The sequence below is a fragment of the uncultured Microbacterium sp. genome (genome assembly GCF_900078385.1).
Classification (GTDB): Bacteria; Actinomycetota; Actinomycetes; order Actinomycetales; family Microbacteriaceae; genus Microbacterium.
This window is the reverse complement of sequence record NZ_FLQR01000007.1, coordinates 279,700-393,061: the sequence shown is the minus strand read 5'-3', so window position 1 is coordinate 393,061 and position 113,362 is coordinate 279,700. Positions and strand designations below refer to the sequence as shown.

The following is a 113,362-nucleotide window of genomic DNA, read 5'->3' as shown; positions in this document are numbered from 1 at the left end:
CGAGAGGGTGTTGAGCGACTGTCCGAGCGTGATGTAGCCGAGGCCCACGTCGATCATCCGGGCGAGGGTCGTGTTCGCGGGGCCCTTCGGGAAGAACTCCGCGGCCTCCGCGGCGGACAGCGCGAGCACCTGGGCGATGTTGCGGCCGTCGAGGGTGTACTCCAGCACGGCGTCGCTGAACCCGGTGCCGCCGCACAGCTCGCACGTCGTCTCGACGCTCGCCGTGATGCCGAGGCTCGTCACGATGACGCCCAGTCCGCGGCACGCCGGGCAGGCGCCCTCCGAGTTGGCGCTGAAGAGGGCGGGCTTCACGCCGTTCGCCTTCGCGAAGGCGGCGCGGATGACGTCGAGGAGCCCCGTGTAGGTCGCCGGGCTGCTGCGCCGCGACCCCTTGATGGGCGACTGGTCGACCACCACGACGTCGTCGAAGGCGGGGATGTTGCCGTGGATGAGGGAGGACTTGCCGGAGCCCGCGACGCCGGTCACGACGGTGAGGATGCCGAGCGGGACGTCGACGTCGACGGACTTCAGGTTGTGCTGCGTCGCGCCGCGGATCGGCAGCGCGCCGGTCGAGGTGCGCGTGCCGGGCTTGAGCGTCGCGCGGTGGTCGAGGTGGCGACCGGTGAGGGTGCCGGAGGCGCGCAGCCCTGCGACGTCGCCGACGTAGGTGATCTCGCCGCCGTGGCGGCCGGCTCCGGGACCGAGGTCGACGACATGGTCGGCGATGTCGATGACCTCGGGCTTGTGCTCGACGACGAGGACCGTGTTGCCCTTGTCGCGGAGCTGCTGCAGCAGGTCGTTCATGCGCTGGATGTCGTGCGGGTGCAGGCCCGCGGTCGGCTCGTCGAAGACGTAGGCGATGTCGGTGAGGCTCGACCCGAGGTGCCGGATCATCTTCGTGCGCTGCGCCTCGCCGCCGGAGAGCGACCCGGAGGCCCGGTCGAGCGAGAGGTACCCGAGACCGATCTCGACGAACGAGTCGATCGTCTGGCGCATGCCGGCCATGAGGGGCGCGACCTCGGGGTCGTCGATCGTCGCCAGCCACGAGGCGAGGTCGGAGATCTGCATGGCCGCGGCATCCGCGATGCTGACCCCGCGGATCTTCGAGGACCGCGCACCCTCGTTGAGCCGCGTCCCGCGGCAGTCGGGGCAGGCCGTGAACTTCACCGCCCGGTCGACGAACGCGCGGATGTGCGGCTGGAGCGTGTCGCGGTCCTTCTGCAGCATCGACTTCGTGACCTTGGGCACGAGCCCCTCGTAGGTCATGTTGATGTTCTGGATCTTGACCTTCGTCGGCTCCTTGTAGAGGAGGTCGGCGAGCTCCTGCTCGGAGTAGTCGGCGATGGGCTTGTCGGCATCCACGAAGCCGGACTCGCTGAACGCGCGCACCATCCAGCCGTCGGCGTTGTAGCCGGGCACGGTGATGGCGCCCTCGGCGAGCGACTTGCTGCGGTCGAGCAGCTCGTCGATGTCGATGTCGCTCACTTCGCCGAGCCCCTCGCAGCGCGGGCACATGCCGCCCGTGATCTCGAAGCTGCGGCGTTCGGTCTTGCCCTTGTCGGGTCCGCGGTCGATCGTGATCGCCCCGCTGCCCGACGCCGACGGGATGTTGAAGGAGAACGCCTGGGGCGAGCCGACGTGCGGCTGGCCGATGCGGCTGAAGAGGATGCGCAGCATCGCGTGCGCGTCGGTCGCGGTGCCGACCGTCGAGCGGGAGTTGGAGCCCATGCGCTCCTGGTCGACGATGATCGCGGGGCTGATGTTCTCGAGGGCGTCGACCTCGGGGCGGCCGATCTGGCCCATGAACTGCTGCACGAACGTCGGGTACGTCTCGTTGATGAGGCGCTGGGACTCGGCGGCGATCGTGCTGAAGACGAGCGAGGACTTCCCGGATCCGCTGACCCCCGTGAACACCGTCAGGCGGCGCTTGGGGATCTCCACGTCGATGTTCTTGAGGTTGTTCTCGCGGGCTCCGACGACACGGATGACCTCGTGCGAATCGGCGATGTGCGCGGCGCGTTCAGCGGGCATGCGGGTCCTCTCGATCGGTGCGACCCTACAGTCTCCCCCGCACTGCGGACAGCGGGCGTCCGCGGTGAGCCCGGGTTCGGTGGGCGGAGGGCGAGGGGATGCCGCTACGCGGCGCGGTGGCATCCGTCGACGTGGTCGTCGACCATGCCGGCGGACTGCATGAGCGCGTACATCGTCGTCGACCCGACGAAGCGGAAGCCGCGCTTCCGCAGCGCCTTGCTCATGGCATCCGAGTCGGCTGTCGTCGCGGGGACGTCCGCGAACGACACGGGGCGCGGAGGCCGGGCCGGCGCGAACGACCACATGAACTCGTCGAGCTCGCCCGGCGCCATGTCGAGCAGGAGGCGGGCGTTGGAGATCGTCGCCTCGATCTTGAGCCGGTTGCGGATGATGCCGGCATCCGCCATGAGCCGCTCGATGTCGTCCGGACCGAACGCCGCGACCACGGCGGGGTCGAAGCCCGCGAAGACCTCGCGGAAGCGCGGGCGCTTCCGGAGGATCGTGATCCAGCTGAGCCCGGCCTGGAAGCCCTCGAGGCTCATCTTCTCGAACAGAGCGCGGTCGCCGTGCAGCGGCCGACCCCACTCCTCGTCGTGGTACCGGCGGTACTCGGGGTCATCGCCGACCCACGCGCAGCGCGCGATGCCGTCTGGTCCGGTGCGGGTGTCGCTCACCCGCCCACCCTACGCACCGGCCCCGACGTCCCGGCGCGCGCGGGCGCCGGGACGGGCTCGGGCTACTTCTTGCGCAGCGACTTCTCCGAGACCGGGGCCTCGCCGGAGGCGGCGAGCGCGACGTAGTGCGCCCGGGCCTCGTCCTGGCGCGCGCGCTCCGCGCCCGAGGCGATCGGGGCACGGACGTGCTCGGGCTCGAAGCCGAAGGCATCCACGAGATCCTGCGCGTGCGGGCGGAGCCGCAGGCACAGCCGGTCGATGTACCGCGTGACCGTCGCCGCGCGCTGCGTCGACAGGCGCCCGTTGATGAGGTGCCACGCGAGGTGCTTCTCGATGAGGGTCAGGCCGAAGAGGTCGCGCAGCCACGTGAGCACCTGCTTCGTGCCGTCGTCGTCCACCGCGTTGACGGCATCCGAGAACGCCTCCCACTGCAGCAGCTCGCCGTGTGCGCGGGCGGCCTCGATGAGCTCGCTCTGGTTGGCGTTGAAGATCGCCGCCGCCTCGACAGGGGTCGCCTTGGATGCCGGGCGCATGCGCGCTGCGATGTCCGAGATCATCTGCTCGACGCGTCCGGCGAGCAGCTCGTGCTGCTGCTCGGCGCGCAGGCCGAGTTCGACCGAGCGCGCCGGCGACCCGAAGTCGGCGACGGCCTGCCCGAGCTGACGGAGACCCGCGCCGTGGAAGACCTTGCCCGCCGTCTGTCCGACGGCGTACTTCGCCAGCTTCGCGGCATCCGCGCCACGGAACTGCTGGGCGAAGTCGCTCAGCAGGCGCTTGCCGACGAGCTGCAGGAGCACGTTGTTGTCGCCCTCGAACGTCACGTAGACGTCGAGGTCCTGATGCAGCCCCACGAGACGGTTCTCGGCGAGGAAGCCGGCACCGCCACACGCTTCGCGGCATTCCTGGATCGTGTCCAGCGCGTTCCACGTCGAGAGGGGCTTCAGCGCAGCGGCGAGGGTCTCGAGGTCCTCGCGCTCCTCGGACGTGTCGTGCGCGCCGCCGAAGATGCCGTCGAACTTCCGCACCAGCTCGTCGTTGGCGAAGAACTGCGCATAGACCTGCGCGATGCGGGGCAGCAGGCGGCGCTGGTGCTTGCCGTAGTCGAGGAGCACGACCTCGTCCGTCCCCGCACCGGAGTCGAACTGGCGACGCTGGTTCGCGTAGGTGATCGCGATGTTCAGCGCGAGCGCCGTGGCGGTCGTCGTCGCCCCGTCGAGGCAGACCCGGCCCTGCACGAGCGCGCCCAGCATGGTGAAGAAGCGGCGGCCGGGGCTGGAGATCTCGCTCGAGTAGCTGCCGTCGGGCGCGACGTCGCCGTAGCGGTTGAGCAGGTTCTCACGCGGCACGCGCACGTGGTCGAAGTGCAGACGGCCGTTGTCGATGCCGTTGAGGCCGCCCTTCGCGCCGTCGTCCTCGCCGCCGACACCGGGCAGGAACGCGCCGTTCTCGTCGCGCAGCGGCACGAAGAAGCAGTGCACGCCGTAGTTGACGCCGCCGGTGATGAGCTGGGCGAACACCGTCGCAGCACGTCCGTGCAGGGCGGCGTTGCCGAGGTAGTCCTTCCACGCACCCCGGAACGGGGTGTGGATGACGAACTCCTCCGCGTCGGGGTCGTACGTGGCCGTGGTGCCGATGGCGGCGACATCGGAGCCGTGCCCGGTCTCGGTCATCGCGAAGGCGCCGGGCAGCGCGAGGCTGATGACGTCCGGCAGCCACGCGTCGTGGTGCTTCTTCGTCCCGAGCTGGTGGATGGCCGACCCGAACAGCCCCCACTGCACGCCGGACTTGATTTGCAGGCTCGGGTCGGCGAGCACGAGGTCCATGAACCCGGCCAGGTTCGCGCCGTTGTCGCCCAGGCCGCCGTATTCCTTCGGGAAGGCCCGGCGGGAGCCGCCGTTGTCCGCGAGAAGCCGCAGCTGCCCGAAGACGCGCTCGCGGTGCTCGGGCATCGGCTGGCCTTCGATGCGCCAGAACGCCGGGTCCTTGATCAGCTGTCGCGCTTCGCGGCGCGTCTCCGCCCACGTGCCGAGCAGCAGGTCGGTGACGGCGGGGATGCGGATGCGGGCCTCGTTCGCCTCCTCCGCGGAGTGCGCAGCGGTCGGGGCGCCGCCGGCGGGCGTGCGCTTGTCGGTGGCGGGCTTCTTCGGACGGACGGCGGCGTCGGTCATCGCAGGACCTTTCGGCGTTGACAGAGGTGGTCAGCCACGACGGTAGGACTCCCACAACACCACCCCAACTCGGTTGGATGACTTCGACAACACTGCCGGGTCGCGGCGCCGCGGCGCATTGTTCGGTCCCGACATCCGCGCGCGGGGCGGGCGGGTGCGGTGCAATCTGCAGGATGCGGTGCGACTGGCGGGGCGGGTGTGCCACCTGTGCCCCACCTGTCACGCCCGGTCCTGCGGTTCGTCGCGGTGGCGGGCTCCGGATGCCGTCGTGTCGGCGACGGGGTGGCCGTCGTGTCGGCGGCCGGGTGCACGATGGGCGGATGACGGTGACCCTGACGCGCTGGAGCGAGGGCGACCTCGCGCTCCTCGAGCGGATGAACGCGCCCGGCATGACGGTGCACCTCGGCGGGCCGGAGACGCCGGCCGAGGTCCGGGATCGTCACGCCCGCTACCTGCGGCTGTGGGAGACCGACGACGCCCGCATGTTCCGGATCGACGTCGACGGTGAACCGGCCGGCGGCATCGGGTACTGGGCCGTGGACCACGACGGCCGTCCCGCCTTCGAGACGGGCTGGTCGGTCCTGTCGGAGCATCAGGGACGCGGTGTGGCGGGCGCGGCGCTGCGGGCCCTCCTGGCGGAGGTCCGCGCGGACGGGCGGCGCGATCTGCTCGTCGCGTACCCCGGTGTCGACAACGCGCCATCGAACGCGCTGTGCGCGCGGGCGGGATTCGAAGCGCAGGGCGAGGGCACCGAGCCGTGGCGCGGCGGTGAGCTGACGTTCCGCATCTGGGCGCTCGACATGTCGCCCCTGCAGGCTGCCGGGAGCCTGCAGGAGGAGCGGTTCGACGGCGCGGAGCTGGACCAGGGACGCTGGTGGCCGCACTACCTCCCGCACTGGTCGAGTCGAGGGTCGACGGCCGCGCGGTGGCGGACCGGCGACGGGCTCGGGCTGCGGATCGACCCGGACACCCCGCCGTGGGCGCCGGAATGGGACGGCGACGTGCGCGTGTCCCATGTGCAGACAGGGCAGTTCTCCGGGCCGGTGGGCAGCGCGACCGGCCAGCACCGCTTCCGGGAGGGGCTCGTCGTCCGCGAGGAGCAGCCGGAGCGCCGCCTGTGGCTGCCGCGCTTCGGCGTCATCGGGGTGCGGCTGTCGGCGATCCGGCATCCGGATGCCATGGTCGCGTTCTGGCCCATCGGCTTCGAGGACCGCCCCGAGGACAGTGGGGAGATCTGCGTCTCCGAGGTCTTCGGGCACGACATCGACGACGAGGGCGGCTGGGTGACCGTCGGCGTCAAAGCGCACCACGACCCGCGCCTGCACGACGACGTCGAGCGGATCCGCGTCAGGGGCGACCTGACGCAGCCGCACGACTACGCCGTCGAGTGGACACCGGACCGCCTGCGGTTCTTCATCGACGGACGCTGGGTCAAGACCGTCGCCCAACGGATCGACTACCCCGTGCAGCTCATGCTCGACGTCTTCGAGCTGCCGCCCGCCACCGGCGTCCGCGACGTGGCGGCGCTCCCGCATCGCTTCCGTGTCGAGCACGTGCGGGTCTGGACGCGCTGACGACAGGGGTGCCGCGGCAACGGCGGCGGTTGCCATGCGACGGCGCGACGCGGTGAGGCGGGACCGCGGACGCCCACCGTGCGAACGGGCCGGGCGTCAGCCGTTCGCGGCCACCACGGCCAGGACGGCCTCGCCGTACGCCTCGCGCTTCTTCGCACCGATGCCCGAGACCCCGTCGAGGTCGGCCATCGATCCGGGGCGCCGCTCGGCGAGCGCACGCAGCGTCGCGTCGCCGAAGACGATGTACGCGGGCACGCCCTGCTCCTTCGCCGCCGACGCGCGCCACGTGCGCAGCGCCTCGAAGAGATCGCGGTCGCCCGCGGCGACGGCATCCGACGCCGGCGACTTGCGGGTGCGGGGCGTGCTCCCGGTGCGACCGAGCACGTCGCGGCGCAGCGGCACCGGGCTCTCCCCGCGCAGCACGGCGGCGCCGGCCTCGCCCATGCCGAGCGTGCCGTACTCGCCCTGCGCAGCGAGGACACCGCCGGCGAGCAGCTGCCGGATGACGCTGCGCCAATCCTGGTCGGACAGGTCGGCGCCGAGACCGTACGTGGACAGCTTGTCGTGCCCCTGCTGGCGGATGCGCTCGGTCGAGGCGCCGCGCAGGATGTCGATGAGGTGGCCGGCGCCGAAGGACTGGCCGCGCTCGCGCTGCAGCCGGACGATCGTGGAGAGGAGCTTCTGCGCTGCGACGAGGCCGTCCCAGGTCTCCGGCGCCTCGAGGCACGTGTCGCAGTTACCGCACGGGTCGGAGGCCTGCCCGAAGTAGCCGAGCAGGTTCTGCCGCCGGCATCCCACCGTCTCGCACAGGGCGAGCATCGCGTCGAGGTGCTGGCCCATCCGCATCTTGTAGGCGCGGTCGCCGGGCGACTGGTCGATGAGGCGACGCTGCTGCACGACATCCCCGAGGCCGTACGCCATCCACCCGACCGCCGGCTCGCCGTCGCGCCCCGCGCGACCGGTCTCCTGGTAGTAGCCCTCGACGGACTTCGGCAGATCGATGTGCGCGACGAACCGGACGTCGGGCTTGTCGATGCCCATGCCGAACGCGATCGTGGCGACCATGACGACGCCGTCGTCGCGGAGGAACCGCGACTGGTTGCGGGCGCGGATGCCGGCATCCAGACCCGCGTGGTACGGCAGCGCGTCGAGGCCCTGCTTCTGCAGATAGTCGGCCGTCTGCTCGACCGACTTGCGGCTCAGCGCGTAGACGATGCCGGCGGATCCCTCCGGCTGCGCGCGGATGAACTGCACGAGCTGCTTGCGCGGGTCGACCTTGGGCTCGATGCGGTACTGGATGTTCGGGCGGTCGAAGCTCGCGACGAAGTGCTTCGCGTCGGGCAGCGCCAGGCGCTCGGTGAGCTCGCGGTGGGTCGCGCGCGTCGCGGTGGCCGTCAGCGCCATGCGCGGCACGCCCGGGAAGCGCTCGGCCAGGTCGCCGAGGGCGAGGTAGTCGGGGCGGAAGTCGTGACCCCACTGCGATACGCAGTGCGCCTCGTCGATCGCGATGACGCTGAGCGTGCCGCGCTGCAGCAGCTTCGTCGTTGCCGATGCCGACAGGCGCTCGGGGGCGACGTAGAGGAGGTCGAGCTCCCCGTCGAGGAAGGCGCGCTCGACGCCGGCCCGCTCGCCCGAGGACTGCGTCGAGTTCAGGTAGGCGGCGCGGACGCCGTTCGCGATGAGCGCGTCGACCTGGTCGTGCATGAGCGCGATGAGCGGCGAGATGACGAGGCCCGTGCCGGGGCGGACGAGCGCGGGCACCTGATAGGTGATCGACTTGCCGCCACCGGTCGGCATGAGCACGACGGCGTCGCCGCCGGCCACGACGTGCGCGACGATCTCGTCCTGGCCCTCGCGGAACGCGTCGTAGCCGAAGACCTCTTTGAGCACGGCGACCGGGTCGGCGCCGAGGTGGTCGCGCCGCTCGAGGGTCAGCACGGAGGGTGCCGTCGCCGCGACGGACGTGCGGGCGGGTGCCGCGCGGTACGCGCTCGGCTGCTCGCCCGCCGGGTGGTCTCGGGTCGCGCGGGCGACGGATGCCGCGTAGCCGTCGAACGCCGGATCCGGCGGCGGGGGTGCGTCGATGTCCTCGGGGGGTCCGAACTCGTCGGGATCCCAGGGCACGTCGGCGTACGGGTCGTCGCTCCAGCCGCCGTCAGTCACCCGGACAACGATAGTCGCGGGGGCGGACAGTGCCGTCCGGTCGTCAGCACCACTTGGCGGCGAGGGCCGTGATGACGGTCGCGTTGCGGTTGGTGGCGACGCCGAGGTGCTTGGCCGCGCCCAGCGGATCGACGCGCCCGTCCTGGTAGCCGGGGCGCAGCAGCGCGTGCGCGGCACGGCCGCGGACGATCATCTCGCCGGCGTCGCTCGCGGCGGCCGCGAGACGGGCGCGGGCATCGAGGCTCGGCTCGTCCTTCAGCAGGTACACGTAGTGCCGGGCGAGTCCGGGATGCTCGTCGTCGAGCTCCTGCACGGTCGCGGCGATGTCGGCGATCTCGGCGGCGGTGTAGACCATGGTCGGCACCTCGAAGCCGCGGTCGGCGGCGAAGGCCTGCTCGAGCTTCTCCTCGATGCGCTCACGCGACCGCATCCCGCTCGAGAAGCGGACGTTGCCGGTGTTGATGTGCGTGTCGACGTCGTCGAAGCCCGCACTCTCGACGACGCGTCGGATGTCGCCCTTCGGGAACACGCGCTTCGCGCCGAGGTTGATGGCACGCAGGAACGCGAGGTACGTCGTCACCGCCCCATTGTCCCCCCGCGGCCCACCGCGCGGGGCTACAGGCGGAGCACCTGGGTCACGCGGGTGACGGCGCTGCCGGACTCCACCGACGCCTCCAGGTCGACCTCGGCACGGATGCGCCAGTCGTGGTTGTTCTCCGGGTCGTCGATGACCTGCTCGACGCGCCAGAACCCCGATGCCGCGTCGGACTCGTCGATCGTGCACAGGCGCGGCGAGCGCGCCGGGCCCCCGGTGAGGATCTCGTCGTGCTCGTCGAAGTACGCGTCCAGCGCCGCGGGCCACTCGGCGTCGGGATCGAGGGCGACGAGCGCGTCGTCGTCCTGCCGCGCCGCGAGCTGCACGCGGCGGAACAGCTCGTTGCGGACGAGCACCGTGAACGCGCGGCGGTTGGTCAGGACGGACGGCGGGGCCGGCGGCACCACCGGCGCCGTCGGGTCGTCGGCGGGGTGCACGAGCGCCTCCCACTCGTCCACGAGGCTCGAGTCGACCTGGCGGACCAGCTCGCCGAGCCACTCGATGACGTCCATGAGCTCGTCGGTCCGCGCTTCGGCCGGCACCGTCTGGCGGATCGCGCGGTACGCGTCGCTCAGGTATCGCAGCACGAGCCCCTCGCTGCGGCCGAGCTGGTACTGCGACACGTACTCGCCGAACGACATCGCCCGCTCGAACATGTCACGCACGACCGACTTCGGCGACAGCTCGAAGTCGCGCACCCACGGCTGACTCGACGCGAACACCTCGAACGCCTGCGCCAGGAGCTCGGCGAGCGGCTTCGGGTAGGTGACGTCCTCGAGCAGCGCCATCCGCTCGTCGTACTCGATGCCGTCCCGCTTCATCGCACCGACGGCCTCGCCGCGCGCGAGGTACTCCTGCTGATTGAGGATGGCGCGCGGATCGTCGAGCGTCGCCTCGATGACGCTGACGACATCGAGCGCGTAGTGCCCCGTGCCGGTCTCGGCGTCGTCGGGCGAGAGCAGCCCGATCGCGGCGAGCGCGAACGGCGACAGCGGCTGGTTGAGCGCGAAGTTCGGCTGCAGATCGACGGTGAGGCGGATGCCGTCGGCGTCGGCGACGACGATCCCGGCGGTGACCAGCGTGCGGAAGATCGCGATCGCGCGCCGCGCGAGCTCGTACCGGCGGGTGCGCGACTCGTGGTTGTCGAAGACGAGCGAGCGGACGTTGCCGAACACGTCGCCGCCGCGGCCGATCACGTTGATGAGCATCGCGGCGGTCAGCTGCAGCCGCGGCTCGAGCGGCTCCGGGACGGCCGTGATGAGGCGCTCGAACGAGCCCTCGCCCCAGTTGACGACACCCGTCGGCGCCTTCTTGCGCACGATCTTCTTGCGCTTCGCGGGGTCGTCGCCGGCCTTGGCGAGGGCGACGGCGTTCTCGATCTCCCACTCCGGCGCCATCACGACCACGTTGCCGTACGGGTCGTACCCCGCACGCCCCGCGCGCCCGGCCACCTGGTGGAACTCGCGGGCCGTCAGCTGCCGCATCTTCGTGCCGTCGAACTTCGACAGCGCCGTGAGGAGCACGGTGCGGATCGGCACGTTGATCCCGACGCCGAGGGTGTCGGTGCCGCAGATCACCCGCAGCAGGCCCCGCTGGGCGAGGGTCTCCACGAGCCGGCGGTAGCGGGGCAGCATCCCGGCGTGGTGGACGCCGATGCCCGACCGCACGAGCCGGGACAGCGTCTTGCCGAACCCGGTCGTGAAGCGGAAGCCGCCGATGGCCTCCGCGATGGCGTCGCGCTGCTCGCGTGTGGCGATCTTCACGCTCGACAGCGCCTGCGCCCGCTCGAGCGCGGCCGCCTGCGAGAAGTGCACGATGTACACCGGCGACTCGCTGTTCTCCAGCAGCGCCGCGAGCACCTCGTGCACGGGTCGCCGTTCGTAGGAGAAGTGCAGCGGCACGGGCCGCTCGACGCCCGTGACGAGGGCGGTCGGCCGTCCGGTGCGGCGGGCGAGGTCGTCGGCGATCGCCGTGACGTCGCCGAGGGTCGCCGACATGAGCAGGAACTGCGCGCGCGGCAGCGTCAGGAGCGGCACCTGCCACGCCCCGCCGCGCTCCGGATCGCCGTAGTAGTGGAACTCGTCCATGACGACCTGGTCCACCGGTGCGTCCGGGCCCAGTCGCAGCGCGAGGTTCGACAGGATCTCGGCGGTGCAGCACACGATCGGCGCGTCCGGGTTGACCGAGGAGTCGCCCGTGACCATCCCGACGTTCTCGGCGCCGAAGATCTCCACGAGCGCGAAGAACTTCTCGCTCACGAGCGCCTTGATGGGCGCTGTGTAATAGGAGCGGCCGCCGGCGGCCAGGCACGCGGCGTGCGCGGCGACCGCGACGAGCGACTTGCCGGTTCCCGTCGGGGTGGACAGGACCACGTTCGCGCCGGAGACGAGCTCCATGACGGCCTCGTCCTGCGCGGGGTACAGCGCGAAGCCGCGACCCGCGGCCCACGAGGCGAACGCGTCGTAGACGGCATCCGCCGACGCGTCGGTCGGGATGCCGGCCATCAGCGCCGTCGGGGAGGTCACCACCCGAGTCTGCCCGATCACGGGCCGGCGAGCTTCGCCTCGACGACCCGGCGGGCGGACTCGTCGACCCGCTTCGCGAACGCGGGATCACTGCGCGCCTTCTGCAGGACCGCGTCGTACATCGCCGGCAGCGTCGCGGCACCGGAGGAGAGGAGCAGCACATCGACCCCCGCCGCGAGGGCCCGGACCGCCCGATCGGCGGGTGCGACGCCGGAGACCGCCGTCGCGGCGGACAGGTCGTCGGTGATGACGACGCCGTCGTAGCCGAGGTCGTCGCGCAGGATGCCGGTCACGATCCGCCCCGAGAAGACCGCGGGCGACGAACCGTCGATCTTCTCGTACACGGCGAAGCCGATCATGACGAGCGCCGGCCCCTCGGACAGCAGCGCGCGGTACACCGCGACGTCGGGTCCGTCCGCCGTCACGGTCGTGTCGGCCACATTGCCCGCATGGTCGGTGTTGGCCGCCACGTGCCCGAGGCCGGGGAAGTGCTTGAGGGTCGGCAGGACGCCGGCCTCGCGCATCCCGTCGGCGAACGCGCCGGCGTGCGCGACGACGGTCGCCCTGTCGTACCCGTACTGCCGGCCGAGACCGCCGATCGGCGGGTTGTCGAAGCGGGTGTCGTGGCTCGTGACGATGTCGGCGACGGGCGCGAGGTTGAGCGTCACGCCGGCCGCGCGGAGCTGCTTCCCCCAGCGCCGCGCGGTGTCCCGCAGCTTCGCGGGGCCGAGGTCGGCCTGCCGGATCGCGTAGGGCATGTCGTCGAAGCCCGGCCCGCGGAGGACCTGCACCTCACCGCCCTCCTGATCGGTCGCCACCCACAGTGGGATGCCGCTCCCCGCGCCCGCTCCGGAACCGGTGAAGCGGGCGACCACGGCGGCGGTCGCCGTCACGCCGCCGCGCGAACGCCCGTGCAGGAAGACGCCGCCGATGTGCCGCTCGGTCACCGCGGCGCGGGTCTGCGCGTCGGCCCGGCCGGCCGGCGTCCCGACGATGAAGAGCTGCCCGACGCGCTCTTCGAGGGAGAGCGCGGCGATCGGATCGGGCGTGGGCGTCGGGGTCGGCCGGGGTGTCGGCGTGCGGGATGGTGCCGCCGAGGACGGGGATGCCGACGGGGCCGCGTCCGGCGGTGCGGCGACGCATCCGGCGAGCAACAGGATCGCGAGCGCAAGGAACACTCCGGCGCGGCGCATCGTCTCATCCTCCCCGCCGCGGACGGGGTGCGCCAGTCCCGGGCGCCGCCGCGCCGGCACCCGGGCCGCCGGCCCGGCCCTCCGGTCAGGCTCGTTCGGGCGTGTGCAGTCGCGCGAGGATGCGGTCGGTCCGCAGGGGTGCGCCCCGGGGATCGAGCAGCGAGACGGCGACCATGACGGCGGTGGCGAGGGGGATGGTCCACGCGGCGGGCTGGGCGAGGAACGGCGCCGCGACGCCCACGCCGCCGACCGCGCTGTGCACGAGCAGCGCGACGCCGCACGCGACGGCGCCCACCGTCATCCCCGCGATCGCGCCCCGCGCGGTGAGGCCCCGCCACCAGACGCCGAGCAGGAGCGCCGGCGACAGACTCGACGCCGCCACGACGAACACGACCCCGACGCTCGAGACGAGGCCCGCCGGCACCGTCAGCAGGGCGACGAGCAGCGGAACGGTCGTGCACAGCAGCGCGGAGAGCCGGAACGAGCGCACCGAGCCGCCGAACACGTCCTGACTCACGACGCCGGCCAGCGACACGACGAGACCGGCGGAGGTCGCGAGGAAGGCGGCGAAGGCGCCCGCGACGAGGAGCGCCGTCAGCAGCTCGCCGGGGGGCCCCGGGAACACGCGCGAGGGGAGCACGAGGACCACGGTGTCCGCGACGCCCGGCTCGGCGAGGTCGGGCGCGACGCGGCGGGCCAGCAGACCCATCGCGCTGGAGACGGCGTAGAAGGCGCTCACGAGGGCGATCACGAGCACGGTCGTCCGCCGGGCGGAGACCCCCGTCGGGCTCGTGTAGAACCGGACGAGCACGTGCGGCAGGCCCATGGTCCCGAGGAGGAGCGCGAGCAGCAGCGACGCCGACTCGTAGGCGTCGATCTCCGCCGGTCCCGCGGAGGCCGGGAACACGACGGACGCGGGGACGTCGTACGGCCCGCCGCCGACGGCGAAGGCGATCAGGATGACGGGGACCAGCAGCGCCGCGAGCTTGAGCCAGTACTGGAACGCCTGCACATAGGTGATCGCGCGCATGCCGCCCGCCGCGACGGCCGCCGCGACGATGACGGCGACCGTCACGGCGCCGACCCACGGCGGCAGCCCCGCGACGACGCCGAGCGTGATCCCGGCGCCGTGCAGCTGCGGCACGATGTAGAGCCAGCCGATGACGAGGACGGCGACGCTCGTGACGCGACGTGCGGCGGAGGACTCCAGCCGCGCCTCGACGAAGTCGGGGATCGTGTAGGCGCCGCTCCGCCGCAGGGGCGCGGCGATGAACACGAGGACGAGCAGGTACCCGGCGGCGTAGCCGATCGGGAACCAGAATCCGCGGGCCCCGCCGAGCAGCACGAGGCCGGACAGGCCGAGGAAGGTGCCGGCGGAGAGGTACTCGCCGCTGATCGCGGACGCGTTCCAGACCGGCCGGACCGTGCGGGATGCGACGAAGAAGTCGCTCGTGGTCCGCGAGACGCGGAGGCCGTAGCCGCCGACGAGGGCGGTGATCGCGACGACGAGCGCGACGGCGGCGAGGTCGAGGACGGCGTTCACTCGCGCTCCCGCAGCGCCCGGTAGCGACGCTCGTTCCGGTCGGCGCCCCGTGCGTACAGGAGGGCGAACACGAGCACGACGGGGTAGTACGCGAACGCGTGCAGGAGCCACGGCAGCGGCACCCCGATCAGCACGATCTCCTCGAGCCCGGGGATCGCGACGATCGCGAGGGAGAGGGCGACCACGACGATGACGAACCCGCTGACGGTGCCGAGTGCGAGGCGCAGCTGGGTGCGGCGGAGGGCGCGGGCGAACACGGCATCCGCTTCGTCGACGGGCGCGTCCGGCAGGGCGATGCCGCGCGTCACGGCACCGGCGCGCCGCGGTCCCGGATCGGCGGTGACCCGCACGCGGCGGGGGTCGCTCACCGTGCGCCTCCCCCGCGCACGAGCGCCTCGCGGACGACCGGCAGCAGGCGCCGGCTCACCGGCAGCTCGACGTCGCCGACCGAGACGGTCGGCTCGGCGCCGCCGAGGCGCGCTTCCCCGACCGCCGCCGCGTGCACGAGGTACGAGCGGTGCACCCGCACGAAGCCGGCGTCGCCCCAGCGCTGTTCCAGCTCCGAGATCGGGATCCGGACGAGATGCCCGGGGCCCTCGTCGGTGTGCAGCCGCGAATAGTCGCCCTGCGCGTGCACCCACCGCACGTCGCTGCGTCGCACGAAGCGCACGGTCGCGCCGACCGTCACCGGCAGCACCTCATCGCCGTCGACGGCGGCCTCCGAGCCGAGCTCGAGCACCCGGTCCACCGCCCGGCGCAGGCGCTCGAGGCGCACGGGCTTGAGGAGATAGTCCGCTGCACGCAGGTCGAACGCGTCGACGGCGCGGGCGTCGTCGGCCGTGACGAAGACGACGGCCGGCGGGTCGGCGAGGCCGCCGAGCGAGCGCGCCAGTTCGAGTCCGGTGAGGCCGGGCATGTGGATGTCGAGGAAGGCGACGGCCACGGCGCGCGCGGAGAGCAGTCGCAGCGCCTCGGCACCCGATGACGCGGTGAGGATCTCGCCGATGCGCTCGTCGGCGCGGAGGAGATGCACCAGCTCGTCGAGCGCGGGACGCTCGTCGTCGGCGACGAGGACGTCGATCAGGGCCACGACCGCGGCTCAAATCGGGTCGAGCGTGTGGAGCGGCTGCGACTTGGGGATCCGCATGCGCACCATGGTACCGGCGCCCGTGTTCGTCTCCACGACCAGCCCGCCGTCCGGACCGTAGAGCTGGCGGAGCCGCGTGTCGACGTTGCGCAGCCCGACGTGCGCGCCGTCGTCGCGCGAGGTGAGGAGCGCGCGCAGCGACTCCGGATCCATCCCGACGCCGTCGTCCTCGACGGTGATCTCGGTGTGCGTGACCTCGTCGTGCGACGCGATGCGGATGCTGCCGCCGCCCTCCCCCGGTTCCAGTCCGTGCCGCACCGCGTTCTCCACGAGCGGCTGCACCGACAGGAACGGGATAACGGTGGCCAGTGTCTCCGGGGAGATCCGCAGCGTGACGGTGAGCCGGTCGCCGAACCGCGCACGCTCGAGCTCGAGATACGAGTGGATGCTGCGCAGCTCCTCGGCGACCGTCGTGAACTCGCCCTGCCTCCGGAACGAGTAGCGCGTGAAGTCGGCGAACTCGAGCACGAGCTCGCGGGCCCGCAGCGGGTCGGTGTGGATGAAGGAGGCGATCGCGGTGAGGGCGTTGAAGATGAAGTGCGGGGAGATCTGCGCGCGCAGCGACCGCAGCTCCGCCTCGGCGAGCGCCGTGCGGGACGCATCGAGCTCGCCGAGCTCCAGCTGCGCCGCGCACCATTCGGCGACTTCTCCGGCGGCACGGACGAGGGCGGCGCGCACGGGCGCCGCGAACGCGACGACGACGCCGACCACCTCGCCGTCGACGGTGATCGGGGCCCCGACGGCCTCGAGTTCCCCACCCTCCCGGCGCGGGAACACCTGGCGGCGTCCGGTCTCGCGCACCTGCGCCGCGATGCGCGCGGCGGAGGCGTCGAGCCCGTCGCCCTGACCGTCGGTCGCGACGACGCCGTCGGCGCCGACGAGGGCGACGGCCGTGCTGCCGAGCAGCACGCGGAGGTGCCGCGCGGCCCGCGCGACATCCGGCGAGCCGAGGCCTCCGCGCAGATGCGGCGCGGCGAGGCTCGCGTGGTGCAGTGCCCGGTAGGTCGCCCGCTCCTCGTCGCTGCCGAGTTCCCGCGAACCGCGGGCCAGGCGCCGGGCGAGCAGCAGGAGCACGGTGAGCGCGATGCCGCCGGCCGCGCCGAGCAACCCGGCCAGCACGACGGAGTCGGTCATGGCGTCAGCCTACGGTCGGCGTGCCGGCAGCGCCTCAGCAGCACCTCGCGCCGGGGTTGCGGTCCTGGTCGTCCATCTTCTCCCGCCAGAACTGCCGCTCGGTGAGGGGCGCCTCATCGGGATGGTGGCGACGGTGGTGGGCGACGTAGGTCGCGTAGGCGGTGTCGCCCATGAGCTGCGTGACGTACCAGCGGATGCCGCGGCCGACCCTCCCGATGTGCGCGGCGAGCGCGCGCAGCGGGCCGGTGGTCACGGCATCCGTCTGGTTCGTCATGGGGGGGATCCGCCTAGTGGGCGGACGTCGCCTTCCGCTCGTCGCGCAGCAGCGGCTCCCACTGCTTCTCGAGCTCGCGCTCGGCCGAGGTCGGAAGGAACCCGGCGGGCGCGTACCGACGCGACACGACGGGCGCTTCCTCGGTGTTCTCGCCGCCGCCGTTGCGGATCGCCTTGATCGTGACGACGATCGCGGTGACGATGACGATGATCGCCAGCACCACGAAGATGATCGAGAGCGTGCCCTGGACGGCCGTGTTGCGGATGACGGCCTCCACGACCGCGGGTTCGCCGAGGCTGCCGTCGCCGGCATCCTGCGCCGCCCGGTAGCGGAAGTGGTTCGCCCAGTAGCCGATCCCCGGCACGCTGCTGAAGATCTTGTACATCGACGCGGTGATCGTGACGACGGCGGTGAAGGCGAGCGGCAGGGCGATGATCCACAGCCACTTCACGTACGCCCGCCCGCGCTTGGCGACGATCGCCAGGACGACCGACAGCGCGATGGCCGCCAGCAGCTGGTTCGCGATGCCGAACAGCGGGAAGAACGTGTTGATGCCGCCGAGCGGGTCGGTGACGCCGAGGATCAGGATCGTGCCCCAGCCGGCGACCATGATCGCGGTGGTGATCCAGACGCCGGGGCGCCACGAGACGTCGCGGAACTTCGGCACCCAGGCGCCGATGGATTCCTGCAGCATGAAGCGGGCCACGCGCGTGCCGGCGTCGACGGCGGTGAGGATGAACAGCGCCTCGAACATGATCGCGAAGTGGTACCAGAACGCCATGAGCGCCTGCCCGCCGAGGGCCTGCTGCATGATGTGCGCGAGGCCGAGTGCGAGGGTCGGTGCGCCACCGGTGCGGGAGACGATGCTCTCCTCACCGACCGCGGCCGCCGTGCTCGTGAGCATGTCGGGCGTGAGGTTCACACCGGTGAGGCCCAGCGAGTTCACGAACGCGACGGCGCCCTCCACCGTGCCGCCGGTGACGGCGGCGGGAGCGTTCATCGCGAAGTAGATCCCCTGGTCGATCGAGATCGCGGCGACGAGCGCCATGATCGCGACGAAGGACTCCATGAGCATGCCGCCGTAGCCGATGAAGCGCGTCTGGCGCTCCTTCTCGACGAGCTTCGGCGTCGTGCCCGATGCGATCAGCGCGTGGAATCCGGACAGGGCGCCGCAGGCGATCGTCACGAACAGGAACGGGAAGAGCGGACCGGCGAACACCGGGCCCATGCCGTTCTCACCGAACACCGACACCGCGGGGACGGTGATCTCCGGACGCACGAGCACGATGGCACCGGCGAGCATCACGATGACGCCGATCTTCATGAACGTCGACAGGTAGTCGCGGGGGGCGAGCAGCAGCCAGACGGGGAGGACGGCGGCGATGAAGCCGTAGATGATGATGCCCCACGCGATGGTCGTGCGGTCGAGGTGGAAGATCGCCTGGCCCCACTCGGTGCCTGCTACCCAGCCGCCGCCGATGATCGCGGCCATCAGCAGCACGAAGCCGATGAGGGAGACCTCGGTGACCTTGCCGGGGCGGAGGTAGCGGAGGTAGACGCCCATGAACAGGGCGATCGGGATCGTCATCGCGACGCTGAAGACGCCCCACGGGCTCTCGCCGAGCGCGTTCACGACGACGAGGGCGAGGATCGCGACGATGATCAGCATGATCAGCAGCGAGGCGATGATCGCCGCGGTGCCGCCGATGCGACCGAGCTCCTGGCGCGCCATCTGGCCGATCGTGCGGCCGCCGCGACGCATCGAGAAGAAGAGGACCGTGTAGTCCTGGACGGCACCGGCGAGGACGACGCCGACGATGATCCAGATGGTTCCGGGCAGGAAGCCCATCTGCGCGGCGAGGACGGGCCCCACGAGGGGCCCGGCGCCGGCGATCGCGGCGAAGTGGTGGCCGTAGAGCACACGCCGGTCGGTGGGGACGTAGTCCTTGCCGTCCTGGCGGATCTCGGCCGGCGTGGCCCGGTTGTCGTTCGGGCGCGTGATGTAGCGCTCGATGACCTTCGAGTAGAAGCGGTAGCCGATGAGATAGGTGCAGACCGCGGCGAACACGAACCAGATCGCGTTGACGGTCTCACCCCGCACGATCGCGAGCATCGTCCAGGCCACCGCGCCGAGGAGCGCGATCGCGGCCCAGAGGGCGATCTTGGGCCAGGTCCAGCGCGCGGCCTTCTCATCGTGCTCGGCCGGCAGCGCGACCGGGGGGAGGTTCGGGTCGGGCGTGATGTCGGGTTCGTCGTGGGCGAACCCCGCGGCGCGCCCGCGGGGCGCAGAAGGTGCAGTCATCGGATCTCCTCGTCGGCGCAACGTTGCGTGCTGACAGGCTAGGAACGCCGCCCGGCCCGCGTGCGGCGGGGCGACGCCGGACGCGACGAACGGCGGCGACGGCGCGACGAGCGGTGGGAGAGCCTGGCGGAACACGGGAGCCGCCGCCTACGTTGGAGTCAGCGACGAGAGGAACCGCTGTGACGGACGACGCCGAGATCACTGTGACCCGCAACGACGAGAAGGGGCGCTACGAGATCCACCTCGACGAGACGATCGCCGGGTTCACCGAGTTCGTGGCCGACCGTCACGGCCGCACCGTGTTCCCGCACACCGTGATCGATCACGCCTTCGCCGGGCGGGGGCTCGCCAGCATCCTCGTCGGACAGGCGCTCGCCGACGTCGCGACGCGGGGCGAGACGGTCGTGCCGGTGTGCCCGTTCGTCGTGAAGTACCTGCACACCCACGAGGTCGAAGGGCTCGACGTGCACTGGCGCCCCACTGCCGACGAGACGGGCAGCGACGCGATCGAGCGGGTATGACCCGCCTGGACAGCGGCCCCGAGGAGCGGGAGGCCCCGCCGGTGAGCGACGGCCCGCGCGTCCTGCTGCTGTCCGCCCGCGAGGTGCCCCTGGGCGGTGTCCGCGGGATGTCGGTGCACCGAAGCCTTCCGCAGCGCGACCTTCCCATGGTCGGCGCGTGGTGCTTCGTCGACCGGTTCGGTCCGCAGGTCACGCGCATGCGCGTCGAGCCGCACCCGCACATCGGGCTGCAGACCGTCACATGGCCCTTCGTCGGGCAGGTGCGGCACCGGGATGCCGTCGGCAGCGACGTGGTCGTGACGCGCGGCGCACTGAATCTCATGACGAGCGGCGCCGGCATCGTGCACTCGGAGTACTCGATCGGCGACGACCCCGCGCCGCTGGATGCCCTCCAGCTGTGGGTCGCGCTGCCCGAGTCCCGGCGCCACGGCGACCCGGCGTTCGAGCGGCACGAGGATCTGCCGGTCGTCGACCTCGGCGACGGCGCGGTCGCGGCGATCGTCGTGGGCGAGTTCGCGGGGGCTGTCTCGCCCGCCACGATGTACACGCCGATCGTGGGCGCCGAGATCTTCCTGCCCGCCGGCGTCCGGGTGACGCTGCCGCTGCGGGCCGAGTGGGAGTACGCGCTCCTCGGCGTCGACGGGACCAGCGCGGTGTTCGCGGACGACGACGACCCCACGGCCCTCCCCGAGGGCGGCCTCCTCTACCTCGGCACCCGCCGCGACGGCGTCGAGATGAGCGCCGACGCCGACACCACGGTGTTCCTCCTCGGCGGCGAGCCGTTCGAGGACGACATCGTCATGTGGTGGAACTTCGTGGCGCGTTCCCACGAGGAGATCGTGGACGCGCGCGAGGCCTGGGAGTCCGGTGCCGAACGGTTCGGTCACGTCGTCGGGCACGGCGACGAGCGGATCCCCGCGCCCCCGCTCCCGGGCGTGCGTCTGACGCAGCGTCGCCGTCGCGCCTGACCGGGTTTTCCCCGGTATCCGGCGGCCGGGCGCCGCAGCGCCGCGACTACGCTGGAGGCGTGGCTGCGGCATCCCGACTCTCCACGCGCGTCCTCCTCGTCTGCGCGGCGATCGGCGTCGCGACGGGACTCCTCACCGTCGTCGCGGGCTACGTCAGTGCCCCCGTGTGGGCCATCCTGCCGATCGTCTACGGCCTGGTCCTCGGCGCGCACGTGGTCCCCGGCGTCATCGCGCAGGCACTGCTCCGGATGCCGTGGGTCGCCCTCGTCACCCACCTGCTCGCGGGGATCGTCGCGAGTGCCTTCGCCCCGCAGTGGGTGGGCCGCTACCTCGGCATGGCGCTGCTGGTCGGCGGCCTGCAGGAGGGTGTCGCCGCCCTCACCCGTTATCGGCACTGGGAGGGCTGGCGGTTCTTCATCTCCGCCGTCGTGGTGGGTGCGGTCCTCATCGTCGGGATGGGGTTCGCCCTGGATGCCGGCAAGCTCGCCCCCTGGGCGGTCACGGTCTTCTACGCCCTCCTCATCCTCGGCCCGGTCCTCTGGACCTTCGTGGGGCTGGCGATCGGCAGCGGCCTGCGTCGCGCCGGGGTCGCCCGGACGACGGTTGGAGCGCGCGGATAGGCCCGACTACGTTGGGAGGAACTCCGCCCGACGCTTGGACATCCGTGACCCCGCTCGCCTCCGGTGCGCCTGACGGCCCCGGCGCCCCCGCACCGCTCGCGCGGGTGCGGAACCTGGCCGTCCGCCACGTCGGCGCCCGCACCGCGTCGCCCGCCGGCGCGACACTCGAGATCCGCCCCGGCGAGGTCGTCCTGCTTCTGGGCCCGAGCGGCTCCGGGAAGTCGACGCTCGCCCTCACGCTCAACGGGCTCATCCCGCACGCCGTTCCCGCCGAGGTCACGGGCACCGTCGAGATCGCGGGGCTGGACGCGCGGACCACACCGGTGTCGGTACTGAGCACGCATGTCGGGATGGTGTTCCAGGATCCGGATGCCCAGCTCGTGACGGGAACGGTCCTCGACGACGTCGCCTTCGGCCCGGAGAACCTCCGGCTCCCGGTCGACGAGGTGCTCGCGCGCAGCGAGAACGCCCTCCGGCGCGTGGGCCTGTGGGAGCGGCGCGCCGAGAACCCCGATCGGCTCTCCGGCGGCGGCCGTCAGCGGCTCGCGATCGCGTGCGCGCTGGCGATGGGGTCGCCGCTGCTCGTCCTCGACGAGCCGACCGCGAACCTCGACCCCGCTGGCATCGAGGACGTCTACGTCGCGCTGCACGATCTCGTGCGCCACCCTGACGGGACGCCGCGCGACCACGCGATCCTCCTCGTCGAGCACAACCTCGACGCCGCGGTCATGCTCACCGACCGGGTCGTCGTGCTGGATGCCGAAGGGCGGACGATCGCCGACGGTCCCGTGGACGAGGTGCTCCGCGGTCGGGCGGAGGAACTGCACGCGATGGGCGTCTGGCTGCCGGTGTCGACCCTGGCGGCGCTGCGCCTGCGCCGGGCGGGGTGGGTCTTCGATCGCCTGCCGCTCACTCCGGACGAGCTGCGGGCGGCCGTGACGGCGGTGCCGGGGCCCGCCTCGGCCCCGCGGGTGGTGACCGCGCCGGTGACGGCGGGCGAGCCCGTCGTCGAGGTACGCGGCCTGACCCTGCGCCGCGGTCGCCGCGAGGTGCTCCACGACGTCGACCTCACGGTCCGCGCCGGCGAGTTCGTCGCAGTCGTCGGAGCGAACGGCGCGGGCAAGACGAGCCTGGTCCAGGCCATCGCGGGCGTCGTCCCGGTGCCGCGCGGCACGGTCCGGGTGGGCGGCGCCGACGTCGCGCGCACCGACGCGAGGTCGCTGTCGCGGCGGATCGGGTTCGTGTTCCAGAACCCCGAGCACCAGTTCATCGCGCACACGGTCTTCGACGAGATCGCGCACGGGCTTCGTCGGCAGAAGCTCCCCGACGCGGAGGTCCACGCCCGCGCCACCGAGGTGCTCCGGCGCTTCGGACTCGAGGACAGTGCCGAGCAGCATCCGTTCCTCCTCTCCGGCGGCCAGAAGCGACGGCTGTCGGTGGGGACCGCGCTCGTCGCGGGGGCACCGGTGCTCGTCCTCGACGAGCCGACGTTCGGGCAGGACCGGGCGCGCGCCGAGGAGCTCCTGCGACTGCTGCGTGAGCTGCAGGAGGCGGGGACGACGATCATCGTCGTCACGCACGACATGCACCTCGTCACCGAGTACGCGACACGGACGGTCGTCCTCGCCGAAGGGCGCGTGCGGGCGGATGCCGCCACGGCCGACGTCTTCGCCGACGAGGCCCTGTTGCGCGCGGCGGGACTCCGGCTGCCGCCGCTGCGTCAGGCGTTGCGTGGGGTCTCGCACGCGGCGCTCCGTGGAGCCATCCGCCTCGCCGACCTCCCGGGCGGTGCCGCATGAGCGTCGCCGCCGACCCGTACGCCGAGGTCGCCGCATCCCGCCGGTTCCTCACGGGACTCAACCCGCTCGCGAAGCTCGCCGGGCCGCTGCCCGCCATCCTTTTGCTTGTCTTCGTGCGCGACCTCGCGACGCCGTCGGTGTTCCTCGCTCTCGGCTACGTCGTGATCCTCACGGGCGCGCGACTCACCCGCACCGTCGCCCTCATACTCGGTGTCGCGCTGCCGCTCGGTGTCGTCGTCTTCGGCGTCGGCATGTCGGTGTGGATCGACGCCTCCCGGATCGACCGGAGCGTCGAGGTCGTCTCGATCGGCGCGTGGACGCTGTACGGCGGCGCGCTCGAGATCGGGTTCGCGACGTCGCTCCGGCTCGCCGCGATCGTCGCCCTGGCGCTGATCGCGGGACTCACGACGACGGGCCCCGACCTCGTGCGCGCGAGTGTGCAGCAGCTGCGCGTGCCGTACCGCGTCGGGTACACGGCGCTGGCGGCGTTCCGCTTCGTCCCGCGGTTCCGGCACGAGCTCGACATCATCCGGCAGGCGCACCGTGTGCGCGGTGCGCACGGCGGCCGATTCGGAGTCGTCGCACGCTGGTGGGGCTACGTCGTGCCGCTGCTGGCCGGAGCGATCCGCCACGCGGAACGGGTCGCGCTGGCGATGGATGCGCGGGCGTTCGGCGCCTTCCCCGACCGCACCGAGCGGCATCTCGTGCCCTTCGGAGTGCGCGACGTCGTCTTCCTCGCGGCGTGCTGGCTGGTCTCCGCCGCCGTTTTCGTGGTGCTGTTCCCCTGGACGCTCGGCTGAGAGCCTCACGGCGTCGGCTCACACGGACACCTGCTGCCGAGGGTCTTTCGTCACGGGAGCGGCGGGCACGGCGGTCGCGCGCGGCCATGCCCAGGCGGAGCGCAGGATGAACGCGAGGAGCAGCACCTCGATGCCGATGGAGATGCCGTAGAAGGCGGCCCACTCCCAGGTCGCCCCTGCTGCATTGAAGAGGGAGTAGGGGATGAGGAGCGCTGCGACGACGAGGTTCGTGACGCGGTTCACCCGGGCGGGCAGCGTCATGGAGAGCACCACCATCAGGGCGGGGATCGACACGGACACGAGGAAGATCGTCACCAGCGTCGAGCTGATGTCGAACCTCCAGATGAGGCCGTCCAGGATGCCGTCGAGCACACCCGGCTTGTAGAAGTTGAGGATGTCGACGTAGGCGTAGAGGAAGACGAAGCTCGTCCACGCGGCGGCGAGCCGGGGCCGCACGGGGAGCGGAGCGTTGTCGAGCGGGTTCGGGGTGTTCGTTCGGGTGGTCATCGGTTCTTCTTTCCGAGAGGAGCGGTCCGCCCCCGGCGTGGGGCGGTTCTGATCGCGACATCCAGTCTTCGTACACTGTACGTCGTACGCTGTACTATGACCGTACGCTGTACGATTGTCAAGCCTGTCCAGCGAGCGAGGAGACCGATGTCTGCAAGGGAGCGCCCGGTCTCGTCAGACGCGGGCCTCAGCAAGCCGCGGGTGGTGGCCGAGGCGGTCCGGCTCGCCGACCGCGAGGGGGTGGACGGGCTGAGCATGCGACGGCTGGCGAGCGCGCTCGGCGCGGGCGCCATGTCGCTGTACCACTACGTGGCGAACAAGGACGAGCTGCTGGACGCCATGATCGACACCGTGTTCGACGAGATCGATTTCCCACCCGAAGGCACCGACTGGCAGTCGGCGATGCGAGAGCGGGCGGTATCCGCCCGGCAGGTCCTCGCGCGCCACCCGTGGGCGATCGGTCTGATGGAGTCGCGGACCTCACCGGGCCCCGCGAATCTCCGCCACCACGAAGCAGTCACCGCATGCCTGCGGACGGCCGGCTTCTCGGTGCTGATGGCGACGCACGCCAACTGGCTGCTCGACAGCTATGTCTACGGTCACGCCCTGCAGGCAGCCAGCCTGCCCTTCGACACGGCCGATGAGCTCGCGGACCTGGCCGAGGACGTCTACCTGCCCCAGCTTCCTCCCGACGAGTTCCCCTACCTCAACGAGTCCGCGGCGGGGCTCGTCGCCGCCGGCTACGACCCGACCGAGGAGTTCGCCTTCGGCCTCGACCTCATCCTCGCCGCCCTCGAGCCCCTCCGCGCTTCCGCGTAGCCACGCTGGCGGGTCAGGCCAGCGCCGCCTCCACCGCCGCGGCGACGTGGAGAGCGGCGGTGGGGAACACCGGCACCGCGATGTCGTCCTGGCACAGCAGCAGCTCGATCTCGGTGCAGCCGAGGATGATCCCCTCCGCGCCACGCTCGACGAGCCGGTCGACGACGCCGCGGTACGCGTCGCGCGAGTCGTCATCGACGATGCCGTGCACGAGCTCCTCGAAGATGACGCGGTGCACGAGCGCGCGGTCGTCGGCGTCGGGCACGACGACCTCGATGCCGTGCGCAGCGAGCCGCCGGCGGTAGAAGTCCTGCTCCATCGTGAACGCCGTGCCCAACAGGCCTGCCCGCCCGATGCCGCGCGCCGCGATGGCCGCCGCCGCGGCATCCGCGATGTGGAGGACGGGGACGTCGACAGCGGCCTCGATGTCGCCGATGACCTTGTGCATCGTGTTCGTGCACAGCACGATCATGTCGGCGCCGCCCGCCTGGAGGCCGCGCGCCCGCTCGCCGAGCAGGCGCCCGGCCGCAGCCCAGTCGTCCCGCCGCTGCATGCCGGCGATCTCGTCGAAGTCGAGGGAGTCGAGCAGCACCGGCGCGGAGTGGAGTCCGCCCAGACGCTCGCGGACGTGCTGGTTCGCGAGCCGGTAGTACAGCTCCGTCGATTCCCAGCTCATGCCGCCCAGCATCCCGATGGTCTTCATGACCGCCTCCTCCGTCGTCTGCTCTCGATCCTCCCGGCACGCAGACGTGCGGTCTACGCCATAGTTGTTGGACGAGACCAAAGCCTGACTATGAGGTGAGCGATGAGCCATGCGGACGACACGATCGGCTTCGTCGACCCGGACGACGGCCGGGAGCCCTCGCTCGACCCGCGGTCGCTGATGGTGTTCCGCGCCGTGGGCCGTTACGGCTCGATGAGCGCGGCCGCTGCGGCGCTCGCGTGGACGCAGCCGGCCGTGAGCCAGCACGTCCGACGGCTCGAGCGCACCCACGGGGTGCCGCTGATCGCGCGCCGCGGTCGCGGCATCGAGCTGACGTCGGCCGGCCATGATCTGCTGCGCCACGCGGATGCCGTGGCCGCCGTGCTCCACGACGCCGAGCGTGCGATGCGGGCCCACGCACAGGCCGAGGCGGGCGTGGTGCGGGTGGTCGCGTTTCCGTCGGCGATGGCGACGATCGTCTCCCCCGCCGTGCGCGCGCTCGCGGACACGAACGCCGGACTGCAGCTCGAGCTGACACAGCTCGAGCCGCCCGAGGCGATGCGCAGCCTCGCCCGCGGCGAGTGCGACATCGCGATCATCTTCGAGTACGCCGAGGAGCAGCACGACCTCAACGGGTTCACGGCGCAGCCGCTCGCCGACGATCCGTTGATGGCGGTGCTGCCGGCATCCCATCCGCACGCGCAGTCGGATGCCATGGACCTGGCGGACCTCGCCGACGCGCGGTGGGTCGCGGGGTGCGTCAACTGCCGTAGACACCTGCTGCACTCCGCTGCGCGGCGCGGGTTCACGCCCGACATCCGGCACAGCACGGACGACTACGTCGTGGTGCAGGCGCTCGTCGCCGACGACCTCGCGGTGGCGGTGCTGCCGCGCCTCGCATTGGCCGCGAGCCGGAACCCCGCGGTCGCCACCGTGCCGATCGACGGCGAGCCGCCCCGGCGTGTCATGGCGCTGACGCGTCCAGGAGGCGTGGCGATGCCCGCCGTGGGTGAGGTCGTGCGCTCGCTGCGTGAGGCGTCGGGCCGCTAGCCACGCGATCTGTCAGCGTGTGCGCAGCGGTCGCCGCTGGAGGGATGCTCGCCTTGGAGCACGGTCGGACTAGTGGACGGCGCCGACGTCCAGGGTGAACCGTCGATTGCGGAGCCGCTGCGCCAGCGACTCCCCCATCGCGACCATCGGCGTCAGCACGCCGGCGTGCTCGGGAAGCTCGTCGAACGCGAGACTGAGCGCTGACTCGCCGAGCATCACGCCGGTGCCTCCGTAGCCGGGATCGAACGGGGCAGCGACGCGCGCGCGAACCGGCTGACCCTCGACGGGATAGACGTCGACGTCGAGCGCGAAGCGCCCGTGCTCGATCGCGTCCGCGCTCGGGCCGCTGCCCGGTGCGGGAAGGACCCGGTCGAGGAGCGCGCGGGTCGGCGGAAAGGACAGCCCCGCGACGAGGGCCGCGGTCCCCGCGCTGATCGCCCCTGCCCGCACGAACCCGGGGAGCCCGCGGCCGGTCGCCACGACCTCGCGATACTGCATGAGCTCCCCGTAGCTCCACCCGGTCAGGTAGTTGCTGCGCTGGATGATCTGCTGGTTGTAGGCGCCCATGACGAACGGCGCCTGCCAGACGCCGCGCTCCGTGCCCCACCCGGTGGCGCGGTGCCCGGGAAGCCGGACGGACGGCCCGGGGGTCAGGGCGTACGGGTCGGCGATGAGACGGCGGGCAGCGGGATCCGATCTCGCTTCCTGCATCTGCTGACGCAGGGAGTCGATGGTGCCGCCGCTGACGCCGCCGTGCAGCAACCTCACTCGCAGGGTCGCGGCGACGATCGGCACGCCGCCGACGGCCCGGTGGGCGAGGCCCAGGCCGAGGTCGGAGGGGATCGAGTCGAAGCCGCACGAGTGGACGATCCGGGCACCGCTGTTCGCTGCGGCGTCGTGGTTGCGCTCGATACTGCGGGCGACGAAGACGCTCTCGCCCGAGAGGTCGGCGTACGACGTGCCGGCGCGGGCACACGCGGAGACCACGCCCACGCCGTAGCGCAGGTAGGGGCCGACTGTCGTCGCGATCACCGACGTGGATGCCGCCAAGCGGGCGACCGCGGCGTCGTCGCCGGTATCGACCTCGACGATCGGCCAGTCGGCTCCCAGCTCCCGGTTGACCGCCTGCAACCGGGCGCGGGATCGCCCCGCGATCGCGATGCGCGCGCCGTCGGGCGCCGACGCCGCCAGATGCCGCGCCGTGTATCGACCCACGAATCCCGACGCCCCCAGTAAGACGATGTCGTGGTCGCGGTCGTTGACGCTCATGTCACGCGAGCGTACGCGGTCGTCGTGACTGTGGTCAGCGCGTGCGCAGCCGCCGACCGATCACTCTGGAGAGGTCGGTCCCCGAGCCCGTCAACATGCTCGACTCGATGGTGACCACACCGCGAATGTCCGAGACCCATCGGACGAGGCCGCCATCGTCCGGCATGACCGGCCGACCCTGCCGATCCTCCGCGCGCGCGGTGTCCATGTGCAGGATGAGCTGGACGGGGTGCGCACCGTGGCGCACCCGCATGGTGAGCCGGTCGACGCCGTCGTGCACGTAGCTGGGCGAGTTCCACTTGATGTGCTCGACCAGCCCCGGCGCTGTCTCCAGGATGAGTCGCCGCAGTGCGCTGACCTGCCCCCGCTGTGGTGGGTCGAGGGACGCGAGGAACTCGTCGACACTCGTGACCTTGGCGCGCATGGAGCAAGCGTCGCGGTGCGCGCCTCATGCGTCAAACGGAACCGCGTTCGTCGCCCGCGTACCGATAGCTCCCGCGACGACGCCGCCAGGTGGTGCGGGGCTGCTCGGTCTCCGTGCGTCAGCACATCGTTACAGTGCGTCGACGGCCCGCGCGCACTCCTCACTCGTGAGCATCGTCAGCGCTCCCAGCAGCATTCCGGCGCCGTACTTCTCATAGTCGAAGTCGATGTCGCGCACGACCGAGTTGTACAGCGCCCAGTGGCCCCACTTCACGAGCGTGCCGACGCCGGAGAGATAGAGCCGCGCGAGCTGGCTCTCGGTCGGCTCCGCGCCCGAGTACTGCGCGAACAGCGTCCGCCCGAGGTCTCGGGGGATGCCGAGGATCGTCAGGTATGCGCCCAGCTCGTAGTAGCGGTCGGTGTTGGCGGCGTAGTCGAAGTCGATCAGCATCATCGGCGCATCCGGCTTCACCATGAAGTTCGGAGGATTCGGGTCATTGTGCCCGGGCACGAGTTCCAGCCCGCCGGCGAGATAGCGCTCCTGGATCGGCCGCCATCGCTCCTGCACCTCGATCTGATAGGGCTGCAGTCGGCGGCCGGTCTCGGCGATCTGCGCCTGGTGCTCGTCGATCATGTCGAACAGCGTCTTCGTGACCGAGAGCAGCTCGCCGCCGTGGAGTTGACGGTAGAGGCGCATCACCTCCGACATGCCCGTCGGCGACAGCAGGTCGCCCGCTCCTGAAGAGCGGTATCCGTCCAAAAACGCGGTCACCTCGATGCCGGTCGCGTCGTCGAAGAACAGTACGGCAGGGCCGACGCCGGTCGCCGCAGCTACAAGAGCGGCCTCGTGAGCGATCTGCCGGTCCACGAACGCCTCGGCCCCGTGGCCGGGGACCTTGAGGAACCGGATGCCGTCGTCCGAGATCATCCGCCAGTTCACGTTGGTCGTGCCCGAGGAGATCCGTTCCATGCGCAGATCGGTGCCGAACGGCCATGCCGGCAGGTCCGGCACCGTGCGGGCAAGGGTGAGCGCGTCGAGTGCGTGCCACGTCATCGTCGTATTCGTCATTCCCATCCCTCCCCCGCCCGCGCGATGAGCGCGTCGATCTCTCCCGTCAGCACAGGATGCTCCGCGTGCCAGATGCGGAACATGAGGTAACCGAGGTAACCGACCTCTGCGTCCGGCTCCAGCGCATGGGCACGCAGGGCCCGCAGCAGCACCCAGAGGTCGGTGATCGTCCCCCAGAGGCGGGCGCGGGCGAACGCGCCGGGGTGATCACTCCCCCACAAGAGCAGGAACGCCTCCTCGGCCGGCAGGACGGTGGGCGATACCTCGGTGAGGATGCTGCCAACGTCCGCGAGCGGGTCGGCCAGTCCCGCGGTGGTGCCGCCGGTGAGCATCACCGTCCCGTCTGGGCCGACCTGGATGTCGGAGAGCTCCGACGACAGCCACGACGGCACCGGAGCGGGACCATCGGCGACGGCTGCGCGCAGCCCGGGCAATGCGGAGGCGACCGGCGCGAGCGCGAGCGGCTGTGGTGCGCCGACGGCCGCCAAGTCGTCGAGCATCGTCTGAGCTTCCGCGCCGAGATCACGCGCCGGAAGATCGGCGCCCGACTCCCGGAACCTCCGGCGGGCCACGGCCAGCGCGGAAACTGCGCCCGGGGCCTGCAGGCGCAGGCCGGTAGCGACGCGCCAGCGCTCGTCGAGCGCACGCTCGACCGTGACCCCGCCGTCCGCATCCATGGCGAGGATCTGCGGACCGACCCCTGCCTCGGATGCGGCGAGCCTCGCGCGAGCCGCCGCTGTGCCTACCGCGTGCGGCCGTGGAGCCTTCGCGAGCACGGTGACGCCGGCACCGGTCGTTGCGCGCCAGCTCTCATGGGACGCGCCCTGCCAGCTGAGCAGCCCCGCGCCGATGCCCGTGGGCTGCCAGGAAAGGTCTGCCCACTCGCTCGGCAGGCCGTTCAGCGCTGCACTCATGCGCCCGACGCCGCTGCGTAGGGGAACGCGAGGTCGAACGAGCGCCCCAGTTCGAGCAGCGCGAGCACTCCGAGCACTCCCGTGTCGTCGAACCGGCGTCCGCCGACCTGCACGCCGATCGGCATGCCGGAACTCGACATCGCCACCGGCACCGTGCCGGCAGGGAGGCTCGTCAGGTTGTACGGCGAGGTGAAGACCATGTGGTCGAGCGAGTAGTCGTTGCGCACAGGCGTCACGTTCTCGGCGGGGAAGGAGACGACCGGGGTGACCGGCGACAGCACGTAATCGAAGGAGTTCAGGACCGCGGCGATCTTCGCGCGCACACCGTCGAGCTTCTTCTCGTTCGCGACGTGCTGCACCGCGGTGATGTCTGTGCGGCTGAGAAGCTGTTCGAGAAGCTGAGGCGGCAGCAGCGGCCACTTGTCCTCCGGCACCGCGAGCAGCTCAGGCAGGCCCCGTGTGGAGAGCACGGCCATGAAGCTCTCACGGTCGGCGGCGGTCGTGAGGGGCTCCTCGATCGGCACGACGGTCGCGCCGTGTGCGGCGAGCAGAGCAGCCTGGGCTCGCACGACCTCGGCCACCTCGTCGTCGACGGCGCCCGGCACGTCGGTCGCGAGCAGCAGCCCCACCGTGACCCCGGCGAGGGAGGCCGGCACGGCACCGTCCCACTCGAACGCACCCGGGAGGCTGAGGTGATCGCTGAGGTCGGGCTTGCCGATCACACGAAGAAGGGCGGCGGCGTCGGCCACGGTACGCGCCATCGGACCCGCGCTGCCGATGAGCTTCGGCGGGTCGTACGCGATACGCCCCTGCGTCGGTTTGAGGCCGACGAGCCCGCACAGCGCGGCCGGCAACCGCACCGAGCCGCCCATGTCAGTCCCGACCGAAAGCGGACCCGCGCCCAGCGCCACGAGCGCGCCGGAGCCGCTCGACGAGCCGCCTGGATTGAGCTCCGGGTTCCAAGGATTGCGAATGATGCCGAACTGCGAGCTCACCCCCGCCCCGATGAGTCCGAAGTCGGGCATGGACGTTTTTGCGAACAGGGTCGCGCCCGCCTCGCGGAGGCGGCGCACCGGTGCTCCGTCGTGAACGGACGGGGGCGCTCCGTCGTTGAGCTTGCTGCCGTGCCAGCGCTCGAGGCCGACCATCGGGAAGCTGTCCTTGACCGATACCGGTACGCCGTCGAGCTCGCTGAGAGGGTTTCCCGCCGCCCAACGCGCGGCACTCGAGGCGGCGTCTTCGAGAGCTTGCTCTGCGTTCATGATCGCAACGGCGTTCAGCGCCACGCCCGCCGAAGCGGCAACGTCGATTGCGGCCTGCGTCGCCTCGACCGGCGAGACGCTCCCGTCGCGGTACCAGCCGGCGAGCTGGGTAGCGGTCGCGCTCGTGAGCGCTGGTGTCGTCGAGGTCAGGGCGGTCATTTTTCCTCCAAGGGAGCGGGCGGTACGGGGACGGTGAGGGTGCCAGTGGCAACAGGGTGCGGTTCGAGCGCCTGCAGATCGGCGAGCCTGCGGCCGGCGAGGTCGTCCCACTCGGCGGCGGCTGCCGCCGCATCGAGGGGGAGGTAGAAGGGCACCGCGATCGCCACGGCGCCGCTCGCGACGCCGGCTGCCAGTCCGGTGGCGCTGTCTTCGAGCACGATGCAGCGCTCGATGGCGACGCCGAGCCGGGAGGCTGCGGTCAGATAAGCCTCGGGGTGCGGCTTGCCGTGCTCGACGTCGTCGCCGGCGACGGATGCCATGGGCACCGGGCTGGCGGCGGCCACGTGGTCGACGATCGCGCGGTGGGACATGCTGACGATGACCTGCGGAATGCCCGCCGCATGCACTTCGGCCGCGAGCGGAAGTGCGCCGGGACGGAACACCAGGTCGTCGGCAAGCCCGTCCCGCACCCGCTCCGTGAGCTCGGCCACGATCTCGGCGGCCGAGCCGGTGACACCGGCGGCCGTCAGCACGGACGCCGTGGTCGACATACTGGCGCCCACGAGCCGATCGAGGTCTGCGCGACGCAAGGTCACACCGGCTCTGACGGCGAGCGCCTCGGCGGCACCAAGCCAGGCGCGCTCGGAGTCGATGAGCGTGCCGTCCATGTCCCAGAGCACCGCGTCGGGCCAGCTCATCGCGGTGCGACCTCATCGAGCACGTCACCGAGCGTGGCCAGCAGCAACTGTGCCTCGACCTCGCCGAAGATGAGGGGCGGGCGGATCTTGAGCACGTTGTTGCCGGGCCCGGCCACGCTGATGAGCACGTTCCGCTCGCGCAGGGCGTTGACGATGCCGAGCGCCGCGGCCGAGTCGGGCGCCTTCGTTTCGGGATCGGAGACGATGTCGACACCGACGTAGAGACCCGATCCGCGCACATCGCCGATGAGCGGGCGCCCGACCGCAAGCGCGCCGATGCCGTCGCGGATGGTCGTGCCGGTGCGCTTCACCGAACTGATGAGATCGGTCGACTGGATGAAGTCGAGCACGGCCTGGGCCGCGGCGATCGACACGGAGTTGCCCCCGAAAGTGTTGAAGTACGGCACCTCCTTCCCGAACCGGGCGAGGATCTCCGGACGGCCCGCAAGGGCGGCGACTGGGATGCCGTTGCCCATCGGCTTACCCATCGACACGAGGTCCGCGTCGACACCGTGACGCTCGAAGCCCCAGAACGTGTCGCCCGTGCGCACGAAGCCGGGCTGCACTTCGTCCGCGATGAACAGCGCACCGTACTCGTGCACAACATCGACCGCCGCGGCGAGGAATCCTCGCGGATCCGGGTAGATGCCGTCCGAGGAGAAGATCGAGTCGGCAAGCAGCGCGGCCGGCCGGATGCCGTGGGCGATGAGGTCGTCGAAGGCCTCGCGCACGCGCTCAGCGAACCACTCCCCGATGTCGTCGGCCTCGACCCGATAGGAATCGGGCGCGGGAATGATGCGTACGGCCTCGTCATCGGGGAATCCCCCCGAGATCGCCGGCGAGACGCGGCTGAGCAGCTCGGTGGTGCCGTGGTATGCCTCGGCCGTCACGACGATGCCCTGACCGCCGGTCCACAACCGGGCAATGCGGATCGCAAGATCGTTGGACTCCGACCCGGAGTTCGTGTACATGATCGAGCCGATGTGGTCGGGGAGAGTCGCGAGCAACTGCTCCGAGTACCGCACGATCCCGTCCTGCAGATAGCGCGTGTGGGTGTTGAGCTTCCCCATCTGCGTTGCGACGGCATCCACGACCGCCGGATTCGCATGGCCCACACTCGGGACGTTGTTGTAGGCGTCGAGGATGCGGGTGCCGTCGGCATCGAAGAGATAGGCGCCCGACCCCGACACCGCGTGGACGGGGGTGCGGTAGAAGAGCCGGTAGCTCGGGCCGAGGCTCGCCTGGCGTCGGAGCACGAGCTCTTGCGCGGTGGGCGCGAGTCGGTCGAGGTCGGCGATACGGAAGCTGTTGCCGTCCATGATCGAGGAGAGCGATACGGGCGCGTCGGTGGTCATGATGAGTGGTTCCTCGGGGTTGTGGTGGATCGTGCGGGGAGAGACCAAAGCTGCGAATGCGGGCTCAGCTGCGCACCGGTTCGGGCGTATCCACCGCGGCATCGTCCGTCGACGCAGCCTTGTCCACGGTGCGCTGCTTCGCGAGGTTGTTCCAGGCGGACTTCAGCACCCGCTGGAGCGTCTCGTCGAGCGAGATCGCGACCACGAGGGTGAGTCCGACGATCATGGTCTGCAGGAATTGGCTGACACCGAGGATCACGAGGCCGTTGCGGAGGACCCCGACGAACAGGAGCCCCGCGATCACTCCGCTGATGCGGCCGGCACCGCCGGCGACCGCGATACCGCCGAGGAGCACGACGGTGAGTGCGCTGAACTCCAGGCCCTGACCGGTCGTCGGCGAGCCCGCCTGCAGCTTCAGGGTCATGAGCGCTCCGGCGAACGCGGCGGCGACGCCAACGAGGACGAAGAGGCGAAGTCGTACGGAGCGCACGTTGATACCCATGAGGAACGCGGCGCGCTGGTTGCCGCCCGCGGCCAGCAGCTGACGGCCGAACGGACGGTAGTTGAGCACCCACCACGCGGCGATGGTCACGATGATGAGCAACAGCATCGGCAGCGGCACGATCCCGAAGAGGGTGAAGCCGGCGACCTCACGGGAGTCGGCCGGCAGGCCCGTGATGGTGCGCCCGTTCGTGAGGAAGAGCGCGAGACCAGCCCACACGTTCAGAAGGCCCAGGGTGACGACCAGTGGATTGAGTCGCAGGTGTTCGACGAGGATGCCGGTGATGATGCCGGTGACCAGTCCCGCGGAGGTGCCGGCCAGGATCCCGAGCCAGATACTCCCGGTTCCTGTCGCGACGATGCCGCAGACGACCGAGCCGAGACTCGCGACCGACCCGACGGAGAGGTCGATCGATCCGCTCATCACGAGGTACGCGAGGGGGATCGCGATGATCCCGACCTCGGCCATCGACAGCACGATGGTGATGAGATTCCCCGGCTGTACGAAGCGCGGGTTGAGCATCGTGAAGACGATGACGAGAAGGATCAGCGCGACGATCGCACCGTTCTTGGCGAGCAGGATCTTGAGCTGAGTGACGTTCATGCGAGGGCGCCCTTCGTGGGGATGAGGTCGAGCAGGGTCTGCAGCAGTGCTGCGTCGAAATCGGGCGTGCGCTCGAGCTCGGCGATGCCGCCACCCGAGAGCACGTAGCTGCGGTCGCAGAGCCCGGCGATCTCGTCGCTCTCGGCGCTCGCGACGAGCACGGTTGCTCCCTCGGCAGCCGCCTGGCGGACCGCGCGGCGGATGTCGGCCTTTGCGCCGACGTCGACGCCCTGGGTGGGTTGTGCGAGCAGGAGCACCGCAGGCACCGCGGGGTACAGCCACGCTGCCAGCAGATGCTTCTGCCGGTTGCCACCCGAGAAAGCGGAGATGGGCGAGTCCGGCCCGGGCCCGAGGATGCCGAGGCGGCGACGCGCCTCCGTGTAGCCCGCGACACGGGAGCGATGCGTCGGCGCGACCTTCGCGCCCCCGACCCTGCGGCCCCGCCACGGCAGGTACACGTTGTCGCGGGCGGCGAGGCCGGCGATGAGGCCATCGCGATCGCGGTCGGCGACAACCAGGTGCACGCCCTGCCGAATCGCCTCGAGGGGCGTGCGCGCCCGGTACGGCGTGCCATTCAGGGACGCCTCCACGCCACCGGCGCCGTGGAGAGCGTTGAGGAGCTGGAACTGCTCGCCCGCTGCGACGCCGAAGAGGCCCACGACCTCGCCGGCACGGAAGGACATCGGATGCGGGGAGGTGATCTCTAGCACGGGGGCGCCGACCCTCGCGGCGACGTGCTGAGCCTCCTCGAAGTCAGGGACGAGTGCCTTCGCGAGCGCTCCGGCGCTCAAGCCGGTGACGGCGTGCTCGCCGGCCACCTTGCCCTCGCGCAGGATCGCTACCCGGTCGCAGACCTCGATGATGTCGGGGAGGCGGTGCGACACGTAGATGATGGTCGTGCCCTTGGCTGCGAGGCGGCGGATCAGCGCGTGGAGCGCATCCGTCTCTGCTTGACCGAGGGCGGCGGTCGGCTCGTCGAGGAGCAGCACCTTCATCTCGCCGTGCAGGAGCCCGCGGGCGAGATCGACCACCTGACGTTGTCCGAGCTCGAGGGTCGACACCATCGTGTCGAGCGTGAGATCCTCGCCGCCGACCTCTTCGAGCGCCGCGCGGGCGGCGACCCGGTCACCCTTTGCTCGGCCGGTGCGGTCGCGACCGAGGTAGAGGTTGTCGAGGACGGTGAGGTTGCCGACAAGGGCCGGGGTCTGATGGATGACGGTGATGCCGAGCTCGGATGCCTGCCGCGGCGTGTCCGCGGTGACCTGCTGGCCGTCGAGGAGCATTCGTCCGCCCGTCGCGCGGACAGCGCCGGTGGCGACGTTGACGAGTGTGGACTTGCCGGCGCCGTTGTGGCCGAGCAGGCCGACGATCTCTCCGGCGGCGAAGCTCAGGTCCACACCGTCCAGGGCGCGGGTGACACCGAAGTCGACGGTGACGTCGTCGAAGGCGAGGCGTGCGGTGGTCATTTGTCGACTCCTCATCGCGGGAACAGGGGGAGGATGGTCGCCCGAGGCGACCGTGGGTGCCGGGGTCGGAGCGGGTGGCGCACCGACCCCGGCGGGCGGGGATCAGCCGACGTAGTACTCGTCGGCGTCCTCGGCGGTGACGAGCACGCCCGGGACGACGATGTCGCTCGTCTCCTTGCCCTCAGCACCGTCGATCAGGAGCTTCGCATTGGCCTCGGCGAGTGCCTGTGCGGGCACCACGAGCGAGGTGCGGTAAATCGAGTCCTCGACCTTGATGAGGTCGAGCGTCTCGTTCGTCGCGTCGCGGCTGGCGAGGTAGAAGTTCGGGTCGTCCTCCGCCACGCCCTCCTCGATGAGCGCCTGATAGACGCCGAGGATCGTGTCGTTCGACGCACCCAGCCACACGTAGCTCTCGGGATCGGCCGTCATCTGAGCCTTCGTGATGTTGTAGCCGTCCTCGCGGGTGATGGCTGTCTGCTCGACGATCGAGGCGTCCGGCAGCACCGACGTGAAGCCTTCCGTGAGGCCGTCCATCGCGTCCGCGCTGAAGTCGCTGTCGCGGCTGCCCACGATGACGACCGTGAGGTCGTCGGGTGCGCCGGCCTCCTGCAGCTCGGCGGCCGCGTTCGCAGCCAGCTCGAAGCCGCCGTCATACGAGTCGACCACGGTCGTGCCGGAGGTACCCTCCCATCCGACGAGGTATCCGAACACGGGGATGCCGGCGGCCTCGGCCTGCTGGGTGACCGGGACCATGGCATCCGGCGTCACGGGGTAGCCGGCGATCGCCTTGACGTCGCCACGGTTGATCCAGGCCTGCCAGCTCGAGACCTGGCGGTTAACGTCCCACTGCGGGTCGTCGGTGAGGAACTCGTAGCCGGCGTCTTCGACGATCGGACGCATGATCTCCAGCTGATCGTTCCAGATGGTGATGTCGGCGCCGGCGAAACCCATCGCGACGGCGCCCTTGTCCTCGGCGGCGGCGTCGCTGGTGGCGTCGGCGGCGGTGCTGCAGGCGGTCAGACCCAGCGCGGCGGCGATGACGCCGACGGCCAGGACCCGCTTGGTAACGGTGCTGTTCACGCGAACTCCTCGAAAGTGGTGGGCTGCTCGGGATATGCAGCCGGGGATGACTCTTCGAGAACAACACTCGGCGAAGACCATTTCTGGTCTGGCGGGTCACTGTGAACGCGGTGTTAAAGATTCACCCCGATGTGGCCCAACCATTTCTGGTCGTGACGCGCACGGGTCAGTGGTCGTCCACGAGCGTCCGCACGATGAGTCGCGTGAGCTCGGGGCGGAACAAGTCGATCGAGGCCTCGACGGGCGTCCCATCGTCGCGACGACTGACACGACGGAGCGCGAGCAACGGCGCCCGCGGCTTGATGTCGAGCAATTGCGCCACCTGCCGAGAGGCTTCCACGACCTCGACATGCTCCTCGGCCGTCACGACGGTGACGCCGTACTCGGTCTGTAGCAGCGCATACAGAGAGCCGATCGGGCTGTGATCGAGGAGGTCGGGGAACCGCTCGGAATCCAGGAACATGCGCTCGAGAGACAGCGGGTTCCCATCCGCGAGCCGCAAGCGCAGCAGCGAGATGACCGGTGCGCCCGGCTGCAACCCGAGCGCGGCTGCGATGCCGGACGATGCGGGCTCAACCGACTCGGCGAGCGTGCGGGTGGTCGCCTCGAACCCCTGCTCGGCGAGCATCTGCGGGATTCCCTTGATCGCGTTCAGGTCGCGTTCCAGCTTTCGCGCCTGCACATCGAAGAGTGCCGGTGGCACGGGTGCCGAGTCCGTGACGGCCGTGACGAACGCTCCACCGCCCCGGCCCGGCGAACGCACGATCACACCCTCGCTCTCCAGCACTTCGAGCGCCCGACGCAACATGTTGCGGGAGACGTCGAGCCGCTCGGCGAGCTCTCGCTCAGCCGGAAGCTTCTCGAGACCCTCTGTGACGGCGACGGCGAGCATGGTGTGGAGGGCGTCGACAACGCGAACCAGCTCTGGCGACTGCGTCATCACTCTCGCACCCCCTCGCCCGACACCCGGCTCGCGTTCCACTATCGACGGTAGGCCGCCGGCATTTCGCTCATGTTTCAGACCCCCGGTTCAGCTCGCCCGCGCCCTCACGACCCGAGCGTCGAGACGAGCACACCGCCCTCGGCGGGCAGCACCCGCCAGACGCTGCCCGAGCCCTCGACCCGGAGCGCGCCCTCGCCCACGATCAGGGCTGTGCGCTCGTCGATGCCGAGTCCACCGGCGATCATCCCGGACTCGACGGCGGCGACCAGCCGGGACAGCATCCCCCGCTGCGCCACATGCACCTCGATGGCCACATCGACGAGGCCGATGCCGACCGCGATCTCCAGCTCCTCACCCGGCTCATCGGGGTCCTCGGGTGAGACGACCACACCGCCGATGCGCGACCCGCTTCCGAGCGAGCCCTCCGCCGCGATCATCGCGCCGGCCGAAACACCGAGGTACGGCACACCACCGGCGACCAGCCGACGCAGCTCACCGAACACCGGCTCGAGCCCGGCGCGCACGGTTTCGACGTTGCCTCCCCCGACCGCGATGCCATCCACGTCGGCGATCGCTGCGAACCGGATCGGCTCGCCGGGCCGTCCCGCGGTGAGGTGCAAATCGATGGGGGATCCCGTTCCGGCCGCGGTCAGGAGTTCACCGAGCGCTGCCGCCTTCTCCTCGGCCTCGGGATGAAGGGAGATCACCGCGATGCGCGGCCGCGCGCGGCCTGCCTGGGCCGCTCGCAGCGTCGCTTCGGCGACGAACGGCGCGTGGAGCGCGGCATCCGCAATGGTCGTCGCGCCGCCGCCGATGAGGTGCACGCTCACGCGGCATCATCCCCCGCTGCAACGGCGCGCGATGGTGCCACGTCACCGAACCTGTCCTCAGGGAGTAGCAGGCGGCGGATTCCGGTGACGCCGGCGGCCGCGTCGTTCGCATCGAAGGTCATCTGATGAGGCTAACGGGTGGGGTTTCCGCGGTGCGGGGGCGACGGCTCGAGACCGCCATGGCTGGGAGTTCACATCCGATCGCGGGCCGCCTCCGAACTACCCATGAGCAGTCGCAAAGGGGGCATGGTGTCTGGACAAGGCAGACGGGGAGTGTTCATCGTCTTCGCCGCGATCGCGGGAGTGATCAGTGGCCTGGTGTTCCTTGCCGTGGCGGAGGTCTTGGCGCTGCTGGTCGCCCGGGAGGCCAGCCCGGTGCTGGCGGTGGGGGCGTTCGTCATCGACGTCATCCCGCAGCCGCTCAAGGAGCTCGCGATCTCCACGTTCGGCGAGTTCGACAAGATCGCGCTGCTGCTCGGGCTGGGCCTAGCCGTGGTCGTCGCCTCGGCGATCGCGGGTGTGCTGCAGTTCCTACGACCACCACTCGGCGTCGTCGCACTCGGCATCGCCGGAGCGCTGTCGGTCGCGGCGATCGTCACGCGCACCGGGGTCGCACCACTCGCGTTCCTGCCGCCGGCGATCGGAGCGGCCGCCGGATCCCTGGTGCTGGTGCTCCTCTGCCGCCGACTCCGCGCCTGGCAGCGGTCGACGGTCGCTCCCGCCGACCCCGATGGGCCCGACAGCGTCCGCGCACCGGGGATCGATCGCCGCCGATTCTTCGCGCTCGCGGGGATCTCGGGCGCCTCAGCCCTGATCGTGGGCATCACCGCACGCGCGGTCAGCATGGCGACCTCATCCGTCGACGCGATCCGCCGAGGATTGCGCCTCCCGGCACCCCGCTCGAGAGTGACCGTTCCCGACGGCGCAGAACTCGACATCCCGGGCATCACGCCGCTGTTCACCGCGAACGAGGACTTCTACCGGGTCGACACCGCGTTGACCGTGCCGAGCGTGGACCCCGAAACCTGGCGCCTCGTCATCGACGGCATGGTCGACCGCCGGGTCGAGCTCAGCTTCGACGACCTCATCGCGATGGGGCTCGACGAGTACGCGATCACGCTGACGTGCGTGTCGAACGTGGTCGGCGGCGAACTCGTCGGCAATGCCCTGTGGCTGGGCGTACCGGTCCGTGACGTCCTCCGCCTCGCTGGACCGCAGGCCGATGCCGACATGGTGCTGTCGCGCAGCGTCGACGGCTACACCGCCAGCACACCGCTCGCCGCGCTCACCGACGACGGACTGGATGCGATCCTCGCCGTCGGCATGAACGGCGATCCGCTTCCACTCGAACACGGGTTCCCCGTCCGCATGGTCGTACCCGGCCTCTACGGGTATGTGTCGGCCACGAAGTGGCTGACCGAACTGAAAGTCACGACCTTCCAGCGCGATGAGGCGTACTGGACACCCCGCGGCTACAGTGCCGAGGCGCCCATCAAGTTCTCCTCACGCATCGACACCCCGAAGATCGGGAAGTCCGTCGCGGCGGGCCGCATCCCGATCGCCGGTGTCGCGTGGGCGCAGTCGGTCGGCATCGAGGCGGTCGAGGTGCGCATCGACGACGGCGACTGGCAGCCCGCAACCCTGTCCACCCCGATCAACACCGACACCTGGGTGCAATGGGTCATGGAATGGGATGCCACCCCCGGCACCCACTATCTCTCGGTGCGAGCCACCAACAAGAACGGCGAACTGCAGATCGAAGAAGGTGCACCCATCGCGCCCGACGGATCCACCGGCTGGCAACGCTCCCTCATCGCCGTCAGCTAGCGCAGGTCGATCGGCGCCGCAACAAGGCCTCCTCGGCGCGACTCTCCGCTGGTACGTTCAGTCCAGCACGAGAGACGGGGGCGTCAGCCGTGAAGATCCTTTTCAGTGTTGCGCATTACCTTCCTGGCGCTGGCGCCCGCAGCGACGTCTATCGCCACGAATTCGAGTCGGACTTTGTGCCTCGTGTGGGAGACGTCTTACTCCTACCCGATGCAAGCCACAGGCCCGTCGAAGCAGTGATCATCCGCTGGGACCTCAGCGATGCAGTGGTCTGGATCCGGTTCGAAGGTGATCAGCCCAGCTGGACCGCGTTCGTGGATGGCTTTCCGCAGTTCGTCCACATGGATCCCGAGCTGTTGCACGATCCGTACGCGGGTGTGAAGCCTGTGCAGCAGAAGAACGACCCTGTCCCTTGAAGGCCGGGCCGCCCAGCTCGGATACCCCGCGGCATCCCTGACCTAGCCGCCGTACCGTCTCCGAATGGTCCAGTCCCCGAGCAGGACCCACGAGTAGGCGATCTTCGCGTCGACCCAATGTGGGAACTCGTTCAGCCGCTCAGATGCACTGGCTTCGCTGAACAGCTGCATCCACGCATCACCGACCGTGCCCCCTCCATGCAGCGGCGCGAGGAACGACCAGGGCGTGTCGTAGTAGACCTTGGTGCGCCCGAACATCGCCAAGACGTCGGTGTAGAAGACGAGGCAGGACGCGAGGCGGCAGGCGGCGAATTGCGGGTCCGAGTAGGGCTTGGAAGCAGAGTTCGTCGAGTTCGGAGTGTCACAGCCGTAGTGCACAAGTATCGACGCCGTCTTGGCTCGCGCTCGGGACTGCCAAAGACTGCGATGCAACCAGAAGTCGGCGTACTCTCCTTGGCCCTTGATACCAGGCACGTACCGTTGGTTCGGCTTGTCGTGGTGCCAACGGTACAGCGGACCCTTGATGTACTTCTCGAGGGTAGGCGGATCGTATGCCCCGGGAAAGGCACTGTTCACCGGACTGCTGTGCGCATGAATCACCCGCATCGAGGCCGGCTCGTCCCATGAGACGGCATAGCCGAACAGGCCGGTGTCCTCGCCGACTGCCGGGTCTTCGAGAGTCCCGACAGCGGTGCCGACTTCTTGCGCGTGCTGCGCAGCGACGCCGCTGAAATCCGTGCTCGAGATGGACAGGACCCGGTCCCGTGTCGGATGCAGGGCATGGTCTCCTGCCCGGTGTTCGTGATTGCGGTCGAAGTAGGCGCTGAGCAAGCGCAATTCGAGATCTCGGTCAGGGACGAGTTGCTCCGCGGTCGTGGTCGGTGAGTTCTCGATGTCTTCCAGCACGGCCTGCGGTCGCCCGTTCGCGTCGACGTAGCCGTTGCCTGCGCTGTCTTTGAGGGCTGGGTTCACCGAGTATGCGGCACCGGTGGCGTCGATCCGCGACACGATGATGTCCGGTCGGGCGATGGGATTCAACTGCGTCAGGTTGGGCTCGAAGACCTCGGGGTTGCGGCGTGAGGTCCGGCACGTCAGCTGGGCATTTCCTCGCTGAGGGTCCACGGTCAGTCCGGACTCGTCCTCGATGACAAGGAACACATCATTGAACGTCAGGTTCTGCAGGATGAAGTCGCCGGGCATGAAATCGATCACCTCGCCGTCCTCGTAGGCGGGCGGGCGGCTCGCGATGCCCTTGAACGCCTCGAGGCGGACGGAGTCGTTGTACAACTCGTCCCATCTCCCGGTGAGGTCCGCGAGAACCGCGTCCGACCAGTTGGCCACGGGTTCTGGCCAGCACTGGACGTAGCGCTGGCCCGCCGGCACATTCGCCCTGACTTGAGGGGTGGTGTAATCGACTTCCCAAAGCCAACGCCGCACCACGGTCGCCTCCGGGAAGGAGCCGACGAGGACGACACCGGTCAGGTAGGGGTGGGCGGTGGCGACCGACGAGAATGCGCTGCGGAGCGCCAGCAGGATCCGACCGTCCTCGTGCAGCATGCCTCGGTAGAGCTGAGCGATCACGATGCGGGCGTCGAAGCCGTCGGCGTTGAGATCGTCGCGGTAGCGGCGAAGATCTGCGATGAGATTCACACCGTTCCTGGGTTCGGTCAGCTCGGCTGCGCAGACGACGAGCACCAGCGGCCTGCGGGCGTCAATCGGGCGATCGTCATCGTCTCCGAGGGGCGCTAGTGACGCCACTGCTGCCGAGCCGTCGCTCAGCGTCCGATCGGACACGGCTCCCTTCAGGAGCGCTCTGAGCCGGGCCGCTGGCAGGTCCGGCACTCCCGTGGCTCGCCATAGCTCCTGGCATGCGTAGAGGACGAGGTTTCCGTCGGCCTGCAATCGCAACTCGATGCGGTCGGTGGACTTGACGATCTCGTTGAGCGGGACCAAGGCTCGCCACGTCGGCACACCGGAGTCGGACTTCACGCATGCTCCCTGGCCGGGAGTCACGTCCGCCCAGTTCGGTGTTTCGACCGCCAAATATGAGCCGGACATGGGTGTTTTGATCTCGCTGGACCACACCGTCACGTTCGAATGCCGCACCTCGAGTTGGCCTTCGGCCGTGACTCGGGCCTCGTATGGTCCGACCTGCAGTGCCTCGTTGGGCGGGAGGGCTCCCCCCGCCACCATCACCGCCGGCTCATCATCCGCGGCCGCATTCCGATCGACCGTGTCGGTCGTCCACAGTGCGACGAGCGCTTGGTAGACGAGCTGCCCGTCATCGCGAAGCACGAGTTCTCGAGGATAGGGGTTCACTGCGGCACCCGCCTGCCAGAGGATCGCCCCGTCCGCACCTCGCACAGAAAGCATCGTCGGTTCGACCGTCACCACCTCGCCGTCGACCTGCCCAGCCGTCGCCCACAGGTCCCACACCGCGTCACCATCGTGAGAGAGCACCAGATTGCCGTCACCCTGAAGCGCCAACTCCAGTCGGCTCCCCACAGTCGTCAGTGAATGACCGCGCTCCAGCACGCGCCCCAACCCCAAATGCACGCTCATGCGCACACCGTAGGACTGTTGATGAAGGGGCGCTAGACCACCTGCGTGAGCTTCGATCAGGTCGGCGGATGGGTCAGACGGGCTCGGTGGTTCGGATCAGGCCGCAGTTCACGCAGGACCATGCGACGAGGAATCGTTCGTCATCGAGAATCTCGAAGATGAGAGGGTCGCCGCACGTCGGACAAGCTCTCGGGTCCGTTGCGTGCGCCTTCATCCCGTCAGCCTACGGAGGTGGAGCTTCTGGCTGCTCGGCCCGATCCGCGCGTGCGCCGAAGCCGCTCTCTGCGGCGGTGGCCAGCTCTTTTTCTCACCGCCAAGGGACTCCCGACCGGTGACGTCGCGCTCGTCCGGGCACTCCCTATCCCTGCGTCGCGCTCGGGCGGATAATCAGCCCCATGGATGCGCCGCGGGGGTCGGCCGAATCCGAGGAATCGGGGGAGCTGCAGCGCCTGCGACGACGCGCGTACGGACCGAATCCCGACATCGCCACGGATGCGGTGGCTCAGGCTCGCCTTTCCGAGCTGGAAGCCGCCCGACGTGGAGAGCGGTCTTCGGTCATCGATGCCGCCGCAGCCCTCCAAGCCTCGGGCTCGGAACCGGTCCCGGTCCCGGTCCCTCTCGAAGGGTCGCGCCAAGCGTCGACTTCGCTTTCGCAGCCCGTGACCGCTGTATCCGGCGAGCATGACCCGGACGGAGGCTCCGTCACCGAAGCGGACCCCGCCGCGGTGCCGGCACCCGATTCTGAACGGATCGACGGAGTCCTTTCGGTCACCTGGTGGCGTCGCCGCCGCTCGCTGCCCTGGATCATCGCCGCAGTCGCGGTGCTGGCCACCGCGATCGGCATCGCTCTCTTCGTCGCCGATGGGCTGAGGCGGCCCTCGCCGGTCGCACAACTCACTCCACAGGGCCGTCCCGGAAGTGCGGTCATTCGCGCCGACGATGACGTCTTCGTGATGTATGACCTGACCATCGAGGACTTCGTCACCTACGGCTCGTATGGGCCGCTGCAGATCTGGGGTACGACGCAGGTGGAGAACAAGCGATGCATCGCCGTGGTCGGAGACAATCACATCTCGGTGTTCGAATGCACGGCACCGACGGTCGACACCATTGCCGATTTCAACATCGAACCAGCTCTCATCCCACCCGCGCCGTCCGGTGAGCTGTCGCCATACGTCCGATTCGTTCTCCACGATGACGTCGTCGACGTGTACCGGCCGAACGAGCCGGGCGAGTTCTACGGCTCCAGCCCGGCCACCTGACGACGAGGGAACGCGGCACTTACGCAGTCCTAAGCTCGTGAGAGTGTGGCCCACGCGCTCGCGAACCACTCATCGCCGCCGATGCAACCCCGTTCGTGACGAGGCGAGGCGGCACTAACCTGCATGAGGTTGATCGGCACGCGCCCGCACGTCGGTGGCCCAAGACGGAGGATGTGCAATGTCGGTCGGTTTGCTCGCAGTCGTGGACGACATCCTCACCGCCGCCGTCAAGGCGAGCGCCAAGACCGCGGGTGTGGTGATCGATGATGCGGCCGTCACCCCTCAATACGTGCAGGGGATCACTCCGGCTCGCGAGTTGCCGATGGTCGGGAAAATCGCGCTCGGCAGTCTCGTCAACAAGTTCGTGATAATCATCCCGATCGCGTTGCTCCTCACCGCTTTCGCACCGTGGGTGCTGCCGTGGCTGCTGATTCTGGGCGGCTCCTACCTCTGCTTCGAAGGAGCGGAGAAGGTCATGGAGTGGTTCGGCACTCACCACGGCCCCGGTCAGGACGAACCGCGCGATGAGCGCAAACTCGTGTTCGGCGCGATCCGCACAGACCTCATCCTGAGCACCGAGATCATGCTGATCTCCCTGGCCAGTCTCGACGCAGACTTCGGGATCTGGATGACCGCCGGCGCTCTCGCCGTGGTCGCTCTCGGGATGACGCTGCTTGTCTACGGTGCCGTCGCGCTCCTGGTCAAGATCGACGACATCGGGCTGAAGATGGCGCAGTCCTCGGCACGCCGGGTGCGCAGCACCGGGGAGCAGATCGTGCGATCGATGCCCGCAGTGTTCCGCATCATCAGCATCATCGGCACGGTGGCGATGCTCTGGGTAGGGGGCCATCTGGTGATCGCCAATCTGGCGGAGACCTTCTGGGCCGGTCCATACAACCTGCTCCACGCCGTGACGCACGCACTCGAATCACTCGGGCCCGTCCTCCTGTGGATCGTCGACGCAGCGCTGTCGGGCGTGTTCGGGCTCGTGGTCGGACTGATCATCGCAGGGATCGTGATCGCGGTGACGAGAGTCGTCAAACGCAACGTGCCAGTCGACGCTTCGCACTGAGTGGGCACAGTCGACTCGACCTACCTCCTTCCGCGCGCGTCTGAGGGGGGTGCGCGAGGACACGGTGTCTGGGAAGATGCCCCTGCGAGGCAGACCCTCCGCATGCGTTCAGGATCTGACCGAGTCGCTGAAACAGCGCGCCCCACCCAAAGGCGGGTGGGCGACGAGCTCACAGCGTGAAGCCGCATATCCGAGGGGGACCCATGCGTAATCGAACTCTGGCAGTACTGGCGTCGCTTGGCCTGGCGATAGGAGCAGTCGCCGTACCCACGGCGGCGACCGGCGCCCCACCGACGAACCCTCCGCCCGTCTCTGTCACGCATCTCTCCGGAGCCGCCGAGGTGCCCGGTCCCGGCGATGCAGACGGCAGCGGCATCGCGATCGTCAGGTGGAACACCGACGACGGAACCATCTGCTACAAGATCCGCGTGCGGCAGATCGGGCCGGCCGCAGCGGCGCACATCCACGTCGGCGCGGCGGGCATTGCCGGTCCCGTGGTTCAGGGCTTGACCGCTCCGACGGCAGGCAAGTCGTCGGGTTGTGTCGTCAACGCCGCGCTCGCTGACGCGCTTGCCGCCAACCCCGCCAACTACTACGTCAACGTGCACAACGCCGATCACCCTGCGGGTGCGGTACGCGGACAGCTCGGCTGATCGAAGGGGGCATCCGCGTTGGCATCGGATGCACGCGGCCGCACATCAGTCCAGTGCGATATCGACGACGAGGCGCGTCGGGTTCTCGAGCCATTGAACGGTGAACGGCCGCTCGCGATCGAGCCCGATCGCCCATGCGGTCATCCCCTCGAAGTTCTCGAGCTGCTCCAGCTCAAGGATCGTTTCGACGTTCAGGGGCAGGATCTCTCGCGGCCCGTCATAGCCGTCGCCGTCGGGGTTCGGCATCCACGCGCCGGCAGAGATCACGAGCGTGGCATTGCCGGCCACTTCCACCTCCTCGCCCCGCGGGGAGTCGAGGATCGGATCGGGTTGGTACTCGACGCGGAATCCGGGCGCGTCGCCGATTCCTGCGAACTCGATGACGACGCGCTCGAAGCACGGCGGATGGCTTCCCGTGCGGATCTCGATGCCGACGAGGCGGGAGAGGCGCTGCGGGAAGCCGTCCTCCACCGGGCTGGTATCACCGCCGTCGGGGCATGGCGTCGCTCCAGGATCGGTCGGGGCGATCGTCGGGGGTGACGTGGACTCCTGAGGCGTCGGCGACGTGGTCGGCGGCGTGGACTCCCGAGGCGTCGTCGTCGGGGAGACCGAGGAGGTCGGTTCGGGCTCCGCGGGCGCACAGGCCGACAGGGACATGGCCGTAGCGGCGACCAGCGCGACCGTGGCAGCGAGCACGCCGAACCGGCCAGCGCGGTGGCGCCGGTGCCGAGGTCGGGTTCGCATGCGTTCCGGCATGACTCCAAGTTCTCGCCAACGCACGCGCTGACGAAGGCCGAAGGTCCCGTTATCAGGGCGGGGCCATCGGATAGGCGACAGCGTCCGCCGTCGGCGGGAGCGAGATGCCAGGATGAGGCATGGCATTCGGGATGGCCCGTGACGTGCTGCGCCCCACGGACTCCCCGCGCGCGGATCGAGTGACGTACGTCGAGCTGTTCTTCGACCTGGTGTTCGTCCTCGCGTTGACGCAGTTGTCCGCATATCTCTATGAGAATCAGACTCCGCAGGGGGCTTTCGAGGGCGCCATCATGGTGTGCGCCTTGTGGTGGGCGTGGGTATCGACCACGTGGGTGACCAATTGGCTCGACCCCGTGAAGCTCCCCGTGCGCGGGGCAGTGATCGCGCTGGCCTTCGTCGCGCTCGTGATGAGCGTCTCGATCGCCGAGGCGTTCGGCGATCGTGCGTGGGCATTCGCGATCGCCTACGTCGTCTTTCAGGTCGGCCGTACCGGCTTCATCGTGTGGGCGACGGTGCGTCACGACCGGTCAGTGGCCCGCGATTTCGCTTTCGTGCTCGGCTGGACGGCCGCCAGTGGCGTCTTGTGGATCGTCGGCGCGCTGCTGCCCCTCACCTGGCAGCTGCCCTTCTGGGCTGCAGCGCTCGCTCTCGAACTGCTCGGCACGGTTCTGGGGTTTCCGATCCCAGGTCGAGGGAGAGTGCTGCTGCGCTCCTGGGATCTGTCCGGCCCGCACATCGCCGAGCGCACGGCGCTCTTCGTGCTCATCGCGCTGGGTGAGGGATTGCTCATCACCGGCTTCGCATTCGTCGAGAAGGAGTCGTCCGCGTCATCGATCGCATCGATGGTGACGGCGTTCGTCGCCGCCGCGGCAGCCTGGTGGATCTACTTCGATCACGGTGAGCGTGTCGGCGCCGAGGCGATCGAGGCGTCGGACGAGCCGGCCCGGCTCGCTCGGACCGCCTACACCTGGGTGCATCTTCCGATCATCGCGGGCATCGTGCTGATGAGTGTGGGAGACAAGGAGATGCTCTCGCTTCCCGACCAGCGCGGTCTCGCCGCAACGATCGTGGTCGTGGGCGCGCCCATCCTCTTCCTGACCGGCACCGTGCTCTTCCGTCGCGTCCTCGAGCGCCGCTGGTCGCGAGCTCAGCTCGTCGGTCTGCTCGCTCTCGCTCTGCTCACAGGTGTGGCGTTCGCTGTCCCGTTCTTCAATGCGCTCACGCTGTCGATCACGACCGCGATCCTGCTTGTCGGTGTCGCGGCGGGCGAGACTGTCGAGCGTGTGCGTCGCGGGCGTCGCGCGGGAGGGTGACCGCGCGCTCACCGGTGACCAGAGATCCTGCCGGGAACCTTCAGCGGGCTTCCGTCGCGGGCTGCTCGATCAGTGCCAGCTGAGTCCCGTCGAGATCGATGAGGTAGCCGGCGCGCAGCCCCCACGGCTGCATCCGGACGGCGTGCAGCCGTGGCGCACCGATCGGGCCGACCCTTACGCCGGCGCGGACGATGGCCTCGAAGAGCTCATCGACGTCGGCCACGCGAAGAGAGCACATGAAGTCACTCATGGCCGGGTCTAGAGCTGGGTGTGGGAAGAACTCCAGTTGCAGTCCGCCCCGGACGAGGATCATCCACCCGTCGTCGCGGAACGTGCGCTCGAACCCGAAGCCCGAGTAGAACGCTTCGGTGGCGTCGAAGTCTCGCGACGGAAGGTTCGGAACCGCGCGATCCGACCCACCTGGCACGTGCATGTCTCAATCGTGCCCCAGTACGGGCCTATGAGCAGTCGTCGTTGTCTCCCGAGGTGGGCGCGGGCGATCAGACGTGGGCTCTGTTCGAGTTCGGTCGAGGGCCGTGTCGGCAATCTGCTGTCGATGCCGACGCTCGATGGTTTGCCCGGCATAACTCGCGCCGACGATCAAGACAGCGCCGCCCATTCCGAGCGGTCCGATCGCTTCGCCCGCGATGAGGACTCCGACAAGCAGGGCCCACACCGGTTCGGTTCCCATCAAGATGCTCGCGCGGGAAGCGGACGTTCGCCTCACCGCCCAGAGCTGCACAATGAAGGCGAACACGGAACACAGCAGACCAAGGAAGAGCACGTTCGCCCACTGGTGCGCATCGAGCTGCGCGGCGGCGGCGGGCAGGTCGGGTCCGGCCATTGCGGTGAATGTGGCCGCGCACACAGCCATCTGGACAAGCACCACACCCCAGGTGCCTTCTGCGCGGCCGCGCGTCAGGTGCGCGCTTGCCGTCACGTGGAAGGCCCGGACGGTCGCGGCCGCGATTACCAGGCCGTCACCGACTGTCGGTGTGCGAAGGCCGCCCTCGGAAACGAGGAGCGCAACACCGACCACGGCAGCTACGGCGGCCACGAAGTAGGACCGGGGCAGCCACGATCGGGACGCGATGCCATCCAGGACGGGCGTCATCACCAGCGCCAGACTGATCAACAACCCGGCATTCGTCGCGGAGGTCAGGTGCACACCCCAGGTCTCGAGCCCGATGACGGCCGCTTGCGAGCAGCCCAGGCAGGCCGCGATCACAAGGCCTCGTCCCCGCGGGAGTCGTTCCTTTCGCGCAAGGCATATGAGCCACGTCGCGGCGGCGGCGACCAGGAAGCGGAGGGCGACGGCCGCCGGTACGCCCGTCTCAGCGGCGAGATCCTTCGCCGCGAGGAAGCTCGCACCCCAGACTGCGGCGACGCCCAGCAGGAGCAGGTCGACGACAGGTTCAGAGCGCATGCGAAGTGCCATGCCACTACTCTTCAGAGAGTCGATCCGGAAGAGCAAAGGCCAATATCTTGATCGACGATTTAGGATTGGCTTATGGATCCTGCTCGCCTCCGTCTTCTCCGCGAGCTGGGCGACCGGGGCAGCGTCGCGGCTGTTGCGACCGCGTTGCACGTCAGCGCATCTGCCGTTTCCCAGCAACTCGCTGCGTTGCAGACCGGCATACCGGTCCCACTGACTGTCAAGCAGGGGCGCCGACTCGTGCTGACGGAAGCCGGTGAAGCGTTGGCGGTCGCCTCGGCACGCGTCGACGAGGCCCTCGCCCAAGCCCGAGACGCCATCGGTTCCTTCCTCGAACACGAGGAGCGACCCGTCACGGTCTCCGCGTTCCACAGTGCCGGTCTCGCCCTGTTCGGTCCGCTTCTCACCGAGCTGGGCACCGGTTCACGTGTCTCCCTCGCCGACGCCGACGTCCCACAGGACACGTTCGCCGGCCTCGCCGCGGACTACGACCTCGTCATCGCGCACCGTCTCGCGCATGACCCCGCATGGCCGACCGGACGCCTCGTCGTGACACCGCTTCTCGTGGAACCACTCGAAATAGCCCTGCACGCCGCCCACCCTCTGGCCGCCTATCCCGACATCAGGCCCGAGCAGTTGCGGGATGAGCGGTGGATCTCCACCCACGAGGGGTTCCCCCTCACCGGTGTGCTCGCCCACCTAGGAGCCGTGATCGGTCAAGCCCCCCAGGTCGATCACCGCATCAACGAGTTCTCCGTCGCCGCCGAAGTCGTCCGCACCGGTGCAGCGATCGCCGTGATGCCACGGACGACTGCCGCCCCACTGGCGGTCAGCGGGATGGTGCTACGCCCGGTCGCCGGTGTCTCCCTCGTCCGCCACGTCGACGTACTCGCCCGCCCAGACGCCATAGCGCACGCCCCCGTCCGCAGGGTCCTAGCGGCACTACGGAAAGTCGCCGCCCTCGCCACACAACGAGCGAGGACGCCATAACCTCGCGCGCGTTGCTGATGCTCGCTCAGTCCTGGTCGCGGCCTCGGCGAACCGTAGCGAGCCTCGAAGCTGGATGATCCACCGTGCTCACAGCGTGGAGCCGATAGTCGTCGACCGAGGCGCGGTCGCGAACCTCTCTGCGGTTCGAGGGATGAGCAGCACGATTCCGACCGCGACGATCCCGAGCGGAACTCCGACGAGGATGTTGGCGATGTGCAGCAACCAGCCGACCCCCACCTCGTCGCCGATGGTCACGACCGGCGCGAACTTCGCCAGCCCTGCCATGACGAGGCCGACCGTGGGCAGCATCCCGATCGCAAGCAACCAGGGCAAACCGCGCCGCGCGCCCGCGACGGAGACGACGATGAGCCAGCCACTCGCGGCGATGGTCGCCACCGGAAGCAGCGACTGGAGCCCGATGATGTGCGTCGCCAGGTAGGCAGACTCCGCCCAATCGGGGTCGAACCCGCCGATGTACTGGATCGCGCCGGTGTTGCTCCGAATCCCACCCACGGCCGCGAACAGCGCTCCTGCGAAACAGCCGAAGACAGTGGCGGAGGCGAGTGGAAGTCCGATATGCCCGCGGCGCATCACCAGCGCCAACCCTGTCACGGCGACGATCAGCAGGGCGCCGCCTGATAGCTGGAGCCCCGCGGTGAGGTTCGTCAGAGCGGCATTGCGTTCGAGCCATACCAGCGACGCGGCCGCGTTGTCCGTATCCGGCCGATCGGCGAGAAGCTCCAGAGGTACGGCCGCGAAAAGCAGGAAGCCAGCCAGCACTGCCGCCACCCCCGCGGCGCGGGCGGTGCCTCTCGCCCCCGCATCCACCGGGTCCATGCGCGCAGGTTACGCCGCTGCCGGTAAAGCGGCAACCAGACGTGCGCTGCCGCCAGCGCGGGCCCGAGAACGATCTCGGCGGGCGACTGACCGCTTCAGGGCCGGAGTTCCGTGGATTCTGGTGCTTTCAGGAAGACTCGCACCTCCGCGATGTATTCGTCGGTGTGCGTGAACAGGGCGCCGTGGCCGGCACCGACCAGGGTGCGGAACGTCGCGTGGGGGTATACGGCGCGCATCTCGGAGGCTTGTCGCGCGAAGGCCCTATCGTGCTCGGAAGCCAGCACCAGCACGGGTCCGCTGGCAACTGTGCTCCCGGGAAGTGGGCGGTGGTGGGCGGTGAAGTCCGCGATCGCCGCCATCACCGCCAGCAGCTGCGTCTTGGTCAGCTGGCGGTCGAGGATGTCGCGCAGCAATGCCGTCCAGAAGGGACCGTCCTCTCCGAGGTCAGTCAACAAAAGCTGCCAGGTCCGCCACGTGAAAGCCTTCACGACTCGGGTAGGTGCGACCCCGAGCAGCCTGCGCAGCATGGTCATCGCCCCAGACCCCGCGAAATGGCGGACCCCCGTTTGGGCGAGTACGAGCTTGTCAACCCGCTCCGGGTAGGCGCGCAACAAGGACTGGGCGAGGTATCCGCCGAAAGAGGACCCGACCATGTGAACGGTGGTGACGTGCTCGGCGTCAAGCAGCGCAGCGATGCCGTCGATCAGATCCGTGATACGGCTCGCGGGCGGGTAGGCGGGCGCGATCACTCGGTACTGCTGGCCCAGGTCGGCGATGATGACGAAGAGCGGATCGGGCACTGTCGTGGCGCCGGTAAGCACGAGCACCGGCGGACCGTCGGGGGCGCCGCCGATGCGGTACCGCCACCTGCGACCGTCACAGAAGATGTCGCGGTAGGGATAGTCGCGCTTGAACGCCGCGAACTGGTTGCTCAGATCTTCGAGCGCGTCGGCTTCCATGAGCGCCACCTGGATCCCCCGGACGACCGGGCTGTCATCCACTGGTCCATTCAAGACCTGGCGGTGCGCCGGCTGCGGAGTCGAAAGTCCCGCTTCCTGCACGCGCCCGGCCGGATCCAAAGGCGCGGGCACAACGCTCAAGCCGGTGTGATCGCATTTCGGCGTTGTCGTCGCTGTCCTCTGAGCCGTGACCGACCCTTCAGGCGGCAGGTCTCGGGTGAGAGTCCCGGGTGCCTCGGCGAGGTCGGGGTCGCGGCTCAGGTTGAGCGCGTAGCGGACCCCTATGCGGACATCGCCCATATGAGGAGGTCGCCGACCGCTCGTCCGCTACGGGAGGCGCCAGAAGGGACCGGTGAGACCTACATCCTCGAGCAGCTGCTGGTTGTGCTCGCGTGTATGGGGCTGAAAGTCGGGATGGACACGATCTCCATACCAAGGTCCGGCGAGTCGCCACACCGTGACCGCGTCAGCAATGTACCCAGTCTCTGGGGCGTGATCGAGCGTCCACCGCTCAGCGTGGTCGGTGTTGCAGAACATCCGGATCATTGTGCACGTTGCCACAACGTCGTCCCACCATTGCACCGCCGGACGCGGGAACCGAACCGCGAGCTCTGCCGGAGGCGGGGTGCCGGGCCCGCTAGCAAAGCTGATCCGGGCACCGCACTGCGGGCACGCAGTGTCGATCTGCACGTCGAGGCCGAGCGCGGCGCTGATGCCGAACGAGTCCCACGCGCATCCACCCCACCAACGCCGATCGTCATGCCCGTCACGAGGGGTGAGGACGAACGCCATCGGTGCGGCCGAGAACGGGTGTGCCATGCGGACCGTATCCGCGTCGTGGGAGAGCACGAGCGCGTGCGCCTCGGCAAGCTCGGCGAGGGTGTTGCGAACCCGCGACGCATCAGTGTTCGTCAGCCGAGCGAGTTCAGCGATCGACGGTGCACGCCCCTCGGCAACGAACGTCCCGTACACGAGATCGCGCACCCTGCGAGACTCCGCGGTCTTCACTTGCCGGCCTCCTCACCACGCGCCTGCAACGCGCCTCATCGCCACAGTACTCAGGCGCGCCCCGCCAACAGCATGACCGATCGTCAACCGGGCACCGCGCGAAGCAGGAGCGGGGCATGGCGACCCGGGACGGTCACGCCGACGATGTGATGCGCGCTCGGCCACGTTGCACACCTCTACCGCGGCTCCGGATGCGGGTTTACAATCCGGGCGGGGGCCACGTTCGCGCGCCCGAATCGCCGATGCGCTGAGCTGGGCCGGCACGGGGATGATAACGCCTCCGGACTGGAAATCATCATGTTCGAGAATCTGATGGCGACGGCTGTCCTTCCGGCAGCGGACATCGATCGAGCGAAGGCCTGGTGGCACGACGTCCTCGGGCGCGACCCGGTCTACGCCGACAACGAAGGCGGCATGCTGTTCTACGACGTCGGCGGCACCATGGTCATGGTCTACCGGACCGACTTCGCGGGTACGGCCAAGAACACCGCGTTCAATCTGGTGACCGACGACATCGATCGTGACACGACGGCGCTTCGCACGCGCGGGGTCGTCTTCCACGACTACGACATGCCTGGTCTGAAGACCGTCGACGGAATCGCCGAGCTCGGCGGGGAGCGCAGTGCGTGGTTCAGTGACAGCGAGGGCAACATCTTCGCGATCGGCCAGCCGACACCCGAGATGATGGAGATGGCGAGGAGGATGCGCGCCGATACAGCGAGCTGAACCCGAACCTGCACGAACCGGCGCAACGGCCTCGTCCGCCGCGGCCCGGTTCGGTCGGGCGCCTACGTGGTGTCACTCCGAGTTCTGAACGAGGCGGGCGGAGGCGCCGCGGAAGGATGCCGGGGGCCCGCCCCGTGAGCCTCCTTCCGCGGGCTAGTAGATGTGCGCCTCGCATGAAGCGAGAAACGCGGCGCGCCGGAGCCTGACCGCGCGGTAGATGGTTGCGCGAGAGACGTTGAAGAGTGCAGCGAGCTCGGTCTGTGTGTACTCGCCCCGGTCGAGCGTTTCGAACAGCAGCTTGCGTTGCGCCCTCGACAGTTTGGGTTGCTTTCCCCTCAGATGCCCTTTCGCTCGCGCGACGGCCATTCCCTCGCGGGTACGCATGCTGATCAGGTCGCGCTCAAACTCCGCAACCATCGCGAGCACGTTGAAGAGCAGGCGCCCCACAGGATCAGTCGGGTCGTATCTGCTTCCTCCCAGGCTCAGCGCGACACCCTTCGCAGTCAGCTCGTCAGCGATGTCGCGGCCTCCGCAATGATCGGGCGAGTCGGTCGAGCTTGGTCACCACGAGCGTGTCACCGCTGCGCACGGCCGCGAGCGCCTCCCGCAGCCCGGGACGGGCCCGATTCGTGCCGGTCATTCCGTGATCGACGTAGATGTTCGCATCGCGAACACCCAGACGCAGCAGTGCGTCGCGCTGGGCGGTGAGGTCTTGATCAGCGGTCGAGACCCGGGCGTAGCCAATCTGTATTGCATTCATGGACCCAGCGTTCTGCTCGCTTGCCCGCGACACACGGGAGCGATCAATATGCGGGCACTGCACGTATGACGGCGGTCGCGGGCGCGCGCAGGCGCGTTCGTTTGCGATCCCGTTGCGCGCACTGCGCGGAAGCGGGAGGTCGCGTGCGGGCTGTAGCGCTGCCGCTTCGGATCTCTGGGCGGGCGCGGCTAGAGGATTCCAGCGGGCAGGCGGTATTCAATTGCTTTCGGCGCCTGGCTCTCGTTGGCGATGCGTTGACGGGCCCGGTTGTGGACGCGGTTCCAAAGTCAAAAACGACGGTCGACGTCACTGAATGGCTGGGGCCGAGGGGTCGTGTCAGCCACCCGGGACGATCCCAATCCGCGCGCGGCACGCGACCGGCTCCGATCCGTGCGGCCGACCGCTGATGACTGCCCGTCGTCGACTTCGAGAATTGGAAGACGAGGAGATGGTGCGCGTCTATCCGCGTCGCAGATCTCCGGGGACTGCGCGGGCCTTGATCAGTGGGACCGGCTGCACATCGTCGGGGTTGGGCCCGAGTTTGGAGAACAGTTGCGGGGGCAACCAGTCGCTCAACGGCGAGTGTTTGTCCGCACCGCTGGCCTCACCGGATCCTTCGTACAGTACGCCGCGCTTTGTTTCAGTGGTGCGTTCCTGGGGCAGCGTGGACTGATACTCCGCGAATGGGTTTCCCAGCCAGGTCCACCAGGTTGACTTTGGCGGGAGTCCTGTCCATCCCTCCTGGTACCGCACAGGCACAATCTGCCGTTCTGTGTCTGCGTCGCTCCACAACGACCGCCCCGTCCAGATGTTGCCGGCTATGAGATCCGTTGGGTCGAGGACGATTTGGTGCTCGGAGCCCTCCAACTGGAGTTGCTTGGCGTGTCGTGTCATACGTCCCGAGATGTCGTCTAGCGCCTCCTGCAGGGCGGCACTCGGGTTGTCAGCGGCTTCCATCTCCTCGAGTCGTGCGATCTGGCCTCGGACGACTCGCTCTCTCTCCTTCAACGAAGCGACCTCCTCGTGACTGTCGACTCCTCGTTCCAGCTCTTGGAGTACGCGACCCTTGAGTTGCGCTACGCGCTCTCGGAGGCTCGCTCCCTCGGCAACGCTCGCTGTCTGCGTTCGTATCGTGTCGAGCTCGACTAGTTCTCTTCGAATGGCAGCCTTGAGCCGAGCACGTTCCTGCTCCAGCGTCTCGATGGCGCTCTCACGCTGACGAGCTGACTCGGATGACTTGGCGAGGCTCGTCCGCAGGCGAGTTCTGCGCGATCGACTCGCTTCCTCGACGCAGTGACCGCTTCGGCTCACGAACGAATCCCGGCGGACGAACTGCAGAAGAGCTGTCGGTGAACAGACTCGGGTTGCTGTCACGAATGAGTGATGGCCGGACAATAGGGAGTGTGAAGGACGACACAGACGAACAGGTGTGGCGCGCGGTGCAGCGTGGCGACGATGACGCGTTCGCTTGCATCTGGGATCGCCACTACGCGCGTGTGTTGAGGCACCTTCGTCGCCTCTCGCGCGACGCTCCGGACGCAGAGGATCTGGCGGCGATGACGTTCCTGGAAGCCTGGCGCAAACGACACAAGGTGCGCTTCGTCGACGCGTCGCTGTTGCCGTGGCTCCTCGTGACGGCAACCAATCTTCACCGGAACGCTGCCCGCGCGCGGGCAAGGTACGCGAAGGTGCTGATCCGCGTACCGCCCCCGTCGTCTCCGCGTGAACCCACTGAGCATTTTGAGCGCGCGCAGCTTGACCCCGGCCTACGTCACGCACTGTCCACGCTCAACGCGCAAGACCTCACGCTTCTTCTCCTCGTCGCGTTGGAGGGGCTGCCCGTCAACGAAGCGGCGTCGGTCGTGGGGCTCCGCGAGTCCGCGGCGCGCAAACGATTGTCGCGGTTGCGGGCCCGAATGCAAGCAGACGGTGACGTACGAAACATAGTGGAAGGAGCCAGATCATGACCGAGACGGCGTCCGAAAGACAACACGCACTGCGCGGTGCCGCGATTCACTACGTCCGTGAACGAAGCGTGAAGTCGCGCGTGCGACGTGTTGCAGTGCCGCTGGTACTTTGCGGGGTGCTCGCGGGAGGAGGCGTCACGTATGCGGCGGCCACCGTCCTAGACCTCGCGACGGACTACCCCAGCCCGCAGGAGCGCGCCATCACAGATCAACTCGAACCGCTCGTTCAGAAGCTGCAGGCGGTGGCGGGAGGCGAAGGGGCGCTGGTCACCACGATCGACGATCAGCCCAACGGGTTCGGATCTCTGATTGTGGAGACCGATCGACCTGCCCTCACCCTGTACTGGAAAGGTGCCGTGCCGGTCAGTATCTCCCGCATCATCGACGAGCATCCCGACATCGACGTGACCATCCGCGACGCGCCGTTCAACTACGCCGAACTCGCAGCTGCACGTGACGCGATCGCAGCGCAGCTCAATGAGGAGCTCGACGGCAGAGGCACCCTCGTGAGAGTCGGGCCTGAGAGCCAAGCACGCGGACTGATCATCGACGTCCAGACTGAGCGCGCCCTCACGGAGGACGACATCCGGAGGGCTGTCGCCCGCCTCACAACCGTGCCGCTGGTGGAAATCAGCGTGGGTGAGGAAGGCGTCACGTTGTTCTAGGCGCGGCACGCGATGCGCCCGCTAGATTTGCGCCAACGCCCGCCGCCCGCAGACGATCGCGTCTGCAGGCCGAGAGCGAGCGCCGTGAGGAGCCAGGAATGAGAGCAACGGCGCTTTTGGCGGCTTTGGTAGCGATGTGCGCCTGCACGCTGCTACCGGCAGCCGCGCACGGGACCCCGACGATGACAAGTGCAACGGCAGACGCACCTATCGCAACGGACTACCCCACGGAGGAAGATCAAAGGAACGCCGCGATCATGGACCCCTTAGTCGAAGCCCTCAGCATGGCTGTTGGTGAGAGCAACCGTGACGTCACGGCGATCGACGGCGCACCCAATGGATTCGCAGGCTTCAAAGTCGACTACCCCGGCCATCGCATCGACCTGTACTGGGCCGGTAACGTGCCCGCATCCATCCAAGATCTCATCCGCATCCACCCCGAGGTCGACGTGGCCACTCACGCGGCCCAGTACAGCCAGATAGAGATGCTCGAAGCGCGTGACCGCATCGCCGCAGAACGGTCCGCGCTGCTGCAAACTCTCGGAAACCTGTTGACAGTAGGTCCGGACTATCAGGGACGAGGACTCGACATTCGCACGTCCTCTGGGACCGATCTCAGCCGACACGCGGCCGACAACGCGCCCAAACCCAAGGCGGCTACTGCACGACCGGCGCGTCCGTCGTCGGACGCAGCACCGGCACTAAGTACATGACAACCGCCCTGCATTGCATGGAAAGCACACCAGACGTTGAGATCGACTCGAAGGGCTACGTCTTCAACGCCGCTGGGACGCTCATCGGGTCATGGAGGTGGGATGCAAGCCAGCTCGACAAGAGCCTGCATTCCATCCTGATAAAGCTGAAAGAAGAATCGACGAACTCAGGCCGTGCCTACTGGGGGCCGTACACGAGTTCGACAAGCAATGCGTGGGAAGGGGCGACGACAAGTCCTATCGGCGCCAGCGTATGCATGTTGGGTGCGAATACCGGCGCTCACTGTGGCGGAATCGTCAAGCGAAACAACTTCCTCGTCTTTCACGGGCCGGCCCAGCTCGACAACATGGTGGAAGCGGAGCACGCAACAATGGCCCTCGCAGGAAACGGTGACAGCGGCGGACCAGTCGCGCGCACCGTCAACGGTGCGACCGGACTGGCGGGATTCATCCTCGGGGCCCCACCGGCCGCGTCCTCGGCAGCCGAGTGTGGCACCGCGATGTACATCCCTATCGCTCAAGGAACCGAATGCAGCAAGACTGTGTGGTACACGGGCGGGGTGGCGAGCACAATGGATGAGCTTGGAGTCGATCTCCGCTAACGAGCCAGTTTGGCCAGTAGCTCGTCGCGACCGCGGCGCGTTGCGCGATTCGTCAGGCTCTGAGCGAGGCTGCGATCGGGCTTGTGAGGGAGTCCGGTCTCTTCTTCATCCCGAGTTCGGCCGATCACGGGCCGCTGTTCTTCGAACCATCAGAAGTCGAGCGGGTCGACCGGGTCCAGCTCATGGCTCGCGTCGTCACCCGGCTCCGACTCATTGAGCGTTCGGATCCCCCCGAGCTCGCTAGCCCTACGCGTGAGTTTTCGGATGTGTTCGGACCTTGGTAAGGAGCGATGGAGCGCGCCGCGGACGCAAACGTCCCGCTTTGGTGTGACGACGCCGCAACCCGGACGCTCGCTGCGGCATTCGGGGTTGCTTCGTTCGGTACACCCGAACTCGTCGAGTACCTACGATCGATTGGCCAGATCGCCGACGCCATGGCCAACGCGATTGACGCGGCACTCATTCGTGGGTACGCGGTTGGCGTTCAGTATCGCCCTGAGGTGTGGGACCTGTCCTGGTCGTTCGAGGGAGATGCCCCCGGGGGCGTGGCCCAGGCGATTCTTCTTTGCGGCCCACAGTTCGCGACCGAAAAGATGCAGCTTGTGGCGCGCGCGATGCAACGCGCCGTCGACCAACCTCAATCCCTGCGTGACTGGTCTAGCGTCGGCGCGCGCTACGTCTCGGAGATCGCCGGCGAAGACGAAGCCGCGATTGATAACCTCGGCGTGTTCTTGCGCACAGTTCTCAATGCCTCGTGGATTGCGCCGCATCAACTTGATTTCGTCGCCGACGGCATCAGATCGGTGGCCGGCGACCGCTGGTATCCGGCGCTTCGAAAAGCGATTAGGCACCACTGGCGTGAGTTGCGGTCGACAGCGCCGGTCGACATTGTCGCTGCCCACATCCTGGGGCGCATATCGGGTCTCCGAGCTGAGGACCGACAACTCGCGTTAGAGATCGTGCTCCGGGACGGCGAAACTGAGATCTGAATCGCCCGTGGCGAGCGGAGCCTTTGAATCTGCGCTGCAGGGACTGCAATCAGCAGCCCGAAAGGCGGTCCCGCTACGAACGTCGGAGAGGTCGCGTGTTGCTCCGCACGAATATGCTTCGGGCATGGACGAGTGGGGGTTGCACGGCGGTGTTGCGCCGACGTTGGACGCGGGTGGTTCGATCGCCACTTCGGACGGGCGACGCTACCGCCGATCTCCTGAGCGCGTGAAAAGGTCGAATGGGCAAGGGGCGGTTGACGCTGGTGCGTCGATAGCTACCGACATCTACCCGGACGGTCTCTATCTGTTTGAAGGCGAGGCAGCGCGACGCGCGTGGCAAGCCATCCTCCCGCGGCTAGTGGTGGGCAAGCCGCCGCGTGTTAACGACCTGCAGTGGCGCGGTCATGTCTGGATCGATGAAGACGGTTCCGCACTGCTCTACCTCGAAGGCTCGCACTAGCGCGCCCAGAAGCTCCGTAGCCGGTCATTGACCGAGCACAGTCACGCCGACGGCCGCCGGATCCTCCCCCTCAGCTCGGATGCGCGGGCCCCGGTTCGCTCGACCCGCCAGTTGACCCGCCCGTTGAGATGCCCGAGCAGCGCCGCCTATCCGTGCGGGTGAGCGACGAACCATGAGCGACAAGCGCGACGTGGTGAGGGACCACCATCCGGTGACCCCTCACCACCAACCCGCGATGCTCAGCGCTTCCCGGCCAGCTGCCTGCCGACGATCTCGCGCATGATCTCGTTCGTGCCGCCGTAGATGCGGTGCACGCGGGCGTCGAGGAAGGCGCGGGCGATCGGGTACTCGGTGATGTAGCCGTACCCACCGTGCAGCTGAACGCACGTGTCGAGCACCTCCCACTCGCGCTCCGTCGCCCAGAACTTGACCTTCGCGGCCTCCTCGGCTGAGAGCTTGCCCTCGGAGTACGCCTTCAGGGCCCGGTCGATGTAGGCCCACAGCGCGTCGACGGTCGTGGCGACATCGGCGAGCTTGAAGCGGGTGTTCTGGAAGTCGATGATCCGCTCGCCGAAGGCCTCGCGGTCCTTCGTGTACGCGAGGGTCCACTCCAGGCCGGCGGCAGCAGCAGCCGCCCCGGCGACGCCGATCGAGAGGCGCTCCAGCGGCAGGTTCATCATGAGCTGCACGAAGCCCATGCCCTCCTTGCCGCTGATGAGGTTCTCCTCGGGGACGAAGACGTCGGTGAACGACAGCTCCGCGGTGTCGTGGCCCTGGAAGCCCATCTTGTGGAGCTTCTTGCCGTGGTCGAAGCCCTCCATGCCGTTCTCGAGGAGCAGCAGGCTGAACGCGTCGGGACGGTTGCCCTCGCCGGTCTTGACGAACGTCACGATGAGGTCGGCGGTCTTGCCGGACGAGATGAACGTCTTCGCGCCGTTGACGATGTATCCGCCGTCGACCTTCTTCGCGGTCGTCTTGATGCCGCGGAGGTCGGAGCCGGCTCCCGGCTCGGTCATCGCGAGCGCGCCGATGATCTCGCCGGTCGCCATGCCGGGGAGCCACTTCTCCTTCTGCGCCTGCGTGCCCATGTGGACGAGGTAGGGGATGGCCAGGTCGTCCTGGATGCCGAAGGCGCCCGCGAGCGATCCTGCCCCGGCGCGGATGATCTCCTCGTTGACGACCGCGCGGAAGCGATAGTCCTGCAGCATGCCCGCGCCGCCGAACTCCTCGGGCACGGAAAGGCCGATGATCCCGGCCGCGCCCGCGGCGAGCATCGTGTCGCGATCGACTTCGCCGGCGGCATCCCACCGCTCGCGCGCCTCATTGGTGACGTAGCGCTTGACGTACTCCTTGACGACGTCGCGGAACGCCTCGTGGTCCTCGTCGTAGATGTCGCGCTCCATGGGCGCCGTCCTTTCTCGCAGTCTTTCGGCGGAAGGGACGTGGCCCCGTCGCCGCCAAGATTCTAGGCCAGAATACGCGGGCGAACCGCCTGCATGTGAGATTGCATCTCAGCGAGAGCGGGACTCGGTTCCGCACCTTGTGGATACCCGGCAAGCGCGCCGTGCAGGGTTCAATCCACGTAGTCAGGCGCCGGCTCGAGGCCGAAGAAGGCCTCCAACGAGTGGAACCCGCCGTCACGGTACGTCTTCGCGAGATCGACCCCGATGAACCGGAGATGCCACGGCTCCCACTCATAGCCGGTCACGTCGGTGGCGCCGTCCTCATACCTGGTGACGAAGCCGAACCGCCACGCGTTCTCCGCCACCCAGTCGGCCTGCGCGGTGCCCGCGAACGCTTCGATGCCGCCGCATCCGGGGGTGCACGCGACGACGTCGACGGCGAGGCCGGTCTGATGCTCGCTGTGCCCGGGCCGGGCGCTCGTGAGATCGGCTCGGTCGCGACCGAGCGAGCCGACGTAGCCGTCGTAGGTCGACACCTGGCGGTCATACGACCGGAAGCCGCTGTTGACCCCGACAGAGCCGGCGCCCTCGTCGAGCGCCGCGGCCGCGAGGCGGGAGAGCGCCTCGGCGACGTCGGCGCGCATGTGCCCCCCGCTCGTGCGCGGGACGTCGGCGGCCTGCGCCTGCGGCACGGGCCAGTAGTCGATGGGATCGAGCGGATGCCGTTTGTTCACGACCACCCAGATGCGCTCCGCATCGGCGGTGTCGAGGCACGCGGCGCCGTCACCGGCAACGGCGGCCCGGAAGGCCTCGCCGCCTCCGACGGCCGCGATCACCTCGGCATCCGTGCCCCCATCGAGCGCGGAGCGGACGGCATCCGTGCTGCAGAGGTCTCCCGCGGCGGCCGTCGGTGAAGCGGCGGGTTCGGGCGTGGCGGTCGGCTGCTGCGGCACCGGCAGCGCCGTGACGAGCGGGGCGGAGACGGAGTATCCAACGCCTTCCAGCGCATCTCCCTGATCGACGACCGGGCCGCCGATCGCGGCGGACAGCGCCGTCGTCCCGCCGAGGACGAGCGCGGCTCCGACGATCGCGGTGAACGCGGTCCGGAGCCGGCGCGCCCGCCGCTGACGCGCACGCCGCGTGACCGCTGCGGGCGCGGCGGCGCGTCGGGTGAGCGGCGGCTCGGGGTGGGGCACCTCCCCATTGTCCACCGGCCCCGCCGGGTGCACCGGGATCCGGTCGACGGTCCGTGTCGCATCGAAGATTTCGACGACGCTTCTTGTCGGAGATTCGTGTTCATGTTCTACTATGGGGATGCGGTGGCAGGGACAGGCGATCGGCGCGGAGGATGCCGCGGCCATCCCCGGCCTGGAGTCGATGGGGGGCTTGGTCCGCAGCGTCACGACGCCGGAGTTCCACGGCATGACCTTCCACGAGGTGCTCGCGAAGTCGGCGCTGAACCATGTGCCCGCCTCGTCGGCGATGCCGTTCTCGTGGACCGTCAACCCGTACCGGGGCTGCAGTCATGCCTGCGTGTACTGCTTCGCCCGCGGGACGCACGAGTACCTCGACCTCGACGCCGGGCGCGACTTCGACTCGCAGATCGTCGTGAAGGTCAACGTCGCGGAGGTGCTGCGGCGCGAACTCGCCAAACCGACGTGGCAGCGCGAGCCCGTCGCGCTCGGCACGAACACCGACCCGTATCAGCGGGCGGAGGGCCGCTACCGGCTCATGCCCGACATCATCGGCGCGCTCGCGGACAGCGGCACGTCGTTCTCGGTGCTCACGAAGGGGACGTTGATCCGCCGCGACCTCCCCCTGCTGAAGGATGCCGCCCGCGCCGTCCGCGTGCGGCTCGCGATGTCGATCGCGGTCCCCGACGAGGGTCTGCGCCATCTTCTCGAGCCGGGCGCACCGAGCTTCCAGGCGCGGCTGGACACCGTGCGCGCCGCAACCGAGGCCGGGTTCGCGGTCAACGTCTTCCTCATGCCGATCGTGCCGCACCTGACGGACGGCGTGGATGTGCTCGACGACGCCCTCGCCCGCATCGCGGCATCCGGAGCGGTGCACGTCGTCTTCGGCGCGCTGCACCTGCGCCCGGGCGCAAAGGAGTGGTTCTGGCAATGGCTTGAACGGGAGCGGCCCGACCTGGTGCCGGCGTACCGCGGCCTCTATCCCGGAGCGGCGGTGAGCGCGCCGGTCGGCTACCGGAAGTGGCTCTCCGCGCGGGTGCGCCCGCTGCTGCGTCGACACGGACTCCAGGGGGGACCCGAGGAAGAGGGCGAGGCGCCCACGCGTCCCGGTCCCCTCGTCGTCACCTCGCGCGGACGCGCGGCGGCAGCAACCGTCGCGGCACCGATGCTCTTCTGATCTGCGCCGATCTCACTCGTCGTTCGCGGCGCGCACACCCTCCAAGGCGGCGGCGGCGAGCTGGTTCGACGCGTCGCCGATGACCGAGCCGGTCACCGTCACCCACGCGCGATCCTCGAAGACGTACGTCACGGCCGTGAGACCGAGCTCGGTGTCGATCTCGCGGTAGAACGACACGCCCCCGCCGATGGAACCCTCCCGGAAGGTGCCGGCTCCGCGGAGAGCGGCGATCAGATCGTCACGCGCGGTCGTCGTGAGCTCCGCGGCGATCACAGCGAAGCCGCCGTCCGAGGCCGGGATCGCCCACGTGCACACGTCGGCCTGCACGGCAGCGCGCGCCGCGGCGGTCGCGGCGGGTCCGGCCATGAACTCGGCCGGGTCGACGTCGACCTCCATCGGCGCGGCGCGCTCGTCGAAGTGCGCCCGCACGATGTGCAGCGGGATGAGGTCCATGCAGGCCGGGAGCACGAGCGTCTCCGCGCCGGCCGTCGGCGTCGGGGTGGGGGTCGCTCCCGGGTCCGACGTGGGCGTGGCGCTGGGAGTCGCACTCGGAGTCGCGCTCGGAGAGGGAGTCACCGCGGTCGGCTCCGCCGAGGGTGAGGCGCTCGGCCCCGGCTCGGGCACGCACGCGGAGAGCAGCAGGGCCGCGCCGGCGAGCGCCGCCACGAGTCCGATGCGGACGCGAGTGGATCTCATGGCCCGAGCTTACGACGCGGCGCGCGCGACGCCGCGCGGTGCGCCGACGCATCCACCCCCGTGTCGAGGCCCGGCATCCACCGGCATCCCCCTGCGCCACAAAAGGGAAATCCCCCGCACAGGACCATTCCCGAGGGAATGACCTGCACAGGGGATCTCTCCTCCGCAGCGGATGCGATCAGGCGTCGACGTTCGCCAGCTGACGGCCGGCGATCTCCTCGAGCACGTCGTCGCCGGGGCGCGCGTCCTGGAACGGCGCATCGATCTCCGCGCGCTCGAGCATCTCGGTCATCTTGCGACGACGCTGACGCGTGATGAGCGTCACGACGGTGCCGGAGCGACCCGCGCGGCCGGTGCGGCCGGAGCGGTGCATGTAGGTCTTGTACTCGTCCGGCGGGTCGGCCTGGATGACGAGATCGATGTCGTCGACGTGGATGCCGCGCGCGGCGACGTCGGTCGCGACGAGGACGTTGACACGACCCGACGTGAGGCGCTCCAGGTTGCGCGTGCGCTTGGCCTGGTTGAGGTCGCCGTGGAGGGCGACCGCGTTGATGCCGAGGTCGTCGAACTGCTCGGCGAGCATCTCGGCGTACGCGCGGGTGCGGGCGAAGACGAGGGTCTTGCCGTCACGGTCCACGAGCGAGCTGAGGATGTCGGCCTTGTCGCGGTGATCGATGAGGAGCACGCGGTGGTCGATCGTCCCCGAGTCCTGGTCCTCGCCGGCGACCTCGTAGACCGCCGGGTTGACGAGGAACTCGTCGACGAGCGCGGCGACCTCGCGGTCGAGCGTCGCGGAGAAGAGCAGCTTCTGCGCGCCGTCCTGGACGAGGCGGAGGATGCGCTGCATCGGCTCGAGGAAGCCGAGCTCGCTCATGTGGTCGGCCTCGTCGAGCACGACGATGCGGACCTCGGAGAGGTCGAGCTTGCCCTGCTGCTGCAGGTCTTCGATGCGGCCGGGGGTGCCGATGATGATGTCGACGCCCTTCTTGAGCGCACCGACCTGGCGCGCCTGCGGCACGCCGCCGTAGATCTGCGTCGTGAAGAGGCCGACCGAGCGCGCGATCGGCTGGATCGTGCGGTCGATCTGGAGCGCGAGCTCGCGGGTCGGGGCGAGGATGAGCGCCTTCGGCTTGCGGCCGAACTCGCGGCGCTGACCGGCCTGCGCGCGCAGGGTCGACTCGACCAGCGGCGCGCCGAACGCGATCGTCTTGCCGGAGCCGGTGCGGCCCCGCGCGAGGACGTCGCGACCCTCGAGGATCGGAGCCACGGTCGCGGCCTGGATCGGGAACGGCGACGGGGCGCCGAGGTCGGCGAGGACGCGGACGATGTTGTCGCCGAGACCCAGCGACGAGAACGTCACATCGGCGACGGCCTCGGCCTGGACGGCCTCCGCCTGCAGCTTCTCGTGCACGACGTCGACGTGCGCCTCGTGGGCCTTGGACTTCGTCTCGGCGTTCCAGTCGGAACGGGCGGGGCGATCGAAGGAGCGCGCGGGGCGGTCGTCGCGGCGGGGACGGTCGTCGAACGAACGCGCGGGGCGGTCGAACGAGCGGGCCGGACGGTCATCGTTCGACCGGCGGGGACGGTCATCGAACGACCGCGCCGGGCGGTCATCGGTGCGACGCGGGCGGTCGTCGAACGAACGGGCCGGGCGGTCGAAGGACCGCGCGGGGCGGTCGTCGTTCGACCGGCGGGGACGGTCGTCGAACGACCGCGCAGGACGGTCCTCGGTGCGACGCGGGCGGTCATCGAAGGAACGCGCCGGACGGTCGAAGGACCGCGCGGGGCGGTCGTCGTACGAGCGGGCCGGACGGTCGTCGTTCGACCGGCGGGGACGGTCGTCGAACGAACGCGCGGGGCGGTCGTCGGTGCGACGCGGGCGGTCGTCGAACGAACGCGCAGGACGGTCGAACGAGCGAGCCGGGCGGTCGTCGGTGCGACGCGGGCGGTCGTCGAACGAACGCGCCGGGCGGTCGAACGAGCGAGCCGGACGGTCATCGGTGCGACGCGGGCGGTCGTCGCGGAAGGAGGGACGGCCGTCGCCGGGGCGGCGGTCGTCGCGCGACACGCGGTCGCCGCGGGCGGGACGCTCGTCGTACGAACGCGCCGGGCGGTCATCGTAGGAACGGGCGGGGCGATCGTCGGTGCGGCTGTGCGAGCGGATGCCGCGGGCCTCATCGCGACCGGCGCGCTCCTGCGCGGTCCAGCGCTGCTTCTTGGCGGCGTCGTCGGCCTCGGGCCGGAAGCCGCGGTGGCTGGGGCTCTTGCTGCCGGGCTTGCCGGCGGAAGCCTGACCGGGGCGCCGCTTGGCGTCCTGGTAGGAGGTCTTGTTGCCGTAGCGCGGCTCGAAGTTCTGAGCTCGGCCGCCGGCCGGTTTCTTGTTCTTGGGCATGGTGGTGTCCTTCTGGGTTGTCTCGTGCGAGAACAGCACTCCTCAGATCGCGCGCTCGCGCGGCCGCACATGCGGCGTGGAGTAGCCCGGACATCCGTCGGCCGGGGGCCATTCACAGTGATGGTCGTCGGAGCGGATTCGCTCCCACCATCGGCCCCTTGGACTCACAAACCCATCCGCGAGCACGTCGCGGTGTCCAGAGCCGACTGACCTACTGTACAGGTCGCGTCTGGGAGAGTGCCGACCACGCCAGCGCCCCACGCATGGACCGCGCCCACATATACGGCATCCAGAATGGAGTCATGCCGGACACCCACCCGATCACCGTCGCCATCGAACGTCGCATCGATCCCTCGCGCACTGCCGAGGCGACGGCGTGGATGCAGGCCGGCACCGACCTCGCGACATCCTTCCCGGGCTTCCTCGGCTCCGGCTGGGTGCGGGCCGGCGAGGAGAGCGACCTCTGGTACATGCTCTACCGCTTCCGCGACATCCCGACCCTCGAAGCGTGGGAGCAGTCCCCGCAGCGCGTGTGGTGGCTCGACTCCGGTCGCGCGTTCGCGCGGGAGGAGCGGATGGAACGCCGCAGCGGCATCGAGGGCTGGTTCGATGCGCCGTTCGCCACGCACGTGGAGTCCCACACCGTCGGCGAGGTCGCCGTCACAGGTCCGATCGTCCAGCCGGTGCGGCCGGCGCCGCCGCGCTGGAAGCAGGCGGTCGCCATCTGGCTGGGCTTCTTCCCCACGAACCTGCTCGGCACGTGGCTGCTCAGCTTCGTCCCGACCTTCGTCGACTGGCCGCTGTGGGCACGGCTCGCGATCAGCACCGCGCTCTTCACCCCGGTCATGGTCTATCTCGTGCTGCCGTGGGTGACGCGGATCCTGCGCCCCTGGCTGCAGCGCTGACCCGGGTCAGCTGGCGGGTCAGACGACGGGGTGGCTCCCCGTCCAGCCTTCGCGCTCGGCGGCGGCCTCCGCGATCCGCTGACGGAACGCGAACCAGCCGGCGATGAGCAGCGGGATGAGCAGGAGCAGCGAGGCCAGCACCCACCGGCCGGTCTCGGAGAACCCCATCGTCACGAGCACGAAGGCGAGGAAGGCGAGCGTCAGCCAGGCCGTGAAGGGCGCCCCGATGAGGCGGAACGCGGGACGCTGGATCCGCCCCTCCTTCGCCCATTTGTGGAGCTTCATCTGGCACAGGATGATGGTCGCCCAGCCGCCGATGATCCCGAGCGCCGAGACCTCGAGCACGATCTCGAACGCCTGCGACGGCGCGAGGGCATTGAGACCGACACCGAAGAGCGTGATCACGGCGGTGAGCAGGATGCCGCCGTACGGCACGCCGTTGCGGCTCATGATCTCGGTGAAACGGGGCGCCGATCCGTTGACGGCCATCGACCGCAGGATGCGTCCCGTCGAGTACAGGCCGGCGTTGAGGCTGGAGAGCGCCGCCGTCAGGACGACGAAGTTCATGATGGATGCCGAGACGGCGCCGGCCTCGGGAGAGCCGATGTGGGAGAAGAACGTGACGAACGGCGACTCGCCCGCCTTGTACGTCGTGAACGGCAGCAGGAGCGAGAGCAGCAGCACGGAGCCGACGTAGAAGACGGCGATGCGGACGACGACCGTGTTGACCGCGCGGGGCATGACCTCGCGCGGATTGGCGGTCTCCCCCGCGGCCGTGCCGACGAGTTCGATCGCGGCGTACGCGAACACCACACCGGAGATCGCCAGAACCGGTGCGATGGCACCCGTCGGGAACCAGCCGCCGTTGTCGGAGATCACCGAGAACCCGGTCGCCCCGACATCCGTCTGGCCGTTGAAGAGGAGGAAGACGATGCCGATGACCAGGAAGAGCACGAGCGCGGCGACCTTGATCAGCGCGAACCAGAACTCCATCTCGCCGAACACCTTCACCGAGACGAGGTTCAGGCTCAGCACGACGACGAGCGCGATGAGGGCGATCAGCCACTGCGGCACCGCCTGCAGCGGCTCCCAGTACTGCGCCCAGAACTTCACGTACAGCGCCGCGGCCGTGACATCGACGATCGACGTGAACGCCCAGTTGAGGAAGTAGAGCCACCCGGCCGCGTACGCCATCTTCTCTCCGTAGAACTCGCGCGCGTAACTGACGAACGAGCCCGACGACGGCCGGTGCAGTACGAGTTCGCCGAGCGCGCGCAGGATCAGGAATGCGAAGAACCCGCAGACGAGGTAGACGAGCACGAGCGACGGCCCGGAGCTCTCCAGGCGTCCGCCGGCGCCCATGAACAGGCCCGTGCCGATCGCGCCGCCGATGGCGATCATCTGGATCTGCCGCGACTTCAGGGTCTTGTGATACCCCTGCTCCTCGCTGGAGAAGTCCTGGACCGCGAGGGCGACGTCGCCGACGAGCTCCCGAGGATTCTCGAGAGCCTGCTCAGGGTCGTGCGCCGCATGACGCAACGCGTCTTCGCGAGAGTGGAACCGGTCGTCGGACATGACGCCTCCTCACACATCGTTACGAGGTGAGCGCCACGGTACTCCTGTCCGCGAGTGGCGTCAGTCCTGGCGGTGCTCGTCCTCGGGCCCGTCGTGCGCGGCAGCTGCCTCGGCGGCCTCGGCGGCTTCCGCATCCGCATCCGCGTCCTCGGCATCGACGTCGGCGGCTTCCGCATCCGCGTCCGCCACATCCGCATCCGCGTCCCACTCGGACGGACCGGCCTCAGCCACATCCGCGGGCGCTGCGTCCACCGGCGTCACCGGGATCTCGACGTCCGGGGATTCCTCGATCACGGGGTCCGCCACCGCGACATCGTCCGGAGCCAGGATGACGGCCGGCGCGGTCACGATCGGGATGCCGGCGGTCGCCGCGACCTCGAGGAGACGCCGCTCCCGACGGGTCGACGGCGCGTCCGCCGGCTCGGCACCGGCGAGCTCGGCACCCGCGAACCCGGCACCCGCCGGCACTCCGGCCAGGGCGGGGACACCATCCCGCGCGGCGCGTCGCGCCGCCCGACGCTCGCGGGCGCCCTCGACGAGGTTGTAGAGCGTCGGCAGCACGAGCAGCGTCAGCACGGTCGAGGAGATGAGGCCGCCGATCACGACGATGGCCAGCGGCTGCGAGATGAAGCCGCCGTGCCCCGTGATGCCGAGCGCCATGGGCGTCAGGGCGAAGATCGTCGCGAGCGCCGTCATGAGGATCGGACGAAGGCGTCGCGCGCCGCCGGCGAGGGTCGCGTCGTGCGCCGACAGCCCCTTGGCGCGGTACTGGTTCACGAGGTCGACGAGCACGATCGCGTTCGTCACGACGATGCCGATGAGCATCAGGACGCCGATGAGCGAGGCGACCCCGAGCGGCACTCCCGTCGCGATCTGCAGCAGGATGGCGCCGGTGGCCGCGAACGGCACCGAGATCAGGAGCAGCAGCGGCTGGCGCAGGGACTTGAAGGTCGCGACCATGACGATGTAGACGATGAGGATGGCCGCGAGCATCGCGAGGCCGAGCTGCGAGAACGCGTCGGTCTGCTGCGAGAGCACCCCGCCCACCTCGGCGTCGGCACCGGTCGGCAGCTCGACGTCCGCGAGCGCGGTCGTGACCGTCGCGGATGCCGCGTTGAGGTCGTCCGTCGACGGCGAGACCGTGACGGTCGCCGTCCGCTGGCCGCGCTGCGTCGTGATCGAGGTCGGGCCCTCGCTCTCCTCGATGGTCGCGACCTCGTCGAGGCGGATGAGCCCCGTGGAGCTCGCGATCCGCAGCTTCTCGAGCTCGGCGATCGTGTCGGGGATGGACTCGGCCTGCAGGTAGACGGTCAGCGCGGTGCCGTCGATCTCGACGGAGCCGATCTGGCGCGGCTGCATCGTGTTCGAGACGAGCGCTCCGACGGCGACCTCCGAGAGCCCGCGCGCGGCGGCGCCGTCGCGGTCGACGGTCACGGCCACGTAGGGCAGCGATGCGGAGAGGTTCGAGGTGACCTGCCCGACGCCGTCCTCGCCGTCGAGCGACGCGACGACCGCATCCGTCGCCTCCTGCAGGGTCTGGGAGTTCGGTGCCGTGACGTCGATCTCGATGTCGTTCGAGCCGAACCCGCCCTGGCCCGCGGAGACGGCGATCGTGCCGACGTCCTCGAGGTCGGCGACGGCCTCCTGCACGGCCGCGCGCACGGCGACCTGGTCGGCGTCCGGATCGGTCGTGATCGAGTACGTGATGCCGGCACTGCCGCCGGCGAACGCGTCGCGGATGGCCGAGCCGCTCGACCCGATCGAGGTCTGGACGGTCCGGATCCCGTCGACCGAGAGCAGCGCTTCCTCGACCGTCGCGGCGGCGGTGTCCTCGGCATCCAGACTCGGCGCCTGGCCGAGCTCCTGCGTGACGGTGAAGGTGTTCTGCCCGGAGTCGCCGAGGAAGTTCGTCTTCATGAACGGCGCGGCGGCGGCCGTGCCGCCGAGGACGAGCACGGCGAGCAGCAGCGTGACCCAGGAGTGCTTGAGGGTCCACCGGAGGATCGGCAGGTACGACCTCTGCAGGCGGGACGGCGGAGCGCCCGGGTCTTCCGGGTCGATCGCGCGTCCCGCGCCGTCGACGAGCTGCTTGCCGGGGCGCAGGAACCAGTACGCCAGGACGGGGACGATCGTGAGGGCGACCAGGAGCGAGGCCGACATGGCGATCGTGACGGTCATCGCGAACGGCCGGAAGAGCTCGCCCGTGACGTCTCCGACGAAGGCGATGGGGAGGAAGACGGCGACCGTCGTGATGGTGGATGCCGTGACGGCGGCGGCGACCTCGCGGACGGCGAGCAGGATGGCGGTGCGCTTGTCGGCATCCCCCACGTAGTGCCGCTTGATGTTCTCGATCACGACGATCGAGTCGTCCACGACGCGACCGATCGCGATGGTCAGCGCACCGAGCGTGAGGATGTTGAGCGAGTACCCGAACGCCTGGATGCCGACGAAGGTGATGAGCACGCTCGTCGGGATCGAGATCGCCGTGACGAGGGTGGAGCGCACCGACAGCAGGAAGACCAGGATGACGAGCACGGCGAAGAGGAGACCCAGGAGGCCCTCCTGCGCGAGCGCCTCGATGGACTGCTCGATGTAGGGCGCCTGGTCGAACACGATCGTGAATTCGGCGTCGTCGCCGATGGCATCCTGCAGGTCGGGGACGGCGGCCGTCACGAGACGCGATACGTCGACGGTGTTCGCGGACGGCAGCTTCGTGATCGAGATGGTCAGCGCCGGCTGGCCGTCGACGCGGGAGATCGAGGTGACGGGGTCCTGGCCGAGGGAGACCTCGGCGACGTCGGCGATCGTGACGGCGTCGCCCGCGAGCTGCTCCGCCGTGCCGGGCACGAGCGGTAGCGCGGCGATCTCGTCGACGGATGCCAGCTTCGCGCCGGTCTGCACGGTGAGCGTCTGATCGCCCTCGGTGACCGAGCCGCCCGGGAAGAGGAGGCCGTTCTGGTCCAGGGCGTCGGTGATGGCGGTCTGGGTGTACCCGGCGGCGGCGAGCGCGGCCTGGTCGGGGACGATCGTGACGCGCTCGCTCTGACCGCCGATGATCTGCGCGGCGCTGACCCCGGCGAGATCCTCGAGGTCGGGGATCACGCTCGCCTGCAGCTGCGATTCGATCGTGCGCTCATCGTCGTAGCCGGTGATCGCGAGCGCGATGACGGGCAGGTCGTCGAGGGAGAAGGAGACGACGTTCGGCTCGACGCTCTCCGGGAGGTCGCTCTTGATGCGGTTGATGGCCTGCAGGATCTTCTGCTCCGCCGTGGCGAGGTCGGTGCCGTACGTGAAGGAGGCCTGGATGATCGAGGCGTTCGTCGTGCTCGTGGCGATCGTCGACTCGAGACCGGGCACCGCCTGGATCGCCGTCTCGATCGGCGTCGACACGTCGTTGTTGACGACGTCCGGCGACGCGCCGGGATACGTCGTCAGCACGGAGAGCTGCGGGAACTCGATCGACGGGATGAGCTCCTGCTTGAGGCTCGTCAGCGCGAGGCCGCCGAAGATGGCGGCCACGATCGTGATGAGCGCGATGAGTGCGCGGTTCTTCAAGCTCAGGACGGCGAGATTCGACAAGGGGGGCCTTTGCGAGCGGGCGAGGAAGGGCCGCGGACGGCCGACCGATACACGGCTGTATCGAGGTTCAGTATCCCATGTCCGGCGCGGCGTTCCGCCGATCTCAGCGGGGCAGCAGGCCGCCCAGCATCAGGCCGATCGAGGCCGCCACGACGGCTGCGCCGAGCGTGCCGATCAGATTGAGCCAGGCCCAGTCCCGACGCCCGCGCTGCGCGAGCAGGACGGATTCGACGGAGACGGTGCTGAACGTCGTGAACCCGCCGAGGAGACCCACACCGGCGACGGCGAGCCAGCTCGGCGCGACAAGGGGGCCGAGCCCCGTGAGGATGCCCAGCAGAAAGGCGCCCGTCACGTTGACGACGAGGATGCCGAGCGGGAAGGCGCCCTTGCGCCCGCGCATCACGAGCCCGTCGACGATGTACCGCGCGCCGGCTCCGAGGCCGCCCGCGACGACGAGCGCCGCGATCTCCACGCCGTTCACTCGGCCACCTCGGGGGCTTCGACCTCGTCCGGGACGCCGGCGGCCCGCCGCCCGGCGATGAGCCCGACGCCGGCGGCGACAGCGCCGGCGAAGACGGAGACGGCGACCAGCAGCATCCCGACCACCGGGGCCGCCGTGAAGGTCGTCACGGCGTGCACCGCGAACGCGCTGTAGGTGGTGAAACCGCCGAGGACCCCGGTGCCGAGGAAGAGGCGCGCGGCCGGTCGGCGTTCGCCGAGCCCGCCGACCACGAGCCCCAGGAGGAAGGAGCCCAGGATGTTCACCGCGGCGGTCACCGCCGGAACGAGCAGGGGGTGACCGGCATCCAGCGGGAGAGTCAGCGCCGCGCGCGCACTCACGCCGACCGCTCCGCCGACGACGACCAGCAGGAGGGCGGCCGGCGAGAACCAGCGACCGGATGCCACATGCCCACGCTAGGGGCGGGTCACCCCAGAATCAGTGCACGGATCGCGGATTCCGGGGATATCGACGTGTCGAGGAGCCTGCCCTGCTCGTAGCGCTTGAACACCCGGGGGTCGATGTACGAGCTCTTCGCGACGGCGGGCGTGTTCCCGAGCGCCTCGGACGTCGCACGGACGGCGAGCACCAGCGCCTTCTTCCGCTGCGTCATGGTGTCGACGGGGCCGATCCGAGCCAGCGCGTCCGCGGCGAGGATCGTGCCGCGGAGCGTGCGGAAGTCCTTCGCCGTGAAGGTGCCGCCGGTCATGGTGCGGACGTACGCGTTGACCTCGCGGGGCGTCAGCGGCACGCGGCGCCGGCCGCGCTCGTACGCGAGCAGCGGAGACCTCGGGCGACCCGCCGCCAGCAGCTCCACGACGGCGGAGAGATCGGAGTCGTCGATCTGGAGTCGCTGGTGCTTGCCGCTCTTGCCGGGGAACTGGAGGCTCGTGATCGACCCGTCGATCGCCGCATCCCGCCGCAGCAGGGTCGTGAGCCCCCGGCTGCCGTGACGCTCGAGGTACCGCTCCGAGCCGACCCGGGGAGCGGCCTGGTCGAGGAGGCGGAACGAGACCGCGAGCACCCGCTCGAGGTCGAGGGCATCGCGGCGGAGCGAGGTCGTGACCCGGCCGCGCGCGCGCGGCAGCGACTCGGCCAGCTGCAGCGCCCGCGCATACTTGCCCTTGTCCCGGCCCGCGGACCACTGCGGGTGGTAGATGTACTGCAGGCGCCCGGCGTCGTCGATGCCGGTGGCCTGGATGTGCCCGTTGGGATACGGGCTGATCCACACGTCGCTCCACGCCGGCGGGATGACGAGCTCCGTGATGCGCTCGACGTCCGTCCGGGGAAGGGCGTCGCCGTCCGCATCGACGTAGCGGAACCCGGAGCCGGCGCGGACCCGCGTGAACCCGGGCTCCGCGCCCGGTCGGACTCTCCTCAGCCGCGGCACGTCAGTGGTTTCGCAGCATCGAGATGAGCCCCGCCTTGCGTGTGCCGGAGTAGCCGGTGAGACCGAGCTCCTTCGCGCGGGCCCGCAGGTCGGCGACGGTCCAGTCGTCGTAGTCTCCGGAGCTTCCTCCGCGGGCGCCGACGACCTTGCGGCCGTCGCGGGCTGCCGCGTTCGAGATGCGCGCGGCCTTCTCCTTCGATGCCCCGTCCTTGCGGAGCTCCTCGTAGAGCTCGGGGTCTTTGAGGCTGTTCGATCCACGTCCTGCGGGCATGGCCCCTCCTTCGACTCTCGACCGACGCTAGGGGATGCGGATGACGCCGAAGAGGGGGTTGACATGACTCCGCGCGCGCTCCGCACCCGCGCAATCGCGCGCTACCACCGGCGCGGACGCGGAGTCAAGGGGTGGCGCCATCTTCACGGCGGGCTTACGGTTGCCGTACATCAACGCGCTGCTCGTGCCGCTCACCCGGCGGTCATGAGAGAACGGGAGCAACAAATGAATCTGGCCCTGATCATCGTCATCGTGGTCGCCATCGTGCTGGCCATCGTCGGCGGTCTGAACACCGCCCTGAACTGGCTGCTGTGGGTCGCGCTGATCGTCGGCGTCATCGCCCTGATCGCGTTCCTGCTGCGCGTAGTCCGCGGCGGAAGCCGCACCTGATCCATCCAGCAAGACGCCCCCCGCACCTCGGTGCGGGGGGCGTCTTCTTTGTCGTGCGGGCGCTTACAGTCGCGCCTCCGCGTAGGCCCGGAGCGCATCCCGCACGAACCCCGCGCCCTCTTCGCCGCCGTAGTTCGCGGCGAAGCGCGGGTCCGCGACGTACATCTCCGCGAGACCCGTGACGTAGCCCTTCACATCACCGTCCGGATCGGCGGCGGGTGTGCCGGGGATGCCGGTGAGCCACGCCACGTGCCGCTCGGCGAGCGCCTGCGCCTCGGGGCTCGTCGGCTCGATGCCGCTGCCTGCGGCGGCGAGCCAGTCGCGGCCGAGCGACTCGGCATCCGCCTTCCACTGCGCTTTCGCCGTGTCGCTCATGCCCCGCCACCAGCGGTCGCCGTCGCGGTAGGCCTTCGCGCCCCACCCCTGCTCGACCTCATCCTTGTATTGCGTGTGGTCGAAGCCGTCGAACATGTCCTCTGCCATCAGTTCACCTCCCTCCCCTGCTGCGATGGTCGCCTGCACCGATGCGATCTGCCGCATGAGCCGCTCCTGCTCCCGGCGCAGCCAGGCCAGGTGCGCCTCGAGCGCGCGGCGCTCGTCGGTCTCCCGCGCGAGCACCTCGCCGATCTGCGCGAGCCCGAGCCCGAGTTCGCGCAGCAGGAGGATCCGCTGGAGGCGCACCAGGGCGACGGTGTCGTAGAACCGGTAGCCGTTTCCTCCGACGCGCGACGGCGGCAGCAGACCGAGCTCGCCGTAGTGCCGGAGGGTCCGGCTCGTGGTGCCGGCGAGCTTGGCGATCTGCTGGATCGACCATTCGTCTCTCATGCACGCAACGCTAGATCTTGACGTCACGTCAAGGTCAAGCGGCATGCCTGAGTTCTTTCCGTGAGCCCTTCCCGGATCGAGATATATCGTGTTATCTTCTGAACGCGATATATCTTGATCGCCCTCATTATTCAGGAGACATCATGACCCTCGAGAAGTGGATCATCCACCCGGGAGAAACCCGCGTCATCGACCTCGACGACATCCGCAAGCTCAAAGTCGGACTCGTCGGCGGCCAGATCGATGTGGTCGCCCACGACGAGCCCGGCATCCGCATCGAAGTGCACGCCGTCGCCGTCAAGGACCTCCGCATCGAAGCCAGCGGCGACATCGTGGAGATCGACCACGCGCAGCTGCGCTGGGACAACTTCCTCGAAGTGTTCCGCAACTTCGGCACGGGCGGCCCCAAGGCCGAGATCAGCGTCGCGGTCCCCCGCAGCATCGCGCTGAACCTGGGCGTCGTGAGCGCGAGCGCTCTCGTGTCCGGCCTCGCGACCGACGCCAAGCTCAACACGGTCTCCGGCGACATCATCGTCGACGGGCTGACCGGCGACCTGTCGGCGAACGCCGTCTCCGGCGACGTGCAGATCCGCAATCTCGAGGGGGCGCTGAGCGCGAACTCGGTGTCCGGTGACGTCGCCGCGACCGGCACGATCCGCAAGGCGACGATCGACACAGTCTCCGGCGCCATGCTCGTCGACTCCGTCGGCCCCACCGAGGCCGTGAACCTCAACACCGTGAGCGGCAACGCGACGGTCCGCCTCGACGACGGCCTGCCCGCCAATTACGTCGTCCGCAGCGTCAGCGGACGCGTGCTCGTGGACGGCATCAAGCGCTCCGGTCAGGGCACCGGACCCACGACGAACTTCAGTGGATCCGCCGGCGAGCTCAGCGGACGATTCGTCGATGTCCGCGCGAACTCCGTCTCCGGCGACGTCACGGTGCTGCGGCGCGAGACGGCATCCACCGCCTCCACGGCCCCCACGGCAGAGGACGCCCCGACACCGGAGGAGTGGTGACATGGCACCCGTCTTCTCGCACGGCGACCTGCGCCTCTACCTGCTGAACCTGCTCGACGAGTCGCCGCGCCACGGCTACGACCTCATGCAGGCGCTGTCCGACCGCACCGGCGGGACGTACACGCCGAGCGCCGGCACGGTGTACCCGCGCCTGGCGAAGCTCGAGGAGGAGGGCCTGGTCACCAAGACCGTCGACGGCCGCAAGACCGTCTACGCGATCACGGAGGCCGGCCGCGCCGAGGTGGCCTCGCGGTCCGGCGACCTCGAGGGCATCGAGGCGGGCCTGGCCGACAGCGTCCGCCTCATCGCGGACGAGGTGCGCGGCAGCGTCCGGGAGGCGATGCGCAGTCTGCAGGCCGACCTGGCCGCCGCGGCGCAGTCCGACCGGGAGGCCGCGAAGTCCGGCGCCCCCCGCGAGCCGGCGCCGGCGGACGACTCCCGCACGGCGTCGCGCGAGCAGCTGCATCGCGCCGACGCGGCGCTGTCGGAGTTCCGCGCGACGCTCCGCGCCGACCTGCGCACGCATGTCGCCCGCGGCGGGAACCTCGCGGCATCCGTCGTCGACGAACTGACGTCGGCGCTCGATGAGGCGACCCGCGCGGTCACCCGCGGCCTGCGCGGCTGACCGCGGTCGACCACGCGCCGCCGAGAAACCACTTCCGGCATGAGAAACCACTTCTCCCGTGGTTTCTCATGTCAGGAGTGGTTTCTCGCGTGGATGCCGGGCAGCCGGCGGATGCCGTCGGGCCGGCGCGGCGCGGGCGCTACTCCGCGTCGGGCCAGAGCGGCTCGTCGTCGGGTGCCGGCTCGCCGAGCGGGACGACGAGGATCGGGCGCGGCTGCCGGTGCGCGAGACGCGCGGCGACCGAGCCCGTGAAGAACTCGCGGATCGATTCGCCGATGCCGCGGCGCCGCGTGCCGACGACGATGAGACGCGCGTCGGACTGCTCCGCGAGGTGCTTGATCGCCATGGCCGGGTCGCCCACCAGCTGCCGCACCGACCAGTCGACGCCGCTGCCGGCGAGGTGCTCCTCGGCCATCTGCCGCACCTGCGCGAGCTGCGCCTCGCCCGAGGCGATGTCCATGTCGATCGGCGCGGAGTGCACGTACCCGTCGGGGTCCTCGTAGGTGACGAACCGCGTGACGTCGACATGGGCCACGATGAGCGGCGCGCCGAAGAGCTTGGCGTACCGGGCGCCCTCCTTCAGGACCCGCGAGGGCTGGTCCGGGATGGCCCCGACGATGACCGCGTGGGCCGGTGGTGGCGTGGTCGCCCCGGCATCCGTCGTCGTGTCATCAGCCATGTCCGCACCGACCTTTCTCGCCTGCCTCGAGCCGCGAGCGCCCATGCGCGCCGTGGTATCCTGAATGCTACTCTGACCGGCCTCGAGCCGGATTGTGAACGCGACGGGCCTGCCGCACAGCCCGCGACTCGGAAATGAGGGGGTCTCGCATGGGGCGTGGCCGTCAAAAGGCGAAGCACACCAAGATCGCTCGCGAACTCAAGTACGACACCTTCAACGTGAATCTCTCTGCGCTGGAGAAGGAACTCGGGCACCCCGAAGACGAGCAGTACGTCGACAAGTGGGCTGACGAGTACGAAGGCGAGAAGGCGTAAGGCCGCTCTCCTCATCGCGTCGCCGCGCGGCGACGCTCATTCCCACGCGCCGTGGCGGCGCTCCCACTCGTCCTCGATCGTCCGCGGCCGCGCCACGCTGATGCCGGCCGGGATCGCGACGGCCACGACGACGGCCAGCAGGATGAGCGGGCCCGTCCACGCGTCGGTCGCCTCGTGCAGGATCCCGACGGCGAACGGGATGCCGGCGGCGAGCGCGTAGCCGACGCTCTGCACGAATCCGCTCAGGGCGACGGTGGCCTCGTGCGTCCGCGTCCGCAGGCTGATCATCACGAGCGCCAGCGGGAAGAAGAGTGGCGTCGTGCCGATCAGCGCGACCCACAGCCACGTCGCCGTACTCGGCGCGAACAGGAGTCCCGCGACACCCGCGAAGCCCGCGAGCACGGCCACCGTGAACAGGGCAGGCACGGATCGGTAGCGGACGACGAGGACCGGGACGACGAGGGATGCCGGCAGGCCCATGATCGCGAAGAGCGACAGCAGCGCGCCCGCCTCGGCCGGCGTCACCCCCGCGGTGTCCACGAGCAGGGACGGCAGCCACGCGAAGGACGTGTACGCGATCGCGGACGAGGTGGCGAACGTGATGGCGAGCGCCCAGGCGAGGGGCAGCCGCCACAGCCGCCCCAGCACGCCCGGACTCGCCTCCTCGATGTCGGCCAGGTGCGGATCCGAGCGATGGCGCACGAGCAGGGTGATCCACGGGATCGTCGCGAGGAACGCGAACACGGCCCACATGCCGAGCGAGAGGCGCCACCCCGCCGCATCCGCGACCGGCACGGCGAACAGCGGCGGCAGGAACGTCGAGAACGCCATCGTCGTGGAGTACAGCGTCGTCATCAGCCCGATGCGGTCGGGGAAGTACTTCTTCACCAGCGGTGGCAGCAGGATGTTGCCCATCCCCGCACCGGCGAAGATGAGCGCCGTGCTCAGCACGAGGGACGTCGCGTCACCGGCCAGGCCGCGCGCCACGAGACCAGCGGTCACGATCGCGAGCGAGATCACGCTCGTCCGCTCCAGTCCCCATCTGCGCTCGAACTGCGGGGTCAGGATGCCGAAGAGGGCGAAGCACACCGGCGGCGCCGTGCCGATGAGACCGATGACCCATGCCGGGACGGGAATATCGGCCTGGATGTGGTCGACGACCGGCGAGAGCGACGCGACCGCCGAGCGCAGCGAGAAGGCGAAGAGGACGATGCCGAGAAGCGCGAGGGTGCGACCCTGCCAGACGGGGCGGGTCGGCGCGGAGTCGGTCACCGGTCCAGCCTAGGTGCGGAGGGGCGCGGCCCCGACCGACGCGGACCGAGCGGTCAGGACTCCTGCGAGCCCTCGACCCACGCGAGGTACTCGTCGCTGACCGTGCCGGTGACGTAGCGGCCGTCGAAGCAGCTCATGTCGAGGTCCTCGACATCGGGCGAGCCCTCGAGGATCGCGGCCTTGAGGTCGTCGATCTCCTGGTAGACCAGGTAGTCGCAGCCGAGCTCCTCGGCGATTTCCGGAATCGTGCGGCCGTGGGCGACGAGCTCCTGCCGCGAGGGCATGTTGATCCCGTACACGTGCGGGAAGCGGACGGGCGGTGCGGCGGAGGCGAAGGTCACGGACTTCGCCCCGGCATCCCGTGCCATCTGGATGATCTCCTTGGAGGTCGTCCCGCGCACGATCGAGTCGTCGATCAGCAGCACGTTCTTGCCCTTGAACTCGCTCGACATCGCGTTGAGCTTCTGCCGCACGCTCTTCTTGCGCACCGCCTGGCCCGGCATGATGAACGTCCGCCCGATGTAGCGGTTCTTGTAGAACCCCTCCCGGTATTCCAGGCCGAGCTTCCGCGCCACCTGCATCGCGGCGGGGCGGGACGAGTCCGGGATCGGCATGACGACGTCGATCGAGCCCTGCGGCGTGTACTTCGCGATGGTGTCGGCGAGGCGCTCGCCCATCCGCAGCCGCGCCTCGTACACCGAGATGCCGTTCATCTCGCTGTCCGGGCGCGCGAGGTAGACGTACTCGAACGAGCACGGGGCGAGGCGCGGGTTCGCCGCGCACTGCTTCGTGTGCAGTCGTCCCTCGAGGTCGATGAAGACCGCCTCGCCCGGGGCGACGTCGCGCACGACGTCGAAGCCGCCGTTCTCCAGCACGAGCGACTCGGAGGCCACGATCCACTCGTAGTGGCCGTTCGCCGCCTTGCGCGTCCCGAGGATGAGCGGGCGGATGCCGAACGGGTCGCGGAAGGCGAGCAGCCCGTAGCCGGCGATGAGCGCGATCGACGCGTACGAGCCCTCGACGCGCTCGTGCACGCGGGCGACCGCGTGGAAGATCTGCTCCGGGTCGAGCTCGAGTCCGGCGATCGAGGACTGCAGCTCGTTGGCGAGGACGTTGACGAGGAGCTCGGTGTCGGAGCTCGTGTTGAGGTGCCGACGGTCGTTGTGGAACAGCTCCTCGGTCAGCTCGCGCGTGTTCGTGAGGTTGCCGTTGTGCACGAGCACGATGCCGTAGGGGGCGTTGACGTAGAAGGGCTGCGCCTCCTCCTCGCTGGATGCCGTCCCCTTCGTGGCGTAGCGCACATGGCCGAGCCCGATCGTGCCGAGGAGTGCGCGCATGTCGCGCGTCCGGAACGCCTCGCGGACCATGCCGCGCGCCTTCGCGAGGTGGAACACCCCGCTGGGTTCGGCCGTCGCGATGCCCGTCGAGTCCTGCCCGCGGTGCTGGAGGAGCAGCAGCGAGTCGTAGACATCCTGGTTGACGTGTCCTTGACCGACGACGCCGACGATTCCGCACATATTGCTACTTGGCCATTCCGTGTTGCTCAGTCAGATTCTGCATAGCTGCCGACGAGGCGGACGGCGCCGCCGTCGACGCCCTTCGCGCCCTGCTCGTACTCGCCCTCGGGCCGCGTCGCGGTCGAGACCTCGCCGACCTGCCAGGTCGCGATGCCGTCGGCGGACAGCGCGGAGATCGCGGCATCCGCCTGATCGGCGGCGACGACGGCCAGGAACCCGACGCCGAGATTCCAGGTGCCCTCGGTCTGCTCGAGCGACAAGTCGCCGAGGTCGGCGAGCACGCGGAAGACGAGCGAGGGCGACCAGGTCGAACGGTCGACGTCGACCCAGGCCTCCTGCGGCAGGACGCGGGCGAGGTTGGCCGCGATGCCGCCGCCGGTGACGTGGCTGAGCGAATGGATGCCGCCGCCGAGCGCCTCGATCGCGCGCAGCAGGGGCGTCGTGTACAGGCGCGTCGGCTCGAGGAGCTGCTCGCCCCAGGTGCGGCCGAAGTCGGCGGCGTGGCCGCCGTAGCCGATGCCGGCCCGCGCGACGATGTGGCGGACGAGCGAGTAGCCGTTGGAGTGCAGGCCGCTGGAGGCCAGTGCGAGCACGACGTCGCCGCTCTGCACCCGCTCGGCGCCGAGCACCTCGTCTGCCTCGACGATGCCGGTCGCCGCGCCGGCGACGTCGTAGTCGTTGACACCCAGGAGGCCCGGGTGCTCCGCCGTCTCGCCGCCGACGAGGGCCGTGCCGGTCGCGGCGCAGCCGTCCGCGATGCCGCGCACGATGTCGGCGATGCGCTGCGGGAACACCTTCCCGCACGCGATGTAGTCCGTCATGAAGAGGGGCCGCGCGCCCACGACGACGATGTCGTCGACGACCATGCCGACGAGGTCCTGCCCGATCGTGTCGTGCTTGTCGATGGCCTGCGCGATCGCGACCTTCGTGCCCACGCCGTCGGTGCTCGTCGCCAGCAGCGGGCGCCGGTAGCCGGTCAGGGCGGAGGCGTCGAAGAGGCCGGCGAAGCCACCCACACCGCCGAGGACTTCGGGGCCATGGGTGCGCCGGACAGCCGATTTCATCAACTCGACGGCGAGGTCTCCCGCCGCAGTGTCGACGCCGGCTTCGGTATAGGGATTGTGGGGAGTCGAGGCCACGCGATCAGCCTACCGGCCCGTCGGCCGCCCCCGCGCCGCCGCGATCCTCAGCGGGCCCCGCCGGACATGCTCCCGCCCCGTCGGCGCGGGCATCCGCCGCCATAGGATGTGGACATGAACGCCGGAGGACCGGAGTGGGTCGTGCGCGAGGAGGCCGGGTTGCCGGTGCTCGTCATGCTCTACCTGCGCCAGGTGCTCGGCATCCGCTCGCCGGAGGAGCTGCCGCATCTGCGCGGCATCCCGAGCGGCCTGCCGCGGGCGGAGGAGGAGCAGTCCGTCCTGGAGCGGCAGTGGCGGGCCGTCTGGGCGATGACGGTCGAGCCGCAGGCGCATCCCTCGCCCGTGCCCCTCGATCTGGTCGACGGGTTCGACATGCTCATCGCGCTGCCCACCGAGGGGTATGACGAGCTGCGGGACGCGATCGGACCGTTCGGCGAGGATGCCGTGGACTACGCGCGGCACGCGCACGACCGGTACCGTGCGACGGCGCACGTCGGGACGGGCACGTCGTACCGCGCCTACGCGAGCGCCATCGCGCAGCACGAGCGGCACATCGGCCGCCGGGCCCACTCGTTCGAGTTGAACGTGCAGGTGCTGCCGCTGGCTCAGCGCGGCGTGTGGTGGATCGGGTCGCTCACGATCGCGGTGACCGACAGCCTGCGCGGGGATGTCGTCGCGTTCGACGCGGCGATCGGCCCGGTCATCGCGGACATCGCGTAGCGGTCACTCCTCGTCGAGGAGGTGCTGGTGGTCGATGAGGACGTCGCGCGTGCGGCGGCTGAGCCGGCGGTCGAGGATGAGCGCGACGGTGATGCCGATCGCCATCCCGATCGGGATGCACACGAGGATGAGGAAGCCGAACACCTGACCGGTCGAGTAGGTGACGCCCGCGTCGCTCGTGGTGGAGGTGCCGTCGAACGCGAAGGTGAGGACGAGGGCCACGAGGAGGCCGAGCGCGGCGCCCGCCGCCAGGAACGCCCCGTACCGGGGGCTGCGGCGCAGTCGCGCCGTCTCGATGTGCTCCGGAGCGGGATCGGTCATGGCATCCATTGTCCCACCGCGCGGGGCGGTCATGGCCGCAGCGGGAGGAGTTCTTGGAGGTCGGCGCGCGTCCCGGAGGCGAGGATGCGTCCGCCTGCCACGGCGTCGGCCCAGGCCTCGGCGCCGGTCGCGAGCGCGATCCACGTCGCAGGGTCGGTCTCGACGACGTTCGGCGGCGTGCCGCGCGTGTGCCGCGGCCCCTCGACGGCCTGCACGGCGCCGAACGGCGGCACCCGCACCTCGACAGAATTGCCCGGGGCCTTCTCCGCGAGCAGCTGCAGGAGATAGCGGACCGCCGTCGCGAGATCGGTCCGGGCCGGTGCCGCGGCGCCGGCGACCGCGGCGAGCGCGGCGCGACCGTCGTCCGTGGAGATCCTGCGGGGCATGCCGACCACGGTACCCGCACCGTGACTCCGCCCGAAGGCGACGGATCCGGTCCCGCGGACGCCCGATGACGACCTCAGGCGGAGTTGTGGCGCATCGTCGTCGGTAGGCTGGCAGGGTGAGAATCCTGGTCCTCGGTTCGGGCGCGCGCGAGCACGCCATCATCCTGGCGCTGCGCGCCGAGGACGCGGGGCACGAGGTGTTCGCGGCCCCCGGCAACGCGGGCATCGCGGCCGACGCGACGCTCGTGACCGCCCTCGACGTCACCGCCCCCGGCGCCGTGACGCAGTACGCCGACGACGAGCGGATCGACCTCGTCATCATCGGCCCAGAAGCGCCCCTCGTCGCGGGCGTCGCCGACGCGCTGCGCCGGCGCGGCATCCCCGTGTTCGGTCCCGGCAAGGCCGCGGCGCAGCTCGAGGGCTCCAAGGCCTTCGCGAAGCGCATCATGGAGGCCGCGGGCGTCCCCACGGGCCGCGCGGTCCGCGCGCACACCCGCGCCGAGGTCGAGGCCGCCCTGGACGAGTACGGCGCCCCGCACGTGGTGAAGGCCGACGGCCTCGCCGCCGGGAAGGGCGTCGTTGTGACCGACGACCGCGAGGCCGCGCTCGCGCACGCCGACGTGTACCTGCCGAGCGGTCCGATCCTCGTCGAGGAGTTCCTCTCCGGCCCGGAGGTCTCGCTCTTCTTCGTCTCCGACGGCGACACCGTCCGGGCGCTCAGCCCCGCACAGGACTTCAAGCGCGCCTACGACGGCGACGCCGGCCCGAACACCGGCGGCATGGGCGCGTACTCGCCGCTGCCGTGGCTCGCCGGCGCCTTCGGCGGCGAGGAGGAGTTCGTCGCGGAGGTCACCCGCACCGTCGCGGAGCCCGTCATCCGCCAGCTGGATGCCGAGGGCACGCCGTTCATCGGGCTGCTGTACGCCGGCCTCATCCTCACCGAGCACGGCATCAAGGTCATCGAGTTCAATGCCCGCTTCGGCGACCCGGAGACCCAGGTCGTGCTGGCCCGCCTCGTGACGCCGCTGTCGAGCCTGCTGATGGCCGCGGCGAGCGGCCACCTCGAGGACGAGCCGGCACCGCAATTCGCCGAGGCGGCCGCCGTCACCGTCGTCCTCGCGAGCGAGGGCTACCCGGAGGCGCCCGTCACCGGGCGTCCGCTGCACGGGCTGGATGCCGCCGCGGCCGTCGACGGAGTCCACCTCGCGCACGCCGCCACGGCCGAGCGGGACGGTCAGCTCGTCGCGACCGGCGGGCGGGTGCTCAACGTCGTCGCGCTCGGCAACACGTTCTTCGAGGCCCGCGAGCGCGCCTACCGCGCCCTCGCCGAGATCACGCTCGAGGGGTCGCACCACCGCACCGACATCGCGGCGCAGGTCGCGGAGTAACCGGGCGGGGAGCTCACATGACGGATGCCGCGCCGCTGCGCCGCCCTGGGCGACCAGCCGAGGACCCGACCTCGCCGTTCCACCGTGCCGGCGGTCGCCATCGGTTCACGGCACGCGACGCCGTCGTCACGGCGGTGAGCCGGCCGGTCGACGAGTTCGTGCGGGTGACGCTCTCCGGACCCGACTTCCACGACTTCACGAGTGCCGGACCGAGCGACCACGTGCGGGTGTTCTTCCCGGATCCGGTCACCGGCGAGCTCGTCGCCCCGACCGCCGCCGGCCCGGCGGAGGACGGCATCCTCCGGCCCGATCGCCCCATGATCTCGCGCGACTTCACGCCCCTGCACGCGCGGGAGGACTCCTCCGGCACGCGCTCCGTCGACATCGACCTGCTGCTGCACGACGACCCGGGGCCGGCCGCCGCGTGGGCGGCGCGCGCGCAGGTCGGAGACCGGCTCGTCGTCGTCGGCCCGCGCGGCTCGAAGGCCGCCCCGCAGGGAGCGCCCCGCGTGCTGTGCGTCGTCGACGGGACGGCCCTGCCGGCCGCCGGACGGTTCCTCGCCGAGGTGCCGGCCACGACCGAGGTCGACGTCATCGCCGACATCCCCGGCGACCTGGAGTGGGTGCGCACCTACCTCGCGCAGGAGGGCGGGCGGACCGCATCCGTCACCGCCGCAGGCGATGACCTCGTCTCCGCCGTGCGGGATGCCGGGATCGACGCGGGCACCTATGTGTTCGCCGCCGCGGAGGCCGGACGGCTCGTGGCGCTCCGCCGCCACCTGCGCAACGACCTCGCACTGCCGCGCGCGCAGTACGCGATCAGCGGGTACTGGAAGGCCGGGCTCGCGGGCTTCGACCACCACGCGCCGATCGACCCGGACGACCCGGAGGACTGACCGCGGGGCTCAGCGCTCGAGGTGCGCCGGGCGGCGCAGGAACAGGACGGCCACCGCGCCGACGAGCAGGGCTGCGGCGGGCAGCAGGGTCGCCTGCGCCATCGCGGTGGAGAAGCCGTCGGCCACGAAGTCCGGCAGCGTGCCGGAGCCGAAGCCGACCTCCGCGTCGCCCGCGCCCGGAAGGTTCGCCTCGAGGCGGCTCTGCATGAGCACCGCGATCGAGGCCGAGCCGATCACCGAGCCGACCGTCCGCATCGTGTTGTAGACGCCGGATGCGGCGCCCGCGAGCCGCGGGTCGAGTTCGCGCGTCGCGGTGGTCGCGAGCGGTCCCCACATGCCGGCCTGCCCTGCGCCCAGGAGGAACGACGGCAGCAGGAACATCCAGATCTCGGTCCCGGTGTTCATCAGCAGCGCGTACCAGACGAGGGCGACGGCGGCGACGAGGAGGCCCGGGACGAGGATGACGCGGGGGTCGACGCGGTCGAGGAGCCGGCCCGCGAGCGGCGAGAGCACACCGGCGGCGAGCGCCATCGGCACGAGGAGGAGGGCCGACTCGGTGGGCGTCAGTCCGCGGGCGAGCTGCAAGAAGAACATGAGGGGCAGCGCCATCCCCGAGGCCATGAACCCGACGGTGACGATGCCGATGCCCGACACTGAGAAGTTCCGGTTGTGGAAGAGCGACATCGGCACGAGCGGCTCGCTCCGCGTGCGGAACTGCTGCCAGACGAACCCGGCGAGCACGACGACACCGCCGATGATGAGCGCCCACACCCACGGAGCCCAGTCGTAGTGCTCCGCCTCCTGCAGGCCGAAGACGATCAGGAACAGCGCGATCGCGCTCAGGACGACGCCGACGATGTCGAACCGGTGCGCGTGCGTCTCGAGCTCGGGCACGAGGATCCAGGCCAGGACGAAGCCGATGATGCCGACGGGGATGTTGACGAAGAAGATCCACTCCCAGCCGAGGCCGTCCACGAGGAAGCCGCCGGCCAGCGGGCCGACGAGCATCGCGACACCGGAGGTCGCGCCCCAGAGCCCCATCGCCGCGCCGCGGCGCTCCGGCGGGAACGTGCGGGTGATGACCGCCATCGTCTGCGGCGTCATCATGGCCGCGCCGAGACCCTGCACGGCGCGCATGCCGATCAGCATCTCGAGCGACGAGGAGAGACCACAGCCGAGCGAGGCCAGCGTGAACACGGCGAGTCCGACGAGGTAGACGCGGCGCGGGCCGAAGCGGTCGCCGAGGCGGCCCGTGATCAGCAGCGGCACGGCGTACGCGAGAAGGTAGGCCGAGGTGACCCACACGACGTTGTCGAGGTTCCCCGAGTCGGGGTCGAGGGCCGCCTTGATCGCCGGGTTCGCCACCGACACGATCGTGGTGTCGACCAGGATCATGAAGAACCCGATCACGAGCGCCCAGAGTGCGGGCCAGGGGTTGCGGGCGGGTGCGGGCGGTGCCCCGCGCGGAGCGGTGCGGGTGGCGGGGTCGGTCATGAAAGCACGCTTTCTCGGTAGGCGGTGAGGGTGTCCCGCGTGGCGGCGGGGAGCTCGTGGACGCCCCAGGCGGTGCCGGGGTCGGCGAGCCGCGCGAGGAGGGTGTCGAGCCACACGAGGTCGGCGTCGAGCAGGGCGACCTCGCGGTCGAGCTCGACGAGGAACTGGAAGGGCACGCCGCGGCCGTCCGCGGCGGCGAGGCCGGCGCGGAGGTCCTCGCGATGCGCGGTGAGCTCCGCACGGCGACGGGTGAGCAGGTGCGTCGCATCCGGCCGGGGCAGGACGTGCGCCTCGGCGAGCGCGACGCGGAACTCGAGGAGGTTGTCGATGCGCGGCAGCTCGCGGCGGATCCAGGCGACCGATGCCGCGCGGCCGGCATCCGTCAGCGCGTAGGTGGTGCGCTCCGGGCGGCTGCCGTGCCGGTCGACGCCGACGGCCACGATGAGCCCATCCCGCTCGAGCCGCCCCACGGCGTGATAGAACGTGCCGTTCGCGACGCTGACGAGGCGGTCGTCCCGGCGCTCGCGGATGAGCCGCCGCATCTCGTACGGATGCATGTCGCCCTCGCGCAGCAGCCCCAGCACGACGACGGCCAGCGGGGTGAGACGTGTGTGGGAATCCGGCATCCTGCTCCAATAGTCCAGATGGACTATACCCCGCGTCGGCGGGTGCGGCTATCGTGCGGGCATGACGGATGACGGTGCACGCGCCCGAGCGCTCTTCGATCCGATCGCCGACGCCTACCTGGGACGGGATGGCGTGGACATCGGGCCGATGTTCGGCAGCGAGGGCCTGCGGATCAGGGGCAAGGTCTTCGCGTTCGTCGGCCACCGCGGCGGTCTGATCGCCAAGCTGCCGGAAGCGCGCGTGACGGAGCTCGAAGCGGCGGGCGTCGCGGAGCGCATGGTCATGCGAGAGCGCGCGATGCGCGAATGGGCTTTCGTCGGTCCGGAGCGGGCGGATCTCTGGCGGCCGATCGTCGACGAGGCGTTCGCGTTCGTGGAGGGGATGACGCCGTAGCGGTTGGGTCGCGCATCGCTGTCGCCGGGCGCGCGGATCGCATCTCCTCCACATCGCGAGTCTCACGCGACCTGTCCACACGAACCCGCACGCGCACCCTGAATGTCGTAGCTATGTTCTAATGTCGGATCCATGGCAGACACCCTCATCGGCATCGCGGAGGCGCTCGCGGCGCTGACCGCCGCCGGTGGCGGTCGCGCGCCGGAGGCGCTGACGCCGGGCGAGCTGATCGCCGTGAACGACGCCTTCGGAGCGCTCAAGCGCCACGTGGATGCCGCGTTCGCCCCCGTCGCCGCCGAGATCGCACGGCAGTCGCGCGCCGAACTCGGCCGTGACTCGCTGGCCCGCGCGCAGGGCTTCCGCACCCCTGCGACACTCATCGCGGCGACGACCGGGACGACGGTCGGCGATGCGATCAGGATCGTGCAGGTAGGCGAGGCCACGGCCCCTCGTCGCGCGCTGACAGGTGAGTCGCTCCCCGCGAAGCACCCCCACGTCGCGGAGGCTCTGCACGCCGGTGCGATCGGCGTCTCCGGGTCGTCGGCCATCGTTACCCTGCTCGACCGCGTCGCCGTGCGCGCCGATCACCGCGAGCTCGCCGAGATGGAGCGACGGCTCGTCGCGGCAGCCCCGGGCCTGCGCCCCGACGAGCTGCAGAAGCTCCTCGTTCGTGCCGAGGCGATCCTCGATCCCGACGGCGTCGAGCCGCGCGAGGCGGAGCTGCGCGCCGACCGATCACTGCTCATTCACGAGCGCGACGGCATGGTCCTCCTGACGGCGCGGCTCGACCCGGAGACGGCGGCGCCGGTCACAGCCGCCATCGAAGGACTCGTGACCGCGGCCGTGCGTCGCAACGAGCACGCCGACGATGTGGAGGCCGACCAGCGGTCGATACGGCAGATGCAGGCCGACGCGCTCGGCGACCTCTGCCGGCACGCCCTCGGGTGCCCGCAGCTGCCGACCCTGCCCACGACCACGGTGATCGTGCGGATGACTCTCGAGACCCTCGTCGAGGGAGTCGGCACGGCGACGGTCGACGGGATCGATCAGCCGCTCTCGGCAGCGGCTGATCGGCGGATGGCGGCGGATGCCGACGTCATCCCGTGCGTCCTCGGCGGCGACGGCGACATCCTCGACTGGGGACGCGCCAAGCGCCTCTTCACGACGGCCCAGAAGCTCGCCCTCGGCGAGCGTGACGGGGGCTGCGCATCCTGCGGCGCTCCCCCGGCGCGCTGCATCGTGCACCACATCCGGTGGTGGGCGCGAGATCGGGGCCCGACCGATCTCGGCAACGGGATCCTGCTGTGCACGGCCTGCCATCACCGCATCCACGACGACGGATGGGAGATCCGCATCGAGGGCACGGGGATCGCGGCGAAGGTGTGGTTCGTTCCGCCATCGTGGCTGGATCCGATGAGGCGACCGCGACTCGGCGGCCGCGCGCGCTACGACCTCGTCAGCTGACGCGCGGGGGAGGACTCTGCCCGGGCTGTGGCCGAGATTCGGGTCCCGCTCGGTTCGGCTATGGATCGGCGATGACGAGGTCACCCGCGCCACAGTCGATAATGGGCAGGTGACGGATGCCGCCCTCCCCCTGCCCGGCTGGACCCATGTCTACTCCGGAAAGGTCCGTGACCTCTACCGGCCGGACGACGGCAGCACCGACCGCATGCTCGTCGTCGCGAGCGACCGCGTGAGCGCGTTCGACGTCGTTCTCGAGCCCGGCATCCCCGGCAAGGGCACGTTGCTGACCACACTCAGCCTGTGGTGGTTCGACCAGCTCTCCGGCGCCGACGGGGGCATCCGCATCCCGAACCACCTCGCCGCCTCCCATGAGCTGACCCTCGGCGCCGACGGCGTCGCGAACACCGCAGACGACGTGCGCCGGCTCATCCCTGACGCCGTCGCCGGCCGCGCGATGGTCGTCAAGTCCCTCGCGATGCAGCCCGTCGAGTGCGTCGTGCGCGGGTACCTCACCGGCTCCGGCTGGGCGGAGTACCAGGGGAGCGGGACCGTCTGCGGCATCCCGCTTCCCGAAGGGCTCGGCAACGGCGACCGCCTGCCGGAGCCCATCTTCACGCCCGCGTTCAAGGCGCCGATGGGCCAGCACGACGAGAACATCTCCTACGAGCAGACCGCCGAGCTGGTCGGCGCCGACCTGGCGGCGCAGCTGCGCGACGCCTCCCTGGAGATCTACGCGCGCGCGGCCGCGACGGCCGAGACGCGCGGACTCATCCTGGCCGACACGAAGTTCGAATTCGGCCTCGACGACGAGGGCGTCCTGACCCTCGCCGACGAGGTCCTCACGAGCGACTCGTCCCGCTACTGGGATGCCGAGACCTGGCGCACCGGTGCGACCCCCACCGAGCGCATGGCCAGCTTCGACAAGCAGATCGTCCGCGACTGGCTCGCCGCGCACTGGGACAAGAAGGGAACCGCGCCCGTCCTGCCGTCCGAGATCGTCGACCAGACGAGCGCCAAGTACCGCGAACTCCTCGAGCGCCTCACCTCGGCCTGACCGGGCGGGTTTCGCGGCTCCCAGGGAACTCCCAGAGTAGGGTGACAGCAGCACCCCCCCCCACCCGATTCCGAGGAGCACACCCATGCCCATCTGGACCCTGCACGGCGACGGCAACCACGTCGCGCCCGGCGCCGTCGTCAAGCCCGGCGAGCGCCTGAGCTGGCCCGGCACGATCGCCGTCGGCGCGCAGCACGTCGTCGCCATGTTCGGCGCGACCTTCCTCGTGCCGCTGCTGACCGGCTTCCCCGTCTCGACGACCCTGCTGTTCTCGGGTCTCGGCACCCTCCTGTTCCTTCTCATCACCCAGAACCGACTTCCCAGCTACCTGGGGTCATCGTTCGCGTTCATCGCCCCCATCACGGCGCTCAACGGCGGCAAGCCGCTGGACACGCCGGAGGCCATCGGTCAGGCCCTCGTCGGCGTCGTCGTCGCGGGTGTCCTGCTGGCCGCGGTCGGATTCGTCGTGCAGGCGTTCGGCACCGGCTGGATCGAGAAGCTGATGCCGCCCGTCGTGGCCGGCGCCATCGTCGCCCTCATCGGCTTCAACCTCGCCCCCGCCGCCTGGAACAACTTCAAGCTGCAGCCGGTCCTCGGCATCATCACGCTCGCCGCGACGATCCTCTTCAGCGTCTTCTTCCGCGGCTTCCTCGGCCGCATCTCGATCTTCCTCGGCGTCGTCGTCGGCTACATCGCCGCGCTGTTCCTCGGCGAGGTCGACTTCACCGCCGTGGCCGAGGCCGACTGGGTGGGGCTGCCGCAGTTCCACCTGCCCGCGTTCGGTGACGGCGTCGCCTGGGGCCTCGTGCCGATGTTCCTCCCCGTCGTCCTGGTGCTCGTCGCCGAGAACGTCGGACACGTCCGCGGCGTCGCCACCATGGCGGCCGACCCGTCGGTCAACAAGCAGACCGGTCGCGCCCTCATCGCCGACGGCCTCGCCACGACCCTCGCGGGCGGCTTCGGCGGCTCGGCGACGACGACCTACGGCGAGAACATCGGCGTCATGGCCGCGACCCGCATCTACTCGACGGCCGTCTACTGGGTCGCCGGCGCGATCGCCATCATCCTGGCCTTCTCGCCGAAGATCGGCGCGATCCTCTTCACCGTCCCCGGCGGTGTCATCGGCGGCGTCACGACGGCCCTCTACGGACTCATCGGCGTCATCGGCATCAAGATCTGGGTCGACAACCAGGTCGACTTCTCACGTCCCGTGAACCAGTACACCGTCGCCGTCTCGTTCGTCCTCGCCATCGCGGGCTACTCGATGAACTGGGGCGCGCTCACCTTCGGCGGCATCGTCCTCGGCACCGTCGCAGCCCTCGTCATCTACCACCTCGGCAACGCGATCGCGCGGGCGCGCAAGACCGGCGCCGACGACGGCGGGCCCATCGTCCCCATCGGACCGCTGGGCGGCGACCCGCAGTAACCCGCAGGAACGTTCAGTCGGATGCCGGGGTCCGCAGCTCCCACGAGCGGCGGCCCCGGCATCCGTGCGTCAGTACCCTCCGCGGCGCCCGCGGCGCCCGCGCCACGTCATCCACGTACGAACTGCAGGACTCGGTGCGCCGCGCGCGACGTCAGGCCGAGTCGCGGACGATCAGCTCGGTCTCGAGGATCGTCACGTGCGGCGGCTTGCGGCCGGCCAGGATCGACAGCAGGACATCGGCCATCCGCTCGCCCTGCGCGTGCGACGGCTGGCGCATCGTCGTGAGGTTCGGGCGCACGCTCGTCGCAACCGGCGAGTCGTCGAAGCCGATGATCGCGACATCGTCGGGCACCCGGCGGCCCGCACGGCCCAGCGAGGCGAGCGCGCCCCGCGCCATGAGATCGCTCGCGATGAAGAGCGCGTCGAACTCCGCCCCGGTCGCGAGGATCCGCTGCATCGCGGCGGCGCCGCCGTCGGCCGTGAAGTTCCCGTCCTCGACGGCGACCTCCTCGAGACCCGCTTCGGCGAGCACCTCGCGGAAGCCGGCCAGCCGGTCGATGCCCGCGGGCATCGTGAGGGGGCCGGTGATGGTCGCGATCCGGCGGTGCCCCTTCGAGATCAGGTACTCGGTCGCCGTGCGGGCGCCGGCGAGGTTGTCCACGTCGACGTAGTAGTCGTGCTCCCTCTCACGCACCGGACGACCGCCGTAGACGACGGGGACGGCCGCGGCGATCCGGTCGATGAACGTGTCGCTCGTGTGGTGCGACACGACGATCGCGCCGTCGACGGCGCCGCTGCGCACGTACGTCGTCGTCTTGTCGCGCGGGTCATCGCTCGCGATGATCAGGTTCAGCACGTAGTCCGACCGGCTCAGCCGCGCGTTGATCCCCGACACGATCGCGGCGAAGAACGGGTCGCCGAAGAAGCGTGTCGTGTCCTCGGGGACGACGAGCGCCAGGGCCATCGTGGCGCGACTCGCGAGCGAGCGCGCGGCGCGGTTGGGGACATAGTTGAGCTCGGCGATCGCCTTCTGCACCGCCGCGAGGGCGGCCGGGCTCACCGCCGTCGAGCCGTTGACCACGCGCGACACCGTCGACCGCGAGACGCCCGCGACGGCGGCGACTTCCTCGATGGTGGCGGCTGCGCGCGAGGTCTCGATGGTCACGGCGCTTCTCTACCTTGCTGCGGGGACGTCGATCGCCCGATCGGCGATGACCCGACGATACTCCAGCGCGCTGTCCTTGAGGGTGCGCTCCTGGCTGTCGTAGTCGACCCGGATGATGCCGAACCGCTTCTCGTAGCCCCAGGCCCACTCGTAGTTGTCGAGCAGCGACCAGTAGAAGTAGCCCCGCACATCGACGCCGGCGGCGACGGCATCCACCACGGCACCCAGGTGACCACGCAGGAACTCGACGCGGTCGGCATCGTGCACACGGCGCTCCCCGTCCTCCGTGACGAGGTCGTCGTCGTACGCGGCGCCGTTCTCGGTGACGTACAGCGCCGTCCCGGCCGGGCCGGCATACTCCGCCGACACCCGCTCGAGCAGCTGGGTGAGGCCCGAGGGCTGCACCTCCCAGTTCATCGAGGTGCGCGGCAGGCCGCGCTCGTGCCAGTGGATGCCCTCGTGCGAGGGGAACGGCGACTGTGCCCGCCGGTCGGTCGGCGCATCGCCGGGCGCCGGCGGCGCCGGGTCGGGCTGACCGCCGACGAACTCGCCGTGGTAGTAGTTCACGCCCAGGGCGTCCAGCGGCTGCGCGATGACAGCGAGGTCGCCGTCGTGCGTCGCCGCCTCCAGCGCCTCGACGGCACCGGCATCCACCGCGCGGATGTCCTCGACGATGTCGGCAGGGTACGCGCCGCGGAAGATCGGGTCGAGGAACCAGCGGTTGAACTGGCCGTCGATGCGCCGCGCGGCATCGCGGTCGGCGGCATCCGCGGGGTCGGCCGGCTCGGCGACCGTGAGGTTCAGCGTGATGCCGAGGCTCAACGACGCATCCCGGGCACGCAGCTCGCGCACGGCCTGACCGTGGCCGAGCATCAGGTGGTGCGCCGCGAGCACCCCGTCGGTCACGCTGTACCGCCCGGGGGCGTGGATGCCGGCGGTGTAGCTGAGGAACGACGAGCACCACGGCTCGTTGAGCGTCGTCCAGTTCGCCACCCGATCGCCCAGCGCGTCGTGCACGTCGAGGGCGTACTCGGTGAACCGGTGGGCCGTCTCCCGCGCCGTCCATCCCCCGCGCTCCTCGAGCGCCTGCGGGAGGTCCCAGTGGTACAGGGTCAGCCACGGCAGGATGTCCGCGGCGCGCAGCTCGTCGACGAGGCGCTTGTAGAAGTCGAGCCCCTTCGGGTTCAGCGGCCCGCCGTCCGGACGCACGCGCGCCCACGACACGCTGAACCGGTAGGTGTCCAGGCCCAGGTCCTTCATGATCGCGACGTCGTCCTGGTACCGGTGGTAGTGGTCGCACGCGATGTCGCCGTTGTCGCCGTTGATGACGGCGCCGGGCAGGCGGCTGAACTCGTCCCAGATCGATGCCCGGCGCCCGTCCTCGAACGCGGCGCCCTCGATCTGGTACGCGGCCGTGGCCGCGCCGAACAGGAAGTTCGCGGGGAAGGAGCGAGTCATGAAGGCAGAGTCCTCTCGGGGAATGTGGCTCACGAGCGTACCGGCAGGGCCTGTTATCCCTTGACGGCGCCCGCCATGATGCCGCTCACGAGCTGCTTGCCCGCGAAGATGAACAGCAGCAGCAGGGGGATGGTGGCGAGGATGACGCCGGCGAGCACGATCGAGTAGTCGACGAAGTAGTTCGACTGCAGGAGCGAGAGCGCGACCGGGAGGGTCGGGTTCTGCCGGTCGAGCACGATGAACGGCCAGAAGAAGTTGTTCCACGCGCCCACGAAGGTGAACAGGAACAGCATCGCGGCAGCGGGCCGCGCGGCGGTGACGCCGACGGTCCAGAAGGTGCGGATCATCGAGGCGCCGTCGACGCGGGCCGCCTCGATCAGCTCGTCGGGTACGGCCTGGCGCAGATACTGCGTCATCCAGAACACCCCGAAGGCGCTCGTGAGTGCGGGCACGATGATCGCGCCGATCTGCCCCGTCCAGCCGAGCTCGCTGAACAGGATGTACAGCGGCACGACGCCGAGCTGCTGCGGCACCGCCATCGTCGCGACGACGAAGATGAGGAGCGCGGGACCGCCGTGGAAGCGGAGCTTCGCGAACGCCCAGCCGGCGAGCGTGGAGGTGATCACGACCGCCGCGGCGATGAGGAACGAGCTGTAGATCGAGTTCCACAGCGCCGGCCAGAAGTTGACGGCCGGGTTGTTCAGGACCGCCAGGGCGTTCTCCCAGAAATTGCCCCCGGGGATCCAGCTGAACGGGCGACGCAGCGACGACGCGTCGCCGGAGCCGATGATGAACGACCAGTACAGCGGGAAGACGCCGGTGAGGAAGACGACGGTCAGAATGCCGTAGACGACCCATCCGGGGCGCGCACCGCGGATCTTGATGGTCTTGGCGCGGCGGCGGGCCGCGGCGGCCGGGATGGTCTCCTCGACGACGGCGAGGGGGGTGGGGGTTCCGAGCGTGCTCATCGCGTGCCCTCCTTGACGTTCTTCTTGGCGGACTTCTCGAGGGCGCGCTGCTGCTTCTTGGGGAGCTGCCCGCGGGCTCCCTCGTCACGCACGAGCGTGCGGGTGATGAAGAGGTTCAGCAGACCGATCAGCAGGATGATGACGAAGAGGATCCACGCCATGGCGGCGGCGCGACCGAAGTTCCACTGGCCCCAGCCGATGTCGTACAGGTACAGCGCGATCGTGAGCCACTGCTGGCCGGCGCCGCCGCGGCCGAACTGGTCGAACACCCGCGGTTCGTCGAAGATCTGCAGACCGCCGATCGTCGACGTGATGATCACGAAGATGAGGGTCGGCTTGAGGGAGGGCATCGTGATCGAGAAGAACTGGCGGACGGGGCCCGCGCCGTCCACGGTCGCCGCCTCGTAGAAGTCCCGGTTGACCGCCTGCATGGCCGCCAGCAGGATCAGCGTGTTGTAGCCCATCCAGCGGTAGTTGACCATCGTGGCGATCGCGACGTGGCTGGCCAGCGGGTCCTTGTGCCACGGGATCCCCTCGAGGCCGATCGAGGTCAGCCAGGTGTTCACGAGGCCGAAGTTGTCGGCGAAGATCGCCGTGAAGATGAGGCCCACAGCGACGGGTGCGACCACGAAGGGGAGCAGGACGCTCATGCGCCAGAACGTCTTGGCGCGGATGTTGCGGTCGAGGACGGCGGCGATGAAGATCGCGAGGATCAGCTGCGGCACGCTCGAGAGCAGGAAGATGCTGAAGGTGTTGCGCAGCGCGGTCCAGAAGTGCGGCTGCGTCAGGATCCAGACGTACTGGTCGAACCCGACGAACTCGCCGGAGTTGCGGACGAGATCCCAGTCCATGAACGAGATGACCGCGGTGTAGCCGATCGGGAAGAGCCCGACGACGGCGAACATGATGAAGAACGGCGAGATGTACAGGTAGGGCGAGAACTTGAGGTCCCACTTGCTGAGCTTCTGCGAGAACGAGATGACCCGGGGCTGACGGGGCACGTCGTCGGTCCTGGAGGAGCGCGTCGCCGGGCGCGATTCTGTCGTGGTCACGGTGGTCCTTCGAGATGGCATCGAGAGAGGTGGATGCCGGGGGTGCGGCGTTCAGGGTCGCCGCACCCCCGGTCGGGTCGATCAGATCAGAACGCGCTGACCTCGTTGACCCAGGTGTCCCAGCTCGTGCTCTTGTCCTCGATCTTGTCGAAGACGCGCGTCACGGCGTTCTGCAGAGCGTCGTGGAACTGGAAGTACTTCTCGCCCTTGTAGGTCGCGACGGTGATCGCGTTGGCGCGGTCGATGCCGATGGCGCCGGAGGGGGCGTCGTTGAAGTACGCGTTGACGAAGCCGGTCAGGTCAGCGCTCTCCTGCGCGTCGGGCTGGCTCGGGAAGGTGCCCGCGTTGTTGAACGCCTTGATCTGCGTCTCGGGCGCGGTCAGCCAGTCGGCGAGCTTCTGCGCCGCCGCGACGTTCTTGCCGTTGGCCGGAACGACGAGGTACGAGCCGCCCCAGTTGCCGCCACCCTCGGGGAAGGCGTTGGCGATGTCCCAGCCGTCCACGTCGGGCGCGTTGCCCTCGATGATGCCGTGCATCCACGGCGGGCACAGCATCGCGGCGAACTCACCGCTCGCCATCGAGGCGAACCAGTCTTCGCTCCACTGACCGGCGTAGGCCGAGATCGGGATGGCGCGGTCGACGACGGTGTCGTAGGCGGCGCGGATGTCCTCGTTCTCGGTCGCGACGATCGTGCCGTCCGGCTGCTCGTACGCGATCTCGAGCTGGTTCACGAGGCCCTGCAGCACCGAGTTGGCCGAGTCGATGAACGGCTTGCCCGTCTTGGCGACGTAGTCGTCGGCGACGTCGAAGAAGGCGTCCCACGTCGGGAACAGGCCGGCGACCTCTTCACGATCGGTCGGCAGGCCGGCGGCCTCGAAGAGGTCCTGACGGAAGCAGACCGCCTGGGGCCCCACGTCGGTGCCGTAGGCGACGAGGTTGCCCTCGGCGTCGGTCGCCGCCTTCTCCTTCCAGTCGAGCCAGCGGCCCTTGAGGTCCTCGGGCACGGGTGCGACGAGGTCGGAGTACTGCATCATCTCGGTGAACCAGTCCACCTCGACGGCCTCGACATCGGCGAGACCCGTCTTGCCGAGCTTCTGGAAGAAGTTGGCGCGGGCGTCGTTCGAGGTCGCCGCCTTGTTGTGCACGACGGTGATGCCCGTCTCGGCCTCGAACTCGTCGAGCAGCTCATCGGTGTAACCGAAGTCGTTGAAGGTGGCGAGTGTGAGCTCGACGCCCTCGAAGTCCTCGGCGTCGCCGCTGCTGGGCGCGGGGCTCGCGGTCCCGGAACAGCCGGCCAGAACGATCGCGGCTGTGGTGGCGACGCCGGCCATGAGGCCGATGCGGCGCAGTGCGCGTGATTTCACGTGTCACTCCTTTGTGGGTGTGTGGGTGATGCAGATGCGTCGGGTCGCATTCCCGTCCCAGGATGGGAGCGCTCTCACCGATCGGATGTCACGCTATGGGATCGCTCCCACGCTCGTCAAGGGAGCGCTCCCACGACGAGGTCACAGTTCGATCACAACCCCCGTAGGCGCGCGGCGAGTGGGCGGCCGAGCGGCCCCGTAGACTGGGGGATGCACCCCATCCCGCGACTCCTGGAGCCTCGAATGCCCACCATCGTCGTCGACGTCATGCCCAAGGCCGAGCTGCTGGACCCGCAGGGGAAGGCCGTCGCCGGCGCACTGGCGCGGCTCGGGGTCGACGGCTTCTCCGGCGTCCGCATCGGCAAGCGCTTCGAGCTCACGGTGGAGCGCGCCGACGAGGCGACGCTCGAGACCGTCAAGAAGATCGCCGACGAGATCCTCTCGAACGCCGTCATCGAGGACGTCGTCGGGATCGAGGTGGTCGAGTGACCGCACGCATCGGGGTCATCACCTTCCCCGGGTCCCTCGACGACGGCGACGCGCAGCGCGCCATCCGCCTCGCGGGCGCCGAGCCCGTGGCGCTCTGGCACGGATCGCACGACCTCGACGGCGTCGACGCGCTCGTCCTCCCTGGCGGCTTCAGCTACGGCGACTACCTGCGCGCCGGCGCGATCGCGGCCCTCGCGCCCATCATGAGCGAGGTCAAGGACGCCGCCGGCAAGGGGATGCCGATCCTCGGCATCTGCAACGGCTTCCAGATGCTCGTCGAGGCGCACCTGCTGCCGGGCGGCCTCATCCGCAACGCCCACCAGCAGTTCATCCGCCGCGACCAGCGCCTGCGCGTCGAGAACGCGGACACCGCGTGGACCAGCGGGTTCACGACGGGCCAGGAGATCGTCATCCCGTTGAAGAACGCGGACGGCGGCTACATCTGCTCGGACGAGACCCTCAAGCAGATCGAGGGCGACGGTCTCGTCGCGTTCCGCTACACGGGCATCAACCCGAACGGATCGCTCGACGACATCGCCGGCCTGACGAACGCGCGCGGCAACGTCGTCGGACTCATGCCGCACCCTGAGCACGCCGTCGAGGAGGGGTTCGGCCCCGACACGTCGGCCGCCATGCGCTCGGGCACCGACGGCCTGACGTTCTTCACATCGGCCGTCGCCGCGCTCGCCTCGCGCGCCGTCTGAGGGCTCCCGGCTACACCGTGCCGGCCGGCGGCCAGACGCCGATGATGATCGCCATGACGAGCACCGTGACGAGCTCGTGCGCGATGTTGAGCACCGTCAGCGACGTCGGCCGGCCCTCGAACGCGTCATGCGTGATGAAGCGCGCCGCCGTGAACCCCGCCCACAGGATCACCGACGTCGCGATGGCCGCCCACAGGTAGCTGCCCTCGTAGAAGTGCCACGCGATCGTGGCCGCACCGGCGAGCACCCACGCCGTGACGAAGCTCACGATGACGGTCGTGACGATCGCCATCGTGGCGGTGGCGGCCGGGCGATCCATGTCGACCTTCGCGAGCGACGCCCACCGCGTGCCGAAGACCTTCGGCGTGTACCAGATCGAGCCGACGACCATGCTGGATGCCATGGCCAGCAGCACCGCCCAATAGTTGATCTCCGGGACCATCATCGTCGCCTCCTCGCGTCGTTGCTGTGGACAGTACTCCGCGGCGCGTAGCGGGCAGGCGCATGTCCGCGGCGCGCCGATGAAGCCGCGTCACACCCCGGAAACACGACCGCGCCGGAGCCGGAAACGTGCGAGGTCTAGCGTCGCCCACGCACCCTCGCGCACCCGAAGCGCCCTCTCGTGCGCGCACACCTTCCGTCCAGGAGAACCGATGCCCACCTTCCGCAGCACCCGGACGCGCAGCCGCGTCCTTCCCCTCGCCGTCGCGTCCGCGCTCGCGCTGGCCCTGACCGCGTGCTCGCCCGCCGCATCCGACGCGGAACCCGGCGCGGCCGGCGAGACCGTCGACCACGGCGAGATCAGCGTCCAGTACTCCTGGATCAAGAACGAGGAGTTCGCCGGCGAGTTCTACGCGTACGAGAACGGCTACTACGACGAGGCCGGCTTCTCCGAGGTCATCGGCATCTCGGGCCCCGACACGGGCGTCGCGAAGCTCCTCTCCGGCACCGTGCAGGTGGCGCTGAGCGACGCCGCCTCGATCGGCGCCGCGATCGCCGAGCAGGACGCCCCGCTGAAGATCATCGGCGCGACCTTCCAGAAGAACCCGTTCACGATCCTGTCGCTCGCCGACGGCGCCGACATCACGACGCCGCAGGACCTCGTCGGCAAGAAGATCGGCGTGCAGGACTCCAACGCGAGCGTGTTCGCGGCGCTCCTCACCGCCAACGGCATCGACCCCGCCGACGTCACGGTCGTCCCGGTGGACTTCGACCCGACCCCGCTCATGGACGGCGACGTCGACGGCTTCATGGCGTACCTCACCAACGAGGCGCTGACCGTCGAGGTCGCGGGCTACGACGTCACGAACCTCGCCTACGCCGACAACGGGGTTCCGTACGTCGCGGAGACCTTCTCGGTCACGGAGCAGTACCTCGCCGAGAACGCCGATCTCCTCAAGTCGTTCCTCACCGCGGAGATCAAGGGCTGGACGGACGTCTTCCAGGAGGACACCGACGCCTCGGTGGAGCTGATCCAGAAGTACTACAACGAGGCGGCTGAGGCCTCCGCGGACGGCCTGGAGTCGGTCTTCGGCGCCCTCGACCCCACCAAGACCGGGATGGGCCTGGAGGCGCAGAAGCTCCTCATCTCGACGGAGGAGACCGAGGCCAACGGCCTCTTCACGATCTCCGACGCCCTCAAGCAGCAGACGGTCGACTCGCTCGCCGCCGCCGGCTGGGACGTCGCGGTCGAGGACCTGTTCGACACCACGATCATCGACGAGATCTACGCGGAGAACCCGGATCTCAAGGACTACCTGCCCTGATCCATGACTGATCACACGCTCACGGATGCCGGTGCCCGCACGGGTACCGGCATCCGGATCGACGGCCTCAGCAAGACGTTCCAGACCGGCCGCGGTCGCTCCGTCACGGCGCTCGAGGACACGCACCTGCACACCGACCAGGGGTCGTTCCTGGCGCTCCTCGGGCCGTCCGGCTGCGGCAAGTCGACCATCCTCCGCATCCTCGCCGACCTGGAGAACCCGACCGCGGGCGAGGTCTTCGTCGACGGGAAGACCCCGGCGCAGCTGCGCCGCGGCCATGAGCTGGGCATCGCGTTCCAGGACCACGCGCTGCTGCCCTGGCGGAGCGTGCTGCACAACGTGCGGCTCCCCTTCGAGATCGCCGGGCGCAGCCCCGACAAGGAGTACATCGACGAGCTCATCGGGCTGGTCGGCCTGCGGGGCTTCGAGAAGGCCAAGCCCGCACAGCTCTCCGGCGGCATGCGCCAGCGCGTCTCCATCGCGCGCGCACTCGCGCTGAAGCCGTCCGTCCTGCTCCTCGACGAGCCCTTCGGCGCGCTCGACGACATGACGCGGCAGAACCTCAATCTCGAGCTCCTGCGGATCTGGACCGAGAAGCCCGCCACGACCCTGCTGGTCACGCACGGCATCTCCGAGGCGATCTTCCTGTCCGACCGCGTCGCGGTCATGTCGCCGAGGCCGGGCCGGGTGAAGGAGATCATCGAGGTCGACCTGCCGCGGCCGCGGCTGCCCGAGATGCAGCGCACGCCGGAGTTCCACGCGCTCGTCGACCGGGCCTCCGACCTCCTCTTCGGCAGCGACGGCCGCGCGGCCGCGGAGTCCTGATGCGCTCCGCGACCCGCATGCCCGGGTGGCTCGCCGGCCTCATCGGCGCCGCCGTGCTGATCGCGGCGTGGTGGCTGCTCTCCGTGACGGCGTTCACGCCCGCGGAGGGGACGACCTTCACGCCCGTCCCGACGCCGTGGGCCGTGCTGGAGACCCTCTGGAACGACGGGCTCGCGCCGTACTGGAGCGTCTTCCAGGTCACGATCGGCGAAGCCCTCACGGGATACGTGTGGGGCAACGCGATCGCGCTGCTCCTGGCATCCACCGTGCTCCTCCTCCCGCGGCTCGAGCCCGTCATCATGCAGGTCGCCGTCGTCAGCTACTGCCTGCCGGTCGTCGCCGTCGGCGGGCTCGCCATCGTCATCCTGGGCGGGGCGAAGCGGCCGGGCGACCTCAGCGCGACCGCGATCTTCCTCGCCGCCCTCGCGGTGTTCTTCACGACCGTCGTCGGCGCGCTCCTGGGCTTCAAGGCGGCCGACCGCGCGACGCTCGACGTCGTGCGGGTCTACGGCGGGTCCCGGTTCACGCAGCTGCGCAAGGTGCGGCTCATCGCGGCGGCGCCCGCGATCCTCAACGCCCTGCAGATCGCCGTGCCGAGCGCCTTCCTCGGCGCGATCCTCGGCGAGTACATGGGGGCCATCGACCGCGGCGTGGGCATCACGCTCATCAAGCTGCAGGGCGACCTCGACTCCACGCGGGTCTGGGCGGTGTTCCTGCTGAGCGCCGTCGTCGCCCTCATCGGCTACGGCATCGTGGGACTGATCTCCCGGCTCGTGACGCCCTGGGTCTCCGGCCGCACGACGGGGACGGTCAGCGCATGATGGCCGCCGTCTGGCGGACCCTCGGCCGATCCACGCTCAACGCCGCGCTGACCCTCGTCATCGTCATCGCCCTCTGGTGGGCGATCACCGCGTTCACCGGGATCTCGCCCTACGTCGCGAAGGGACCCGCGCAGGTGTGGGAGTTCCTCGTCAGCGGGGAGGATGCCGCGGCGCACCGCGCCGAGATGTGGCCGCTCCTCGCGCAGACGCTGCAGGATGCCGCGATCGGCTTCGTCGCCGGGATGTCGGTCGCCCTCCTCCTCGCGATCGCGTTCTCGCTGTCCCGCGCCGTCGAGGCGGGGGTGATGCCGCTCGCCCTGCTGCTGCGCAGCGTCCCGCTCGTGGCGATCGCCCCGGTCATCATCCTCATCACCGGTCGCGGCACCCCCGCATCCGTCGCCGTGATCGGCAGCATCGTCGTGCTGTTCCCCGCGCTCGCCTCGATCCTGTTCGGCCTGAGCCGCGCGTCGCAGCAGAGCCTCGACCTCGTGCACGTCTACGGCGGCGGCCGGGTCGCGCAGCTGCGCAAGGTGAACCTGCCGGGCGCCCTGCCGTCGCTCTTCGCCGCCGCACGCGTCTCGGTGCCCGGCGCCGTCACGGGCGCCCTGCTCGCGGAGTGGCTGTCCACGGGGCAGGGCATCGGCGGGATGATCCAGAAGTTCAGCGCCACGGCGCGCTTCGACGACCTGTGGGCCTCCGTCGCGCTCATCACGCTCGTGACCCTTCTGCTCTACAACGTCGTGCAGATCGTGGAGAACGTCGCCCTCACGCGGATGGGCATGGCGACCTCGGCCGCGTGAGCCGTCGCACGCGCGTCCCGGGCTAGCCTCGAGGGATGAGCGCCGTCACCGTCAGCGTCCCCACCGCCAAGCTCGCCGCGTCCCTCGGCCCGATCGAGGGGGCCGAGGTCATCGTGTGGGAGATGGAGGGCGCGCCCCCGCGCACCGACATCGACCTCGTCGTGCCGCCGTACATGTCGCCGCGCACGACGCTGCCGCTCCTCGCCGAGGTCCGGAGCCGCCTCATCCAGGGCCAGGCGATCGGCTACGAGGGCGTCGAGACGATGCTGCCGCCGGGCTCGGTCTTCGCGAACGCCTCGACGGTGCACGAGACCTCGACGGCCGAGCTCGCCGTCGCCCTCACCCTCGCGGCGCAGCGCGATCTGCCCGTCTATGTCCGCGCGCAGACCGAGGGCCGCTGGGCCCCGACGTTCGCGGCGAGCCTCGCCGACCGGCGCGTGCTGCTGCTCGGATACGGCGGCGTCGGCAAGGCGATCGCCGCGCGCCTTCGGCCCTTCGAGGTCGAACTGACCGCGGTGGCCTCGCGGGCCCGCGACGAGGACGGCGTCCACGTGCACGGCGTCGACGAGCTGCCCGCACTGCTGCCGCACGCCGAGATCGTCGTGCTGTCGCTGCCGGGCGGCGAGGACACCCGGCACATCGTCGACGACGCCTTCCTGCGCGCCCTGCCGGACGGCGCGCTGATCGTGAACGTGGGGCGCGGGCCGCTCGTCGACACCGACGCGCTCCTCGCCCACGCCGGCCGGATCCGCGCCGCGCTGGACGTCACCGACCCCGAGCCGCTGCCGGTTGGGCACCCGCTGTGGTCGGCCCCCGGTGTCCTCATCGCGCCGCACGTCGGCGGCGCGTCGACGGCCATGACGCCCCGCCTCGTCGCGCTCCTGCGCCGTCAGATCGCGCACCTGGTCGCCGGCGAGGAGCCCGAGAACATCGTCGTCCGCACCTGACCGCGTCGCCGCGGAACGGGTGTCAGACCGTGAAGACGGCGTGCACGGGGCCGCAGACGGCCTGCCCGCCGAGCTCGGCGAGCTCCATCAGCACGGCGGTGCCCGCCAGGACGTACCCCAGCTCTGCCAGCACCTCGCGGCCGGCGCGCAGCGTGCCGCCGGTCGCGAGCACGTCGTCCACGAGCAGCACACGCGTGCCGACCGGAAGGTCGGCGGCCATCTCGATCGTCGCCTGCCCGTACTCGAGGTCGTAGGAGACGGATGCCGCTGGCCGCGGCAGCTTGCCGGCCTTGCGGATGGGCACGGTGCCCACTCCCGCCGCGACGGCGACGGCGCCCGCGAGGAGGAAGCCGCGCGCCTCGACCCCGGCCACGACGTCGAACGTGCCGACGAACGGCTCGATGAGCGCGTCGACGACGGCGCGCAGCGCCGCAGCATCCGCGAGGAGCGGCGAGATGTCGCGGAACAGAATGCCGGGCTCCGGGAAATCGGGCGTCAGGGCGATGAGGGATTCTGCGCGGGCGAGAGCGTCGGAGGGCACCCGCCGAGCTTACGCTCTGGTCGCCGTGGCGCGCCGCCGCGGACTGCAAGCGCTTGCAGTAGACTTCCGCGCATGACTTCTCCCCTCACCTCCACCCTCGAGCCCATCGGCGAGAGCCGGCCCGGCGCCGAGTGGTGGCGCACCGCCGTCATCTACCAGATCTACCCCCGCTCGTTCGCCGACGCGAACGGTGACGGCATCGGCGACCTTTCCGGCATCACCGCCCACCTCGACGACCTCGCGGCCCTCGGCGTCGACGCCGTCTGGCTGAGCCCGTTCTACCGCTCGCCGCAGAAGGATGCCGGCTACGACGTCGCCGACTACTGCGACGTCGACCCGCTCTTCGGCACTCTGGCCGACTTCGACGACATGCTCGCCCGCGCGCACGCCCACGGCATCCGCGTCATCGTCGACCTGGTCCCGAACCACAGCTCCGACCAGCACGGCTGGTTCCAGGAGGCCCTCGCCGCCGCTCCGGGCAGCGCCGCCCGCGCACGGTACATGTTCCGCGACGGGCAGGGCACGGACGGCGAGCTCCCCCCGAACAACTGGGAGTCCGTCTTCGGCGGCCCTGCGTGGACGCGGGTTCCGGACGGCCAGTGGTACCTGCACCTCTTCGACTCGACGCAGCCCGACTTCGACTGGGCGAACCCCGAGGTGCAGGAGGAGTTCCGCCGCATCCTCCGCTTCTGGCTCGACCGCGGCGTCGACGGCTTCCGCGTCGATGTGGCGCACGGCCTCGTCAAGACCGACGGCCTGCCCGACCACCTGCCCGCCGTCGACGCGGACTCGATGGGCGGCGCCGACGAGGACGTGCCGTACTGGGGTCAGGAGGGCGTGCACGAGATCTACCGCGACTGGAACCGCGTGCTCGCCGAGTACGACGGCGACCGCGCCCTGTGCGCCGAGGCGTGGCTGCCGACCGTCGACCGGACGGCCCTCTGGGTGCGCCCCGACGAGATGCACCAGGCCTTCAACTTCCCGTACCTCACGACCGGCTGGGACGCCGCGGAGCTCCGCGAGGTCATCTCCGAGTCGCTGCGGGCCTTCCCCGCCGTCGGCGCTCCCGCGACCTGGGTGCTCTCCAACCACGATGTCGTGCGGCATGCATCGCGCCTCGCGCTGACGGCGGAGAACCCGCAAGGCCACGGCATCGGCCCGGACTCGCCCGGACAGCCGATCCCCGAGGTGGGGCTCCGCCGCGCCCGCGCCGCGACCACCGTGATGCTGGCGCTGCCCGGCTCGGCGTACCTGTACCAGGGCGAGGAGCTGGGCCTCCCCGAGGTCATCGACCTCCCCGCCGACACCCGGCAGGACCCGACCTGGTTCCGGACGGACGGCGAGCGCTACGGCCGCGACGGCTGCCGCGTGCCGATCCCGTGGGTCGGGGATGCTCCCGCCTACGGGTTCAGCCCGAGCGGCGCCTCGTGGCTGCCGCAGCCCGCGGAGTGGGCGGAGCTCGCCCGCTCGGCGCAGGAGGACGACCCCGAGTCGACCCTCTGGCTGTACCGGACGGTGCTCGCATACCGCCGCGCCCACGAGCTCGGTGCGGGTGCGCTGGAGTGGCTGACCGGGTTCGGCGACGAGGTCATCGCCTTCCGCAACGGCGACGTCACGGTCGTGGCGAACCTCGGCACCGCGCCGGTCACGCTGCCCGCCGGCACGCTGCTCGTCGCGAGCGAGGACTTCGACGGCGCGCACCTTCCGGCCGACACCACGGTCTGGCTCACGGCAGACTGAGACCATGGTCGGCATCGGCGAGGTGGCCCGCAGTGCGGGGGTCTCGACGGCGACCGTCTCGCGCGCGCTGAGCGGGCGCGGGCCGGTCTCCGCCACCACCCGCGCGCGGGTCCTCGCCGCCGCCGACCGGCTGGGCTACGTCGTCTCCGCCGCCGCGTCGAGCCTCGCGACCGGGCGCATGCGCAACGTCGGCGTGCTCGTGCCGCTCCTGGACCGCTGGTTCTACGCGCAGGTGCTGAGCGGCATCGCGACGCGCCTGTCGCCGGAGGGCTACGACCTCACGCTCTACAACCTCCCCGACGACCACGCCCCGCGGCGCGACGTGCTCGCCCGGTCGCTGCGTCGCAACCGCGTCGACGCGGTCATCGCACTGTCGGTCTTCCTGGACGACGACGAGGTGGCCGAGCTGCAGCGCCTCGGCAAGCCCGTCATCGCGATCGGCCGGCAGAGCCCCCAGCTGGTCGCCCTGACCGTCGACGACCGGGCCGTCGCCCGGCTGGCCACCGAGCACCTGCTCGAGCTCGGCCACACGGCGGTCGCGCACATCGGCGAGAGCCGCGACCAGCAGGAGGAGGCGCACGTGCCCACGCTGCGTCGCCGCGGATTCGAGCAGGCGATGGCGGATGCCGGCATCCCCGTGCGGGAGGACCTGTTCGAGCCGGCCGACTTCACGATCGACGGCGGCTACCAGGCCGCGGGCCGGCTCCTCGACCGCGCCGACCGGCCGACGGCCATCTTCGCCGCGTCCGACGAGATGGCCTTCGGGGCGATCTTCGCCGCCCGCGAGCGCGGCCTGCGGGTCCCCGAGGACCTCTCCGTCGTGGGCGTCGACGGGCATGAGATGAGTGGATTCTTCGCGCTCACCACGATCGACCAGTTCCCGCACGCGCAGGGGGAGCGCGCGGCCGAGGCCGTCCTCGCCGTGCTCGACTCCGGGTCGGAGCCGGAGCCGGCATCGCTCGCGTTCGAACTCGTGGTCCGGACCTCGACGGCACCGCCCGCGTAGGCTCGGGGGCATGACGATCGACCTCGAGGCCCTCTACATCGACCTGCATCGCCACCCCGAGCTCTCCTTCCAGGAGACCCGCACGGCCGGCGTCGTGACGCGGGAGCTCGAGGCCCTCGGGCTCGAGTTCGTCGAAGGGCTCGGCAAGACCGGCGTCGCGACGGTCATCCGCAACGGCGACGGCCCCGTCGTGTGGCTGCGCGCCGACATGGACGCCCTTCCCGTACCGGAGCAGACCGGCCTCGACTACGCCAGCACGGCGCGCGGCACGGATCCCGCCGGCCTCGACGTGCCCGTCATGCACGCGTGCGGCCACGACATGCACATCACGGCGCTGCTCGGCGCGCTCGAGCGTCTGTCCGCGACCCGCGCGGAGTGGTCCGGCACGATCGTCGCCGTCTTCCAGCCCGCCGAGGAGTACGGCGCGGGCGCGCAGGCGATGATCGCCGACGGCGTGCTCGACCGTTTCCCGCGCCCCGACGTCGTGCTCGGACAGCACCTCACCCCGCTCCCGGCCGGCGTGATCGGCGTCCGTCCGGGCACGCAGATGGCGGCCTCCGACGGCCTCACCGTCACCCTCCTCGGCCGCGGCGGGCACGGCTCGCGCCCGCACTCCACGATCGATCCCGTGGTCATGGCGGCCGCGACCGTCATGCGGCTGCAGACCGTCGTCTCGCGCGAGATCGACCCGCGCGAGATGGGCGTCGTGACCGTCGGATCGATCCACGCGGGCCTGAAGAACAACATCATCCCCGCCGAGGCGAAGCTCGAGCTGAGCCTGCGCTACCCCGACGAGGAGGCGCGCACGAACATCATGGGCCGCGTCGAGCGGATCATCCGCGCCGAGGCCCAGGCATCCGGCGCGGAGGAGCCCCCCATCATCACGATCGATCACTCCCTCCCCCCGACGATCAACGACCGCGCCGCGACGGCCCGGCTCACGGCGGCCTTCGACGGGGCCTTCGGCGACGGGACGGTCGTGGATCCCGGCATGTTCACCGGCAGCGAGGACGTCTCCTGGTTCGCGCGCGAGGCCGGCGTCCCGCTCGTCTACTGGTTCTGGGGCGGCGTCGACCCGCAGAAGTACGCGGATGCCGTGGCCGCCGGCACCGTCGAGAAGGACATCCCGACGAACCACTCGCCGTTCTTCGCACCCGTCCTGCACCCCACGATCGAGCGCGGCGTCGATGCGCTCGTGGTCGCGGCGCGCGAGTTCCTCCAGGTGCCCTCCGCGTGACCGGGCCGCACAGCACCCCCGCGCGGCAGCGCCGCGACAGGACGCCGATCGTGCTCGGCATCGTGGCGGGCGTGCTCGCCGTCGTCGTCGGCGTCACGTTGACGATCGCGCTCACCCGCGACGGATCCCCGGAGACCGCGCCGAGTCCCCGCCCCCCGGCGCAGACGACGGCGCCGGACGGGACGCCCTCCGCGGAGCCGACCGCCCCCGACGAGGAGCCGGCGGGTGTGCAGCTGTCGGCGACGGGGTTCGCCCTCGTCGACGACACCGGCGCCGAGACGTTCGCCTACCGGTGGTCCGACCCGAGCGAGCCGGCCGTCGCCGCCCTCACCGCGGCCTTCGGCGCCGCACCGGAGCAGCGCACCGAGAAGGGCGACGGCAGTCACTACCCCGACTACACGGTGCACCAGTGGCCCGGTTTCGCCCTCTACGACATGGTCGTCTCCGAGGGCGGCTCGGACCGCGACACCTACGCGCAGCCGTCGTGGATCCGCGTCACCGCGAACACGATCGGCGAGGTCGCGGTGACCGCCGAGTTCGGCATCCAGATCGGGACCACCGTCGACGCGGTGGAGGCCGCCGGACCCGACACCGACTTCGAGCGCAACGGGGCCCTCCGCTACGTCTTCGCCGCCGACCGCTCCTCGACGGCCGAGGAGACCCCGTCGTACAGCATGATGGCCGACACCGACGGCGATGCCGTCACGGCCATCCTGTACTACTTCTACGCGGACCTCTGACCTTCCCGGCGTTCCGCTCCCCAGGAAGAGACCCGACGTTGCGCACGAATCGGCGCGGGCGTAATGTCGCCCGCCGTGGCTATTGACACCGGCGAACCGGCCGACGACTCCCCCGTCGTCAAACGCATCCTGATCGGGGATCCCCTCACCAGCGAGACGCTCGACGACCAGCTGCTCCCGAAGCGGCGCGCACTTCCGATCTTCGCCTCCGACGCGCTCTCCTCCGTGGCCTACGCCCCGCAGGAGCTGCTCATGATCCTGCTCATCGGCGGCACGGCGTTCCTGGCCTTCAGCCCGTGGGTCGCCGTGGCCGTCGTGACGCTGCTCGTCGTCGTGGTGCTGAGCTACCGGCAGCTCATCAAGGCCTACCCGTCCGGTGGCGGCGACTACGAGGTCGCCCGCACGAACCTCGGCGAGGTGCCCGGGGTCGTGGTGGCATCCGCGCTCCTCGTGGACTACATCCTCACGGTCGCGGTGTCGGTGGCATCCGGAGTGGACAACATCATCTCCGCCCTCCCGGGACTCGATCCCCTGCGGGTGGAGCTCGCGGTCGGCTTCGTCGTGCTCATCGTCGTCGTGAACCTCCGGGGCGTCCGGGAGGCCTCGCACGCCTTCGCGATCCCCACCTATGTCTTCATCGGGTCCGTGGCCGTCATGGTCGTGACGGGACTCGTCCGCTGGGCCCTCGGCGACGCGCCGGTCGCGGAGAGCGCCCAGTACGCGGTGCAGGCCGAGGATCTCACGCAGGTGGCCGTCATCCTCCTGATCCTGCGGGCGTTCTCCAGCGGCTGCTCGGCCCTCACCGGCGTCGAGGCCGTGTCCAACGGCGTCCCCGCGTTCCGCGAGGACAAGGTGCGGAACGCCCAGACGACCCTGGTCCTGATGGGCTCGATCGCCATCGGCCTCTTCGCCGGCCTCACGCTGCTGGCGCTCGTCACCGGTGTCCACTACGCCGAGAACCCGTGCCACCTCATCGGGTTCGACTGCACGGCGCCGCAGCCCTCGCTGATGGCGCAGGTCGCCGCCGCGACCTTCGGCGGAGGCTCGATCCCCTT

Annotated in this window: 108 protein-coding genes and 1 pseudogene (2 of these 109 running past the window's edge); 47 read left to right on the top strand and 62 right to left on the bottom strand. The window is 70.0% G+C overall.

Annotated features, from left to right (window positions below):
* From QZL85_RS09610 to QZL85_RS09600, 3 genes are all read right to left on the bottom strand, one after another.
* Positions 1–2,031, bottom strand: the 5' portion of a protein-coding gene (locus QZL85_RS09610; protein WP_295576341.1) for an excinuclease ABC subunit UvrA. 327 nt of this gene lie to the left of the window's left edge; only the first 2,031 of its 2,358 coding nucleotides appear in the window; its start codon is at positions 2,029–2,031; the stop codon falls past the left edge of the window.
* Between the two features lie 104 nt (positions 2,032–2,135).
* Positions 2,136–2,705: a DNA-3-methyladenine glycosylase I gene (locus tag QZL85_RS09605; RefSeq protein ID WP_295576340.1), complete on the bottom strand. Its 570-nt coding sequence runs from the start codon at positions 2,703–2,705 to the stop codon at positions 2,136–2,138.
* A 62-nt stretch (positions 2,706–2,767) separates the two neighbouring features.
* A complete protein-coding gene (locus QZL85_RS09600; protein ID WP_295576339.1) occupies positions 2,768–4,873 on the bottom strand; it encodes an acyl-CoA dehydrogenase in 2,106 nt (701 codons plus the stop codon).
* Positions 4,874–5,193: 320 nt separating this feature from the next.
* Here QZL85_RS09600 and QZL85_RS09595 point away from each other — a divergent pair, with 320 nt between their 5' ends.
* Positions 5,194–6,447, top strand: coding sequence for a GNAT family N-acetyltransferase (locus QZL85_RS09595; RefSeq protein ID WP_295576337.1), 1,254 nt, complete (start codon positions 5,194–5,196; stop codon positions 6,445–6,447).
* Positions 6,448–6,543: 96 nt separating this feature from the next.
* On the opposite strand, the gene recQ is transcribed toward QZL85_RS09595, so the two are convergent.
* From recQ to QZL85_RS09545, 10 genes are all read right to left on the bottom strand, one after another.
* On the bottom strand, positions 6,544–8,610 hold the full coding sequence (gene recQ / locus QZL85_RS09590) for a DNA helicase RecQ (RefSeq protein WP_295576336.1): 2,067 nt from the start codon (positions 8,608–8,610) through the stop codon (positions 6,544–6,546).
* 43 nt (positions 8,611–8,653) lie between these two features.
* Positions 8,654–9,190 carry a DUF1697 domain-containing protein gene (locus QZL85_RS09585; RefSeq protein ID WP_295576335.1) on the bottom strand — a complete coding sequence of 179 codons (537 nt, stop codon included), beginning with the start codon at positions 9,188–9,190 and terminating at the stop codon, positions 8,654–8,656.
* A 35-nt stretch (positions 9,191–9,225) separates the two neighbouring features.
* Complete coding sequence (locus tag QZL85_RS09580; RefSeq protein WP_295576371.1) at positions 9,226–11,709, bottom strand: RNA helicase; 2,484 nt, start codon at positions 11,707–11,709, stop codon at positions 9,226–9,228.
* Positions 11,710–11,747: 38 nt separating this feature from the next.
* The gene (locus tag QZL85_RS09575; RefSeq protein ID WP_295576334.1) at positions 11,748–12,923 is read right to left on the bottom strand and encodes a glycoside hydrolase family 3 N-terminal domain-containing protein; all 1,176 of its coding nucleotides are present in this window, start codon (positions 12,921–12,923) and stop codon (positions 11,748–11,750) included.
* Positions 12,924–13,008: 85 nt separating this feature from the next.
* The gene (locus QZL85_RS09570) at positions 13,009–14,466 is read right to left on the bottom strand and encodes a cation acetate symporter (RefSeq protein WP_295576333.1); all 1,458 of its coding nucleotides are present in this window, start codon (positions 14,464–14,466) and stop codon (positions 13,009–13,011) included.
* Positions 14,463–14,834: a heavy metal transporter gene (locus QZL85_RS09565; RefSeq protein WP_295576332.1), complete on the bottom strand. Its 372-nt coding sequence runs from the start codon at positions 14,832–14,834 to the stop codon at positions 14,463–14,465. Before QZL85_RS09565 ends, QZL85_RS09570 begins: the two co-directional genes overlap by 4 nt.
* Complete coding sequence (locus QZL85_RS09560; protein WP_295576370.1) at positions 14,831–15,550, bottom strand: LytTR family DNA-binding domain-containing protein; 720 nt, start codon at positions 15,548–15,550, stop codon at positions 14,831–14,833. Before QZL85_RS09560 ends, QZL85_RS09565 begins: the two co-directional genes overlap by 4 nt.
* 15 nt (positions 15,551–15,565) lie before the next feature.
* Entirely contained in the window at positions 15,566–16,747 is a 1,182-nt protein-coding gene (locus tag QZL85_RS09555) for a sensor histidine kinase (protein WP_295576330.1), read from the bottom strand.
* 34 nt (positions 16,748–16,781) lie between these two features.
* Positions 16,782–17,021: a YbdD/YjiX family protein gene (locus QZL85_RS09550; RefSeq protein ID WP_295576329.1), complete on the bottom strand. Its 240-nt coding sequence runs from the start codon at positions 17,019–17,021 to the stop codon at positions 16,782–16,784.
* A 13-nt stretch (positions 17,022–17,034) separates the two neighbouring features.
* Positions 17,035–19,323, bottom strand: coding sequence for a carbon starvation CstA family protein (locus QZL85_RS09545; RefSeq protein WP_295576328.1), 2,289 nt, complete (start codon positions 19,321–19,323; stop codon positions 17,035–17,037).
* A 179-nt stretch (positions 19,324–19,502) separates the two neighbouring features.
* On the opposite strand from QZL85_RS09545, the gene QZL85_RS09540 reads away from it, so the two are divergent.
* Genes QZL85_RS09540 through QZL85_RS09520 form a run of 5 tightly spaced genes read left to right on the top strand, consistent with a single transcriptional unit; the run spans position 19,503 to position 24,031 of the window.
* Entirely contained in the window at positions 19,503–19,844 is a 342-nt protein-coding gene (locus tag QZL85_RS09540; RefSeq protein WP_295576327.1) for a GNAT family N-acetyltransferase, read from the top strand.
* Positions 19,841–20,812 carry a pirin family protein gene (locus QZL85_RS09535; protein ID WP_295576326.1) on the top strand — a complete coding sequence of 324 codons (972 nt, stop codon included), beginning with the start codon at positions 19,841–19,843 and terminating at the stop codon, positions 20,810–20,812. The genes QZL85_RS09540 and QZL85_RS09535 overlap by 4 nt, the downstream gene beginning before the upstream one ends.
* Before the next feature lie 59 nt (positions 20,813–20,871).
* The gene (locus QZL85_RS09530; protein WP_295576324.1) at positions 20,872–21,432 is read left to right on the top strand and encodes an ECF transporter S component; all 561 of its coding nucleotides are present in this window, start codon (positions 20,872–20,874) and stop codon (positions 21,430–21,432) included.
* 44 nt (positions 21,433–21,476) lie between these two features.
* Entirely contained in the window at positions 21,477–23,231 is a 1,755-nt protein-coding gene (locus QZL85_RS09525) for an ABC transporter ATP-binding protein (protein WP_295576323.1), read from the top strand.
* Positions 23,228–24,031 (top strand): energy-coupling factor transporter transmembrane protein EcfT, encoded by an 804-nt coding sequence (locus tag QZL85_RS09520; RefSeq protein WP_295576322.1) that lies wholly within the window; start codon positions 23,228–23,230, stop codon positions 24,029–24,031. Before QZL85_RS09525 ends, QZL85_RS09520 begins: the two co-directional genes overlap by 4 nt.
* An 18-nt stretch (positions 24,032–24,049) precedes the next feature.
* Here the strand turns inward: QZL85_RS09520 and QZL85_RS09515 are convergent, their stop codons facing one another.
* Positions 24,050–24,538: a DUF6326 family protein gene (locus QZL85_RS09515; RefSeq protein WP_295576321.1), complete on the bottom strand. Its 489-nt coding sequence runs from the start codon at positions 24,536–24,538 to the stop codon at positions 24,050–24,052.
* A 147-nt stretch (positions 24,539–24,685) separates the two neighbouring features.
* Between QZL85_RS09515 and QZL85_RS09510 the strand changes: the two genes are divergently transcribed.
* Positions 24,686–25,357: a TetR/AcrR family transcriptional regulator gene (locus tag QZL85_RS09510; RefSeq protein WP_295576320.1), complete on the top strand. Its 672-nt coding sequence runs from the start codon at positions 24,686–24,688 to the stop codon at positions 25,355–25,357.
* Positions 25,358–25,370: 13 nt separating this feature from the next.
* On the opposite strand, the gene QZL85_RS09505 is transcribed toward QZL85_RS09510, so the two are convergent.
* Entirely contained in the window at positions 25,371–26,060 is a 690-nt protein-coding gene (locus QZL85_RS09505) for an aspartate/glutamate racemase family protein (RefSeq protein WP_295576319.1), read from the bottom strand.
* Positions 26,061–26,162: 102 nt separating this feature from the next.
* On the opposite strand from QZL85_RS09505, the gene QZL85_RS09500 reads away from it, so the two are divergent.
* Positions 26,163–27,110, top strand: coding sequence for a LysR family transcriptional regulator (locus QZL85_RS09500; RefSeq protein ID WP_295576317.1), 948 nt, complete (start codon positions 26,163–26,165; stop codon positions 27,108–27,110).
* Positions 27,111–27,179: 69 nt separating this feature from the next.
* Here the strand turns inward: QZL85_RS09500 and QZL85_RS09495 are convergent, their stop codons facing one another.
* The 13 genes from QZL85_RS09495 to QZL85_RS09435 form a co-directional block, all read right to left on the bottom strand.
* On the bottom strand, positions 27,180–28,379 hold the full coding sequence (locus tag QZL85_RS09495) for a trans-acting enoyl reductase family protein (protein ID WP_295576316.1): 1,200 nt from the start codon (positions 28,377–28,379) through the stop codon (positions 27,180–27,182).
* A gap of 34 nt (positions 28,380–28,413) precedes the next feature.
* On the bottom strand, positions 28,414–28,803 hold the full coding sequence (locus tag QZL85_RS09490; protein WP_295576315.1) for a DUF1801 domain-containing protein: 390 nt from the start codon (positions 28,801–28,803) through the stop codon (positions 28,414–28,416).
* A 129-nt stretch (positions 28,804–28,932) separates the two neighbouring features.
* On the bottom strand, positions 28,933–29,856 hold the full coding sequence (locus tag QZL85_RS09485) for a phosphotransferase (RefSeq protein ID WP_295576314.1): 924 nt from the start codon (positions 29,854–29,856) through the stop codon (positions 28,933–28,935).
* An 11-nt stretch (positions 29,857–29,867) separates the two neighbouring features.
* The gene (locus QZL85_RS09480; protein ID WP_295576313.1) at positions 29,868–30,785 is read right to left on the bottom strand and encodes a hypothetical protein; all 918 of its coding nucleotides are present in this window, start codon (positions 30,783–30,785) and stop codon (positions 29,868–29,870) included.
* Positions 30,782–32,206 carry an amidase family protein gene (locus QZL85_RS09475; protein ID WP_295576311.1) on the bottom strand — a complete coding sequence of 475 codons (1,425 nt, stop codon included), beginning with the start codon at positions 32,204–32,206 and terminating at the stop codon, positions 30,782–30,784. Before QZL85_RS09475 ends, QZL85_RS09480 begins: the two co-directional genes overlap by 4 nt.
* Positions 32,203–32,904: an HAD family phosphatase gene (locus QZL85_RS09470; protein ID WP_295576310.1), complete on the bottom strand. Its 702-nt coding sequence runs from the start codon at positions 32,902–32,904 to the stop codon at positions 32,203–32,205. The genes QZL85_RS09475 and QZL85_RS09470 overlap by 4 nt, the downstream gene beginning before the upstream one ends.
* Positions 32,901–34,259, bottom strand: coding sequence for an aspartate aminotransferase family protein (locus QZL85_RS09465; RefSeq protein ID WP_295576309.1), 1,359 nt, complete (start codon positions 34,257–34,259; stop codon positions 32,901–32,903). The genes QZL85_RS09470 and QZL85_RS09465 overlap by 4 nt, the downstream gene beginning before the upstream one ends.
* A 64-nt stretch (positions 34,260–34,323) precedes the next feature.
* Positions 34,324–35,364, bottom strand: coding sequence for an ABC transporter permease (locus QZL85_RS09460; protein WP_295576308.1), 1,041 nt, complete (start codon positions 35,362–35,364; stop codon positions 34,324–34,326).
* The gene (locus tag QZL85_RS09455) at positions 35,361–36,830 is read right to left on the bottom strand and encodes an ATP-binding cassette domain-containing protein (protein WP_295576307.1); all 1,470 of its coding nucleotides are present in this window, start codon (positions 36,828–36,830) and stop codon (positions 35,361–35,363) included. The genes QZL85_RS09460 and QZL85_RS09455 overlap by 4 nt, the downstream gene beginning before the upstream one ends.
* Positions 36,831–36,932: 102 nt before the next feature.
* Positions 36,933–37,910: a sugar ABC transporter substrate-binding protein gene (locus QZL85_RS09450; RefSeq protein WP_295576305.1), complete on the bottom strand. Its 978-nt coding sequence runs from the start codon at positions 37,908–37,910 to the stop codon at positions 36,933–36,935.
* A gap of 166 nt (positions 37,911–38,076) precedes the next feature.
* Positions 38,077–38,850 (bottom strand): GntR family transcriptional regulator, encoded by a 774-nt coding sequence (locus QZL85_RS09445; RefSeq protein ID WP_295576304.1) that lies wholly within the window; start codon positions 38,848–38,850, stop codon positions 38,077–38,079.
* Positions 38,851–38,957: 107 nt separating this feature from the next.
* Entirely contained in the window at positions 38,958–39,683 is a 726-nt protein-coding gene (locus QZL85_RS09440; protein ID WP_295576303.1) for a Type 1 glutamine amidotransferase-like domain-containing protein, read from the bottom strand.
* Entirely contained in the window at positions 39,680–39,805 is a 126-nt protein-coding gene (locus QZL85_RS09435; protein WP_295576302.1) for a hypothetical protein, read from the bottom strand. Before QZL85_RS09435 ends, QZL85_RS09440 begins: the two co-directional genes overlap by 4 nt.
* 151 nt (positions 39,806–39,956) lie before the next feature.
* On the opposite strand from QZL85_RS09435, the gene QZL85_RS09430 reads away from it, so the two are divergent.
* Positions 39,957–41,510: a molybdopterin-dependent oxidoreductase gene (locus QZL85_RS09430; RefSeq protein ID WP_295576301.1), complete on the top strand. Its 1,554-nt coding sequence runs from the start codon at positions 39,957–39,959 to the stop codon at positions 41,508–41,510.
* Between the two features lie 89 nt (positions 41,511–41,599).
* Positions 41,600–41,926: a hypothetical protein gene (locus tag QZL85_RS09425; protein WP_295576299.1), complete on the top strand. Its 327-nt coding sequence runs from the start codon at positions 41,600–41,602 to the stop codon at positions 41,924–41,926.
* A 42-nt stretch (positions 41,927–41,968) separates the two neighbouring features.
* On the opposite strand, the gene QZL85_RS09420 is transcribed toward QZL85_RS09425, so the two are convergent.
* Positions 41,969–44,488: a hypothetical protein gene (locus QZL85_RS09420; RefSeq protein ID WP_295576298.1), complete on the bottom strand. Its 2,520-nt coding sequence runs from the start codon at positions 44,486–44,488 to the stop codon at positions 41,969–41,971.
* A 395-nt stretch (positions 44,489–44,883) separates the two neighbouring features.
* Between QZL85_RS09420 and QZL85_RS09415 the strand changes: the two genes are divergently transcribed.
* The 3 genes from QZL85_RS09415 (at position 44,884) to QZL85_RS09405 (ending at position 47,475) form a co-directional block, all read left to right on the top strand.
* Positions 44,884–45,750, top strand: coding sequence for a hypothetical protein (locus QZL85_RS09415; protein WP_295576297.1), 867 nt, complete (start codon positions 44,884–44,886; stop codon positions 45,748–45,750).
* A 178-nt stretch (positions 45,751–45,928) separates the two neighbouring features.
* Entirely contained in the window at positions 45,929–46,822 is an 894-nt protein-coding gene (locus tag QZL85_RS09410; RefSeq protein ID WP_295576296.1) for a DUF808 domain-containing protein, read from the top strand.
* Between the two features lie 203 nt (positions 46,823–47,025).
* The gene (locus QZL85_RS09405; protein WP_295576295.1) at positions 47,026–47,475 is read left to right on the top strand and encodes a CHRD domain-containing protein; all 450 of its coding nucleotides are present in this window, start codon (positions 47,026–47,028) and stop codon (positions 47,473–47,475) included.
* A gap of 45 nt (positions 47,476–47,520) precedes the next feature.
* On the opposite strand, the gene QZL85_RS09400 is transcribed toward QZL85_RS09405, so the two are convergent.
* A complete protein-coding gene (locus tag QZL85_RS09400) occupies positions 47,521–47,946 on the bottom strand; it encodes a hypothetical protein (protein ID WP_295576294.1) in 426 nt (141 codons plus the stop codon).
* Positions 47,947–48,350: 404 nt separating this feature from the next.
* Here QZL85_RS09400 and QZL85_RS09395 point away from each other — a divergent pair, with 404 nt between their 5' ends.
* Positions 48,351–49,544, top strand: a complete 1,194-nt coding sequence (locus QZL85_RS09395) for a low temperature requirement protein A (protein WP_295576292.1) — start codon at positions 48,351–48,353, stop codon at positions 49,542–49,544.
* A gap of 40 nt (positions 49,545–49,584) precedes the next feature.
* Here QZL85_RS09395 and QZL85_RS09390 read toward each other — a convergent pair whose 3' ends face one another.
* Entirely contained in the window at positions 49,585–49,977 is a 393-nt protein-coding gene (locus tag QZL85_RS09390) for a bleomycin resistance protein (protein WP_295576291.1), read from the bottom strand.
* A 3-nt stretch (positions 49,978–49,980) separates the two neighbouring features.
* Positions 49,981–50,982: a DMT family transporter gene (locus tag QZL85_RS09385; protein WP_295576290.1), complete on the bottom strand. Its 1,002-nt coding sequence runs from the start codon at positions 50,980–50,982 to the stop codon at positions 49,981–49,983.
* A 72-nt stretch (positions 50,983–51,054) separates the two neighbouring features.
* Between QZL85_RS09385 and QZL85_RS09380 the strand changes: the two genes are divergently transcribed.
* A complete protein-coding gene (locus tag QZL85_RS09380; RefSeq protein WP_295576289.1) occupies positions 51,055–51,969 on the top strand; it encodes a LysR family transcriptional regulator in 915 nt (304 codons plus the stop codon).
* Between the two features lie 87 nt (positions 51,970–52,056).
* Here the strand turns inward: QZL85_RS09380 and QZL85_RS09375 are convergent, their stop codons facing one another.
* The 3 genes from QZL85_RS09375 to QZL85_RS09365 all read right to left on the bottom strand — a co-directional run bounded on the left by QZL85_RS09375 (position 52,057) and on the right by QZL85_RS09365 (position 54,749).
* Positions 52,057–52,806: a hypothetical protein gene (locus QZL85_RS09375; protein WP_295576288.1), complete on the bottom strand. Its 750-nt coding sequence runs from the start codon at positions 52,804–52,806 to the stop codon at positions 52,057–52,059.
* A 95-nt stretch (positions 52,807–52,901) separates the two neighbouring features.
* Complete coding sequence (locus QZL85_RS09370) at positions 52,902–53,807, bottom strand: alpha/beta fold hydrolase (RefSeq protein WP_295576287.1); 906 nt, start codon at positions 53,805–53,807, stop codon at positions 52,902–52,904.
* A gap of 285 nt (positions 53,808–54,092) precedes the next feature.
* Entirely contained in the window at positions 54,093–54,749 is a 657-nt protein-coding gene (locus QZL85_RS09365) for an alkylmercury lyase family protein (RefSeq protein ID WP_295576285.1), read from the bottom strand.
* Between the two features lie 321 nt (positions 54,750–55,070).
* On the opposite strand from QZL85_RS09365, the gene QZL85_RS09360 reads away from it, so the two are divergent.
* Entirely contained in the window at positions 55,071–55,499 is a 429-nt protein-coding gene (locus QZL85_RS09360; protein ID WP_295576284.1) for a VOC family protein, read from the top strand.
* Between the two features lie 153 nt (positions 55,500–55,652).
* Here QZL85_RS09360 and QZL85_RS09355 read toward each other — a convergent pair.
* Positions 55,653–56,259: pseudogene (locus tag QZL85_RS09355) on the bottom strand (recombinase family protein).
* A 1,403-nt stretch (positions 56,260–57,662) separates the two neighbouring features.
* On the opposite strand from QZL85_RS09355, the gene QZL85_RS09350 reads away from it, so the two are divergent.
* The 6 genes from QZL85_RS09350 (at position 57,663) to QZL85_RS09325 (ending at position 61,655) form a co-directional block, all read left to right on the top strand.
* On the top strand, positions 57,663–58,226 hold the full coding sequence (locus QZL85_RS09350; protein WP_295576283.1) for an RNA polymerase sigma factor: 564 nt from the start codon (positions 57,663–57,665) through the stop codon (positions 58,224–58,226).
* Positions 58,223–58,891, top strand: a complete 669-nt coding sequence (locus QZL85_RS09345) for a hypothetical protein (RefSeq protein WP_295576282.1) — start codon at positions 58,223–58,225, stop codon at positions 58,889–58,891. The genes QZL85_RS09350 and QZL85_RS09345 overlap by 4 nt, the downstream gene beginning before the upstream one ends.
* A gap of 98 nt (positions 58,892–58,989) precedes the next feature.
* Complete coding sequence (locus tag QZL85_RS09340; protein ID WP_295576281.1) at positions 58,990–59,604, top strand: hypothetical protein; 615 nt, start codon at positions 58,990–58,992, stop codon at positions 59,602–59,604.
* A complete protein-coding gene (locus QZL85_RS09335) occupies positions 59,601–60,206 on the top strand; it encodes a hypothetical protein (protein ID WP_295576280.1) in 606 nt (201 codons plus the stop codon). The genes QZL85_RS09340 and QZL85_RS09335 overlap by 4 nt, the downstream gene beginning before the upstream one ends.
* A 290-nt stretch (positions 60,207–60,496) precedes the next feature.
* Positions 60,497–61,195 carry a hypothetical protein gene (locus QZL85_RS09330; protein WP_295576278.1) on the top strand — a complete coding sequence of 233 codons (699 nt, stop codon included), beginning with the start codon at positions 60,497–60,499 and terminating at the stop codon, positions 61,193–61,195.
* Between the two features lie 124 nt (positions 61,196–61,319).
* Positions 61,320–61,655: a hypothetical protein gene (locus QZL85_RS09325; protein ID WP_295576277.1), complete on the top strand. Its 336-nt coding sequence runs from the start codon at positions 61,320–61,322 to the stop codon at positions 61,653–61,655.
* A gap of 239 nt (positions 61,656–61,894) precedes the next feature.
* On the opposite strand, the gene QZL85_RS09320 is transcribed toward QZL85_RS09325, so the two are convergent.
* A complete protein-coding gene (locus QZL85_RS09320) occupies positions 61,895–63,058 on the bottom strand; it encodes an acyl-CoA dehydrogenase family protein (protein ID WP_295576276.1) in 1,164 nt (387 codons plus the stop codon).
* 170 nt (positions 63,059–63,228) lie between these two features.
* Positions 63,229–64,254: a M15 family metallopeptidase gene (locus QZL85_RS09315; protein ID WP_295576275.1), complete on the bottom strand. Its 1,026-nt coding sequence runs from the start codon at positions 64,252–64,254 to the stop codon at positions 63,229–63,231.
* 118 nt (positions 64,255–64,372) lie between these two features.
* Here QZL85_RS09315 and QZL85_RS09310 point away from each other — a divergent pair, with 118 nt between their 5' ends.
* The gene (locus QZL85_RS09310; protein ID WP_295576274.1) at positions 64,373–65,428 is read left to right on the top strand and encodes an Rv2578c family radical SAM protein; all 1,056 of its coding nucleotides are present in this window, start codon (positions 64,373–64,375) and stop codon (positions 65,426–65,428) included.
* Positions 65,429–65,440: 12 nt separating this feature from the next.
* Here QZL85_RS09310 and QZL85_RS09305 read toward each other — a convergent pair whose 3' ends face one another.
* Both QZL85_RS09305 and QZL85_RS09300 read right to left on the bottom strand, forming a co-directional pair.
* Entirely contained in the window at positions 65,441–66,124 is a 684-nt protein-coding gene (locus QZL85_RS09305; RefSeq protein ID WP_295576272.1) for a hypothetical protein, read from the bottom strand.
* Positions 66,125–66,302: 178 nt separating this feature from the next.
* Positions 66,303–68,516: a DEAD/DEAH box helicase gene (locus tag QZL85_RS09300; RefSeq protein WP_295576271.1), complete on the bottom strand. Its 2,214-nt coding sequence runs from the start codon at positions 68,514–68,516 to the stop codon at positions 66,303–66,305.
* 302 nt (positions 68,517–68,818) lie between these two features.
* Here QZL85_RS09300 and QZL85_RS09295 point away from each other — a divergent pair, with 302 nt between their 5' ends.
* Positions 68,819–69,421 (top strand): antibiotic biosynthesis monooxygenase, encoded by a 603-nt coding sequence (locus QZL85_RS09295; RefSeq protein WP_295576270.1) that lies wholly within the window; start codon positions 68,819–68,821, stop codon positions 69,419–69,421.
* A gap of 18 nt (positions 69,422–69,439) precedes the next feature.
* Here QZL85_RS09295 and QZL85_RS09290 read toward each other — a convergent pair whose 3' ends face one another.
* The 6 genes from QZL85_RS09290 to QZL85_RS09265 all read right to left on the bottom strand — a co-directional run bounded on the left by QZL85_RS09290 (position 69,440) and on the right by QZL85_RS09265 (position 76,735).
* A complete protein-coding gene (locus tag QZL85_RS09290; protein WP_295576269.1) occupies positions 69,440–70,996 on the bottom strand; it encodes an amino acid permease in 1,557 nt (518 codons plus the stop codon).
* Positions 70,997–71,056: 60 nt separating this feature from the next.
* The gene (locus QZL85_RS09285) at positions 71,057–74,575 is read right to left on the bottom strand and encodes an efflux RND transporter permease subunit (protein WP_295576267.1); all 3,519 of its coding nucleotides are present in this window, start codon (positions 74,573–74,575) and stop codon (positions 71,057–71,059) included.
* A 103-nt stretch (positions 74,576–74,678) separates the two neighbouring features.
* Positions 74,679–75,056: a CrcB family protein gene (locus QZL85_RS09280; RefSeq protein ID WP_295576266.1), complete on the bottom strand. Its 378-nt coding sequence runs from the start codon at positions 75,054–75,056 to the stop codon at positions 74,679–74,681.
* Entirely contained in the window at positions 75,053–75,481 is a 429-nt protein-coding gene (locus QZL85_RS09275) for a CrcB family protein (RefSeq protein ID WP_295576265.1), read from the bottom strand. The genes QZL85_RS09280 and QZL85_RS09275 overlap by 4 nt, the downstream gene beginning before the upstream one ends.
* A 20-nt stretch (positions 75,482–75,501) precedes the next feature.
* Entirely contained in the window at positions 75,502–76,464 is a 963-nt protein-coding gene (locus tag QZL85_RS09270; protein WP_295576264.1) for a DNA topoisomerase IB, read from the bottom strand.
* A 1-nt stretch (position 76,465) separates the two neighbouring features.
* Positions 76,466–76,735, bottom strand: coding sequence for a Rho termination factor N-terminal domain-containing protein (locus tag QZL85_RS09265; RefSeq protein ID WP_295576263.1), 270 nt, complete (start codon positions 76,733–76,735; stop codon positions 76,466–76,468).
* A 225-nt stretch (positions 76,736–76,960) separates the two neighbouring features.
* Between QZL85_RS09265 and QZL85_RS09260 the strand changes: the two genes are divergently transcribed.
* Positions 76,961–77,125 (top strand): hypothetical protein, encoded by a 165-nt coding sequence (locus tag QZL85_RS09260; protein ID WP_295576262.1) that lies wholly within the window; start codon positions 76,961–76,963, stop codon positions 77,123–77,125.
* 63 nt (positions 77,126–77,188) lie between these two features.
* Here the strand turns inward: QZL85_RS09260 and QZL85_RS09255 are convergent, their stop codons facing one another.
* Positions 77,189–77,950, bottom strand: a complete 762-nt coding sequence (locus QZL85_RS09255; RefSeq protein WP_295576260.1) for a MerR family transcriptional regulator — start codon at positions 77,948–77,950, stop codon at positions 77,189–77,191.
* Between the two features lie 143 nt (positions 77,951–78,093).
* Between QZL85_RS09255 and QZL85_RS09250 the strand changes: the two genes are divergently transcribed.
* Together QZL85_RS09250 and QZL85_RS09245 are read left to right on the top strand one after the other, a co-directional pair.
* Positions 78,094–78,969 (top strand): DUF4097 family beta strand repeat-containing protein, encoded by an 876-nt coding sequence (locus tag QZL85_RS09250; protein WP_295576259.1) that lies wholly within the window; start codon positions 78,094–78,096, stop codon positions 78,967–78,969.
* 1 nt (position 78,970) lies between these two features.
* Positions 78,971–79,594: a PadR family transcriptional regulator gene (locus tag QZL85_RS09245; protein ID WP_295576258.1), complete on the top strand. Its 624-nt coding sequence runs from the start codon at positions 78,971–78,973 to the stop codon at positions 79,592–79,594.
* Positions 79,595–79,733: 139 nt separating this feature from the next.
* Here QZL85_RS09245 and QZL85_RS09240 read toward each other — a convergent pair whose 3' ends face one another.
* Complete coding sequence (locus tag QZL85_RS09240; RefSeq protein ID WP_295576257.1) at positions 79,734–80,273, bottom strand: universal stress protein; 540 nt, start codon at positions 80,271–80,273, stop codon at positions 79,734–79,736.
* Between the two features lie 149 nt (positions 80,274–80,422).
* On the opposite strand from QZL85_RS09240, the gene QZL85_RS09235 reads away from it, so the two are divergent.
* Entirely contained in the window at positions 80,423–80,587 is a 165-nt protein-coding gene (locus QZL85_RS09235) for a DUF3073 family protein (RefSeq protein ID WP_295576256.1), read from the top strand.
* 36 nt (positions 80,588–80,623) lie between these two features.
* Here QZL85_RS09235 and QZL85_RS09230 read toward each other — a convergent pair whose 3' ends face one another.
* From QZL85_RS09230 to purM, 3 genes are read right to left on the bottom strand one after another with little or no spacing between them, the layout of a single operon-like run.
* Complete coding sequence (locus QZL85_RS09230; RefSeq protein WP_295576255.1) at positions 80,624–81,859, bottom strand: CynX/NimT family MFS transporter; 1,236 nt, start codon at positions 81,857–81,859, stop codon at positions 80,624–80,626.
* Positions 81,860–81,912: 53 nt separating this feature from the next.
* Positions 81,913–83,376, bottom strand: coding sequence for an amidophosphoribosyltransferase (gene purF / locus QZL85_RS09225; protein ID WP_295576253.1), 1,464 nt, complete (start codon positions 83,374–83,376; stop codon positions 81,913–81,915).
* A 26-nt stretch (positions 83,377–83,402) separates the two neighbouring features.
* The gene (gene purM / locus QZL85_RS09220; protein WP_295576252.1) at positions 83,403–84,515 is read right to left on the bottom strand and encodes a phosphoribosylformylglycinamidine cyclo-ligase; all 1,113 of its coding nucleotides are present in this window, start codon (positions 84,513–84,515) and stop codon (positions 83,403–83,405) included.
* 114 nt (positions 84,516–84,629) lie between these two features.
* Here purM and QZL85_RS09215 point away from each other — a divergent pair, with 114 nt between their 5' ends.
* Positions 84,630–85,235, top strand: a complete 606-nt coding sequence (locus QZL85_RS09215) for a zinc-binding alcohol dehydrogenase (protein WP_295576251.1) — start codon at positions 84,630–84,632, stop codon at positions 85,233–85,235.
* A gap of 3 nt (positions 85,236–85,238) precedes the next feature.
* Here the strand turns inward: QZL85_RS09215 and QZL85_RS09210 are convergent, their stop codons facing one another.
* Positions 85,239–85,556 (bottom strand): potassium transporter Trk, encoded by a 318-nt coding sequence (locus QZL85_RS09210; protein ID WP_295576250.1) that lies wholly within the window; start codon positions 85,554–85,556, stop codon positions 85,239–85,241.
* A gap of 29 nt (positions 85,557–85,585) precedes the next feature.
* Positions 85,586–85,942, bottom strand: coding sequence for a sterol carrier family protein (locus QZL85_RS09205; RefSeq protein ID WP_295576249.1), 357 nt, complete (start codon positions 85,940–85,942; stop codon positions 85,586–85,588).
* A 116-nt stretch (positions 85,943–86,058) separates the two neighbouring features.
* Between QZL85_RS09205 and purD the strand changes: the two genes are divergently transcribed.
* Together purD and QZL85_RS09195 are read left to right on the top strand one after the other, a co-directional pair.
* Complete coding sequence (gene purD / locus QZL85_RS09200; RefSeq protein ID WP_295576248.1) at positions 86,059–87,330, top strand: phosphoribosylamine--glycine ligase; 1,272 nt, start codon at positions 86,059–86,061, stop codon at positions 87,328–87,330.
* Between the two features lie 17 nt (positions 87,331–87,347).
* Positions 87,348–88,226, top strand: coding sequence for a siderophore-interacting protein (locus QZL85_RS09195; protein ID WP_295576247.1), 879 nt, complete (start codon positions 87,348–87,350; stop codon positions 88,224–88,226).
* A gap of 9 nt (positions 88,227–88,235) precedes the next feature.
* On the opposite strand, the gene QZL85_RS09190 is transcribed toward QZL85_RS09195, so the two are convergent.
* Complete coding sequence (locus tag QZL85_RS09190) at positions 88,236–89,720, bottom strand: DHA2 family efflux MFS transporter permease subunit (protein ID WP_295576245.1); 1,485 nt, start codon at positions 89,718–89,720, stop codon at positions 88,236–88,238.
* Complete coding sequence (locus QZL85_RS09185; protein ID WP_295576244.1) at positions 89,717–90,346, bottom strand: PadR family transcriptional regulator; 630 nt, start codon at positions 90,344–90,346, stop codon at positions 89,717–89,719. Before QZL85_RS09185 ends, QZL85_RS09190 begins: the two co-directional genes overlap by 4 nt.
* Positions 90,347–90,407: 61 nt before the next feature.
* On the opposite strand from QZL85_RS09185, the gene QZL85_RS09180 reads away from it, so the two are divergent.
* The 4 genes from QZL85_RS09180 (at position 90,408) to QZL85_RS09165 (ending at position 94,684) form a co-directional block, all read left to right on the top strand.
* The gene (locus QZL85_RS09180) at positions 90,408–90,740 is read left to right on the top strand and encodes a hypothetical protein (RefSeq protein ID WP_295576243.1); all 333 of its coding nucleotides are present in this window, start codon (positions 90,408–90,410) and stop codon (positions 90,738–90,740) included.
* Positions 90,741–90,872: 132 nt separating this feature from the next.
* Positions 90,873–92,204 (top strand): HNH endonuclease signature motif containing protein, encoded by a 1,332-nt coding sequence (locus QZL85_RS09175; RefSeq protein WP_295576242.1) that lies wholly within the window; start codon positions 90,873–90,875, stop codon positions 92,202–92,204.
* A gap of 109 nt (positions 92,205–92,313) precedes the next feature.
* On the top strand, positions 92,314–93,258 hold the full coding sequence (locus QZL85_RS09170) for a phosphoribosylaminoimidazolesuccinocarboxamide synthase (RefSeq protein WP_295576241.1): 945 nt from the start codon (positions 92,314–92,316) through the stop codon (positions 93,256–93,258).
* An 85-nt stretch (positions 93,259–93,343) separates the two neighbouring features.
* Positions 93,344–94,684, top strand: coding sequence for a uracil-xanthine permease family protein (locus tag QZL85_RS09165; protein WP_295576240.1), 1,341 nt, complete (start codon positions 93,344–93,346; stop codon positions 94,682–94,684).
* Between the two features lie 151 nt (positions 94,685–94,835).
* Here QZL85_RS09165 and QZL85_RS09160 read toward each other — a convergent pair whose 3' ends face one another.
* The 5 genes from QZL85_RS09160 to QZL85_RS09140 all read right to left on the bottom strand — a co-directional run bounded on the left by QZL85_RS09160 (position 94,836) and on the right by QZL85_RS09140 (position 100,691).
* The gene (locus QZL85_RS09160) at positions 94,836–95,849 is read right to left on the bottom strand and encodes a LacI family DNA-binding transcriptional regulator (protein ID WP_295576239.1); all 1,014 of its coding nucleotides are present in this window, start codon (positions 95,847–95,849) and stop codon (positions 94,836–94,838) included.
* Positions 95,850–95,858: 9 nt separating this feature from the next.
* Positions 95,859–97,307 carry a GH1 family beta-glucosidase gene (locus tag QZL85_RS09155; protein ID WP_295576238.1) on the bottom strand — a complete coding sequence of 483 codons (1,449 nt, stop codon included), beginning with the start codon at positions 97,305–97,307 and terminating at the stop codon, positions 95,859–95,861.
* Positions 97,308–97,360: 53 nt separating this feature from the next.
* A complete protein-coding gene (locus tag QZL85_RS09150; RefSeq protein WP_295576237.1) occupies positions 97,361–98,275 on the bottom strand; it encodes a carbohydrate ABC transporter permease in 915 nt (304 codons plus the stop codon).
* Positions 98,272–99,276 (bottom strand): carbohydrate ABC transporter permease, encoded by a 1,005-nt coding sequence (locus QZL85_RS09145; protein ID WP_295576369.1) that lies wholly within the window; start codon positions 99,274–99,276, stop codon positions 98,272–98,274. Before QZL85_RS09145 ends, QZL85_RS09150 begins: the two co-directional genes overlap by 4 nt.
* Positions 99,277–99,413: 137 nt before the next feature.
* Positions 99,414–100,691: an ABC transporter substrate-binding protein gene (locus QZL85_RS09140; protein ID WP_295576236.1), complete on the bottom strand. Its 1,278-nt coding sequence runs from the start codon at positions 100,689–100,691 to the stop codon at positions 99,414–99,416.
* A gap of 243 nt (positions 100,692–100,934) precedes the next feature.
* On the opposite strand from QZL85_RS09140, the gene purS reads away from it, so the two are divergent.
* Both purS and purQ read left to right on the top strand, forming a co-directional pair.
* Entirely contained in the window at positions 100,935–101,180 is a 246-nt protein-coding gene (purS, locus tag QZL85_RS09135) for a phosphoribosylformylglycinamidine synthase subunit PurS (protein ID WP_295576235.1), read from the top strand.
* Complete coding sequence (gene purQ, locus QZL85_RS09130; RefSeq protein WP_295576234.1) at positions 101,177–101,884, top strand: phosphoribosylformylglycinamidine synthase subunit PurQ; 708 nt, start codon at positions 101,177–101,179, stop codon at positions 101,882–101,884. Before purS ends, purQ begins: the two co-directional genes overlap by 4 nt.
* Before the next feature lie 10 nt (positions 101,885–101,894).
* On the opposite strand, the gene QZL85_RS09125 is transcribed toward purQ, so the two are convergent.
* Positions 101,895–102,326, bottom strand: coding sequence for a DUF1761 domain-containing protein (locus QZL85_RS09125; protein WP_295576368.1), 432 nt, complete (start codon positions 102,324–102,326; stop codon positions 101,895–101,897).
* Positions 102,327–102,537: 211 nt separating this feature from the next.
* Here QZL85_RS09125 and QZL85_RS09120 point away from each other — a divergent pair, with 211 nt between their 5' ends.
* From QZL85_RS09120 to QZL85_RS09100, 5 genes are read left to right on the top strand one after another with little or no spacing between them, the layout of a single operon-like run.
* Positions 102,538–103,650 (top strand): ABC transporter substrate-binding protein, encoded by a 1,113-nt coding sequence (locus QZL85_RS09120; protein WP_295576233.1) that lies wholly within the window; start codon positions 102,538–102,540, stop codon positions 103,648–103,650.
* Between the two features lie 3 nt (positions 103,651–103,653).
* Positions 103,654–104,475, top strand: a complete 822-nt coding sequence (locus QZL85_RS09115) for an ABC transporter ATP-binding protein (protein WP_295576232.1) — start codon at positions 103,654–103,656, stop codon at positions 104,473–104,475.
* Positions 104,475–105,296, top strand: coding sequence for an ABC transporter permease (locus QZL85_RS09110; RefSeq protein WP_295576230.1), 822 nt, complete (start codon positions 104,475–104,477; stop codon positions 105,294–105,296). The genes QZL85_RS09115 and QZL85_RS09110 overlap by 1 nt, the downstream gene beginning before the upstream one ends.
* On the top strand, positions 105,293–106,096 hold the full coding sequence (locus tag QZL85_RS09105) for an ABC transporter permease (RefSeq protein WP_295576229.1): 804 nt from the start codon (positions 105,293–105,295) through the stop codon (positions 106,094–106,096). The genes QZL85_RS09110 and QZL85_RS09105 overlap by 4 nt, the downstream gene beginning before the upstream one ends.
* Positions 106,097–106,131: 35 nt before the next feature.
* Positions 106,132–107,043, top strand: a complete 912-nt coding sequence (locus QZL85_RS09100) for a 2-hydroxyacid dehydrogenase (RefSeq protein ID WP_295576228.1) — start codon at positions 106,132–106,134, stop codon at positions 107,041–107,043.
* Between the two features lie 22 nt (positions 107,044–107,065).
* Here the strand turns inward: QZL85_RS09100 and QZL85_RS09095 are convergent, their stop codons facing one another.
* The gene (locus QZL85_RS09095) at positions 107,066–107,584 is read right to left on the bottom strand and encodes an adenine phosphoribosyltransferase (RefSeq protein ID WP_295576227.1); all 519 of its coding nucleotides are present in this window, start codon (positions 107,582–107,584) and stop codon (positions 107,066–107,068) included.
* A 72-nt stretch (positions 107,585–107,656) separates the two neighbouring features.
* Between QZL85_RS09095 and QZL85_RS09090 the strand changes: the two genes are divergently transcribed.
* The 5 genes from QZL85_RS09090 to QZL85_RS09070 all read left to right on the top strand — a co-directional run.
* A complete protein-coding gene (locus QZL85_RS09090) occupies positions 107,657–109,324 on the top strand; it encodes a glycoside hydrolase family 13 protein (protein WP_295576226.1) in 1,668 nt (555 codons plus the stop codon).
* A 4-nt stretch (positions 109,325–109,328) separates the two neighbouring features.
* Positions 109,329–110,330 carry a LacI family DNA-binding transcriptional regulator gene (locus QZL85_RS09085; RefSeq protein WP_295576224.1) on the top strand — a complete coding sequence of 334 codons (1,002 nt, stop codon included), beginning with the start codon at positions 109,329–109,331 and terminating at the stop codon, positions 110,328–110,330.
* A gap of 10 nt (positions 110,331–110,340) precedes the next feature.
* Complete coding sequence (locus QZL85_RS09080) at positions 110,341–111,567, top strand: amidohydrolase (RefSeq protein ID WP_295576223.1); 1,227 nt, start codon at positions 110,341–110,343, stop codon at positions 111,565–111,567.
* Complete coding sequence (locus QZL85_RS09075) at positions 111,564–112,307, top strand: hypothetical protein (RefSeq protein WP_295576222.1); 744 nt, start codon at positions 111,564–111,566, stop codon at positions 112,305–112,307. Before QZL85_RS09080 ends, QZL85_RS09075 begins: the two co-directional genes overlap by 4 nt.
* A 63-nt stretch (positions 112,308–112,370) precedes the next feature.
* On the top strand, positions 112,371–113,362 hold the start of the coding sequence (locus tag QZL85_RS09070; protein WP_295576221.1) for an APC family permease. It continues 1,057 nt past the right edge of the window; only the first 992 of its 2,049 coding nucleotides appear in the window; its start codon is at positions 112,371–112,373; its stop codon lies off the right edge, out of view.

Coding starts and splice junctions, on each gene's coding strand:
- QZL85_RS09600 (WP_295576339.1), bottom strand. CDS start 4,873: ATGACCGACGCCGCCGTCCGTCCGAAGAAGCCCGCCACCGACAAGCGC.
- QZL85_RS09595 (WP_295576337.1), top strand. CDS start 5,194: ATGACGGTGACCCTGACGCGCTGGAGCGAGGGCGACCTCGCGCTCCTC.
- QZL85_RS09580 (WP_295576371.1), bottom strand. CDS start 11,709: ATGGCCGGCATCCCGACCGACGCGTCGGCGGATGCCGTCTACGACGCG.
- QZL85_RS09575 (WP_295576334.1), bottom strand. CDS start 12,923: ATGCGCCGCGCCGGAGTGTTCCTTGCGCTCGCGATCCTGTTGCTCGCC.
- QZL85_RS09555 (WP_295576330.1), bottom strand. CDS start 16,747: ATGACCGACTCCGTCGTGCTGGCCGGGTTGCTCGGCGCGGCCGGCGGC.
- QZL85_RS09550 (WP_295576329.1), bottom strand. CDS start 17,021: ATGACGAACCAGACGGATGCCGTGACCACCGGCCCGCTGCGCGCGCTC.
- QZL85_RS09545 (WP_295576328.1), bottom strand. CDS start 19,323: ATGACTGCACCTTCTGCGCCCCGCGGGCGCGCCGCGGGGTTCGCCCAC.
- QZL85_RS09535 (WP_295576326.1), top strand. CDS start 19,841: ATGACCCGCCTGGACAGCGGCCCCGAGGAGCGGGAGGCCCCGCCGGTG.
- QZL85_RS09520 (WP_295576322.1), top strand. CDS start 23,228: ATGAGCGTCGCCGCCGACCCGTACGCCGAGGTCGCCGCATCCCGCCGG.
- QZL85_RS09515 (WP_295576321.1), bottom strand. CDS start 24,538: ATGACCACCCGAACGAACACCCCGAACCCGCTCGACAACGCTCCGCTC.
- QZL85_RS09510 (WP_295576320.1), top strand. CDS start 24,686: ATGTCTGCAAGGGAGCGCCCGGTCTCGTCAGACGCGGGCCTCAGCAAG.
- QZL85_RS09505 (WP_295576319.1), bottom strand. CDS start 26,060: ATGAAGACCATCGGGATGCTGGGCGGCATGAGCTGGGAATCGACGGAG.
- QZL85_RS09500 (WP_295576317.1), top strand. CDS start 26,163: ATGAGCCATGCGGACGACACGATCGGCTTCGTCGACCCGGACGACGGC.
- QZL85_RS09495 (WP_295576316.1), bottom strand. CDS start 28,379: ATGAGCGTCAACGACCGCGACCACGACATCGTCTTACTGGGGGCGTCG.
- QZL85_RS09490 (WP_295576315.1), bottom strand. CDS start 28,803: ATGCGCGCCAAGGTCACGAGTGTCGACGAGTTCCTCGCGTCCCTCGAC.
- QZL85_RS09485 (WP_295576314.1), bottom strand. CDS start 29,856: ATGACGTGGCACGCACTCGACGCGCTCACCCTTGCCCGCACGGTGCCG.
- QZL85_RS09480 (WP_295576313.1), bottom strand. CDS start 30,785: ATGAGTGCAGCGCTGAACGGCCTGCCGAGCGAGTGGGCAGACCTTTCC.
- QZL85_RS09475 (WP_295576311.1), bottom strand. CDS start 32,206: ATGACCGCCCTGACCTCGACGACACCAGCGCTCACGAGCGCGACCGCT.
- QZL85_RS09470 (WP_295576310.1), bottom strand. CDS start 32,904: ATGAGCTGGCCCGACGCGGTGCTCTGGGACATGGACGGCACGCTCATC.
- QZL85_RS09465 (WP_295576309.1), bottom strand. CDS start 34,259: ATGACCACCGACGCGCCCGTATCGCTCTCCTCGATCATGGACGGCAAC.
- QZL85_RS09460 (WP_295576308.1), bottom strand. CDS start 35,364: ATGAACGTCACTCAGCTCAAGATCCTGCTCGCCAAGAACGGTGCGATC.
- QZL85_RS09455 (WP_295576307.1), bottom strand. CDS start 36,830: ATGACCACCGCACGCCTCGCCTTCGACGACGTCACCGTCGACTTCGGT.
- QZL85_RS09445 (WP_295576304.1), bottom strand. CDS start 38,850: ATGACGCAGTCGCCAGAGCTGGTTCGCGTTGTCGACGCCCTCCACACC.
- QZL85_RS09435 (WP_295576302.1), bottom strand. CDS start 39,805: ATGACCTTCGATGCGAACGACGCGGCCGCCGGCGTCACCGGAATCCGC.
- QZL85_RS09420 (WP_295576298.1), bottom strand. CDS start 44,488: ATGAGCGTGCATTTGGGGTTGGGGCGCGTGCTGGAGCGCGGTCATTCA.
- QZL85_RS09415 (WP_295576297.1), top strand. CDS start 44,884: ATGGATGCGCCGCGGGGGTCGGCCGAATCCGAGGAATCGGGGGAGCTG.
- QZL85_RS09410 (WP_295576296.1), top strand. CDS start 45,929: ATGTCGGTCGGTTTGCTCGCAGTCGTGGACGACATCCTCACCGCCGCC.
- QZL85_RS09405 (WP_295576295.1), top strand. CDS start 47,026: ATGCGTAATCGAACTCTGGCAGTACTGGCGTCGCTTGGCCTGGCGATA.
- QZL85_RS09395 (WP_295576292.1), top strand. CDS start 48,351: ATGGCATTCGGGATGGCCCGTGACGTGCTGCGCCCCACGGACTCCCCG.
- QZL85_RS09390 (WP_295576291.1), bottom strand. CDS start 49,977: ATGCACGTGCCAGGTGGGTCGGATCGCGCGGTTCCGAACCTTCCGTCG.
- QZL85_RS09385 (WP_295576290.1), bottom strand. CDS start 50,982: ATGGCACTTCGCATGCGCTCTGAACCTGTCGTCGACCTGCTCCTGCTG.
- QZL85_RS09380 (WP_295576289.1), top strand. CDS start 51,055: ATGGATCCTGCTCGCCTCCGTCTTCTCCGCGAGCTGGGCGACCGGGGC.
- QZL85_RS09375 (WP_295576288.1), bottom strand. CDS start 52,806: ATGGACCCGGTGGATGCGGGGGCGAGAGGCACCGCCCGCGCCGCGGGG.
- QZL85_RS09360 (WP_295576284.1), top strand. CDS start 55,071: ATGTTCGAGAATCTGATGGCGACGGCTGTCCTTCCGGCAGCGGACATC.
- QZL85_RS09345 (WP_295576282.1), top strand. CDS start 58,223: ATGACCGAGACGGCGTCCGAAAGACAACACGCACTGCGCGGTGCCGCG.
- QZL85_RS09340 (WP_295576281.1), top strand. CDS start 58,990: ATGAGAGCAACGGCGCTTTTGGCGGCTTTGGTAGCGATGTGCGCCTGC.
- QZL85_RS09335 (WP_295576280.1), top strand. CDS start 59,601: ATGACAACCGCCCTGCATTGCATGGAAAGCACACCAGACGTTGAGATC.
- QZL85_RS09330 (WP_295576278.1), top strand. CDS start 60,497: ATGGAGCGCGCCGCGGACGCAAACGTCCCGCTTTGGTGTGACGACGCC.
- QZL85_RS09325 (WP_295576277.1), top strand. CDS start 61,320: ATGGACGAGTGGGGGTTGCACGGCGGTGTTGCGCCGACGTTGGACGCG.
- QZL85_RS09320 (WP_295576276.1), bottom strand. CDS start 63,058: ATGGAGCGCGACATCTACGACGAGGACCACGAGGCGTTCCGCGACGTC.
- QZL85_RS09310 (WP_295576274.1), top strand. CDS start 64,373: ATGCGGTGGCAGGGACAGGCGATCGGCGCGGAGGATGCCGCGGCCATC.
- QZL85_RS09305 (WP_295576272.1), bottom strand. CDS start 66,124: ATGAGATCCACTCGCGTCCGCATCGGACTCGTGGCGGCGCTCGCCGGC.
- QZL85_RS09300 (WP_295576271.1), bottom strand. CDS start 68,516: ATGCCCAAGAACAAGAAACCGGCCGGCGGCCGAGCTCAGAACTTCGAG.
- QZL85_RS09295 (WP_295576270.1), top strand. CDS start 68,819: ATGCCGGACACCCACCCGATCACCGTCGCCATCGAACGTCGCATCGAT.
- QZL85_RS09290 (WP_295576269.1), bottom strand. CDS start 70,996: ATGTCCGACGACCGGTTCCACTCTCGCGAAGACGCGTTGCGTCATGCG.
- QZL85_RS09265 (WP_295576263.1), bottom strand. CDS start 76,735: ATGCCCGCAGGACGTGGATCGAACAGCCTCAAAGACCCCGAGCTCTAC.
- QZL85_RS09260 (WP_295576262.1), top strand. CDS start 76,961: ATGAATCTGGCCCTGATCATCGTCATCGTGGTCGCCATCGTGCTGGCC.
- QZL85_RS09255 (WP_295576260.1), bottom strand. CDS start 77,950: ATGAGAGACGAATGGTCGATCCAGCAGATCGCCAAGCTCGCCGGCACC.
- QZL85_RS09250 (WP_295576259.1), top strand. CDS start 78,094: ATGACCCTCGAGAAGTGGATCATCCACCCGGGAGAAACCCGCGTCATC.
- QZL85_RS09245 (WP_295576258.1), top strand. CDS start 78,971: ATGGCACCCGTCTTCTCGCACGGCGACCTGCGCCTCTACCTGCTGAAC.
- QZL85_RS09240 (WP_295576257.1), bottom strand. CDS start 80,273: ATGGCTGATGACACGACGACGGATGCCGGGGCGACCACGCCACCACCG.
- QZL85_RS09235 (WP_295576256.1), top strand. CDS start 80,423: ATGGGGCGTGGCCGTCAAAAGGCGAAGCACACCAAGATCGCTCGCGAA.
- purF (WP_295576253.1), bottom strand. CDS start 83,376: ATGTGCGGAATCGTCGGCGTCGTCGGTCAAGGACACGTCAACCAGGAT.
- QZL85_RS09215 (WP_295576251.1), top strand. CDS start 84,630: ATGAACGCCGGAGGACCGGAGTGGGTCGTGCGCGAGGAGGCCGGGTTG.
- QZL85_RS09210 (WP_295576250.1), bottom strand. CDS start 85,556: ATGACCGATCCCGCTCCGGAGCACATCGAGACGGCGCGACTGCGCCGC.
- QZL85_RS09205 (WP_295576249.1), bottom strand. CDS start 85,942: ATGCCCCGCAGGATCTCCACGGACGACGGTCGCGCCGCGCTCGCCGCG.
- QZL85_RS09195 (WP_295576247.1), top strand. CDS start 87,348: ATGACGGATGCCGCGCCGCTGCGCCGCCCTGGGCGACCAGCCGAGGAC.
- QZL85_RS09190 (WP_295576245.1), bottom strand. CDS start 89,720: ATGACCGACCCCGCCACCCGCACCGCTCCGCGCGGGGCACCGCCCGCA.
- QZL85_RS09185 (WP_295576244.1), bottom strand. CDS start 90,346: ATGCCGGATTCCCACACACGTCTCACCCCGCTGGCCGTCGTCGTGCTG.
- QZL85_RS09180 (WP_295576243.1), top strand. CDS start 90,408: ATGACGGATGACGGTGCACGCGCCCGAGCGCTCTTCGATCCGATCGCC.
- QZL85_RS09175 (WP_295576242.1), top strand. CDS start 90,873: ATGGCAGACACCCTCATCGGCATCGCGGAGGCGCTCGCGGCGCTGACC.
- QZL85_RS09165 (WP_295576240.1), top strand. CDS start 93,344: ATGCCCATCTGGACCCTGCACGGCGACGGCAACCACGTCGCGCCCGGC.
- QZL85_RS09155 (WP_295576238.1), bottom strand. CDS start 97,307: ATGACTCGCTCCTTCCCCGCGAACTTCCTGTTCGGCGCGGCCACGGCC.
- QZL85_RS09150 (WP_295576237.1), bottom strand. CDS start 98,275: ATGAGCACGCTCGGAACCCCCACCCCCCTCGCCGTCGTCGAGGAGACC.
- purS (WP_295576235.1), top strand. CDS start 100,935: ATGCCCACCATCGTCGTCGACGTCATGCCCAAGGCCGAGCTGCTGGAC.
- QZL85_RS09125 (WP_295576368.1), bottom strand. CDS start 102,326: ATGGTCCCGGAGATCAACTATTGGGCGGTGCTGCTGGCCATGGCATCC.
- QZL85_RS09120 (WP_295576233.1), top strand. CDS start 102,538: ATGCCCACCTTCCGCAGCACCCGGACGCGCAGCCGCGTCCTTCCCCTC.
- QZL85_RS09115 (WP_295576232.1), top strand. CDS start 103,654: ATGACTGATCACACGCTCACGGATGCCGGTGCCCGCACGGGTACCGGC.
- QZL85_RS09110 (WP_295576230.1), top strand. CDS start 104,475: ATGCGCTCCGCGACCCGCATGCCCGGGTGGCTCGCCGGCCTCATCGGC.
- QZL85_RS09105 (WP_295576229.1), top strand. CDS start 105,293: ATGATGGCCGCCGTCTGGCGGACCCTCGGCCGATCCACGCTCAACGCC.
- QZL85_RS09100 (WP_295576228.1), top strand. CDS start 106,132: ATGAGCGCCGTCACCGTCAGCGTCCCCACCGCCAAGCTCGCCGCGTCC.
- QZL85_RS09090 (WP_295576226.1), top strand. CDS start 107,657: ATGACTTCTCCCCTCACCTCCACCCTCGAGCCCATCGGCGAGAGCCGG.
- QZL85_RS09085 (WP_295576224.1), top strand. CDS start 109,329: ATGGTCGGCATCGGCGAGGTGGCCCGCAGTGCGGGGGTCTCGACGGCG.
- QZL85_RS09080 (WP_295576223.1), top strand. CDS start 110,341: ATGACGATCGACCTCGAGGCCCTCTACATCGACCTGCATCGCCACCCC.